The sequence below is a fragment of the Thioalkalivibrio sp. ALE20 genome, from assembly GCF_000381405.1.
Lineage (GTDB): Bacteria > Pseudomonadota > Gammaproteobacteria > Ectothiorhodospirales > Ectothiorhodospiraceae > Thioalkalivibrio.
This window is the reverse complement of record NZ_KB906478.1, coordinates 1-92,228: the sequence shown is the minus strand read 5'-3', so window position 1 is coordinate 92,228 and position 92,228 is coordinate 1. Positions and strand designations below refer to the sequence as shown.

Here is a 92,228-nt window from a genome sequence, read left to right as displayed (position 1 = left end):
TGTACCGCACCCGGATGCCTGGACACTCCGTAAGCATGATCATGCCGCCACCGGCATAGTTTCAAGGTAGTCGGCACGGACCTGCGCCGGCGACCGGAACCCATGGCGCTCCAGCAGCCAACCTTGGTTATATTGCTCTTTCCAGCGCTGCAGGGCCTCGTTGAGCTCCGCCACGTTGCGGGCCCCATGGCACCAGAGCAGCTGCTCCTTGAGGGTGCGGAAGAACCTCTCGATGACGCCGTTGCCCTCCGGGGCGTAGACGAACGCCGGCGAGGACTCGAGGCCGAGGAAGCGCAACTCCTGCTGGAAGACATCGCTCAGGTATTGGCTGCCATGGTCGTGGCGCAGGGCCAAGCCGGCAGCGATACCCTGGTGAAATCCCCCGAAGATCCTTCGCACTGCCTGGCGCAGCGGCTCCAGCGCCTCGAAGCGGGTCCCAGGGCGGGCCGCGTGGATCCCCAGGCACTCGGCGTTGTAGTGGTCCACGACGGCGAAGACCGTCACCTGCCCGCACTCCGGCAGGAACGTCGCGGTGGCATCGGTCGCCCACATCCGGTTCGGCGCCTCCGTGATGATGGTGCCGTCGTGCACATCGGGGCCGAGGTTGCGCCGGGCCCGGTACGGGGCGAGCAGCCCGTGCTCGCGCATCACCCGCAGAACCCGCTTGCGGGAGGTGTAGATCCCTTGCAGCTGGCGCAGCCTGGCCCAGACCTTGCGGTGGCCCTCGCCGGTGAACTCGCTGCCCTCGATGACCGCCCGGATCTCCTGGTGCAGCTGCTCGTCGCTCAGCCTCGGCCGGGGACCCGGCCTCCGCTTGCGATGAGCCGGTGCAGCGCGCTGTGCGCCGCTGTGACGGCGGGCATAGAACGTCGAGCGGGGGATGCCCCATTCCTGACAGAGCCGGGCGACACCGAAGGGCCGGCGCTGAGAGACCGAGCACGCCCGGCTCATGAGCTCGATCTCCCCGGGGCCAAAGGGCGCCCCTCCTTGAGGCGACTGACCGCCTCGCGGGAGGCCTCCAGGTCCATGGTCAGCTCCCCGACCTTGGCCTGGAGCTCCCGGATCTGCTCATCGCGCGGATCGTGCGTGCTGCCGCCCTTGAGCCCGGCCTCGCCGGCGGCGAGGAAGTCCTCCCGCCACTGGCTGATCCGAGCCGCCGTGACCCCGTACTCCCGGCTCAGGGCCTCGAGGTCCTCCCCGCGCAGCAGGCGCAGGACCACCTCCGTCTTGCGCTTGGAGGAGAACCGGCCCTTATCCCGCTTGCCGTTGTTCTGGTTGCTCTTGGCCTTCTTGCTGCTCATCTGACACCTCCGTCTTGGTCCAGGTGGGGGCAGTCAAAGGCTCAGGGCGCCCTGACTATACCCCCGGGGGAGGTGTCCAGGCCAAACGGGGTGCGGAGGAGGCTCACAAGGGGGAATCGCCATGCAATGGCTCGCCAATCTCAAGCTGCGCACCAAACTGGGGCTCGCCTTTGGCGTGGTCCTGCTGCTGATGCTGGTAATGGCGGTCACCAGTCTTACCGGTGATCGCCATACCACGGCGCAGTATGAGGCCGCGATGGAACGCATGGAGGACGTGCAGTTCCAGATTCAGATGGAAAGCCAGCATGTCAAATGGGCGCTGGATCTGTCGCAGTCGTTGCTGACGGGCAGCGAGTTCACCGGCGAACTGGATCATACCCAGTGCAACTTCGGCCAGTGGTATTACGACTTCCAGGATTCCGAGGCCTACGAGATGGCCAGTCCGGAGTTTCAGAGGGTCTTCGACCGCCTGGAGCAGCCGCATTACAACCTGCATGCCAGCGCGCACGCGATCACCGATGCGGTCCGTGACGGCGATGACAGCGAGGCGGAGGCGACCTACAGCCGCCAGACCCTGGCCCATCTGGAGACCATGGAAGAAGGTCTGCAGGACATGCAGCGGGTCCTGACCGCCGAGAGCGAGGCGATGTCCGAGGCGGCCCGCAGTGCGCAGGTGCGCGCGGCGGGCATCATGATCGGCACCTCCGGGGTGGCCATTCTCGCCGGCGTGCTGATGGCGGTGCTGCTGGCCGGTTACCTGGTGCGTGCGATCGATGCCCTGCGGGCGCGGGCGGTGGAAATGGCGGACGGCGACCTGCGCGGCGATCCGCTGCCGGTCAAGGGGTGTGACGAGATCGGCGTGGCCACTGAGGCCTTCAATACCATGACGCAGGACATGCAGATGCTGGTCCGTCAGGTGGTGGACTCCGGCGAGCAGGTGGCCTCGGCGACCGATCAGCTGGCCGCGGTGGCCGAGCAGACCCGCAACGGCGTGGCCAGCCAGAAGGAGGAGACCGATCAGGTCGCCACGGCGATGAACGAGATGTCGGCGACGGTGGCCGAGGTGGCCAGCAATACGCAATCGGCGGCGGATGCGGCGGGGGCCGGCGATCAGGCGGCCACCGAGGCCAACGCGAGCACGCGCCAGACCGCCGATGCGGTGGATCGCCTGTCGTCCGAGATCCATTCCTCGGCGGATGCGGTGCGCGAGGTGGCCGAGAAGAGCGAAGAGATCGGCCAGATCCTGAACATGATCCAGGAGATCACCGAGCAGACCAACCTGCTGGCCCTGAACGCGGCGATCGAGGCGGCGCGGGCCGGCGAGGCCGGACGGGGCTTCGCGGTGGTGGCCGACGAGGTGCGCGTGCTGGCCGGTCGTACCCACGAATCCACCGAACGGATCGGGTCGATCATTACCGGCCTGCAGAAGGGCGTGAAGAACGCAGTGGGCGCGATGGAGACCAACGAGAACAGTGCCCGCAGCGTGGTCGAGGAAGTCCACGGTGTGCGCGATCGCCTGGAGCAGCTGAGCCAGTCCATCCGCACGATTGACGAGATGACCACCCAGATCGCCAGCGCGGCCGAGGAGCAGAGCACCGTCTCCGAGGAGATCAACCGCAACGTGCAGAACATCAGCACCGTGGCGGACGAGAGCTTCAGCGCCTCCAGCCAGGTGGCCACGGCCAGCGAGCAGCTTTCGCGACTGGCGTCCGAATTGCGCCAGCGCGTGGAGCGTTTTCGGGTGTAGGATAAGACGGGTCGAACGGTGGAAGGCCGGAGGCCCGCATGCCCACAGCAGGGAACGCCAGGGAACGGATCCGGAGAAGGCCCGCGGCCACATGGGTGGTCGCGGGCTTTTTTGTGCTTGCGGGATGCGGCGTCGATGCGCCGCAGGACGAGCGGACCGTGCTGCATGTCGGGCTGTACGAGAACGAGCCCAAGATCTACACCGATGCCGAGGGGCAGCCGGCCGGGCTGTTCCCTGTGCTGCTGGAGGCCCTGGCCGGGCGCGAGGGGTGGCGCGTGGAGTACCGGGGCTGCCAGTGGGCCGAATGCCTGGCGCAGCTGGAGCAGGGCGAACTGGATCTGATGCCGGATGTGGCCCTGACCGGGGAGCGCGAGCAGCGGTTTCGTTTCCACGAGGTGCCGGTGGCGCAGTCGTGGAGCCAGGTGTACGCCCCGCGCGAGGCTTCGGTGCGCTCGCTGGAGGATCTGGTGGAGCGGCGGGTGGCGGTGCTCGAGGACTCGGTGCACGAGGACTGGCTGTCGTCGGCGGCAGAGGGGGCACGTCTGGTGCGGCGCGAATCCCTGGACGGGGTGCTGGCAGCGGTGGGCGAGGGGGCCGCGGATCTTGCAGTGAGCAACAATTTCCACGGCGGACGGCACGCGGCCCGGCATGGTCTGTTCGAAACGCCGCTGTCCTTCGACCACACCGGGCTTTATTTCGCCGCCTCGCCCACGCTGGATCCGGCCGTCCTGGAGGCCGTGGACGGCCATCTGGCGACCTGGAAGGGTACGCCCGATTCGCCCTATCACCGTGCCATGGCGGAAACGCTCAGCCCCGAGGTGCGGGGTGTGTTGCCGGCCTGGGCCCTGCCGATGCTGGGTGTCTTCGCGGGCGTGGCGGTGGCCCTCGGGGGGCTGGTGCTGACCCTGCGCTGGCAGGTGCAGCGGCGCACGCGCGAGCTGGAGCGCGCAAGCCGGCGTTTCCGGCACCTGCTGGACAGCTCCCCGGTGGTCATCTATTCGCTGCCTCCCGACACGCGCGACCTGACCTGGGTCAGCGGCAATCTTGCGTCGCTGTTCGGGTATTCGCCGGAAGAGGCCCTGCAGCCCGACTGGTGGCGCGAGCATGTCCACGCGGAGGACCGCACGCTGGCCCGGCGGGCGCGCGAACAGGCGCGGGAACAGGGGCATGCAGTGGTCGAGTACCGGTTGTTCGATGCGCAGGGGCGGGTGCGACGCGTGCGTGATGAAATGCAGCGGGTCCCTGTGCACAACGGGCGCGGGGAGGCACGCGAGGAGATCATCGGCAGCTGGACCGATCTGACCCAGACCTTCGAGCAGCGCGAGCAGCTGCGGCTGCTGAGCCATTACGACAGCCGGACCGGTCTGCCCAACCGGGCCCTGCTGCATGACCGTATCGGGCACAGCATCGAACTGGCGATGGGCCTGGACGGTGCGACCCGGTTGCTGGTGCTGCTGGATCTGGACCGGTTCAAGGGACTGAACGAGACCCTTGGCACGGCGCTGGGGGACCAGCTGCTGCTCGGCGTGGCGCAGCGGCTGTCGCAGTATGTGGCGGCGCAGGATACGGTGGCGCGCTCCGGGCCCGACGAATTCGGTCTGTTGCTGGAAGCCCCGGCCGCGGGCGCGGCGCGGGAAGAATGGCTGAATGGTCTGCTGGCCGAGCTGCGCCGGCCCTTCGAGCTGGCCGGGCGTGCGCTGCGGATCACGGTCAGCGCGGGCTGCGCCGAATTTCCCCGCGACGGCGCGACCACCGAGGAGCTGTTCACGGCCGCAGAACTGGCGCTGGACGAGGCGCGGCGTGGCGGCGGGGATCGCTGGGAGGTCTATGTCACCGGGCTGGGCGAGCGGACTTCGCGACGCACGCTGCTGGAGCACGACCTGCGCGAGGCCCTGGTGCGCGAGGAGTTCGAACTTTTCCTGCAGCCGCAATACGGTCTGGATCCGTTCGTCCTGACCGGGGTCGAGGCCCTGGTGCGCTGGGAACATCCGGAGCGGGGAAGGCTATCGCCCGGCGAATTCATCCCTCTGGCCGAAGAGACCGGGCTGATCGGAGCGATCGACCGCTGGGTACTGGACCGGGCCTGTGCGCATCTGGCCACGCGCGATGCCGAGGGAAGCCACGTGCCGCGCATGGCCGTCAACCTGTCGGTGATGGAGCTGGAGGGCGGCGAGCTGACGCCGGTGGTGCGCGAGGCGCTGGAGCGTCATGGCCTGCAGCCCCATCGGCTGGAGCTGGAGGTCACCGAGACCATGCTGATGACCAGTCTGGAGGCCGCGATGGCCGAGCTGGGCCGGCTCAAGGCCCTGGGCGTGGCGCTGGCGATGGACGATTTCGGCACCGGCTATTCCAACCTGGCGCTGCTCCACCGCATGCCGCTGGACCGGCTCAAGCTGGATCAGTCGCTGGTGCGGGAAATCGGCCGTTCCGGTTCCAGCGAGGACATCATCCGCGCCATCATCGCACTGGCGCGGACCCTGGATCTGGAGGTGCTGGCCGAGGGCATCGAGACCGAGGCGCAGCGCGATTTCCTGCTGCGGGTCGGGTGCCGCGAGGGGCAGGGGTATCTGTGGTCCCCTCCGGTGCCGGCCGAGCAGTGCCCCTGCCGTGACTGAACCAGCCCGCGCTGGCTTGTAATGGGGCCGGGAAGGCCGTATGGTGGCGGATTACCGAACGCCCCGCCCGTCAGCGTCCGTTCACTTGATCGTTTCGATCCCCCCGATGTCGTCTTCCCCGATGGGTGCCCCTTGGCCGAGCGTTGAGCGGCGGGTTGCGCTGGAGCACTCATGTCTGACCAACCGACTTTTGCCGGCCTGAATCTGGCCGAACCCCTGCTGCGCGCGCTTTCCGCCGCCGGCTACACCCATCCCACGCCGATCCAGGCCGGGGCGATCCCTGAAGTGCTGGCCGGTCGTGACCTGCTGGCCGCGGCCCAGACCGGAACCGGCAAGACCGCCGGCTTCACCCTGCCGATCCTGCAGAAGCTCGCGGAAAATCCGCCGGCGCGCGCCGGCAACGGCCGTCCGCGCGCCCTGGTGCTGACCCCGACGCGGGAGCTGGCTTCCCAGGTTCACGATTCGGTGAAGACCTACGGCCAGCATCTGGAGCAACGCTCCATGACCATCTTCGGCGGGGTGGGCATGAATCCGCAGATCCGCGCGCTGCGCAGCCGCATGGACGTGGTGGTGGCCACGCCCGGGCGCCTGCTGGATCACGCGAATCAGAAGACGATCGACCTGTCCGGGGTGGAGATCCTGGTGCTGGACGAGGCGGATCGCATGCTCGACATGGGCTTCATCCGCGACATCCGCAAGCTGATCGCGATGCTGCCGAAGAAGCGCCAGAACCTGATGTTCTCGGCCACCTTCTCCAATGACATCCGCAAGCTGGCCGATGGCCTGCTGACCGACCCGGCCTGCGTGGAAGTCGCGGCGCGCAACACCGCCTCGGAGAGCGTGGAGCAGAAGGTCCACCTGGTGGAAAGCCATCAGAAGCGGGATCTGCTGAGCCATCTGATCCGCAGCAACGACTGGGAACAGGTGCTGGTGTTCACGCGGACCAAACACGGGGCCGATCGCCTTGCGGACAAGTTGACCAAGGACGGGGTGCAGTCCGCCGCGATCCACGGCAACAAGAGCCAGAACGCCCGCACCCGGGCACTGGAGCAGTTCAAGTCCGGCCGTGTGCCGGTTCTGGTCGCCACGGATATCGCCGCGCGCGGGCTGGATATCGACCAGCTGCCGCAGGTCGTCAATTTCGAGCTGCCGAACGTGCCCGAGGACTATGTGCATCGCATCGGCCGCACCGGCCGCGCGGGGTGTGAAGGCTCGGCGCTGTCGCTGGTTGGCGGCGACGAGCTGAAGCTGCTGGCCGGGATCGAGAAGCTGATTCAGCGTCCGATCGAGCGGATGGAGACCGACGGCTACGCGGCGCCGCAGCCGGTGGCGGATGACCGCCCCCGCCGCGGCCGTGGCAAGGGCAGTGGTGCTCCCCGTGGCAAGGGCAACGGAAATGGCGCCGGCAACCGTTCCGGACGCGGCGGCGGTGGTCCGCGTCAGGGGCAGGGCCGCGGCACCGAAGGCCGGGGCCGCGGTCAGGCCGCCTCCGGGCGCCGCTGACACGGCTTCCCCGGTGTCGCGGCGCGGCACCGGGGAATGCGGGGCGAGCGTCTTCCGTCCGCTCCCGAAGAAATGTGAAGCAGTACACGAAACGCACCTCCCGGGGTGCGTTTTTTCGTGGGGCTCAAGGCGGCTGGAGATTAGCCGTCAAAGGGATCAGGAACCGGAGGATGACGATGAAGATACAGGGTCTGCGCCTCAAACTGATCCTGCTGGTGATCGCGGTCAGCACCATCCCGCTGTCCATCATGGGCGGGGTGACCTTCCACAGCATGAAGGGCCAGCTGAACGCGAGCCTGGAACAGACGCTGATCAACGTCGGCGAGCAGGTGCAGGCCGCGGTCGACCGGCGCGTGGTGGAACACGGTCAGGCCCTGCGCAGCGTGGCCCGGGCCGATCTCGCCGATCCGCGGGATGCCGAAACGGCGCTGGAAGGGTTGCGTGCCGAGTACGAAGGGTTCCGCTGGGCCGGCCTGCTGGACGACGCCGGGGCAGTCCTGGCGGAGTCGGGGCGCATGGCCGAACGCGCCGGGGCGGGCCCGGGCGCCACCCGTGACGGCAAGGTGCGCGCGGCGCAGGCCGGTGACCGCCTGCTGGATGTCGACGTCGGGGCGGATTCCGCCGACGGGCGCTTCATCACCTACCTGGAACCCCTGGATGACGGCCGGGTCCTGGCGGCACAACTGCCGATGGACGCCGTCAAGGCGGTGTCCGACCGCGTGGCGATCGGAGAGACCGGTCGCGCCACGCTGTTCAACGGCGACGGACGGCTGATCGGGCACCGGAACATGGACCGGTTCGGGTACGACATGAGCGGCTACCGCATCATGGAAGCCCCGGTCCGACATCGCGAGGGCGATCCGGGCGGTGAGTTCCTGAGTGGCGACGGCGACCGCAAGTGGGGCCTGACCGTGATGTTGCCGCAGATGGCCGAGGAATACGACGTCCACTGGGGCCTGATCGTGGATCAGACACTGTCGGAGCTGTACGCGCCGGTGAACATGCTCTGGTGGCTTCTGTGGGCGCTGTGGATCGTGGCGTTCCTCGTCGCGCTTGTGATCGGCTGGATCTATGCCGGTGTTCTGACCCGGCCGCTGGAGCGTCTGGCTACTGGCCTGGAAGCGGTAGGCAGCGGTTCGGCGGATCTGGGGTATCGCGTGGATATCGCCACGCGCGACGAGATCGGCCGCACCGGCCGTGCGTTCAACCAGGTGATGGAACGGCTGTCGGGACTGATAGGCCAGGTCGCGGACGCGGCCGACGGCATCGCCGCCTCGGCGCGTCAGCTGGAAGGGCGCAGTGCGGAACTGAGCCGGGCGACCGGCGAGCAGCGCAGTGACGTGGAGCAGGTGGTGACGGCGATGAACGAGATGTCGGCCACCGTGCAGGAGGTTGCGAACAATACCCAGAGCACCGCGGAGCAGGCCGATCAGGCGACTCAGGCGGTGCATGGGGGGCGCGACGTGGTGTCCGCCACGCAGGAGACCATCAATGCCCTGGCCGGGGAGATCAACCGCTCGCGCGACGTGATCGACGAGCTCAAGGGCGACAGCGACAACATCGGTACGATCCTGCAGGTGATCGAGGAGATCGCCGACAAGACCAACCTGCTGGCGCTGAACGCGGCCATCGAGGCGGCACGTGCCGGGGAGGCCGGACGCGGCTTTGCGGTGGTGGCGGACGAGGTCCGGCACCTGGCGCAGCGCACCAACGACTCCACCGGGGAGATCCGCGGGATCATCGAGCGGCTGCAGGGCGCGGCCGGCCGTGCGGTGGAGGCCATGGATGCCAGTCAGCAGCAGGCCGAATCCAGCGTTGGCAAGGCGGACGAGGCCCGCAGTTCACTGGACGCCATCGACCAGTCGGTCAGCACCATCGACGACATGACCCGGCAGGTGGCCAGCGCCACCGAGCAGCAGAGCCAGGTCGCCGAGGAGATCAACCGCAACGTGCACCATATCAACGATCTGGCGGCCCAGAGTGCCGACGGCGCGACCGATATGCAGCAGGCGGTGGAGGCCCTGGAGGGCCTCGCCCGACAGCTGCAGCAGGAGGTCGCCGGCTACCGCAAGTCCGGCGACTGAGGCGAACCCGGGCGCTTACTCGGCGCCCAGGGCCCGGGCGTTCTCCGGGCCCCAGCCCAGCCTCACGCGGCCGGCGTGTTCGATCACCGGACGGCGGATCAGGGTCGGTTTCTCCAGCATCAGGGCCAGTGCGCTGTCCTCGTCGAGGGCCTCGCGCTGTTCCTTCGGCAGCTGGCGCCAGGTCGCGCCGCGGCGGTTGATCAGGGCCTCCCAGCCCAGCTCCATGGCCCATTCCCGCAGGCGTTCGGGATCCAGGCCGTCCTTGCGGAAATCCACGAAGCGATATTCCACGCCGGCCGCCTCCAGCGCCCGGCGTGCCCGCCGCACGGTGTCGCAGTTGGCGATGCCGTGGAGGACGACCTCAGACATCGCGCAGCAGTTCGTTGATGCCGACCTTGGCCTTCGTCTGCTCGTCGACGCGCTTGACGATGACCGCGCAGTACAGCGAGTACTTGCCGTTCTCCGCCGGCAGGGTGCCGGGCACCACCACCGCGCCGGCGGGCACGCGGCCGCGGATGATCTCGTCGTTCTCGCGGTCGTAGATGCGGGTCGACTGGCCGAGGTAGACACCCATGGAGATCACCGCGCCTTCCTCGACGATCATGCCTTCGACCACTTCGGAACGTGCGCCGATGAAACAGTTGTCCTCGATGATGGTCGGGTTCGCCTGCAGCGGTTCCAGCACGCCGCCGATGCCGACGCCACCCGACAGGTGGACGTTCTTGCCGATCTGCGCGCAGGAGCCGACCGTGGCCCAGGTGTCCACCATGGTGCCTTCGTCCACGTAGGCGCCGATGTTGACGTAGGAAGGCATCAGCACCACGTTGGGGCCGATGTAGCTGCCGTGACGGGCGGTGGCCGGCGGCACTACGCGTACGCCGCCTTCACGGAAGTCGCGGCTGGAGGTGTCGGCGTACTTGGAGGCGACCTTGTCGTAGTAGTTGGTGAAGCCGCCCTTGATGAACTCGTTCTCCGAGATACGGAAGGACAGCAGCACGGCCTTCTTCAGCCATTCGTTCACCACCCACTCGCCGCCGTTCTTCTCGGCGACGCGGGCGCGGCCGCTGTCGAGCATGTCCAGCGCCTCGTTCACGGCGTCGCGCACGCTGGTCTCGACGTTGCGCGGGCTGATCTCGGTGCGGCGCTCGAAGGCGGTTTCGATGGTGTTCTGCAGGTCCGACATGGTGACGTTTCCTTGTGGTCGATCGTAGATGAAAAAACGAAAGGAACGGGTGCGGGAGGATCGGCGGAGCTGATCAGCGATACAGCCCGACGATGCGCTCTGCGGCCTCGACACAGGCCTCGGGTTCGGCGACCAGCGCCATGCGCACATGGCCGGCGCCCGGATTGTAGCCGCTGTCGGGGTGGCTGCGGCCGAGATAGCGCCCGGGCAGCACGGTGACCCCGGCCTCGGCGTACAGCCGGCGGGCAAAGGCCTCGTCGTCGCCGTCCGGTACCCGCGGCCACAGGTAGAACCCGGCTTCCGGCGTGCTGACCTCCATCACCTCCTGGAGCTTCGGCACCACGCGGGCGAACTTCTCGGCATAGAGGTCGCGATTGGCCTCGACGTGGGCCTCGTCCGCCCAGGCCGCGCGGCTGACCGCCTGGGTCGGGGTCGGCAGGGTGCAGCCGTGATAGGTGCGGTACAGCGCGAAGCGTTCGAGGATCCCGGCATCGCCCGCCACGAAGCCCGAGCGTAGACCCGGCAGGTTGGAGCGCTTGGACAGGCTGTGGAACGCGATGCAGCGCCGGAAGGTGTCGTTGCCCATGCGCGCGGCGGCGCCCAGCAGTCCCGGCGGCGGATGCCCGCGCGGATGGTAGATCTCGGAATAGCACTCGTCGGCGGCGATCACGAAGTCGTGGCGCTCGGCCAGCTCGATCAGGGTCTGCAGCTGATCCTCGGGGATCACCGTGCCTGCCGGATTGCCGGGGTTGCAGACATACACCAGCTGCACCGATTTCCACAGCGATTCCGGTACCTGCGAGAAGTCCGGGAGGCAGCCGCGCTCGGCATCCAGGTCGTAGAACGCCGGCTCCGCCCCGGCCAGCAGGGCCGCGCCCTCGTAGATCTGGTAGAACGGGTTGGGCATCAGCACGCGGGCCCCGGCATGCGGATCGACCACCGCCTGGGCGATGGCGAACAGCGCCTCGCGGGTCCCCGCGACCGGCAGGATCTGGCGCTCCGGGTCGACCCCGTCGGGCAGGGTGAAGCGCTGCTGCAGCCACAGGGCAATGGTCTCGCGCAGGGCCGGCGCGCCGCGCGTGGTGGGGTAGTGGTTGTAGCCGCTGACCGCCGCCTGCAGCGTGGGTTCGACGAAGTCGGGCAGCGGGTGCCGCGGTTCGCCGATGGACAGCGCGATCGGATCCACGCCCCCGGGCAGCTCCAGATCGGCGAACAGCGCCCGCAGGCGTTCGAACGGATAGGGCTGGAGCCGGTCGAGGTCAGGATTCATCGCTTGCTCGCAGTGGGCCGGGAAACCGGTCAGTATACGGAATGACGCCGGCACGGCCCAGTATTCCCCGCACCGGCCGGGGCCGGAACGGACGGGATCAGTAGACGGGCATGTTCACGTCCACCTCGCGCGCCCAGGCGTCCACGCCGCCGCGCAGGTTGATGACGTGGCCGAAGCCGGCCCGTTCGAGAAATCCCGCCACCTGCTGGCTGCGCACGCCATGGTGGCAGATGACGACGATCTCGGCCTGCGGATCCAGTTCGTCCCGGCGCGACGGGATCTGGCCCATCGGCAGCAGGCGTGAGCCCTCGATATGGCAGTGCTCGAATTCCCAGGGTTCACGCACGTCCAGCAGCAGCGGCGGCGGGTCCGCCGTGGCGAGGTAGTCGTTCAGTTCCGGCGCGGTCATCTGGCGCATGCGGTCTCCGCTATGGTTCCCGGCTTATCGGGGTGTTACGCGCAGGGTGTCCGCTCCCAGGGCCTGCATGCGACCGTCCACACGGATGGTCAGGGTGCTCTCGCCGGCCTCCAGCGCGGGGGCGCTGGCAACTCCTTCGGAGCGTGCCATCATCGGCTGCGGTCCGTGGCTGCGCTGGCGGGTCAGTTCCATCTCCAGCGGCCGCAGATGCGAGGCGCCGATGCTGCGCGCCATCGCCCGGGCCTGATCCGTCAGGTCCTCCACCGCGTCGTCGATCATCTCGCGGCGTGCCTCCCGTTCGCGCTCGGCGGACACGCCGAAACGGATGCCGCTGACGGTGAGCTCGTGTTCCTGCTGCAGCTCGCCGACGCGCTCGGTGAGGCTGTCGAAGTCGCCGCCGCGCAGTTCCAGACTCTGGCGCACCTGCCAGGCGGTGATCCGGCTGCGGTCATTGCGGTCCTGGATCGCGCGGGTGCTGTAGTCGAGGGTCCGGGTGTCGATGTGTTCGAATGCCTCGAGGTGCGCCAGGGCACCCTCCATTCGCTGATTGACCTGGGCGGCGGCATCACGCGCTTCGGGCGCGCGGGCCTCGGCCACCAGGGTGGCGATCATGCGGTCGTTCTCGACCTGACGCTCGGCGGTGCCGGAGAGCTTGAACACCGTGGCCCCGTCGCCGCCCGCGGCGGCCGGCGTGACGGCGGCCCCGGCCAGGATCAGGCCGCAGAGCAGGGTGGTGATACGGGTCGGGACGGAGGTCGGGGCAGGCATGGCGGTTCCTTCTCGGACATTGATCAGTGTTTCCCTAGCGGTCGCGCACCAGGCGCAGTCCGGCGAACACGTGGCGTTTCTCCGGGGTGAAGAAATTGCGCAGGCTGGGCCGGCACAGGATCGGATCGCTCCATTCGCAGCCGCCGCGCAGGACCCGGTGTTCCCCGTCGAACCACGGCACCGAGAACCCTTCATAAGGATAGGCCCGGAATCCCGGATAGGGAAAGAACGCGTTGTCGCACCATTCCCAGACCTGGCCGGTGGCCTGCAACGCACCTTCCCGCGCGGCGCGTTCCCATTCATGTTCGTGCGGCAGGCGGGCGCCGGCCCAGCGGGCGTGGGCGCGCGCGGCGAACCAGCACAGGCCCATCGCTGGCGCATCCGGGTCCAGCGGGGCCTCGCCATCCGGACGGGTCTGCCACCATTGCCCATCCCCTGCCCGCCACCATCCGAGCGGGCCGCGGGTACCCGATTGCCGGAGCCACTCCAGGCCGGCGCGATCCCAGAATTCGGGGCGCCGGTAGCCGCCCTGTTCGATGAACGCCGCATGATCGGCGTTGCTGACCGGGCGGGCGGCGATCTCGAAGGGTCCGGTGGTGGTTTCGTGGACGCCGCGTTCGTTGTCGAAGGCGTCGACGCCGGCGTAGCCGACGGTGTGGCGGGCGGCGTCGAACGGGATCCAGTCCCGGTCCGGCACGGCGGTGCCCGGGTCCGCGCCCGGCCGCGGCGGGGCGGGGGCCCGTCCGGGGTGGGCGCCATGCAGCCGCGCGAACCAGCGGACCTGTTCCAGGGTTTCCAGATGCATCGCATGGTGCTGGGCCAGGAAACCGGCGAGATAGTCGCCGACCATCAGCGGATGGTCCTGGATCGCGGGGTCCGCCAGCCATTCGCGGTGCAGGGTCTGGCGCTCGTGGCCCCAGGCCCGCAGCCGGCCCCGCGGGGGCAGACGACCGCCCCGGCGCCATTTGGGGCTCAGTTCGGGGAAGTACAGGTCGTGCCAGTCGCGCTTCGCCTCGGGCGGTTGCTGCGGCAGGCGCTCGCCCAGCCAGACCGCCTCGATGAAATGGCAGTGGGCATAGTGCCAGTCGACCGGGCTCAGATCGCGATGATACTGATTGCGGCCCGCGGCGGGCGGGGTACCGTCGAGGGCGTCGTTCAGGCGCGCATGCTGGGTGGTCAGGCAGTCACGCAGATTGAGGGGCGGGTTCGCGGACATGTCGGCAAGAGCACGTTACAGGGCGAGAAGTTCCGGCGGGCTCTCGGGCTCCACGCACAGCAGATGATGCGGCGGCACCGCCCGCCAGGCCTCGCGGTCGGTCAGGGGTTCCGAGGCGATCACCACGCTGCCGTCCGGGAACGTCTCGTCATCGGTGGTGTAGTAAAGGCTGGGCGAGTCGGCATTCACCGCGTGGCGACTGGCTACGATGCGCCGACCGTCGCCGATGATCACGTTGAGCAGGGCGTGTTCGTCCCCCAGCCATTCGGCCACCAGCGAGAAGGCCTCGCCCAGTGCGCCTTCCAGGGTGGTTTCCGGGTCGTCGGCCAGCAGCTGGCGGATCAGCGCGAACAGGTATTCGGAATCCGTGGTTCCCTGGATGCCCTCCTCGATCGCCGGTTCCAGGCGCTGCTGGATACAGCGGCGGATGCGCGGGAGGAAGCCCCGGATCAGGCCGTTATGGCTGTACAGCAGTCCGTCGCGCGCGAACGGCTGGGCATTGGCGGTGTCGCCGCCGAAGCCGGGCGTCGCGCTGCGGATGGCCGCCACCCACTGGGGCTGGTGCAGGTGTCCGGCGAGGGTCTGCAGGTTGGGGTCCTGCCAGATGGGGTCGGCACGGCGATAGTTCAACGGTTCGCCGCGCTCGTCGAACCAGCCGAAGCCGAAGCCGTCGGCGTTCACCCGGGCGTAGACCAGTTCCTGCGGTCCGATCGCCTGCTCGGTCAGCGAATGCGGCGGATCCACAAGCAGGGCCCGCAGGGGCAGGGGAGGACCGAGATAGGCGAGGTGGCGGCACATGGGAGTCGGCGGTTCGGGGTGGTTCGGAGAAAGTCCCGGCGAAGCACTCCGGTGCTGGGAGCCGTCGCGGTTTTCATGCTAGCGTGCCGGAAAACCCAAGACGACGGAACCCCCGATGGCCGCATCTCCCGCCGAGCGCATTCCCGAGCGCTATTCCCGCCGCACCGTCGAGGTTCGCGACGCGCACGCCGAACTGCTCGCCGACTTCCGTGCCGGGATGCTGGACCCCCCGCGCAGCCTGCCGCCCAAGTATTTCTACGATGCCCGTGGTTCGGCGCTGTTCGACGCCATCTGCGATACCCCGGAATACTATCCCACCCGTCTGGAGGCCTCGCTGCTGGAGCGCAACGCCGAGGCGATCATCGCGGCGGCCGGGGCGTCCACGCTGGTGGAGCTGGGCAGCGGCACCTCGCGCAAGACCGAATACCTGCTCGCGCCACTGGAACGCGCGGCCGGCGAGCGGGCGCATTACGTCGCCAACGACGTATGTGCGGAGATCCTCGACGAGGCCGGTGCGCGGCTGGTGGAGCGCTTCCCGCAGCTGAGCATCCGGGCGCTGGCGGGTGATTACATCGCTGCCCTGGAGGCCCTGACCGATGACGAGGCGGAGAGCGGTCACGGCGAGGCCCGGCTGTTCACCTTTCTCGGCAGCAGCCTCGGGAACTTCGAGGATGCCGAGGCGATCGCGCTGCTGCAGACGATCCGCCGGACCATGGGGCCGGACGATCACCTGCTGCTGGGCCTGGACCGGGTCAAGCCGGTGGACGTGCTGGAGGCGGCCTATGACGATGCGGCAGGGGTCACCGCGGCCTTCAATCTGAACCTGCTGTCGGTGCTCAACCGCGAGCTGGGGGCCGATTTCGACGAGCGCGGTTTCGTGCACCGCGCGCCGTTCAATCATCAGGCCTCGCGCATCGAGATGCATCTGGTGGCGCAGGCCCCGCAGCAGGTGCGGGTGGACGCGTTCGACACCACCCTGGAGCTGACCGCGGGCGAAGTGATCCGCACCGAGATCTCGCGCAAGTTCGACGCGACGATGATCGACCGGCTGCTTGCCGGCAGCGGTCTGCTGCGGGATCGCGAGTGGCTGGCCGGCGACGGCTGGTATTCGCTGCTGATGCTGCGACCGGACCCGGAGGCCTGATCCCGTGAAGCGCCCCGATCTGGTATTGCTGCGCCACGCCCAGTCCGAGGATCCGTCGGCATTCGACGGCCCCGACCGCGACCGTCCCCTGACCCGTGAGGGTGAAGCGAGCGCGGCGGCCATGGCCCGTGCACTGGTGCCGCTGCTGGCGGAGCCGGCGCGGGTCTGGGTCAGCCCCTGGCACCGCGCGGCGCAGACAGCCGCGCCGCTGGCGCGGGCCCTGGCCTGCGAGGCGGAAACCGTGGACTGCCTGCGCCCGGGGCAGCTGGTGGGCCCCGAGCTGCAGGAGCGGCTGCAGACGGAGAAGGATGGCGGCAGCATCGTGCTGGTCGGGCACGAGCCGGATCTGTCGCGGCTCGCCGGCCGCCTTCTCGGGCTGTCCGGCGGCGCGGCACCGGTGGCCATGGGCAAGGGCGATGCCTGCGGCCTGGGCGGCCATCTGCCCGGCCCGCTGCATCTGGTGTGGCACCTGCCGCGCGGGGTGCTGGAACGCCTCGGCGGGGCCTGACCATGACGAACGAGGGGCAGGCTGGCCAGCCCGGGGAGGTCGAGACCGTCGCGGCGGTGGACCTGGGTTCCAACAGCTTTCACATGATCGTGGCACGCCGCCAGGGCAGCGAGGTCCTGATGCAGGACCGCCTGAAGGACATGGTGCGGCTGGCCAGCGGACTGGATTCGCGCGGCGGTCTCGACCCGGCGGTGGCGGAACGGGCGATCGCCTGCCTGGAACGCTTCGGCCAGCGCCTGCGCGGGCTGCCACACGGCAGCGTGCGTGCGGTGGGTACCAATACCCTGCGCCAGCTGCGCAATGCCGATCGTTTCCTGCAGCGCGCCGAGGCGGCGCTGGGTCATCCGGTGGAGATCATCGGCGGGCGCGAGGAGGCCCGCCTGGTCTACCTCGGGGTCGCCCATACCCTCGCGGACGAGGGCGAGCGGCGTCTGGTGATCGACATCGGCGGCGGTAGCACCGAGTTCATCATCGGGGCGCGTTTCGAGACCGAGCGAGCCGAGAGCCTGGAGATGGGCTGTGTCAGCTTCACCCGCCGGTTTTTCCCGCGCGGGCGCCTGACCCGGCGTGCGTTTGAAGCCGCGGAGCTGCAGGCCGGACGCGAGCTGCAGCCGCTGGTCGGGACCTATCGCCGGCTCGGCTGGGCGCAGGCCCTCGGATCGTCCGGGACCATCCTGGCCCTCAGCCGGATCGTCGAGGGACTGGAGCTGGATCCCGAACCGGGGCTCACGCTGGCCTCACTGGAGGCCCTGCGCGAGCGCATGATCCGCAAGAAGCGCAGCGCGGATCTGGACGACCTCCCGGGGCTCAACGAGGACCGCCGACCGGTGATTGCCGGCGGGCTGGCGGTCCTGATCGGGGCCTTTCGCGCGCTGGGGATCGAGCGTCTGCATCCCTCGGACGGTGCGCTGCGCGAGGGCGTGGTGCACGACCTGCTGGGCCGGATCCGCCACGAGGACGTGCGCGGACGTACCATCCATCACCTGCGCGAGCGCTTCGCGGTGGACGCGGAACAGGCGCGGCGCGTGCAGGCCACCGCCGACTGGCTGGCAGAGCAGGTGGCCGACGAGCTGGGCCTGGGGGCGGAAGATCGCGATCGCCTCAGCTGGGCGGCGGAGCTGCACGAGATCGGCCTGGCGCTGTCGCACGCGAAGTACCACAAGCACGGGGAATACATCCTCGACTGGGCCGACCTGCCCGGGTTCTCGCGGCCGGAACAACAGGAACTGGCGCGCCTGGTGCGACTGCATCGGCGCAAGCTCAAGCCCTCGCTGCTGAAGGACCCGCGTCCCGGGGACGACGAAGGTTTCCGTCATCTCGTGGTGCTGCTGCGGCTGGCGGTGCTGCTGCACCGCCCGCGTACCGACGACCCGCTGCCGCTGGAAACGGTGCGCCCGCGCACGGCGGGCCTGGAACTGACCTTCACCGACGGCTGGCTGGACGCACACCCGCTGACCCGCGCCGATCTGGAGGCCGAGGCGGCGGAACTCAAACGGGTCGGGGTTCGCCTGGCCTTCGCCTGACCGGGATCCGGGCCCGGGCCGCGCGCCCGGGGGTTACCCGCTGGTGGTCTGGGTCCCCGAGAGCGTGTCCAGCAGCCACTGCTGCACCGACCACGGCGCTTCGCCTTCCGCCGGGGTCACGCGCTGGTAGCGACCGTCCGGCAGCAGGCGCCAGGCCGTGGCGGTATCCCGCAGATAGGCGAACAGCGACTCCTCCGCCACCCGCTCGCGCATGGCCGGATCGGTCACCGGGAACGCGACCTCGACGCGGCGGAAGAAGTTGCGCGGCATCCAGTCGGCGCTGGACAGGTACAGCTCCGGTTCGCCGTCGTTGCCGAACCAGAACACCCGCGAGTGCTCGAGGAAGCGCCCCAGCACCGAGCGCACCTCGATGTTCTCCGAGAGCCCCTCCACCCCGGGGCGCAGGGCGCAGATCCCGCGCACGATCAGCTCGATGCGGACACCGGCCTGCGAGGCCTCGTACAGCGCCTCGATGATCGCCGCCTCGTTGAGCGAGTTCATGCGCGCGACGATGCGTGCCGGGCGTCCGGCGCGGGCATGTTCGGCCTCGCGGCGGATCTTTTCCAGCATCGCGTCGTGCAGCCGGAAGGGCGCCTGGATCAGCCGCCGCAGGCGGGACACCTGGCCCAGCCCGGTCAGCTGCTGGAACACCCGGTGGACGTCCTCGGTGATCACCGGATCGGCGGTCATCAGGCCGTAGTCGGTGTACGCCTTGGCGGTGCCGGAGTGGTAGTTGCCGGTGCCCAGGTGGGCATAGCGGTTGATGCCGTTCTCGTCACGGCGCACCACCAGCGCCAGCTTGGCGTGGGTCTTGTAGCCGACCACGCCATAGGTCACGTGCACGCCCTCGTCCTGCATGCGGTTGGCCAGCTCGATGTTGGCGGCCTCGTCGAAACGCGCCCGCAGCTCGATCACCACGGTGACTTCCTTGCCGTTGCGCGCGGCCTCGATCAGGGTCTCGACCAGTGGCGAGCGGGTGCCGGTGCGGTACAGGGTCTGCTTGATCGCCAGCACGTCCGGGTCGCTGGCGGCCTGGCGCAGGAACTCCACCACCGGCATGAACGACTCGTAGGGGTGGTGCAGCAGCAGGTCGTGTTCGCGCACGCAGTGGAAGATCTGTTCGGCGCCCACGTGCGGGCGCGGCAGCGCGGGCACGAACGGCGGGAACTTGAGATCCGGGCGGTCGACCAGATCGTGGACCGCCATCAGGCGATTGAGGTTGACCAGGCCGGTGACCTGGTAGAGGGCCTCGTCCGTCAGGTTGAACTGCTGCAGCAGGAAACGGGCAACCTCCTCGGGGCAGTTGTCCGCGACCTCCAGGCGCACCGCGGCGCCGTAGTTGCGCTGCGGCAGCTCGCCCTCCAGCGCGTTGAGCAGGTCGTCGATCTCTTCTTCCTGCACGAACAGGTCGGAGTTGCGGGTGAGCCGGAACTGGTAGCAGCCGGTGGCCTGCATGCCGCGGAACAGCTCGCCGACATGGGCGTGCAGGATGGAGGAGAGCAGTACGAAGTCGTTGTCGCCGGAGGCGACCTCCGGCGGCAGGCGCACCAGACGCGGGAGCGAGCGCGGGGCCTGCACCACCGCGCGGCCGGATTCGCGGCCGAAGGCGTCCTTGCCCTGCAGGGTCACGATGAAGTTGAGGCTCTTGTTGAGGATGCGCGGGAACGGATGGGCCGGGTCCAGGCCGATGGGCGTGAGCACCGGCTGCAGCTGCTCGCGGAAGTAGTCCCGCACCCATGCCTGCTGCTCCGGTGTCCAGTGGGTACGGCGCACGAAGTGGATGCCCTCGGCGGCCAGCGCCGGGATCAGTTCGTCGTTGAGGATCGCGTACTGCTCGTCCACCAGCTGGTGCGCGGCCGGGCTGATGCGGCGCAGCTGTTCCTGCGCGGACAGGCCGTCGGGTCCGGGCGCGCTGACGTTCAGTTCGACCTGCTGCAGCAGCGAACCGACGCGGACCTCGAAGAACTCGTCGAGATTGGTCGAGGAGATGCTGAGATAACGCAGGCGTTCCAGCAGAGGAAAGCCGGGTTCCCGCGCGAGTTCCAGCACCCGGCGGTTGAATTCCAGCAGCGAGAGTTCACGGTTGAGAAAACGGTCGTTGGCTTCCAAGTCGGTATCCTGCATCGGGGACGGGCACATCACGGAATCCGCCCAGTCCAGCACGGCGATGTTACGTTACGAAGAAAAGGTATCACGATGCCCGCACCCGCGGCCCGCCAAAGGTCGAGTGTTGTACTCGGGAATTGCATCGCCCGCCCAAGGTGACTATCGTTAGCGGGTTCGGGATCGCCCGTGAAGGGGCGGTCCCCGCGAGACATCACCACGAATAACGAACGAACGCGAAGAAGGAGGTCCCATGACCTACGAACTGCCCGATCTGCCGTACGCGAAGGACGCACTGGAGCCCCACATCTCCGCCGAGACGCTGGAATACCATCACGACAAGCACCACGCGACCTACGTGACCAAGCTCAACGGCCTGCTGCCGGGCTCCGAGTTCGAGAACGCCTCGCTGGAGGACATCATCAAGAAGGCCCCGGCCGGCGGCATCTTCAACAACGGCGCCCAGGTCTGGAACCACACCTTCTACTTCAACTGCATGGGCCCGAATGCCGGTGGCGAGCCCTCCGGCAAGCTGGCGGACGCCATCAACAGCGCCTTCGGTTCGTTCGACGCCTTCAAGGAAAAGTTCAACGAGATGGCGGTCGGCAACTTCGGTTCCGGCTGGACCTGGCTGGTGCAGAACGGCGACGGCTCGCTGGAGATCGTCAATACCTCGAACGCCGCCAACCCGATGCGCGACGGCCAGACCCCGCTGCTGACCTGCGACGTGTGGGAGCATGCCTACTACATCGATTATCGCAACGCGCGCCCGAAGTACCTCGAGAACTTCTGGAGCGTGGTGAACTGGGACTTCGTCGCCCGGCAGATGCAGTAAGATCGGCGACGAGCCCGGCGGGTTCCCGCAAGAGGGTTCCGCGCCGGGTGTCCGACCCGCATTCCGGAAGCCGGCGGCACCACCGCCGGCTTTCGCGTTTGGAGAACGGAACATGAACGATTTCCTGCAGCAGACCTACAATCGCCTGCCGGTCGCCTTCGAGCGCGGCGAGGGTGCCTGGTTGTGGGACACCGAGGGCCGGCGCTATCTGGATGCGCTGTCGGGGATTGCGGTCTGCGGCCTGGGGCATGCGCATCCGCGGGTGGCCAGTGCGGTCTGTGATCAGGCCTCCACCCTGGTGCACACCTCCAACCTCTACCGGGTTCCGCTGCAGGAGAACCTGGCCCGGCGGCTGTGCTCGCTGGCCGGCATGGAGCGCGCGTTCTTCTGTAACTCCGGGGCCGAGGCCAACGAGGCCGCGATCAAGCTGGCGCGGCTGCACGGACGGGCGAAGGGCATCGAGCGCCCGCGCGTGATCGTGATGGACGGGAGCTTCCACGGGCGCACCATGGCGACCCTGTCCGCCACCGGCAATGCGAAGATCCAGGCCGGGTTCGAGCCGCTGGTCGAGGGGTTCGAACATGTGCCCTACGGCGATGCGGACGCGGTGGCGGCACTGGCCGGGCAGGAGGACATCGTGGCCATCCTGGTCGAGCCGGTGACCGGCGAGGGCGGCATCCGCATCCCCCCCGACGGCTATCTGCGCCGCCTGCGGGAGATCGCCGATGCCAGCGGCTGGCTGCTGATGCTGGACGAGATCCAGGCCGGCATCGGCCGTACCGGCCAGTGGTTCGCGTTTCAGCATGAAGGCATCACCCCGGACGTGGTGAGCCTGGCCAAGGGGCTGGGCAACGGCATTCCCATCGGGGCGAATCTGGTGGCGGGGGCGGCCCGCGACCTGTTCCGGCCGGGGATGCACGGCACCACCTTTGGCGGCGGTCCGCTGGTGTCGCGCGCGGCGCTGGCGGTGCTGGACGTGATGCAGGAGGAGGCCCTGTGCGAACATGCCGAACGCCAGGGGCGGGCGCTGCGCCGGCAGCTGGAGGATCGCCTGGGCCACCGGCCGGAGGTCGTGGAGATCCGCGGCCGCGGTCTGATGCTGGGGATCGAGCTGGATCGGCCGGCCGGCGAGCTGGTGGGGCAGGCGCTGGAGGCCGGGCTGATCCTGAACGTGACGGCGGAGCGGGTGATCCGGTTGCTGCCGCCGCTGATCATTGACGACGAACAGGTCACGCAGATCGCGAACGGCGTGGCCGACCGGGTGGATGCGTTTCTGGCATCCGGGGCCACCAGGGAGGCTTCTGCATGAATCCGCGCCATTTTCTTTCCTTTCTCGATCTGTCCGCCGAAGAGACGCGCGCGGTGCTGCACCGCGCGATCGAGCTGAAACGCCAGCTGAAGGCGGGCGAACACCATGACGACCTGCTGCGGGGCAAGACCCTCGGAATGATCTTCGAGAAGTCGTCGACCCGCACCCGGGTGTCCTTCGAGGTGGGCATGCAGCAGCTCGGCGGCAACGCGCTGTTTCTGTCGCCGCGGGATACCCAGCTCGGGCGGGGCGAGCCCATCGAGGACACCGCACGGGTCCTCTCGCGCATGGTGGACTGCGTGATGATCCGCACCTACGAGCACGAAAAGGTGGAGCTGTTCGCGCGGCACTCGTCAGTGCCGGTGATCAACGGGCTGACCGATCTGGAACACCCCGCGCAGCTGCTGGCGGATCTGCAGACCTTCTTCGAATACCGTGGCGACATCCGCGGCAAGCGCGTGGCCTGGATCGGCGATGGCAACAACATGTGCCACAGCTACATGTACGCCGCCCATCTGCTGGACTTCGAGCTGGTGGCGGCCTGTCCCGAGGGCTACGACCCGGAGCCCTCGGTGCTGGAGGCCACCCGCGATCACGTGACCGTGACCCGCGATGCCGGCGAGGCGGCCGCGGGTGCGGATCTGGTGGTGACCGACGTGTGGGCGAGCATGGGCCAGGAACAGGAGAAGAGCGCGCGGCGCCAGGCGTTTGCCGGGTTCTTCGTGGATCAGGCCCTGATGGATCGCGCGCAGCCGGATGCCCTGTTCATGCACTGCCTTCCGGCGCATCGCGAGGAAGAGGTGGCCACCGACGTGCTGGAAGGCCCGCAGAGCGTGGTGTGGGACGAAGCGGAAAATCGCCTGCATGCGCAGAAGGCATTGATGGAATTCCTGGTGCGCGCGGCGGACTGACGCATGCAGGAGACGACCGGGGAGGGGGAGCGAACGCCGCCGCAGGGCGCCGGCGGCGGTCCCGGACAGGATCACGGCGAATCCCCCGCCGGAAGCGCGCTGCGCGCGCGCATCGGTCTGTTCCTCGGGCCGCTGGTCTTCGTGGTCTTTCTGCTGGTCCCGCCGCCGGAGGCCTTCTCCCCGGAGGCCTGGCGGGTCCTGGGCCTGACCCTGTTCATGGCCGTGTGGTGGATCAGCGAGGCGCTGCCCATTCCGGTCACGGCCCTGCTGCCCATCGCGTTGCTGCCACTGACCGGCGTGGTGGCGATGGACGAGGCTACCGCACCCTACGCCAATCCCACCATCTTCCTGTTCATGGGCGGTTTCGCGATCGCCCTGGCGGTGCAGCGCTGGGGCCTGCACCAGCGGCTGGCGCTGGCGATCCTGTCGCGTTCCGGCCGCGGGCTGCACACCCTGGTGGGCGCCTTCATGCTGGCCACCGCCGGGTTGTCGATGTGGGTCAGCAATACCGCCACCGCGGCCCTGATGCTGCCGATCGCGCTGTCGGTGCTGGGGCTGATGGAGCGCGACGGGGGGCAGGGCCTGCAGGGCATGGCGCCGGACAGCCGCAGTCCGGCCCTGGCGCTGCTGCTGGGCATCGCTTTCGCGGCCAACATCGGCGGCATGGCCACCATCATCGGTTCCCCGCCCAATGCGCTGACCGTCGCGTTTCTCAATGACCGCTACGAGCTCGGGATCGGTTTCATCGACTGGATGCTGCTGGGCCTGCCGCTGTCGCTGACGCTGCTGCTCATTGCCTGGATCCTGCTGACCCGCTGGGTGTTCCCGGTGCACCGCATCCGTCTCAACGGGCTCGACCGCATGCTGCAGGAGCAGGTAGGCGATCTGGGGCCGTGGAGCCGGGCGGAGTTGCGCGTGGCGGCGGTGTTCCTGCTGGTGGCGCTGGCCTGGATGTTTCGCCCCCTGCTGGAGGCGTGGCTGCCGCTGGAACTGACGGATGCCGGGATCGCGATCCTCGGGGCGGGGCTGCTGTTCCTGATCCCTTCCGGGGCCTCGGGTCAGCGGCGGCTGCTGTGCTGGGATAACACGCGCGAGCTGCCGTGGGGGGTGCTGCTGCTCGTGGGCGGCGGTCTCAGCCTGGGTTCGGCGATTGAATCCTCGGGCCTGGCGGAACTGACCGCCGAGGCGCTGATGGGCGCCCAGGCCTGGCCGCTGCTGCTGGTGATTGCCGGGGTCGTGCTGGTCACCATGACCCTCAGCCACGTGACCAGCAATACCGCTACCGCGGCCACCCTGCTGCCGCTGGTGGCGGCGCTCGCGTTGCGCATGGATGTGCCGGTGGGGCTCATGACCCTGCCGGTGGCGTTTGCCGCGTCGGTCGCGTTCATGTTGCCGGTGGCCACGCCGCCCAACGCCATCGTGTTTGCCTCCAATCGCCTGCGCGTGGTGGACATGATCCGCGGCGGGGCCCTGCTGTCGGTGGTCGCCATCGTGCTGGTCAGCCTCGCGGTGTATGCGCTCGCCGAGCCTTTGCTGCTGCGGCACGTGGGCTGAGTGCGTGGGGAGGCGCGTGACCCGCGCGGCTCAAGTCGGGCCGCGGCCGGCCGCTAGCGGGGGCGAGAGACTCGTAGCATGGCGCCCGTAATCCCGGGCGCGAAGAAAGCTTCAAGGGAGAGAGTGATGCTCAGGAATATCCGGATCGGAACCCGCCTGATGGGCGGCGTCACCCTTGTGGTGGTCGCGGTCGTGGTGCTCACGCTGGTGGTGGTGATGAACAGCCTCGGCAACATGGCGGACCGCGCGGAACAGCGTGAACTCAATGACCTGAGTGAACTGCTGATCCGGCAGCTCGATCAGGAGGCCGATCGCGGGACCGCGATGGCGCAGGCCGTGGCCGCCATTCCGGACGTGCAACAGGCCTTCGCCCGGCGCGACCGCGAACGCCTGCACGAGATGACGGTGCCGGGTTTTGATCACCTCTACGAGGAATACGGCGTACGCCAGTACCAGTTCCATACGCCGCCGGCGACGTCCTTCCTGCGGGCGCACCGTCCGGATCGCTACGACGATGACCTCTCCGGGTTCCGTCAGACCGTGGTCGAGACCAACCGTGACCGCCGGCCGATCTCCGGGCTCGAAGAAGGGGTGGCCGGCCTGGGCATCCGCGGCATCGTCCCGGTCTCCCACGAAGGTGAACATATCGGGTCGCTGGAATTCGGCATGGCGTTCGACGATGCCTTCTTCGAGGACTTTACGGCGGATACGGAAGCCCCGGTGGCCCTCTACCTGCAGCGCGACGGGACCTTCGAGGCATTCGGCAGCACCATCAACGGCGACTCGACCTTCAACCGTGAGGAAATGGAGCGGATTGCCGGCGGCGAGGAACTGGTGCGCCGGACCGAGCACGACGGTCGTCCGATGGCGGTGGTCGGGCGTCCGGTGGAAGACTTCTCCGGCGAGCCGGTGGGCGTGCTGGAGCTGATGGTCGATCGCAGCGATTACGTGGCGATGGCCCGCAATGCCACGGCCACGGTGGTGGGCGTGGGCGTGGCCGCCATCGGCCTCGGCCTGCTGCTGGCCTGGCTTCTGTCGCGCAGTATCGTGCGGCCGCTGCGCGATACGGTCGAGCGCCTGGACGATATTGCGTCCGGCGACGGGGACCTGACGCGCCGGCTGGAGGCCGACGGCAACAACGAGCTGGGAGATCTGGCGGCGGCGTTCAACCGTTTCGTGGACAAGATCCATGAACTGGTCAAGGAGGTCGCCGCCGGCGGCGACCAGGTGGCGGCCGCGGCCAACGAGCTGTCCGCGACCAGCGAGCAGACCAACGAACAGGTCGGCCGCCAGCAGTCCGAGATCGACCAGGTGGCCACGGCCATGAACGAGATGACCGCGACCGTGGCCGAGGTGGCCCGCAACGCCACCGAGGCGGCGGAAGCCGCGCAGAGCACGGACAAGGATGCGACCCACGGCCGCGAGCTGGTGGAGCAGACCGTCAGTGCGATCAACACCCTGTCCACCCAGGTGGAGAACACCGCGCAGGTGATCGAGCGGCTGTCGACCGATGCCGAGGAGATTAACAAGGTGCTGGAGGTGATCGGGGACATCGCCGATCAGACCAACCTGCTGGCGCTGAACGCAGCCATCGAGGCGGCGCGGGCCGGCGAGCAGGGCCGCGGCTTCGCGGTCGTGGCCGACGAGGTGCGGACCCTGGCGAGCCGGACCCAGGATTCCACCCAGGAGATCCAGGGGATGATCGAGCGGGTGCAGAACGGCACGCGCGACGCCGTGAAGGCGATGGAGGAAGGCCGTCGACAGGCGCATTCCAGCGTGGAACAGGTCAACGATGCGGGGCAGTCGCTGCAGTCGATCACGCAGTCCATCAGCCGCATCTCGGACATGAACACGCAGATCGCCAGCGCGGCCGAAGAGCAGTCCTCGGTGGCCGAGGAGATCAACCGCAACGTCTCCAACATCACTCAGGTGCTGGACGAGACCGTGGCCGGATCGCAGCAGATCGCCAACGCCTCGGAGGAGCTCTCGAAGCTGGCCTCGGCGCAGCAGGAACGCACCGGGCGCTTCCGTGTCTGACCGTGGGTCCTGCCGGCCGGGGTGTTGTGCCCCGTGCCGGAGGATGGCTTTTCGTGACGGCGGCCGATTCGGATCAAGGTTTCCGGATGGCCGCCGTTAGCATGTGAGGGCATGCTGATGTAGCCATCCGGCTGCGCAGGGCCCGGCGGAATGCGCATTGATCAGAATGCCGGAACACCAAAAGAGGGAAAGCCATGCTCAGGAATATCCGTATCGGAACGCGCTTGATGGGCGGCGTCACCATCGTGGTGGTGGCGGTTGTGGTGCTCACGCTGGTCGTCGTGATGAACAGCCTCGGCACGATGGCCGATCGCGCGGAGCAACGGGAGCTGAACGACCTGAGCGGGCTGCTGATCCGCCAGCTGGAACAGGAAGCCGAACGGGGCGAGTCGATGGCGCGGGCCATCGCCGAGATCCCGGTGATTCAGCAGGCGTTCGCCGAGGGGGATCGTGAGCGCCTGCTGGAACTGACCGAGCCGGGATATGGCCAGCTGCGCGACGAGCACGACGTGCGCCAGTATCACTTCCATACGCCGCCGGCGACCTCTTTCCTGCGTACCCACAGTCCCGACAACTACGGCGACGACCTGTCGGACGTGCGCCAGACGATCCTGGAGGTGAACCGCAATCGGCAGCCGATCACCGGGCTGGAAGAGGGACCGTTCGGCATCGGGATCCGCGGGATGGTGCCGGTGTCCTACCAGAACGAGCACATCGGCTCGCTGGAATTCGGCATGGCCTTCGATGACGCCTTCTTCGAGTCCTTCACCGAGGAAACCGGATCACCCGTGGCGGTACACCTCGATCGTGATGGCGGTTTCGAGGTCTTTGCCGGAACCATCAATGGCGAGTCGGCCTTCAGTCGGGAGGAGATGCGGCGCATCCTCGACGGCGAGGAGATGATCCGCAACGTTCGCCACGACGGCCGCCCGATGGCCGTGGTCGGGCGCGCGGTGGAGGATTTCTCCGGCGAGCCGGTGGGCGTGCTGGAGCTGATGGTCGATCGCAGCGAATACGTGGCGATGGCCCGCAATGCCACCACCACCGTGGTGGCGGTGGGCGTGGTCGCCATCGGTTTTGGTCTGCTGCTGGCCTGGCTGCTGTCGCGCAGCATCGTGCGGCCGCTGCGCCAGACCGTCACGCGTCTGGATGACATCGCGTCCGGCGACGGAGACCTGACGCGCCGGCTCGAGGCCGACGGCAACAACGAGCTGGGAGATCTGGCGGCGGCGTTCAACCGCTTCGTGGGCAAGATCCAGGACCTGGTCAAGGAAGTCGCCGCCGGTGGCGATCAGGTGGCGGCCGCGGCCAATGAGCTGTCCGCGACCAGCGAACAGACCAACGGTCAGGTCACGCGGCAGAAGGACGAGGTCGACCAGGTGGCCACCGCGATGAACGAGATGACCGCGACGGTTGCCGAGGTTGCGCGCAACGCCTCGGATGCGGCTACCGCGGCGCAGACCACCGACAAGGATGCCGACGCCGGGCGCGAGCTGGTGCAACAGACGGTGCAGTCGATCAACCACCTGACCTCGCAGGTGGACAACACCGCCGAGGTGATCGAGCGGCTGTCGACCGATGCCGAGGAGATCAACAAGGTGCTGGAGGTGATCGGCGACATCGCCGATCAGACCAACCTGCTGGCGCTGAACGCGGCCATCGAGGCGGCGCGGGCCGGCGAGCAGGGCCGCGGCTTCGCGGTCGTGGCCGACGAGGTGCGGACCCTGGCGAGCCGGACCCAGGATTCGACCCACGAGATCCAGGGTATGATCGAACGCGTCCAGAACGGCACGCGCGAGGCGGTTCAGGCGATGGAAGAAGGCAAGAACCGGGCGCATTCGAGCCGCGAGAAGGTGAACGAGGCGGGCGAGTCGCTGGAGTCGATCACGCAGTCGGTGACCACCATCTCGGAGATGAATACGCAGATCGCCAGCGCGGCCGAGGAACAGTCCTCGGTGGCCGAGGAGATCAACCGCAACATCTCCAACATCACCCAGGTGCTGGACGAGACGGCCAGCGGCTCGCGCGAGATCGCGAATGCCTCGGAAGAGCTGTCGAAGCTGGCTTCCGAACAGCAGCAGCGGGTGGGGCACTTCCGGGTCTGATCCGGTCCCGAGGGGGCGGGCACGTGCCGCCCCCTGTCATTTGCGGGTTCAGGAGCCCTCGGTATGGCGGTCGGCAGCGGCCCGGGCCGGATCAAAGCGCGACTCGAGGTAGTCGATGATCGCGCCCGATTCGTACAGCCAGCGCACGCTGCCGTCTTCTTCCTCGATCCGCAGGCAGGGAACCTGCAGCTTGCCGCCTTCCGTCTGCAGGGTCTCGCGGTGTTCGCCGGCCGGCTGGGCATTGCGCAGTTCGATGTCCAGTGACAGGCGCTGCATGGCACGGCGCGCCTTGATGCAGAACGGACAGGCGGGGAAGTGGTAGAGCGCGAGGGCGCGGGTCTGTTCGTCCACCCGTGCCTGTTCTTCGGGGTCACGCTGGATTCCGCGCGGGCGGGTCACCTTCTCGCCCACGAGCATGAAGGGCGTGAGAACCAGGCGCACGCCGCGGAAAAAGAGTCGGATCAGGGGTCGCATCCGCCAAGGATGCCACAGCTCCGGTTTGCGACCAATCCGGACGCAGCGGCGCTCGGTGGCCGGGGTCAGCCGGCCAGCTCGAAGTGCTCGTCGCCGTCGAGAACGATCATGTCGCCATTGTTGCGCGCGGCCAGCTGTTCACGGATGGTCTGTTCGTAGCCCGGCTTGAGGTGGGTCACCGCGATACGCGGGCGATGCCGCAGATGGTCGAGATCGCGCGCCAGCTGCAGCGGGGTGTAGTGGCGGGTGGCACCGGCGAGATGATCCATCTCGTCCGGCAGCCCGGTTTCGATCATCAGCAGATCGAGGCGGGGCAGGGCATTCAGGGTCTGCCACAGACCGCGGGTCGAAGTGGTGTCGCCGCTGAACGCAAAGGCCCCGGCATCCGGCCGGCTCACCGAATACCCTACCGCCGGGACGGTGTGCATCGCGGGAAGGGCCGTGACGGAGCGTCCGTCGATGTCCATCTGCTCGCCGGCACCCAGCGGGCGAAAGCGCAGCGCCGGTTGCTCGGGCGAGGGCAGGGCAGTGAAATCGGGCCAGATCACCCAGTTGAAGATGTGGCGCTGCAGGGCTTCCAGGGTCTCCGGCAGGGCGTGCACCGTGACCGGCGGGGCATCCACCCGGAATACCGTGTCGATCAGCAGTGGCAGGAATGCCACGTGGTCGAGGTGCGAGTGCGTCAGGAAGACGTGGCGAATCGCCTGCAGTTCCTCGAGCTCGAGATCGCCCACGCCGCTGCCGGCGTCGATCAGGATGGAAGTGGTGCGGCGGCCCGGCCCGATGCCGCCGCTGGCGCCCAGGATACGCACGGAGAGGCTCATTCCGGGCTCCGGCGAAGGGGTATGGGGCCAGTCATCAAGGGAAGATGCGCGTTCATGAGCTGTGGCAAATGACTCGATCAGGGATCTCATTCTAGGCGGCTGCCTGTCCTGCCGCACGCGAAACGGCGCACGGATTGCGGCACCCGTTGCCGAAATGCGACCCGGTCCCGGGAGCACCCGGATGGTCGCCGGGGTTCCCGTGGGCTCGGGTCCCTGCTAGAATGCGCAGCATCTCGAGGGGCGGTAGCTCAGCTGGGAGAGCGTCGCGTTCGCAACGCGAAGGTCGGGAGTTCGATCCTCCTCCGCTCCACCAAACACCTCGCAAAAAGGCCCCGTCGGTCGTAACCGGCGGGGCCTTTTTGTGTGTGTACCCATCCATGACCCCAACAAAAAACAAGAGGGCATGGGGTACGGGTGTCCCGAGGGGCTATATCACCCCGTCGAGGCGGAGGTAGCCGATCAGGAACAGGATCGCCAGCACCCCGGCCAGGGCGTACAGCCAGTTGGACAGGGTTGGATTGTTGGGGCGGCTGAAGAACGCCGCCCACAGCGCCAGCAGGATCAGGACGAAGAAGAAGAACAGAAAGCGCATGCGTCAGGCCCCTTCGGGAACGTCGTAGGGGAGGTCGCACAGCGTCACCGGCGCGCCGTCCGGGGCGCCGCAGCGCAGTTCGGCCTCGGCCGCGTCCACCTTGAGCACCGCCAGTGCGGAGTACTGGCCGTCGGGGTGCAGTTCGGCGGCCACCAGTTCGCCATCGGCCTGATCCGGGTTGCCATCGGCGCGGAATACCGGCATGCCCGGCGTCGGGCGCTCGCCATCCTGGATCGCGAGGCGGAACATGCGCCGCTTGAGCTTGCCGAGGTAGTGCATGCGCGCGACCACCTCCTGCCCCGGATAGCAGCCCTTGTCGAAGCTGATCGCGCCCAGGGCGTGGAGGTTCAGCATCTGCGGCACGAACATCTCGGTGGTGGCCTCGACCACGCTCGGGATCCCGGCGAGGATGTCCAGCAGCTGCCATTCGTGCGGGCCTACCGGGGCGCCGCGCACGTTGAGGGCGTCCCACAGCCGGCGCATCGCGTCGAGGCCGCCGAACAGTTCGAAACGCGGGTGCACTCCGTGCACGCGCACCGCCGTCACCCCGTCCTTTTCCACGACCTCGTGGATCTCCGCGGGACAGGCGCCCAGGGCGTCCTGCAGCTCCTTCTCGGCATCCGGACCGGACAGGCCGAAGCGGATGCGGCTGTCGCCGGCCTGCTCGATGATCACGTCGGAGCGCAGGACGAACATCTGCAGTCGTTTGGCGACCGGCTCCACGCGATCCGCCGGCATCTCCAGCAGATAGCCGTCCTGAGTGCGCAGGACACGGAACACCGCATAGGTGCGGCCCTTGGGGCTGGCGTAGCTGGACAGCTGGGCGTGGCGCTCGTCCACCTGCCGGATATCGTTGCCGAACTGGCCCTGGAGGAATTCGGTGGCATCGGCACCGCGAATCTCCAGCAGCCCGCGATGGGAAAGGTCGCAGATGACATCGCCGTTGACGGCCATCTGCCGTTCACGCTCCGGGTTGCCGTAGTGGACGAGCTCGTCGCCCTCGAATTCGGCACCGGAATCGACAAGGTGTTTCTTCCAGTCTTCGCGCATCACGCATCTCCTGTAGCCGCGGGGGCGGCATTTCCCTGGCGGCCCGATAGTAGACGAACGCCGTGTCGGGTGTCAGGATCCCTTATGTCGCCCATCACGAGCGAGAGGTCGCATGCCCCGGTCACCGGTTCGTCCCGTTTTCCTCGATCTGCGCAGGATCCGGTTTCCGCTGAATGCCGTGGTCTCGATTCTGCACCGCGTGACCGGCGTGCTGCTGATTCTCGCGATCCCCGTGCTGTTGTGGCTGCTGCAGCTCTCGCTGTCCGGCCCCCAGGGTTTTGCCCGCGTGGCCGGCTGGGTCGGTCACCCGCTGGGCCTGCTGGTGCTGCTGGGTGTCCTGTGGTGGCTGCTGCATCACCTGTTCGCGGGCATCCGCTATCTGGCGATGGAATTCGGGATCGGCGAGGACCGCGAGGGGTCGCTGCGCACCGCGCGCCAGGCCCTGATTGCGGGGATCGTCGCCACCCTGATCGTCTGGGGAGGGCTGTGGCTGTGAGACTCCTGAGCGGACAGCGCGCCTGGCTGCTGCAGCGGATCACTGCGGTGTATCTGGGCGTGTTCACCGTGCTGATGCTGGGCTATTTCATCTTCTTCGCGCCGGCCGATCATGCCCGCTGGCTCGCCTTTGTCGGGCATCCGCTGGTGGGCCTGCTGACGGCGGTGGGCGTGGTAGCCCTGCTGCTGCACGCATGGATCGGCCTGCGCGACGTGATCATGGACTACGTCCATCCCTTCGGCACCCGTCTGACGGTGCTGATCCTGTCGGCCACCGGCCTGCTGATCCTCGGCCTGTGGGCCTTCGCAATCCTGTTCAAGGCATGGCTTTCATGAACGTGACCCGGCGCAAGTTCGACGCCCTCATCATCGGGGCCGGCGGGGCCGGCCTGCGGGCAGCCCTGCAGCTGTCCAACGCCGAGGCCAAGGTGGCCGTGGTGTCCAAGGTGTTCCCCACGCGCTCGCATACCGTGGCGGCGCAGGGCGGGGTGAACGCCGCGCTGGCCAACGTGCTGCCCGATTCCTGGCACTGGCACATGTTCGACACGGTGAAGGGTTCCGACTACCTCGGCGACCAGGACGCGATCGAATACATGTGTCGCGCCGCCTCCAGGGTGGTCTACGAGCTGGACCACTTCGGCGTGCCGTTCTCGCGCCTGGACAACGGCAACATCTACCAGCGGGCGTTCGGCGGGCAGAGCCAGAACTTCGGTCAGGACCAGGCCGCGCGCACCTGCGCCGCCGCCGACCGCACCGGCCACGCGATCCTGCACTCGCTTTACCAGCAGAACCTGCGCGCGCGCACCCATTTCTTCGACGAATATTTCGCTGTGGACCTGCTGCGCGATGCCGAGGGCCACGTGCTGGGGGTGCTGGCGTTCGAGATCCTCAGTGGCGAGCCGATCGTGATCGAGGCCAAGACCACGCTGATCGCCACCGGCGGGGCGGGGCAGCTGTTCCGCACCACCACCAATGCGCTGATCAACACCGGCGACGGCATGGCGATGGCCCTGCGCGCGGGGATCCCGCTGGAGGACATGGAATTCGTGCAGTTCCATCCCACCGGGATCGCCGGGCGCGGGATGCTGATCACCGAGGGCGCGCGCGGCGAGGGCGGCTACCTGATCAATTCCGATGGCGAGCGCTTCATGGAGCGCTATGCGCCGAACGCGAAGGATCTGGCCTCGCGCGACGTGGTCTCGCGTGCGATCGCCACCGAGGTGCGCGAAGGCCGCGGCTGCGGGCGCAACGCCGATCACGTGTTCCTCGACCTGCGCCATCTGGGGGCGGACACCATCATGCAGCGCCTGCCGGGCATCCGCGAGGCCAGCCAGACCTTTCTCAACGTGGACCCGATCGACGCGCCGATCCCGGTGTTCCCGACCTGTCACTACAGCATGGGCGGGATCCCCACCAACCGCGACGGGCAGGTGGTCGCGCCCGTCAAGGACTCGCCCGAGGACCCGGTGCCGGGGCTTTATGCCGCCGGCGAGGCGGCCTGTGTATCCGTCCACGGGGCGAACCGGCTGGGGGGCAACTCGTTGCTGGACATCCTGGTGTTCGGCCGCGCCGCAGCCAATCACATCCTCGAATACCTCGAGGAAAACCGCTATCACCGGCCGCTGGACGAATCCGCGGTGGAGCAGGCCATGGCGCGGCTCGCCCGCTGGGATCGGCGGGATTCGGGCACCGGCGAGATCGAGTCGGTGGACGGGCTCAAGCGCGAACTGCGCAAGGTGATGGAGGACCACTGTTCGGTGTTCCGCACCGACGAGGTGATGCGCGAGGGTGTGGAGAAGGTACGGGAGCTGCGCCGGCGCCTGGACCACGCGGTGATCCATGACCACACGCCCACGTTCAACACCGCGCGGGTGGAGGCGATGGAGCTGGAGAACCTGATGGACTGCGCGATCGCCACCATCCGCTCCGCGCTGGGACGCGAGGAGAGCCGTGGCGCGCATTCGCGCATCGACTTCCCGGAACGCGACGATCAGCGCTGGCTGCGTCACAGCCTGTACTCGCTGGAGGACGACAGCCTCGACTACAAGCCGGTGCGGACCCGGCCGAATACCGTGGCCTCGTTCCCGCCGAAGGAGCGCACCTACTGATGGAATTCTCGATCTACCGCTTCAACCCGGAAACCGACACGCTGCCGAAGATGCAGCGTTTCACCCTGCCCGACGAGCAGGTGGAGCCGGGGATGATGCTGCTGGATGCCCTGCTGCTGCTGAAGGAGCAGGACGACTCGCTGGGTTTCCGGCGTTCCTGTCAGCACGGGGTCTGCGGCTCCGACGGCATGAGCATCAACGGCACCAACGGACTGGCCTGCGTGACGCCGCTGGAGGAGCTGGATACCCCGGTGACCCTGCGTCCGTTCCCGGGGATGCCGGTGATCCGCGACCTGATCGTGGACATGACCAATTTCTGGGACCAGTACCGGGCCGCCGAGCCCTGGCTGGTGAACGACAGCCCGGAGCCCGAGGTAGAGCGCAAGCAGGATCCGGCCGACCGCGACGAGCTGGACGGGCTGTACGAATGCATCCTGTGCGGCTGCTGTTCGGCGGCCTGCCCGTCGTACTGGTGGAACCCGGACAAGTTCCTCGGCCCCGCCGCGCTGCTGCAGGCCGCGCGCTTCATCAAGGACACCCGCGACGAGGCGACCGAGCACCGGCTGGAGCGGCTGGACGATGCCTGGAAGCTGTACCGCTGTCACACCATCATGAACTGCACCCAGGTCTGTCCCAAGGGCCTCAATCCGGCGAAGGCGATCAGCGACATCCGCCGCACCATGCTGAAGAGGTCACTGTGACGGAACCCGACAGCCGCACGCGCTGGCGCTGCCGTCGCGGCATGCTGGAGAACGACTGGCTGCTCGGGGAGTTTCTCGCGCAGGGATATGCGCAACTGGACCAGGAGGGTCGCAATGCCTTCGAACGGCTGCTGGATTACCCCGACAACGTGCTCTACGAGGTGGTCATGGGCCGCCAGACCACCGCGGATGCCGGGATAGCCCGGCTTGCCCCGCTCATCCGCGCCGCCGCTGCGGCTGCGCCTGCACCCTGATCCGGGGCTCGCGCGCCGGATCCTCGCCGGTCAGGTGCTGCTGAGCACCGCGGTCGTGCTGTACGCGCTGGTCTACGGCGTGTGGTGGACATGGCCGGCGGCGGGCGTACTGGTGGCGGCCGCGTTCGGCTGGTCCCGGCGTGGCCGCCAGCCGCACTTCGACTGGCTGGGCTGCACCGCGCACGGGCGCTGGTGGCTGGCCACCGCCGAGGGCCTGCGCCAGGAACGCATTCACGATATCGAGATCCTGCCGGACACCCGGGTGTTCGCGACCCGTGTGGTGCTGCGCTATCGCCCCGCTGGTGGGGGGCGCCCGGGGACCCTGTGGCTGTACCCGGGGCGGGTGGATGCGGACGACCTGCGCCGGTTGCGCATGCGCCTGCGCTGGCCCGCGCCGGGTCCGGCGGAATCCGGGGAGCCGGTGAGGCCTCGCGACGTGATCGCGCGCGGCGTTGCTATACTGACCGCACTGCGAGCTAGCGGAGGCCGGATCATGGCGGGAGATCAAACGCGTCCCGACAACGCACAGGTCATGGTGGACGTGTCGCACCTGCTGAAGGACGACCCCGATCACGTCTACAGCGAGGAAGAGCTGGACGCGATCGAGGAGCTCGATCCGGAGCTGGCGCTGCGCCTGGACCGGGCCCAGACCCATGCGGCCCGGGAACAGGCCGACGTGCCGGCCGACGGCCCCATCGACGAGGACGCGGTGCGCGAGGCCATCGAGGAGGCGCGGCGCATCATGATGCAGGATGGCGGCGACATCGAGTTCGTCGAGCTGGACGGGCGCACCGTGCGCGTGCGCCTGAAGGGGGCCTGCGTCGGCTGCCCGCGTTCCACCCTGGATCTCAAGAATGTGGTCGAACGCCTGGTCCGCTCGCGGGCGCCGGGCGTGGCCTCGGTGGCCAATACCTTCTGATCCCGCTGACCCCCCGCTCCTGACCCGGAGCCCCGCTCAGGGCCGGGTGTTGGCAGGCGTTTCCGCGTCCGTGTCCGTGGCCGTGGCCGGCCGGCGCCGCGGGATGCGGGCGAGGGTGGCCTTCAGGGCCTGGCGCTGTTCGTGTCGTCCCTGTCTGTCCAGCGGCGCGAAGCGCAGGGCGTTGTAGTGCCGGGCGAAAGCCTCCAGGGCTTCGCGGTCCTGCGGCCGGGCCGCGGCCACGCGCCGGACCCAGGCATCCACGCTCTCGTGCGGCTGGTGCGCCAGGCCCGCGCCGCGCAGGCGCCGGGACAGCCGGTACAGGGCGCGCTGCCCCGGATCCCGGCGCTCGCGTCCGCGCAGCAGCAGCCACAGCGCGACCCCGGCGGCCAGGGTGCCGAAGCTGACCCCCAGCGCGATCAGCACGCTGCGCCAGTCGCGAGGATCCAGGCCAAAGCGCTCGAACAGCCGCTGCTGACGCTCCGGGGTGAACGCCAGCACCCAGGTCTCCCAGCGAAAGCCGATGAACTCTCGCCAGTCCTGCAGCTCGAAACGCGCCTGCTGCAGCCAGGAGAGGCCCTCGCGGCGCAGGAAGTCCGGTGTCTGCTCGCCCTCGGAGGGTGACAGGCCCTGCAGGCCCTGCTCGATGCGCTCGGGCGCGATCGCCGCGGTGGGGTCGACCCGTAGCCAGCCCTCGCCGTCGATCCAGACCTCGTTCCAGGCATGGGCGTCGGCGTTGCGCAGCCGCAGATAGCCACCGCGTTCGCGCCACTCGCCTCCGTGATAGCCGGTGACCACCCGCGCGGGGATGCCCGCCGCCCGCATCAGCACCGCGAACGCCGAGGCGTAGTGTTCGCAGTAGCCGGCGTGGGTATCGAACAGGAACGCATCGGTGTGATCGCCCGTCGTCTGCGGTGGCTGCAGGGTGTAGCGGTAGGGTTCGCCGGAGAAACGCGCCAGGGCGGTTTCAATGATGGCGCGCGGGTCGTCGTGCGTGGCCGTCCAGAGTCCGGCCTGGGCGCGGGCCTGCGGCGCGGCGCCCGGGGGCAGCGCCAGCGCCCGCTCGCGGGTCTCGGGGTCCAGGGCGGGGACGTCGGCGTCGCTGCCCGGGGGGCGCGTCAGATCGGCGCTGGCGGTGTACTGGATGCGCCCGGTGATGCGCTGGTCGCGGATGACCTGATGGTTCGCGCGCAGCTCGGCATCGTCGGGCAAGCGGGCGGGATATTCCAGAACCGGCAGGTAGCGGGAACGCGTGGGTTCCAGCGTGACGGTGTAGTCGACGGTATCGCCCTCCACCGCGGGCGGCTCGATCGAAGAATCTCCACGATCGGCCCGCCACTGGCGGCCGTCGAAGTCGGTCATCACCATGCTCCGCCAGTATTGTGCGCGGGTCGGCGGGATCTCGCCGTCGAATTCGACCCGGGCGGCGACGGTTTCGTCCTGCAGCAGTTCGGCCATGTCGCCGGGGTTCATCTCGTCGGACAGGCCGGTCTGCGCGGTGTTGTCCCGGTCCTCGCGATCGCCCCAGAGCGGCCCTTCGATGCGCGGGAAGACGATGAACAGGATGAGCATGAACGGCAGGGCGTGCACCAGCATGGTCCCGGCGCGGCGGGCCAGATAACCGGGCGTCAGCGGGCGGGCGGCGTGCAGCTGCACCAGGGCCGCGGTCAGCAGCAGCGCCCCCAGCAGCGACCACAGCCCGATCCAGAAGGCCTGGTCGAAGAAATACGTGGTGACGATGACGAAATAACCCAGAAACAGCGCAATGACCACGTCGCGTCGGCTGCGCGCCTCCAGCAGCTTCAGGGCGATCATCACCAGCAGCAGCGCGCTGCCGGCCTCCTGGCCGAACAGGGTGCCGTAATGTGCCAGGGTCATGGCGCCGGCCCCCAGGGCGAGGAGGCTCATCACCCACAGCGAGGGCGCGCGGGTCCCGCGCCAGTGCACCCAGCCGCGCAGCAGCACGGCCAGGGCCATCAGCAGGGTCACCCAGGCCGGCTGGTACCAGGCGTGCGGCAGCGCGGCCACGGGCAGGGCGATCAGCGCGATGCCCAGCCCGCGCAGTTCGTCGCGCGGCGGGCCCGGGCGGGTGAGCCAGCCCTCCCTCATGCTCCGTCCTCCAGCGGCAGGGGTGCCGGGGCGGTGCGAAAACGCGCGAGTGCCTGCAGGCAGTGGTCACGATGTTCCGGGCCCTGGCCGGGGTCGATGCGCTGGCCCGGCAGACGCAGGCCCCAGACGCGCTCCTGCGCATGGGCCTCCAGCACCTGATGGCAGAGCATCGACAGGCGGGTCTCGGTGTCGCCGTGGGGCAGTGCGTCGTAGTCGAACCAGAGGTCGTCCTGTACCCCGCCGGGGCTTTCGCGCACGTGCAGCTTGCCGCTGCGGGCATAGGCCTTCCAGATGATGCGGCCGGGCGGATCGCCGGGGCGGTAGGGCCGGATGTGGTCGGGCGGTTCCTCGGACTGTCCGCGGGCGCCGGTGTCCTCGTCGCCGTCGCCGTGTCCGGCCAGGGCCCGGCCCGGGTCCACGGGCGACGGATAGACCAGGATCTCGGCGTCCAGATTGAGCCAACTCCAGGCCTCCAGGACCCCCAGGGGGAAGCGCGTGTCCACGCGCTGGCGCGGCAGGCGGTAGACCCCGCGCGGCACGGCGGGGAGGGTGATGCGGGCATCGGCCCGGCCACCCGCGGGGATCGCGACCGGTTCGCAAGCGTGTGCACCGACCCGCACGGTAATGGCTTCGCGCCCCCGGCCGTCGGTTTCATGGAGTCGCAGTTCCGCTTCGGGCGCGCTGCCGGCGAACACCGGGGCGATTGGCAGCGGGCGAATCTCCAGTCCCAGCAGGTTGCGATGGGTGTACCAGATGGCGTTGTGCCCGATCCCGGCCAGCAGGAAGGTCAGCAGGAACGCCATGTTGTTGGCGTAGTTGATCGAGCCCAGCAGCATGATCAGGATGATCCCGAGCAGGGTGTAACCGGCGCGGGTGGGCAGGATGTAGATGCGGTCGCGGCCCAGCCGCGCATGCTCGCCGTCGTGCGCGTGGCGGCGGTTGATCCAGCGGATCGCGTCGTCGCGCAGGCGCTGCCAGGTGCCGCGCAGGCGTCGCCGGCGATTCAGCGGCTGGGCACGCATTCCAGCAGGGCCTCCACGGTGCGGGCGGGATCCTGCGGCTCGCGGGCGCGTACGCGGTGGCCGGCCACCGCCGGCAGGACCCGGGCGATGTCGTCGGGGGTGATGTAGTCGCGCGCGTCGAGGAACGCGTGGGCACGTGCCGCGCGCAGCAGGCCCACGCCGGCACGCGGCGACAGGCCGTGGGCAAAGCGGGCGGTATCGCGGCTGGCAGCGACCAGCTCCTGGAGATAGTCGAGCACCTTGGAATCGGCATGCACGGCATCCACGGACGCCTGCCACTGGGCCAGCTGTTCCGGCGTGGCCATGGTGTCCGGGGCCGGGTGGCCGGTGTCCCCGCGGCGTTCCAGCAGGGCGCGCTCGGCCCTTGGGTCGGGGTAGCCGAGTTCGATGCGCATCAGGAACCGGTCCAGCTGCGACTCCGGCAGCGGATGCGTGCCGACCTGCTCCTCGGGGTTCTGGGTGGCGATCACGAAGAACGGCTCGGGCAGGTCGCGGGTCGCGCCTTCCACGCTGGCCTGGCGTTCCTCCATGGCTTCCAGCAGGGCGCTCTGGGTCTTCGGCGGTGCGCGGTTGACCTCGTCGGCCAGCAGCACCTGGGTGAAGATCGGCCCGGGATGAAAGCGGAATTCGCCGCTGCCCTGTTCGAACACCGACACGCCCAGCACATCACCCGGGAGCAGGTCGCTGGTGAACTGGACCCGGCGATAGTCCAGGTTCATCGCCCGCGCCAGTGCGTGCGCCAGCGTGGTTTTGCCCACGCCGGGCAGGTCCTCGATCAGCAGATGGCCGTTGGCCAGCAGGCAGGTGAGCGCCAGACGGATGGCGCGGGGCTTGCCGAGCAGGATCTGGTTCAGGGCCTGTTCCACCCGCTGCAGGGCGTCCGTTCCCGAAGACATGGCGTTCTCGCGTTATGGGGGAGTTGCAGAAGAGTTTGTAGCGGCCGGATGGTTCCCCTGTATCTGCAGAGTGTCCCCCGCGCTCCGGCACGGCTACCATGGTCGCGCACGAGTCGGGAAAACGGCATGGACACAGCGTCAGGGGCCCAGCGGCCAGCCTTCCAACATGATGCCACAGACGGGCCGTCCCCCGGTCTGCGCCTTTCGGGCAGCCTGGACACCGCCGCGGTGGAATGGTCCTGGGGCCCGCTGCGCGATCGCGTGCGCCTGCTGGCGCGCGAGGCGGGGGGCGGGACCCTGCCCGTGGATGTCACCGGTCTGAGCTATTGTGACGGCGCCGGGGCCGCCCTGCTGCACGCGCTGGAACGCGATGCCGCGGTCGGGGGGGTGACGCTGGAGCTGGTCGGCGCCACACGCATGGTCGAGGAGCAGCTGGCTCCGTATCGCGAGCTGGATGCGGTGACGCCCGCGCGCGGTGAGGGCCGCAGCGACTGGCGCAGCCGCTGGACGGACGCGGTCGGACAGGTGGGACGCGCGGGCTGGGAGCAGATGGCGTTCATCGGCGAACTGGGCCGTGCTCTGGGGGCGGCGCTGCGCCATCCGCGGCAGGTGCGCTGGGGCGACACCTTTCGCGTGGCCGAGGTTGCCGGGTTCCAGGCTCTGCCCATCGTCTCTTTGATCGCCTTCCTGATGGGCGTGATCCTGGCGTTCCAGTCGGCGATTGCGATGCGTCAGTTCGGCGCGGAGATCTTCGTGGCCAATCTGGTCGCGGTGTCGCTGTTCCGCGAGCTGGGCCCGCTGATGATGGCGATCCTGCTGGCGGGGCGCTCGGGGGCTGCGTTTGCCGCCGAGATCGGGACCATGAAGGTGAACGAGGAGGTGAATGCCCTGCAGACCATGGCCCTGGATCCGGTGCGCTTCCTGGTGGTGCCCAAGGTGCTGGCGGGAATCCTGGTCGCGCCGCTACTGGCGCTGTACGCCAATCTGATTGGCCTGCTGGGTGCGGCCCTGGTGCTGCAGGGCTTCGGCATCCCGTGGGTTGCGTTTCTCAACCAGGTGACCGGCGCGGTGTCGCTTTCGGATCTGTTCTCTGGATTGTTCAAGGCCGGGGTGTTCGGCCTGCTGGTGGCCAGCGTTGGCTGCCTGCGCGGCCTGCAGACCGGCAACGGCGCGGCGGCGGTGGGCGGCTCCACCACCAGTGCGGTGGTTACGGCGATCATCCTGATCGTGGTGTTCGACGGCCTGTTCGCGGTCCTGTTCTATCACCTGGGGGTGTGAGGCATGGCGCAGTCCGATACGGATCCGGTGATCCGGGTGGAAGGCCTGACCATGGGCTTCGACGATTTCGTGCTGATGCGTTATCTGAACTTCGAGGTCCGCCGTGGCGAGATCTTCGTGATCCTCGGGGGCTCCGGGAGTGGCAAGAGCACGCTGCTCAAGCACATGATCGGGCTGTATACCCCGCAGGCCGGAAGGATCTGGATCGGCGACGCGGATATTGCCCACGCCGACGGCGAGCGTTTCGAGGCCATCCTGCGGGGCATGGGGGTGATGTATCAGATGGGCGCGCTGTTCGGGTCCATGACCCTGCAGGAGAATGTGCGCCTGCCGCTGGAGGTTCACACCGCTCTGCCGCGTCCGGCGATGGACGCTGTGGCTCGCGCGAAGCTGCAGCTGGTGGGGCTGGGCGCGTTCGCGGATTTCATGCCCTCGGAGATCTCCGGCGGCATGCAGAAACGTGCCGCGATCGCGCGGGCCATGGCGCTCGACCCCTCGGTACTGTTCCTGGATGAACCCTCGGCCGGGCTGGATCCGATTACCTCGCGCGAGCTGGATCGGCTGATCCGGCGGCTCGCGCGCAGCCTGGGCATGACCATCGTGATCGTGAGCCACGAGCTCGCGAGCATTTTTGCCATCGCCGACCGCGTGATTATGCTCGACAAGGAAACCCGGGCCATCGTCGCCGACGGGGATCCGCGACGCCTGCGCGAGGAGTCGACACACCCCTGGGTGCGGCGCTTTCTGGGCGGCGACCAGGACGAAGCAGCCAACGGCGAGGAGACCTCCGCATGAGTGCCCGACAGCATTTCCGGCTGGGCCTGTTCATCCTCGGCGGACTCGCCGCGCTGGTGATCATCCTGCTGATTGCGACGGCGGGGAATTTCTTCCGACCGTCGATGATGATCGAGACGTACATGGATTCGTCGGTGCAGGGACTGGAGGTCGGCGCCCCGGTGAAGTTCCGCGGGGTCCAGATCGGCGAGGTCACCCGGCTGGGCTTCACCTCGGTGGAGTACGAACAGGATGTTCCCCCGGCGGAACGCAAGCGCTACGTGCTGGTGCGCGCGCGCCTGTGGCCGGACCGTTTTGCGACCACGCCGCAGGAAGCCCTGTTCGAGGACGATGTCCTGGAGCAGCTGGTCGAGGCCGGGCTGCGGGTGCGCATGGCGGCCCAGGGCATCACCGGCATGAACTACCTGGAGGCGGACTTCGCCGATCCCGCGGAACACCCGCCGCTGGATCACCCCTGGGATCCGGAGTATGCCTATCTGCCGTCGGCGCCCAGCATCACGATGCAGTTCATTGAATATGCCGAGAAGCTGCTGGAACGCATCGACGATATCGATATCGAGGGCGTGGTGGGGAATCTCAACAGCCTGCTGGTCAATCTCGACGACACCGTGTCGAGCATCGACGTGGAGGGCATCGCCGGACGGGCGGACGACCTGATCGGCGAACTGGAGACTACGGCCACCAGCGCCGAGCGCATCATGGAATCCGTCGAGAATCTCCTCGACCATCCCGATACGCAGGCCCTCCCGGGCGAGACCCGCGAGACCATGCGTCAGCTGAGGCGCACCGCGGAACAGGCCGAGATCGGCGAGCTGGTGGCCCGGATCGAGGGCATGGTGGAACGCCTGGATCGCGGCGTGGAAGTGAACGAGGCGAAACTGGCGGAAACCCTGGAAGAGCTGCAGAACACCACGCGCAGCCTGCGCAGCCTTTCGGAGGACGTGCGGCGCAATCCGGCGGGTACCCTGTTCGGGGCACCGCCGCCGCGCAGTATCATGGACCGGGACAATCGGGGAGAGGAACGCTGATGACACGCGCGCTACTGCTGGCGGTGCTGGCCGCATTCCTGCTGGGGGGCTGCGGTCTGCTGGCCGAACGCGAACCGGTGGAGCGGGCGTGGTTCCTGCTGGAACTGCCGGAGGACACCGGGCCGCCCGCAGCCGATGCCGGGGCGCCCGTGGCGGTGGAGCTGGGCTCGGTGCGCGTGGCTCCCGCCTATGCCGAGAAGGGGCTGGTGTACCGCCTGGGGCCGCACGAGTACGAATCGGACTACTACAACGAATGGTTCCTGCGTCCGGCGGAACAGGTGGAACAGCTGCTGCGCGAACGCTGGACCCGTGGCGACGGCGCCGTGGTTCTGGTGGACGACGCCCGCGCCGCGCGGGCGGCCGGGCAACCGGTGGTGGAACTGCACGTGCTGGTCACGGCCCTGTACGGTGACCTGGATACGCACAGCGGCCGCGATGCCGCACGCGTGGGGCTGCGGACCCGGCTGGGTGGTGCTGATCGGACCGAGCTGGCGCATTTCGAGGCCACCGAAGCCCTGCAACAACGCTCGCCCCGGGCCCTGGTGGCCGCCCTGTCCCGCGGCATGGCGGCCAGCCTCACGGACCTCGAGGCGGAACTCCAATCCTTCGCGCGACAGGAGGCGGACGGATAATGGCCGACCCGGACCCGCAAGCCACGGTGTATGACTTCGAAGTGACCCGCGCCGACGGCGGGCGGCAGCGGCTCGGCGAGTACCGCGGCGAGGTGCTGCTGATCGTCAACGTCGCCTCGCAGTGCGGTTTCACCCCGCAGTACGAAGGGCTGCAGGCGCTGCAGGATCGCTATGGCGAACGCGGCTTCCGGGTGCTGGGGTTCCCCTGCAACCAGTTCGGTCGCCAGGAGCCGGGCGATGCCGACTCCATCCGGGTCTGCGGCCTGCGCTTTGGCGTGAGCTTCCCGGTGTTCGCCCGCATCGAGGTGAACGGGGAGGGCGCCGATCCGCTGTTCCGCCACCTCAAGACGGCCGGCCCCGGTGCCCTGGGCACGCAGCGGATCAAATGGAACTTTACCAAGTTTCTGGTGGGGCGGGACGGCCGCGTGATCCGGCGCTTCGCCCCCACGCGGCGCCCGCAGGATCTGGCCAGCGCCATCGAACGGGCGCTGGACGAGCCCGCGCCCGCCAGCGCCGCATGAGCGAGCAGGATGACGTGCGCTGGATGGAACAGGCGCTCGCACAGGCCGAGGCCGCAGCCGCAGCCGGCGAGGTGCCCGTAGGCGCGGTGCTGGTGGATGCCGAAGGCAACGCCCTCGCGGCGACCCACAACGCACCCATCGCCAGCCGTGACGCCACCGCGCACGCCGAGATCCGCGCCCTGCGCGCGGCCGGGGAGCGTGTGGGCAACTACCGCCTCCCCGGCACCACCCTCTACGTGACCCTGGAGCCCTGTTCCATGTGCGCCGGCGCCATCATCCACGCCCGGGTGGCGCGGCTGGTGTACGCGGCGGCCGATCCACGCACCGGGGCCACCGGCAGTGCCATCGACCTGATCCACCATCCGGCCCACAACCACCGCGTGGCGGTCACCGGCGGCGTGCTGGCCGAACGCGCCGCGACCCAGCTGCGCGACTTCTTCCGCGCCCGTCGGCGCAACACGCCCGCCGTCGGGAACGAAGATGGCGCGCCGCCCGAACCCGATCCGCAAAGGAGAACTTCATGATCCGAATCCGCCACATCCTGCTGGCCCTGCCGCTGGCTGCGGGCCTGCTGGTCACGGCCGTTGCCGCGAACGAGATCCACAGCGTGGAAGCCCTGAATCAGGCACCGGAAGAGCTTGAGGGCGAGACGGTGCGCCTGGAAGGCATCATCGCGCAGGTCAATGAGGACATCATGGGCCGCAATTTCCTGCGACTGGTGGACGGCACCGGCGAGCCCGGCGACTTTATTACCCTCACCAGCCAACAGACCGCCGATCCGGGTGACCGAGTGCGGGTGGAAGGGGTCTACGTGTTCGACCGGGACTTCGGAGCCGGTTACGTCTACCCGGTCCTGATCGAACAGGCCCGCCTGGAGGATGTGGACGACTGAAAACATGCCACCGAGGCGGTGCTGACGCGATGTGAAGGCATCGAACAACAGCGCTGTTGGAGTGCCTGGCGCTAAAGGCCATTCCGGGCGAGCAGTTCCGGGATCTGGCGCTTGAAGCGGAAGAATCCGTGGGTGGCATGTGGCCAGGCGAGGTCGTCCCAGGTCCGGCGCAGCGGAATGACTTCGATCCCGTCTTCCGCCAGCTCGCGGGCAACGTCATCCAGGGCGTCGGCCAGGGGGCCGACGGGCGTCTCCGGTGTGGCGATGGTGGTCACGCCCGCGGCGGCGCACTGCACCCGGAGTTGCTCTGCATGCAGTTGCGGGAGAACGGTTGCGGGCTGCTGCAGGGCCTCACCCGCGTGCCGCGCCGCATCCTCGGCCATTGTGTCGACCCAGTGGGTGGTCGTGGCACCAAAGGGCCAGGGGATGTCGGGGTGGCCGCGCCGGGCGACGGCGATTGACGCCACGTCGGTTCCCGCCGGCAACACTTCCTGACCGCTGAAGTCGTCGCCATGCAACAGGAGGAGCACGCGCCGGCCGCGCGGCAGGGTGCGCGGGACCGGGAGGGCGCTGGCGGGAGGCGGGGTCTCGTCGCGGATCGCGGGCGCCTCGGACGCGAGATCCGTCGGGCCGAACCGATTGTCGGTAAAGCGGGCAATGTTGTCGGTCGTCGCGAGGTAGGTCTTGCCCGGCGTCTGGATGCCGGCGACCCAGCGCCAGCCCAGGGTGTTGGAGGCGGGGTCGGCGTCGAGCAGATGGCGCAGGAAGAAGTCCGCCCCCAGGGTCCACGGCAGCCTCAGGGTGAAGATCCAGATCGACGCGAACCACATGCGCGCGTGGTTGTGCAGATACCCTGTTGCGATCAGTTCGCGGGCCCAGTGGTCGAATCCTTCGACTCCGCTGTGTCCGGCCTCGGCCGCGGCAACGCGCTCGCGCAGGCCATCGTCTTCGGCAAGGCGTGACCGTTCGATGTCCCGTTCCGCCAGGAAGGCCCGCCAGACCCCGGGGCGCATCTGCAGCCAACCCTTCCAGTAGGTCCGCCAGAAGACCTCCTGAACGAACTTCTCGGCCGCCTCGGGTGAATGCCGGGCCAGCACCCGCGCGATCACCTCGTGTTCGCTGATGGCCCGGTGACGGATGTAGGGCGAAAGCAGCGACACGTTGTCGCGTTCACCGGGTCCGGGATCGTGGTTGCGCCGGGCCGCGTAGTGATGGCCCGCACGCGGGGCAAAATCCGACAGCCGCTCCAGGGCGGCCGCCCGCGACGGCGGAAAAAGCGCGGCGCGTGCGTCCGGGGCGTCGCCGTTGGTGTCGACGACGCCGTTCACGAGGCACCCGTTCGCGGGTCGGGAAGGGTTTCCAGGACCGCGTCTGCGAGGGCGCGCCCACTGTCGAATGCCGCCTCTACGCGTGGTCCCAGGGCCCAGTCGCCACAGGCACCCAGACGCTGCCCGGCGTCCCAGAGGCACGGCCGCCCGGCGGCCTGCTCGACCCGCGCGTACAGCCATCGGTGGACCTGATGGTGGAGCAGGCGGGCGGAGCCGAGCAGGGGCCGCAGAGCAGTCAGTAGCGGATGTGCCAGTTGATCCGGGTCTTGCTGGATGTGCTCGCGGGACCAGTCGGGACCGGCGTGGGCCACGAGGGTCTCGGATTCCGCGTTACGGCCGGGTTTGGTGCCGTTCCGGGCAACCCATGAAAGTGGCTGGCCGGACAATTCGCACGATGTTTCGTCCAGGTCGGTGGAGCCTTCGACGGCGGCCATCAACGCAATGCAGGGGGCATAACGAACGCCCGCGAGCGCCGCAAAGCCCGTTGCGGCGGTGGCCGACAGTTCGGCGGCCTGCGGTGCGGGCAGGGCGAGCAGGACTGCGTCGAACGGGCCCTCGAGCCCCGCATTTTCAGGCGTCGACTCGACCTGCAGATGCCAGGCCCCGTCGCAACGTCGAAGCCGCTCGACCCGGGAGTTGCGCCGCACCTCCAGGGGCGCAGCCAGCGCGCCGGCCGGGGCCGTCATGTCGGGACGGCCGACGTACCGGTCCGCTCCCCACGCCGCCACCGCACCCTGGTTCTGCCAGGCGAGCACCTGGTGGCGAAAGTCTGTGCCACGAGCGGTGAAATACTGGGCCCCGTGATCGAAGCTCAGGCCATCCGTGTGCCGCGTGGCCATGCGTCCGCCGAGGCCCCGGCTCTTCTCCAGCACGAGACAGTCATGGCCGGCATCGTGCAGCTGTCGGGCGGCTGCGAGCCCGGAGATCCCGGCGCCTATGATGGCGATGCGTGCCACCACCGCTCAGCCGCCCGTCGGGACCATGGGGCGCACGCGGGAGAACCCGCCGTCCACCGACAGGACCTGGCCGGTGACCCATTCGGCCTCGTCGGACAACAGCCATGTGACGGCCCGCGCGAGGTCTTCCGCCTGCCCGTAACGCTGCAGGGGATACTGCGCTTCGATCTGCGCCTCGGCACGCGGGGAGGCAAACAGCCGTTCGGTGGCGCCCGTCCGTGTCAGCCCGGGGGCGATCCCGTTGACCCGGATGCCGTGGCCGGCGTAGGTCGCCGCAGCGGCCGGGACCAGGCTGGCGATCGCGCCCTTGGCCATCGCAATCGCCTCGTGATTGGAGACGCCGATCTGGGCGACGACCGAGCTGAACAGAACGGCGCTGCCCCGGGGTTCGTCCGTCTGGAGTCGGGCCTTCACCCAGGCGCGCAGGGTGTAGAAGGCGCTGTCCTGGTTGGCCGCCATGCAGTCGCGATACTGCGCCTGTGTGGTTCGGTGCAACGGGGCCAGCAGCGCGCTGCCGGCACAGTGAGCGAGTTGCGCGGGGGGCTCGCCGAAATGTGCGGAGGCCCGGACCACGGCCTGATCCGCGCCTTCCGCGGTGCTGACATCCGCGACGATGGTGCATGCCTCGAGGTCATCCGGAAGCTGCCCGCGAAGGGCGTCCAGTCCCTCGGCGTTGCGCGAGACGAGAGCAACCCGGTCATGGGCGGGATCCAGCGATCGCACAAGCGCGCTCGCCACCCCGCCGGTTGCGCCGGTCACCAGTACTGTTCGTTTGCTCATCTCGCGTGGGTCCTTCGGGGTTCTTTCCGGGTCGATACACAGCGTTTGTCCCGGTTCCGACGGGCGAGTTCAACCGGGGTGTTTGGTGCTCGTCGCGCAGTGCAATCGCTCCGCCTGAATGCGGCGGGGCTGGCCGTCAGGTTCGGCCGATCAGGGCCGGTTCGCTGCCGCAATCGTCACCGATGTCGGTCCAGGCATGCCGCGCGCAGCACGATCCATGATTTCTTGATCCCGGGATTCCCGACTGGGCTCGGGTTCCGGACGCAAGCTTGTCACAGGGAGGCGGCGGTTCGATAAAGAATCGCATGGCGATCCGCCAGGGCCGTGATGTCGCGGTCGTAACCGCCGCCGATCACCGCTGCCACGGGCACGGCCCTCTCGCGACAGACCTGCAGCACATGCCGGTCCCGCGCCTCGAGGCCCGCATCGGTCAGCTCCAGATGCCCCAGCCGGTCCGCCTGGTGCACGTCGACGCCGGCGTCGTAGACCACAAGATCCGGGCGCACGTCGTCGATCAGGGTCGCCAGGGTATCCCGCAGGGTCGCCAGATAGGCATCATCGCCAGTGCCCCGGGCGAGTTCGATGTCGTGGTCGCCGGGCGTCTTGCGCGCCGGGAAATTGCTCCCCGCATGCATGGAGAAGGTCACCACCTCGGGGGTGTCCGCGAAGATGGCGGCGGTGCCGTCGCCCTGATGTACGTCGAGGTCGACGACCAGGACGCGTCGGACCCAACTCCTGGCCCGGGCGTGCGCTGCCGCCACCGCGATGTCGTTGATCAGGCAGTAGCCACTCGCGAATCCCGCGTGGGCATGGTGAGTGCCGCCGGCGGTGTTCAGGGCCAGTCCGTCGCTCAGCGCGGCCTCCACGGTCAGCAGGGTGCCGCCCGTCTCCAGCCGTACCCGCTCCACCAGCGCCTCCGACCACTGAAATCCGCTGCGCCTCTGGGCAGCCCTGCTGGTCTGGCCGGAGAGGAAGGCAGCCAGGTAGGTTGGTGTATGCACGCGGGACAGGGCGCTCCAGGAGACGATATCCGGTTGCACCCATTCGAACGCCGTGTCGGACAGCCCGGTTTCCAGCCGCTCCCGCAGGACCCGGAACTTGGCCATCGGAAACGGATGCCCATCCGGCAGTTCGATCGTGTACCCCGGATGATGGATCAGTTTGAGCGGCATACAGCGACCCCGGCCTTCAGTCGGCGGGCTTTCGTGCCAGCAGCATGTAGTTGACGCTCATGGATCGCGACAGCCACATCCGGCGGGTGAGCGGATTCACCTTCACCCCCGTCTGCGCCACTGGCTCCAGGTCGTCCCGGGCCAGCAGATCGCGTGTTTCGCGGGGCGTGACAAAGCGCTTCCACTGATGGGTGCCCCGGGGCAGGATGCGGAACAGGTACTCGGCGCCGACGATTGCCACCACGAACGAGACCGGATTGCGATTGATGGTGGCCACGAAGGTGTGGCCGCCGGGACGCAGCATGCGGTTGACGCTCGCCATGAACGCGGGCAGGTCCGCCACATGCTCGACCACCTCCATGTTCAGGATCACGTCGAAGGCTTCGCCACGCGCTGCGAGGGCCTCCGCGGTGTTTGTTTCGTACTCGATATCCAGGCCCTGCTCCGCGGCATGCAGCCGCGCAGCGGCGATGTTGCGGTCGACGACGTCCACGCCCAGTACATCCGCGCCGTGGCGGGCCATGGCCTCGCTCAGCAGCCCGCCGCCACAGCCGATGTCGAGCATGCGCAGGCCGGCCAGGGGGCGCTCCGCCTCCGCGTCCCGTCCGAGCGAGCGGCAGAGCTGGTCCCGGATGTAATCGCTGCGCAGGCCATTCAGCACGTGGAGCGGCCAGAGTTTTCCGTCCGGTTGCCACCACATCTCGGCCAGAGCGCGGTAGCGTTCCACCTCGGCGGGATCAACGGTTCGGTCGTGTTCCGGATTGGGAGAAGTCATGGGCCGGGTTGCTCGTCATCGGCATCAAGGTCTCTGTCTGACCATATGACGACGGTTTTGATCGCATTCGCTCGTGCGCAGGGTACTCGGCCCGGAAAAAAGAGCGGATATCCGGGGTCTCGGGCGCCGACGTGCAGCCTGATCTGGAGGTTGCCGGTGAGAGCCCGGCCCGAGCGTTGAGGGTTGCGTTGCCAGCCCTCGGACGGGCTTGCGAGCCGCCTGAGGTACTGAATAGATGGAGCCGGTGACAGGAGTCGAACCTGCGACCCTCTGATTACAAATCAGACGCTCTACCAGCTGAGCTACACCGGCCTGGTGCCGGGAGTGGGACTCGAACCCACAAGGCCGAAGCCAGCGCATTTTGAGTGCGCCGTGTATACCAATTCCACCATCCCGGCGTGCAGCGCCCGTAGTGTAGCGCACGCAGGGGGTGTGGCAATACGGCCGAACGGTATCCCGCGAGCCGGGGCATGGTAGGATCGCGCGCCATGCGAGTTGCCGATTTTGATTACGAGCTCCCGTCCGAGCTGATCGCGCAGGATCCGTTGCCGGAGCGCACCGGGTCCCGGTTGCTGGTCCTGGAGGGCGGGGAGCCGGAGGATGCCGTGTTCGCGGACATCGGGCGCTGGCTGCGCCCGGGCGATCTGCTGGTCCTCAATGACACGCGGGTGATCCCGGCGCGGGTGTTCGGGCAGAAGGCGAGCGGCGGCCGGGTGGAGGTTCTGTTCGAGCGGGTGCTGGAAGGCGGGCGCGAGGCGCTGGCGCTGGTGCGTGCGAGCCGGGCTCCGGGCGTCGGAGTGCGGTTGTGGCTGGCGGACGGGGCCTTCGAGGTGGAAGTGACCGGGCGCGAGGGGCCGTTCTTCCGCCTGTCGCTGTGCGGCGAAGGAAAGGCGGGCGAGCAGGATCTGCCGGCCCTGTTGCATGCCCATGGTCAGGTGCCGCTGCCGCCGTACATCGAACGTGCGCCGGAGCAGGAGGACACCACGCGCTATCAGACGGTGTTCGCGCGGCGAGAAGGGGCGGTGGCGGCGCCGACGGCGGGGCTGCATTTCGACGACACCCTGCTGCGCGGACTGCGCGACAGTGGCGTGGAGACGGCAACGGTGACGCTGCACGTGGGCGCGGGTACTTTTCAGCCGGTCAAGGTGGAGGACACGACGGACCACGAGATGCACGCGGAGTGGCTGGAGGTCTCGCCGGAGCTGTGCGCGGCGGTGGCACGCTGCCGCGAGCGCGGCGGCCGGGTGGTGGCCGTGGGCACGACCTGCGTGCGTGCGCTGGAGTCGGCCGCGGCGGGTGGCGAGCTGGAGCCGTTCACGGGCGATACGCGGCTGTTCATCCAGCCGGGATATCCGTTCCGCGTGGTGGACCGCATGATCACCAATTTTCATCTGCCGCAGAGCACGCTGCTGATGCTGGTATCGGCGTTTGCCGGATATCGGCGGCTGTTTGCGGCCTACGCACACGCTGTGTCGCAGCGCTACCGGTTCTTCAGTTACGGGGATGCGATGTGGCTGGCACCCGGCGATCCGGACGATCAGCCGCCGAGCGCGGAGGCTTCCGATGCAGTTTGAACATCTGGGCAGCGACGGGGCGGCCCGCCGCGGCCGGCTGACCTTCCCGCGGGGGGAGGTGGAGACGCCGGCGTTCATGCCGGTGGGAACCTACGGCACGGTCAAGGCGATGACCCCCGAGGAACTCACGGGGCTGGGGGCGCAGATCATCCTGGGCAATACCTTCCATCTGATGCTGCGCCCCGGGACGGAGATCATCCGGGCGCACGGCGATCTGCATGACTTCATGCACTGGGAGGGGCCGATCCTGACCGATTCCGGCGGGTTCCAGGTCTTCTCGCTGGCCGAGATGCGCAAGATCAGCGAGGAAGGTGTGCGCTTCCAGTCGCCGGTGGACGGCTCGAAGGTGCTGATGACGCCCGAGTCGTCGATGCAGGTCCAGCGCGAGCTGGGCTCGGACATCGTCATGATCTTCGACGAGTGCACTCCGTATCCGGCCACGCATGACGAAGCGCGCCGCTCCATGGAGCTCTCGCTGCGCTGGGCGGACCGCTCGCGTCAGGCCCACGGGGACAACCCGGCGGCGCTGTTCGGCATCGTGCAGGGGGGCATGATCCCCGAGCTGCGCCGGGAGTCGGCGGCCGGCCTGCGCTCGATTGGCTTCGACGGCTACGCGATCGGCGGGCTGTCGGTGGGCGAGCCGGAGGACGAGCGGCTTGCCACACTGGACGTGACTCTGCCGGAGCTGCCGGTGGAGCAGCCGCGCTATCTGATGGGAGTGGGGCGGCCGGAAGACATCGTGGAGGCGGTGCGCCGCGGCGTGGACATGTTCGACTGCGTGATGCCGACCCGTAACGCCCGCAACGGTTTTCTGTATACCCGCGAGGGGGTCCTGCGGATCCGCAATGCACGGTTCCGCGACGATACCCGCCCGATCGACCCCGAGTGCGGCTGTTACGCGTGTCGCAACTACTCGCGGGCCTATCTCAAGCACCTCGACAAGTGCAACGAGATCCTCGGCTCGCGCCTGGCGACCACGCACAACCTGCATTACTACCAGGACCTGATGCGCGGGATGCGCGGGGCGATTGCCGAAGGGGCACTGGACGCCTTCGTGGCGGATTTCTACGGCCGGCGCGGCATGGACGTGCCTGCTGTGCCATAATTCGCGCCGCCTGTTTGACCGAACCGATTTGCTGAACGGAGAAGCTGCATGGATTTCCTGATTTCCGCCGCCCACGCGCAGGAAGGCCAGGCCGCCGGTGGTGGCCTGATCGAATTCCTGATCATGATCGTGATCTTCTTTGCGATCATGTACTTCCTGATCATTCGTCCGCAGAGCAAGCGGGCCAAGGAACATCGCTCCATGGTCGAGTCCCTGTCGAAGGGTGACGAGATCGTGACCAATGGCGGCATGGCCGGGAAGATCACGGAAGTCGGCGAAAACTTCATTCACGTCGATGTGGCCGATGGCGTGAACGTCGTCGTGCAGAAGCAGTCCGTGCAGTCCGTCATGCCCAAGGGTTCCCTGAAAGACCTCTGAAGGCCCGTAGCCGATGCGCAACTCCTATCCGGTGTGGGTGTATGCCCTGATCGTCGTGGTCGTGACGATCGGGCTGCTTTATGCCGCCCCCAACCTGTTCCCCGAAGATCCGTCCGTGCAGATCGATAACCCCATGGCGGGGGAAGTCGAGGAGAACATGGAGGGCGTGATCGGTACCGTGCTCGGTGCCCAGGGCCTGACCCCGATGCGGGCCGAGCGCCGCGACGGCCAGCTGCTGCTGCGGTTCGAAACCGCGGACCAGCAGTCCCGGGCCGCGGAAATCCTGCGGAATTCGCTGGACGACAACCACACGGTCGCGCTCAACATGGCGCCGGCCACGCCCGACTGGCTGCGTGCCATCAATGGCCAGCCGATGTCGCTCGGGCTCGATCTGCGGGGCGGGGTGCACTTCCTGATGGAAGTCGACCTCAATGCGGTGATCGGTACGGCCATCGAACGCTACACCAACGAGCTGCGTCCCCGCCTGCGTGAGGAACGCCTGAGTTTCTCCGCACTCGAGGACGGCGGTGACGAGTTGCGCATTCGCTTTGCCAGTGACGGCGAACGCGACGAGGCCGAGAGCTGGCTGAGCAGTGAATATCGCGGCGAGCTCGAGTGGGCCCCGCGCCGGGAGGACGACGACTGGTTGCTGGTCGGCACTCTCGAGGAGGAGCACCTGACCGAACTGCGCCGCCAGGCGCTGCAACAGAACATCTCCACGCTGCGCACCCGCGTGGATGAGCTGGGCGTGGCCGAGCCGCTGATCGCCCAGCAGGGCGAGCATCGCATCGTGGTGCAGCTGCCGGGCGTGCAGGACACCGCGCGCGCCAAGGAAGTGCTGGGTGCGACCGCGACGCTGGAATTCCGCCTGGTGTCCGAAAGCGGGGACCCCATGGAGGCCCGCGAAACCGGCGAGGTGCCTTCCGGGACCCGGCTGTACGAAGAGCGTGACGGCACCCCGGTGCTGCTGCAGCGGCAGGTCATGCTCACCGGGGAGTTCATTACGGACGCCTCGTCCGGCATCGCTGACGACACGGGCGGGCCGGCGGTCTTCATCAATCTCGACGGCCAGGGCGCCCGCATCTTCTCGCGCGTGACCTCGGATAACGTCGGCCGGCTGATGGCCACGGTGTTCATCGAGACCACGATCGAGACCGAGGAAGAAGACGGCGAAATCGTGATGCGCAGCTCGCAGAGCGAGGAAGTGATCAACGTCGCGCGCATCAACGAGCCGCTGGGCGGGCGTTTCCAGATCACCGGGCTGGATTCCACCACTGAAGCGCGCAATCTGGCGCTGCTGCTGCGGGCCGGCGCGCTGGCTGCACCCATGTCGATCGTGGAGGAACGCACGGTCGGCCCGAGCCTGGGTCAGGAGAACATCGACCGCGGGATCCAGTCGGTCATCATCGGCTTCGTGCTGGTGATGCTGTTCATGATCCTGTACTACCGGGTGTTCGGCGTGATCGCCAACGTCGCGCTGGCGCTCAATCTGGTGTTCATCGTGTCGGTGCTGTCGATGCTCCAGGCCACGCTGACGTTGCCGGGGATCGCCGGGATCGTACTGACGGTTGGCATGGCGGTGGACGCCAACGTGCTGATCTTCGAACGCATCCGCGAGGAGCTGCGCAACGGCATGTCGCCGCAGGCGGCGATCGCGTCGGGCTACGACCGCGCCGTGACCACCATCGCCGACGCCAACGTGACGACCCTGATCGCCGCCGTGGTGCTGTTCATCTTCGGGACCGGCCCGATCAAGGGCTTCGCCATCACGCTGTCGATCGGGATCGTCGCCTCGATGTTCACCGCCATCGTGGTGACTCGGGCCATCGTCAATCTGACCTACGGACGCCAGCCGCGGCTGGCCCGTCTGTCCATTTAAGTCCGGGAGCCGGGGAATGCTGCCGCATCTCAACTTCGCCGAGTCCAACTTCGACTTCCTGGGCAAGCGCCGGGTCACCCTGGTGATCTCGGTGGTGCTGATCCTGCTGTCGGTGCTGATGCTCGCCACCCGCGGGATCAATTTCGGCATCGACTTCACGGGCGGAACCCTTGTGGAGGTCGGTTACCCGGAAGCGGTGGAGCTCGATCCGATCCGGGAAACCATCAACGAGGGCGGATTCCAGGGAGCGCAGGTCCAGACCTTCGGGACCGCGCGGGATGTGCTGATCCGCCTGCCTCCGCGCGAGGACGAGCCGGACGAGGCGGCGCTGTCCAATCAGGTCATGCAGCTGCTGGAGGCCGGGGGCCCGGAAGGTGCCGAACTGCGCCGGGTGGAATTCGTCGGGCCGTCGGTGGGCGAGGAGCTGCGCGAGCAGGGCGGTCTGGCGATGATCTACGCCTTGGTCGGGATCCTGATCTATGTCGCCGTGCGGTTCGAATGGCGCTTCGCCGCGGGGTCCGTGCTGGCACTGGTGCATGACGTGGTGATCACGCTGGGGATCTTCTCGGCACTGCAGCTGGAGTTCGACCTCGGGGTCCTGGCGGCGGTCCTGGCGGTGATCGGTTACTCGCTGAACGACACCATCGTGGTGTACGACCGCATACGCGAGAACTTCCGGATACTGCGCAAGCAGGGCACCGAGTTCGTGATGAACAATGCGGTCAACAAGACCCTGGCGCGGACGATCGTGACCAGTATGACGACCCTGCTGGTGCTGTTCGCGCTGTTCTTCCTCGGCGGGGCGGCTCTGCAGAACTTCTCGGTGGCGCTGATCATCGGTGTCATCGTCGGGACGTACTCCTCGATCTTCATCGCGGCCACGGCGGCGCTGATGCTGGGGGTCGACCGCCAGGTGCTGCTGCCGGTGAAGAAGGAAGGGGCGGACGAGGAGGATGCGACGCCCTGAGAACGCCCTGATTCGGGGGAGGGCAGGGACGGACAAGGAAGCCCGCCCCCACAGGGATATGAGGGCGTGGCTGCGGGAGCAGAGCGGGGCCGATGACCGCCCCGGGCGATTCAGCCTTCGCCGTGCGGGCTTCCGGTTTTGCGTCCCTCCACCTCCGCAGCGTGCAGACGCTGCAGCATCGTTTTCAGGACCTTGGGGTTCCCGGCCACGACATCGCCCTTGCGAAAGATCTCGTTGCCACCCTGCCAGTCGCTGGTCAGGCCACCGGCTTCCTGCACCAGCAGCAGTCCCGCTGCCATGTCCCAGGGCTGCAGGCCCATCTCCCAGAAGCCGTCAAAACGGCCGCAGGCGACCCACGCCAGATCCAGCGCCGCGGAACCCGGCCGCCGGATGCCGGCCGTGCCCGGGATCATGTGGCGCAGGGTGCGGAGGTACCGTTCCAGGTCCTGCCCCTCGCGAAACGGGATGCCCGTGCCCAGCAGCGCACCTGACAGATCCTTGCGCTGCCCCACGCGGATGCGCCGGTTGTTGAGAAAGGCGCCGCCGCCGCGCGTGGCGGTGAAGAGTTCTTCCTTGATCGGGTCGTAGACCACCGCGTGTTCCAGGCGCCCCTTCTGCCGCAGGGCGATGGACACCGCGTACTGCGGGATCTCGCGCAGGTAGTTGGTGGTGCCGTCCAGCGGGTCGATGATCCACTCGTGTTCGGCGCCGGTGGCCCCGGGCTGGTTGCCTCCCTCCTCCGCGAGGATCGCGTGGTCGGGGTAGGCCTTCTTCAGCGTCTGGACGATCGCCTGCTCGGCGTTGACGTCGACATCGCTGACCCAGTCGTTGCGGGCCTTCTCGCGAGTGTTGACCCGGTCCGGTCGTCCCCAGGCGCGGGTGGTGATGCGTCCGGCCGCGCGGGCCGCCGATACCGCCGTGTTCAGCATGGGGTGCATGAGGGATCTCCGACATCGCTTGGGAAGGAATCGGGGCCGGCGCACGGACGCCCCCGAAGGTCGCGAACAATACACAACGCATCGGGGCTTTGGAAGTGGTCGGGCTTCCCGCGGCGCGGCGGTGTACAATCGCGCCCGCATGCGAGCGGGCAGGGGCGCCATGGAATCCAGCACAGACGAGCATCGACCGATCGATCCGGGCCCGGGGGCCGCCGCCCGGGTCCGGGTCGTGCTGGTGGGAACGACCCACCCGGGCAATATCGGATCCGCGGCCCGCGCCATGAAGGCGATGGGCATGCGCGACCTGGCGCTGGTGGCGCCGGAGCGCTTCCCGCATGCCGACGCCACCGCCCTGGCGTCCGGTGCCGACGACGTGCTGGCAGGGGCCACGGTGGTCGACACGCTGACGGAGGCGGTCGCCGACTGTCATCAGGTGGTGGGGACCAGCGCCCGCACGCGCACGCATTCGGTGCCGGTGCTGGAGCCCGACGGTGCCGCGTCGCGGGTGCTCGGCGGGGCGGCCGAGGGGCCGGTGGCACTGGTCTTCGGCCGCGAGCACAGCGGCCTGACCAACGAAGAGCTGGATCATTGCCACGCATTCGTCCGCATCCCGACCGACCCCGATTTTTCCTCGCTCAATCTCGCCGGCAGCGTGCAGATCATGACCTGGGCGGTGCGTCGGGCGGCACTGGCCGGGGCCGGGGAACCGGATGCTGCGGTGCGCCAGGCCTCGGCGGCGGAGCGGGATCCCGCGGCCACCCATGCGGAGCTGGAAGGGCTGTTCGCGCACTACGAACAGGCCCTGCAGAGCATCGGGGTGCTCGATCCGGAGAATCCGCGGCACACCATGCGCCGGTTGCGGCATCTGTATCTGCGTGCGGAACCCACGGCCTCGGAGGTGCGGCTGTTGCGTGGCATATTGACGCACACCCTGCGGGGCCGGTGAGCGCGGTGTTGCGGCTGTGATACCCTACCGAATAACTCAGGAATGAGACCGTAACCATGTTCAAGACCCTGCGCGAGGATATCCGCTGCGTTTTTGCGCGCGATCCCGCCGCCCGTAATGCCTTCGAGGTGCTGACGGCGTACCCGGGTCTGCATGCGCTGTGGTTTCATCGTGCCGCGCACTGGTTGTGGAATCACCGCATGCGCTGGCTCGGACGGATCCTCGGTAACTTCGCGCGGCTGCTGACGGGCATCGAGATCCACCCGGGCGCGCGCATCGGGCGGCGCTTCTTCATTGACCACGGGATGGGCGTGGTGATCGGCGAGACCGCAGAGATCGGCGATGACTGCACCATCTATCATCAGGTGACCCTCGGCGGGACCAGCTGGGAAGGCGGCAAGCGCCACCCGACTCTGGGCAACGAGGTCGTGATCGGGGCCGGGGCCAAGCTGCTCGGCCCGATCCATGTCGGTGATCGTGCCCGGGTGGGTTCCAATGCCGTGGTCCTGAAGGACGTGCCGGCCGACGCGACGGCGGTGGGCATTCCGGCACGCGTGCTGGGGCCGCGCCCGGAGCCGGATCCGCGTTTCCAGCAGGCGGCCAGTCGCATGGGTTTCGACGCCTATGGCGTCACCCGGGACATGCCCGACCCGGTGGCGAACGCCCTGCACCGCATCGTGGACCGCGTCCACGAGCTGGATGACCGCATGGAAAAGGCCTGTCAGGCGCTCAAGCGTGCGGGCATCGACCCGGGCGAGGCGATGGGCGAGGATACCGGCCATCCGCTGGAGCCCTGCGACCTGGAAGGGCTGGAACCGGATGACTGCGAAATCCCGCCCCGCAAACAGCAGGGTAATAGTTGACCTTTTTGATCAGGAATTGCTAAGCTCTCGAGCAACCTGAACAAGAAGGCGCATCGAGCCATGAAACTGACGACCAAAGGACGTTACGCCGTCACCGCCATGCTGGACGTGGCGACCCATACCCGCGAGGGGCCGGTCTCGCTGGCCGAAGTGGCGGGCCGGCAGAAGCTGTCCCTGTCCTATCTGGAGCAGCTGTTCTCGCGTCTGCGCAAGAAGGGGCTGGTGGTGTCCAGCCGCGGCCCCGGCGGCGGTTACGCGCTCAGCCGCGACTCTGCCGAGATCAGCGTGGCCGAGATCATCGTGGCGGTGGATGAGCCGGTGGACGTGACCCGCTGTGGTGGCAAGGCCAACTGCAACAAGCAGTCGCGCTGCCTGACCCACGATCTGTGGGCGGATCTGAGCGATCAGCTCTATGATTTCCTCAGCAATCGTTCGCTGGCCGAGGTGCTGGAGCGCCACGAGGCCAGCGTGCAGGCGCGCGAGCAGGGCGAACATCCGGTGACGGTGCACGGCTCGACCGGAAAAGAAAACGATCATGCGGGCGCCACGGTGGCGGCCGCGGACAGGAGCAATGCGTGATGAGTGACCTGAAACTGCCGATCTATCTCGACTATTCCTCGACCACGCCGGTGGACGAGCGCGTCGCCGAGGAGATGAAGAAATTCCTGACGCGGGACGGTCTGTTCGGTAATCCGGCCTCGCGGAGCCACAGCTTCGGCTGGGACGCCGAGAAGGCGGTGGAGAACGCGCGGGAGCAGGTCGCGGCGCTGGTGGGGGCGGACCCCAAGGAAATCATCTGGACCAGCGGGGCCACCGAGGCCGACAACCTGGCGGTCAAGGGTGCCGCGCACTTCTATCAGCGCAAGGGCAAGCACGTCATCACGGTCAAGACCGAACACAAGGCGGTGCTGGACCCGGCCCGCCAGCTGGAGCGCGAAGGCTTCGAAGTGACCTATCTGGGGGTCGACGAGAATGGTCTGGTCGACCTGCAGGAGCTGCAGGACGCCATGCGTGACGACACCATCGTGGTTTCGGTCATGCACGTGAACAACGAGATCGGCGTCATTCAGGACATCGAGGCGATCGGCAACCTGTGTCGCGAACGCGGCATCGTGTTCCATGTGGACGCGGCGCAGTCGACCGGCAAGGTGGCCGTCGACCTGACGAAGCTCCCGGTGGACCTGATGAGTTTCTCCGCGCACAAGACCTACGGTCCGAAGGGCATCGGCGCGCTGTTCGTCCGCCGCAAGCCGCGCGTGCGGATCGAGGCGCAGATCCACGGCGGCGGGCATGAACGCGGCATGCGTTCGGGTACGCTCGCGCCGCACCAGATCGTGGGTATGGGCGAGGCCTTCCGCATCGCCGGCGAAGAGATGGGCAGCGAGCTGGAGCGTATCCGCATGCTGCGCGACCGCCTGTGGGCAGGGCTGGATGACATGGAAGAGGTCTACCTCAACGGCGACAAGGAACGCCGGGTGGCCCACAACCTGAACGTGTCGTTCAACTTCGTGGAGGGCGAGAGCCTGATCATGTCGCTGCGCGACATCGCGGTTTCCTCCGGCTCGGCCTGTACCTCGGCCAGTCTGGAGCCCTCCTACGTGCTGCGCGCCCTGGGTCGCGACGACGAGCTGGCGCACAGCTCGATCCGCTTCTCCATCGGCCGCTACACCACGGTCGAAGAGGTCGACCACACCATCGACATCGTGCACAAGGCCGTTGGCAAACTGCGCGAACTGTCTCCGCTCTGGGAGATGTACCAGGACGGTATCGACCTCAAGAGCATCGAATGGGCGGCCCACTGAGGCCGTCCCGGAACATCCACCCACGGGTACGCGAACAGGAGAGATACCATGGCTTACAGTGACAAGGTGATGGATCATTATGAAAATCCGCGCAATGTCGGCAGCTTCGACAAGAGCGACGAGGCGGTAGGTACCGGCATGGTCGGTGCGCCGGCCTGCGGTGACGTGATGAAGCTGCAGATCAAGGTTAACGACGATGGCGTGATCGAGGACGCCAAGTTCAAGACCTACGGCTGCGGCTCGGCGATCGCGTCCAGCTCGCTGCTCACCGAATGGGTGCGCGGCAAGAGCCTGGAAGAGGCGAGCCAGATCAAGAACACGCAGATCGCGGAAGAACTGGCGTTGCCGCCGGTGAAGATCCACTGCTCGGTGCTCGCCGAGGACGCGATCAAGGCGGCGATCTCCGACTATCAGGAGAAGCACGACGCCGAGGAACCGGAACAGAAGACGGCCTGAAGACGATATGGCAATCACACTGACCGACAGCGCGGCCGACCGCATCCGGCACTTCCTCGAACAGCGGGGCAAGGGTGTCGGCGTGCGGCTCGGGGTGAGGACCACCGGCTGCTCCGGCATGGCCTACGTGGTGGAGTTCGCCGACGAGGTCGAGGAAACGGACACGGTGTTCGAGGTGGACGGGGTGAAGCTTGTGGTGAGTCCCAAGTCCCTGGTGTACCTCGACGGGACCGAGCTCGACTTTGGCAAGGAAGGCCTGAACGAGGGGTTCCGTTTCAACAACCCGAACGAGAAGGCCCGCTGCGGCTGCGGTGAAAGCTTCAACGTCTGAAGGTACCGGACCAGCGCGGGGTGCGGCGGGACCGTCCGGCGACGGGCGTCCCGCTCACCCCTTTTCTTTGCCGGGCCTGCGGGCCCGGTTTTTCGCTACGGACAAGGAATGACAGTCGGCCGATGAACGATCCGTTTGAACAGTTCGATCTTCCGGTCGCCTTCGAGGTGGATCGTGATGCCCTGGAGGAACGGTTCCGGCGCCTGCAGGCGGAGCTTCATCCCGACCGCTTCGTGCGTCAGGGCGATCAGGCGCGGCGCATGGCCGCGGCGATGGCCGCGGACGTGAACGAGGCCCACGATATCCTGGCGAACGACTATCGGCGCGCCCTGCACATCCTCGAGCGGGCGGGATTCGAATTCGATCCCGAACGCGACACCAGCCGGGACATGGGTTTCATCGAGGCCCAGATCGAATGGCGGGAACGCCTGGAAGACGCGGAACGTGCCAGCGATGCCGCGGCGCTGGACGCCCTGGCCGACGAGCTGAACGGGGCGCGGGCCGAGGCGCGCGAGAAAGTCGCCACGGCCCTGGCCGATCCGGAGAAACCGGCGGACGACGCCCGTGATCGGGTGCTCGAGCTGCGATTCTTCGACCGTTTGCTGGAGGAACTCCAGCGAACCCGACAGTCGCTGGCGTCGTAACCGACGCCGGCGGAAGATTCCCCTTCGACCTAGAGCTTCCTCAGGAGCCGAACGCGATGGCGTTATTGCAGATCACCGAACCCGGCGTTGATTCCGCCCCGCACCAGCGTCACCTGGCTGCGGGCATCGACCTGGGCACCACTCACTCGCTGGTGGCGACGGTCCGCAGCGGCGAGGCCGATACCCTGCCGGACGAACAGGGCCGGCACATCCTGCCCTCGGTGGTGCACTATTCGGCGGACGGTGCGCAGGTCGGATACGAGGCCGCGGAGCATGCCGGCGATGATCCGCACAACACCATCGCATCGGTCAAGCGCCTGATCGGCCGCGCGGCATCCGACGTGGCGACGCTCTCGGGCGAGCTGCCGTTCCGGCTGAAGACCGGAGACGGTTCGAGCGTGCCGCGCATCGAGACCGCCGCCGGGGACAAGAGCGCCGTCGAGGTCTCCGCGGATATCCTCGGCAGCCTGCGGGCGCGCGCCGAGGAGAGCCTGGGTGATGAGCTGGAAGGCGTGGTGATCACCGTGCCGGCGTATTTTGACGACGCCCAGCGCCAGGCGACTCGTGACGCCGCCCAGCTTGCGGGCCTGAATGTCCTGCGCCTGATCTCCGAGCCGACCGCCGCGGCGGTCGCCTACGGGCTGGACCAGGGTGAGGAAAGCACCATCGCGGTGTACGACCTCGGCGGCGGAACCTTCGACATTTCCATCCTGCAGCTGCGTCGCGGCGTGTTCGAGGTGCTGGCCACCGGCGGGGATTCCGCGCTGGGGGGCGACGACGTGGACCGCAGCGTGGCCGAGTGGCTGCTGCAGCAGGCCGGCATGCAGGGCGAAAGCGACCCGCAGCGCCTGCGCCGCGTGACCCTGGAGGCGCGCCGCGCCAAGGAGGCGCTGACCGAGGCCGACCGCACCGCGGTGCGTGTGACGCGCGCCGATGGCAGTGAATGGCAGGGGCAGCTGGATCGCGCCGGCCTGCTGGAACTGGCGCGGCCGCTGCTGGACCGCACCCTCGACTCCTGCCGCCAGGTGCTGGCGGATGCCGGTCTGGAGCGCGACGCCATCGACGAGGTGGTGCTGGTGGGCGGATCCACCCGCATGCCGGCGGTGCGTGAGGCGGTGCAGGAATTCTATGGCCGCGAACCGCGTGCCGGGATCGATCCGGATCGCGTGGTCGCGATCGGGGCCGCTCAGCAGGCGGACATCCTTGCCGGCAACAAGCCGGACACCGAGCTGGTGCTGCTGGACGTGATCCCGCTGTCGCTCGGACTGGAAACCATGGGCGGGCTGGTCGAGTTCATCGTTCCGCGCAATACCACCATTCCGGTCAGTCGGGCGCAGGAATTCACCACCTTCAAGGACGGCCAGACCGCGATGTCGGTGCACGTGGTGCAGGGCGAGCGCGACGTGGTGGACGCCAACCGTTCGCTGGCGCGCTTCACCCTGTCGGGGATCCCGCCGATGGTCGCCGGCGCCGCGCGCATTCGCGTGAGCTTCCAGGTGGACGCCGACGGCCTGCTGAGCGTGACCGCGCGCGAGCAGACCCAGGGCGTCGAGGCCCACGTGGAGGTCAAGCCCAGTTACGGCCTGACCGATGCCGAGATCGAACAGATGTTGCGCGATTCCGCCTCCGCGGCGCGTGACGACATGGAGGCGCGCCGCCTGCGCGAAGAACAGGTGGAGGCCGACCGCGTGCTGGAGGCGCTGAACGCCGCCCTGGAAACCGACGGCGACCGCTATCTGGATGCCGAGGAACGCGCGAACATCGAGAGCGCGCGCGACGCCCTGGCCGAAGAACGCGGCCGGGGCGAGGATCCGGACGCCATCGAGGCCGCGCGCAAGCGCGTCGAGCAGGCCTCCGAGGCCTTCGTCGCGCGCCGCATGAACGACAGCATCCGCCGCGCACTGGCGGGGCACAACGTCTCCGAATACGACGACTCAGGGAACTGACCCATGCCACAGGTGATCTTTCTGCCGCACGAAGAAATCTGTCCGGAGGGCGCCTCCATCGAGGCCGAGCCGGGCATCAGCATCTGCGATCTCGCCCTGAAGAACGGGATCGAGATCGAACACGCCTGCGAGAAGTCCTGCGCCTGCACCACCTGCCACGTGTATGTGCGCGAAGGTATGGACAGCCTCGAGGAGCCCAGCGAGGATGAAGAGGACATGCTCGACAAGGCCTGGGGGCTCGAGCCCGATTCACGCCTGTCCTGTCAGGCGGTCGTGAGCGATGCGGATCTGGTGGTCGAGCTGCCGAAGTACACCATCAATCAGGTGTCCGAGCACCACTGATCAGCGGGAGAGTGCGGTCATGAAATGGACTGATACCAGCGAAATCGCGATGCAGCTTGCGGATGAGCATCCGGACGTGGATCCGCGCAACGTCAACTTCGTTGACCTGAGGAACTGGGTGGTGGAACTGCCGGAGTTTGATGACGATCCGGAACGGTCCGGCGAGCGCATCCTGGAGGCGATCCAGCTCGCCTGGATGGACGAGGCGGACGTCGACGACTGAGCGGCGGCACCGAATCGCCGGATCGGCCAGGGGCTGGCCTCCCACAGGTCGAACCCTGTCCCCGGTGGGAGGCCGGCCCTCCGGCCGATTCCCCGTCCGGCCCATCTACCGCGCCGGATCGGCCAGAGGCTGGCCTCCTGCAGGATTCGTCAGGCATGTGGGAGCGGCCTCGGCCGCGAACGCACGTGCGGGGTCGGCAGGTGCCGGATCGGCCAGAGGCTGGCCTCGTACGGGGCGCGCGGCCGTTGCCGCGCGCCGGCCGGGCCGCTACACTGCGCGCCGCATGCTGCCCCGTGACCGCGTTCGCATCGGGAACCCGCCATATGGCGGGTTTCGCGTTTGCGGGAGCGGGTGGCGACCCGACTCGAATCATTCCCCTACAGGAGAGCCGCCCCATGGCCGAAGAACGTACCCTTTCCATCATCAAGCCCGACGCCGTCTCCAAGAACGTGATCGGCGAGATCTACAGCCGCTTCGAGAAGGCCGGCCTGAAGATCGTGGGCGCGCGCATGATGCACCTCGATCGCGCCCAGGCCGAGCGTTTCTATGAAGTTCACAAGGAACGCCCGTTCTTCAACGACCTGGTCGAGTTCATGATCTCGGGTCCGGTCATGGTGCAGGTTCTGGAAGGCGAGGACGCCATCGCCAAGAACCGCGACATCATGGGCGCGACCAACCCCTCCGAGGCGGCCCCGGGCACCATCCGTGCCGACTACGCGGTCTCCATCGACGAGAACGCGGTGCACGGTTCCGACGCCGCGGACACCGCCGAGCGCGAGATCGCGTTCTTCTTCGGCGATGACGGTGTCTGCCCGCGCACCCGCTGAGGCGATTGCGGTCAAACCGCAGGAGCGTGAAATCGGCCGGAGGGTCGGCCTCCTGCCGGGGCAGGGTTCGACCCGCAGGAGGCCAGCCCCCTGGCCGACCCGGCGTTGCCCGACCGGGCACAGGATGTTCGCCTGGCGCCCGATCGGCCGGAGGGCCGGCCTCCTGCCGATGGGGGTCGCCCTGTAGGCATGCGGTGCCCGGGCGAAGTACACTGTGGCATCCGCTCCAATCGGTCGTAACAATGTCCTTGCCCAACCACGCCCCCGTCAACCTGCTGGGTTACAGCCGCGATCAGCTGACAGAGCTGTTCGGGGAATGGGGCGAGCCGCGCTTTCGCGCCACCCAGGTCGCGAAATGGATCCATCAGGGCGGGGTCACGGAGTTCGACGCAATGACCAACGTCTCGCGCAAGCTGCGCGAGCGGCTGGCGCGCGAGGCGGAGATCCGGCCGCCCGAAGTCGCGCTGGAGAAGACCTCCGACGACGGCACCGTCAAATGGGTGCTGCGTCTCCCCGATGGCAACGCCATCGAGACCGTTTACATCCCGGACAGCGGTCGCGGCACGCTGTGCGTGTCCTCCCAGGTGGGCTGTGCGCTCGACTGCACCTTCTGTTCCACCGCGCAGCAGGGGTTCAACCGCAATCTGACCAGCGCCGAGATCATCGGTCAGGTGTGGCTGGCCATGCAGCGCCTCCCGGCGCCCGAAGGGCGTCCGCGCGCCGTGACCAACGTGGTCATGATGGGCATGGGCGAACCGCTGGCCAATTTCGATGCAGTGGTCCCGGCGTTGCAGCTGATGACCGACGACAATGCCTATGGCCTCAGCCGCCGGCGGGTGACGGTGTCCACCTCGGGCCTGGTGCCGGCGCTGGACCGCCTGGCCGGGCACACCGATGTCGCCCTGGCTCTGAGCCTGCATGCCCCCAATGACGAGCTGCGGGACCGGCTGGTGCCGATCAACCGGAAATACCCGATTGCCCCGCTGATCGACGCCTGCCGACGGTATGTGGAAGCAACGGGGTCGCACAGCGGGGTTACCGTGGAATACGTGCTGCTGGCCGGGGTCAATGACCGGCCGGAACATGCGCGCGAGCTCGCGGCGTTGCTGCGCGAGCTGCCGTGCAAGCTCAATCTCATCCCGTTCAATCCGTTCCCGGGCGCGCCGTTCGACCGGCCCTCCGAGGCGGACATCGAACGTTTTGAACGTCTGCTGCAGAAGGCCGGCTATGTGACCACCGTACGGCGCACGCGCGGCGATGACATCGACGCCGCCTGCGGTCAGCTCGTCGGTCAGGTGGAAGACCGGACCAATCGCGGGATGCGCATGATCCGTCTGCATGCGGAGATCCCGGGAACCGAACGGAGGGCATCGTGATGATGCGCGGTGGCTGGCAGGGGAAGGCGGCCGCAATGCTGGTTTTGGTGGCATTGCTGCAGGGTTGTGCCGGGATGGATCGGCAAACGGGGCGCGATGGCGAAGAAGCGGCGGATATCAATGCGGAGCTCGGCATCGGCTACCTGCGGGAAGGCGAAATGGAACAGGCCGAACGCAGCCTGAAGCGGGCGCTGGAGTTCGACCATCGGCATCCGATGGCCAATCTGGGGATGGCGACGGTGTATGAACGCCGGGGGGCGGTCGACGAGGCGGTCGAGCACTACGAGGTAGCGCTGGCGCAGGACCCGGACGATCCCCACATCCAGGTAAGTACCGGCGCGATGCTCTGCCGTCAGGGCGAGTTCGAGCGGGCCCAGGAGCTGTTCGACAAGGCGATCAACAACGTCGATTACGATCGGCGCGATGTTGCGCTCCTGAATTCGGGGTCCTGTTACGCCGATGCGGGTGAATACGAGCGTGCCGAGCAGCGCCTGCGGGATGCACTGGAACGCAGCCCGGAGAATCCGCGCGCGCTCCTCGAGCTGGCGTCGGTCAGTTATCAGGCGGGCAAGCCGATGCAGACGCGCGCCTTTCTGCAGCGACTGAGCGGACGCGGCATCGAGAACGCCGAGACCCTGCTGCTGTGTTACCAGTCGGAAACCGCGCTGGGACGGGATCGCAACGCCAGTGCCTGCGCCGACCGCCTGCGTGAAGAATACCCGGACAGTGACGAAGCCGAACGGCTGCGGCGCCTGGAGCGCGAGAGTGACTGAGCGGCGAAGCCGGGATCCGGATCTGGGGCGCGTCGAGGACGTCGACGATACGGCTTCCTCGCGGCCTCCGCTGAGCGGGGATCCGGGCGTGCCGGAGCCCGATGAACCGCCCGTGGCCGCGGGCCTCACGACTCGTGACCAGCCCGAGGACGATCCCACGGGCCAGGGTGGCGGCGAAGGCGACGAGCAGGATGCGCAGCCGGGACGCGGACTGCGCGTGGCCCGCGAGGGGGCCGGGCTCGAGATTGCCGAACTCTCCCGGCGCACCCATCTGGGGAAGGCACTGCTGCAGGACCTCGAGGCCAATCGCTTCGAGCACATGACCCCGGCTTACGTGCGCGGCTATCTGCGCTCATGTGCCCGGGAGCTCGGGGTGGATCCCGAGCCCTGGATACAGGCGTATGATCGCCGTGCCCCGGCGGAGCCGGCGCCGCGCCCGGTCGCGACCCGCAGGCATCGCCCCCTGCGGCGCTCCGTCTGGCCGTACTGGCTGGCGGCGGCGCTGGTGGTGGGTCTGCTGGCAGTCGCTACGGTGTTCTGGGCGGAAGACGTCTCGGTGGACGCGCTGCGGGAGTTCGGGATCGGGGACGGGCCGGAAGGCGTGCCGGCTCTGGAAACGGAGACCACACCGGAGGAGCCGGCGAGGCAGGAGCCCGCCGACCGGGCACATGACGAGCCCGGGGCCGCCGCCACCAATGGCGACACCGCCCCCGACACGGACGCCGATACCGAAACAGGGACCGTTGAGGCGGAAACGCCGGCGATCGGACCGCCGGAACCCCTGGCCCGGCCGGAACGTGATCCGGCTGCGGAGGAAGGTTCGGAGGAGACCGCGGCGGACACGCGCATGGATACCGTGCCCGAGGATGCGGGGATCGACGAACCGGTTGCGCCGGCCCCGCTGGACGAGGCCGGTACGGCCGGCGAGGAAACCGACATCGTCGAAGCCCCCGAGGAAATCACCGGGGAAATCACCGAGGGAACGACCGGGGCGGCCGAAACGGCGCCGGCCGCGGACGGGCAGGCCGAACTGATCCTGGAGGTTCGCGAGACTTCCTGGGTCGAGATCCGTGACACGGACGGAGCGGTGGTTCTGACCGGCGTGCTCTCGCCGGGCACGCGCGAGGAACTGCAGCTGGAACTCCCCGGACGTGCGGTTCTGGGCAATGCCGCCGGCGTCGAACTCACGCTGAACGGCGAGCCGGTGGCGTTTGACGAGCATGTCCGTGACGACCGTACGGCCCGCTTCGATCTGGAAGAATAATCAGGCGCGTATCATCCGGCGCGCCCCAACCCGATACCAATCCGAATACACCCGATGAAAGCCATCCGATCCATTCGCGGGATGCACGACATCCTGCCCGACAGCGTTCACCTGTGGCAGCACCTCGAGGACCAGTTGCGCGACCTGCTGACGCGCTACGGTTACCACGAGATCCGCATGCCGCTGGTGGAGGCCACGGAGCTGTTCGCGCGATCCATCGGCGATGTCACCGACATCGTGGAAAAGGAGATGTACACCTTCGAGGACCGCAACGGTGACAGCCTGAGCCTGCGCCCGGAGGCCACGGCGAGTTGCGTGCGCGCCGGCATCCAGCACGGGCTGCTGCACAATCAGGTTCAGCGGCTGTGGTACATGGGGCCGATGTTCCGCCACGAGCGTCCGCAGAAAGGGCGTTATCGCCAGTTCCATCAGGTCGGAGTCGAGGTGTTCGGGCTGCCGGGACCGGACATCGATGCCGAGGTCCTGGCGATGACCGCGCGTCTGTGGCGCATGCTCGGTCTGAGCAATGTGCGCCTCGAGCTCAACACGCTGGGAACCCCGGAGTGCCGCGCGCAGTATCGGGAGCACCTCATCGCGCACTTCGAGGCACATCGCGAGCAGCTGGACGAAGAGGCCCGCAACCGGCTGTACGACAACCCGATGCGCATCCTCGACAGCAAGGATCCGGGGACCCGCGAGGTGGTGGCCACGGCCCCGTCGCTGATGGACCATCTGGACGCCGAATCGCGAGCGCATTTCGATGCGCTCTGCGGTCACCTGGATGCACTGGGCATCGCGTGGGAGCACAACCCGCGTCTTGTGCGCGGGCTGGACTACTACACCCATACGGTGTTCGAGTGGATCACCGACGAGCTGGGGGCGCAGGGTACGGTGTGCGCCGGTGGCCGTTACGATGGCCTGGTGGAGCAGCTGGGTGGCCGCGGGACGCCGGCAATCGGCATGGCCATGGGGCTGGAACGCCTGGTGGCCCTGCTGGAGGCCCGCGAAGACGCGCCGGCGGCGGGGGTGCCGGACGCCTATCTGGTGGTGCCGGATACGGAACAGACGGGCGAGGCGCTGCGCCTGGCCGAGGAACTTCGCGAGGCGCGTCCCGATCTGCAACTGGTACAGCACTGCGGCGGTGGCAGCATGAAATCGCAGATGAAACGCGCGGACCGCCTGGGTGCGCGCGTGGCGCTCGTGCTGGGGTCCGACGAGGCCGCGGCGGGCACCGTGACCGTCAAGCCGCTGCGCGGCGAGGGCGGCGAACAGCAGACCGTGGCGCGTGCCGATCTGTCCGCGCATATGGACACCGCCCTGCAATCCTGAAGGAATACCTGACATGAGTTATCTCACCGACGAAGAAAAGGCGGAACGGATCAAGCAGTGGTGGTCCGACAACGGCATGGCGGTCATCGCCGGGCTGGTGCTCGGGATCGCCGGCCTGTTCGGCTACAACTGGTGGAGCGGTCAGCAGGCCGAACGTGCCGAGCAGGCATCGGAGATGTACCAGGCGCTGCAGTTCAGCATGCGCGCCGGCCAGTTCGACCAGGCCGACGAAATGGCCCGGCAACTGATCGAACATGGCGGGCGTACGCCCTACGTCGCGCTGGCCTGGGCCCACCGCGCCGAGGTCGCGCTGGCCGGTGGCGAGCAAGAGGCCGCGGTGGCCGCCCTGCGCGAGGCCGTGGACGCCGCCCCGGATGACGGCCATCGTGCGCTGTTCCGTCTGCGGCTGGTGCGTCAGCTCATCCGGACCGAGGCCCTGGACGAAGCCGCATCGGTCCTCGCCACCGTCGAGCACGATGCATTCCGCGGCCTGCGGCTGGAACTCGACGGGGATCTGGCACGTGCCCGGGGTGACCACGACACCGCCCGCGAGCGCTACCGCGAGGCCCTGGACGCCGGCCACAGCCCGGAATACCTGCAACTGAAATTCGAGGATCTCTCCGCGTGAGGACGCCCGCCGACATGGATCATTTCGCGAAAATACGCTACGCCCTGCAGTGGTTCGCGGTGGCGGGCCTGGCACTGTCACTGAGTGCCTGTGGCCTGTTTTCCCGGGATGAGAGCGAGCCTCCGGCGGAACTGACCGATTTCGAAGTGCGCGGCGAACCCTCCGAACGCTGGTCAGCCTCGCTGGGGCGGGGCGGGGATCGCTTCCTCTGGGAAGTCTATCCGGCGATCGAGGACGACCGGGTGTTCGCGGCCGGCGCGGATGGCCGGATCGTGGCGCACGACCGGGAATCCGGCGCCCGCGCCTGGCAGACGCGACTGGACGACGTGCGCATCGCTTCGGGCGTGGGCGTCGGCGAGGGCATCGTGGTTGTGGGGACCCTGGAAGGTCTGGCGATTGCGGTGAGCGATGACGGCGAAGGCGAGCGCTGGCGGAATCAGCTCTCCAGCGAAGTCATCGGGATCTCGGAGGTCGCGTCGGGAATGGTGATCGCGCGCACCAATGACGGGCGGCTGCACGCCATGGACGCGGCAACCGGTGCGGTGCAGTGGACCGCGCTGCGGACCACGCCGGCACTGAGTCTGCGCGGGGCGCATGTGCCGCAGATCGTGGGCGGGCGCGTGCTGGCCGGCTTTGATGACGGTCGGCTGATGATGCTGGGCCTCACCCGCGGCAACACCCTGTGGGAGGCGACCCTGGGCGTGCCCACCGGCCGCTCCGAGGTCGAGCGCATGGTGGACGTGGATGGTCATATTCCGGTCTACCGCGGTGCGGCGCTGGGTGTCAGCTACCAGGGGCGCATGGCCGCGGTGGATCTCAATTCCGGCGAGCTCTACTGGGACCGGGAGTTCTCGTCCTATCAGGGCGGGGATGTCTCGATCAGCCGCAACGTGATGGTGGTCAGCGACGCCGACAGCCACGTGCGCGCGGTGGATCCGCGCAACGGCGGGGATCTGTGGGAAAACGCGGGTCTGCGCCTGCGCGGGGTGACCGCGCCGGTGATTCACGAGGGTTACGCCATCGTCGGCGATTTCGAGGGCTACCTGCACTGGCTCGACCTGGAAGACGGCGAATTCGCCGCCCGCACCCGCGTGGCGCGCGGCGCCGTGGTGGCACGGCCGGTGCTGGAGGGCGATACCCTGTACGTGATCACCGACAACGGTCGGCTGACCGCGATCGACGCGCGCATCGACGAGGACGCCTGATCCCCTCATGATCCCCGTCATCGCGCTGGTCGGCCGCCCGAATGTGGGCAAGTCGACCCTGTTCAATCAGCTCACCCGCTCGCGCGACGCGCTGGTCGCGGACATGCCCGGTCTGACCCGCGACCGCCAGTACGGAATCGGCCGGGTGGGCGAGTTTCCCTACATGGTGGTGGACACCGGCGGCCTGTCCGGCGAGGAAGAAGGGGTCGACCGGGCCATGGCCGAACAGACCCGCCGCGCGGTCGCCGAGGCCGATCACGTGCTGTTCCTGGTGGATGCGCGTGACGGCCTGACGCCGCAGGACGAGGCGATCGCCGAGCAGCTGCGTGCCAGTGGCGTGCGTGCCCGGGTCATCGTCAACAAGACCGACGGCCTGGATGCCGACGTGGTCAGCGCGGAGTTCCACGCCCTGGCCCTGGGCGATGTCACTCCGATCGCCGCGACCCACGGTCGCGGCGTGCGCGGCCTGATGCAGGCCGTGCGGGAAGACGTGGCCCGGGATCGGGAAGCGGCAGGCGGTGAAGGCGAGGGCGCCGGCGACGGTCTCGACGTGGACGCCCAGCAGGCCGCGCTGGACGACTGGCCGGGTATCCGTGTTGCGGTGGTGGGGCGGCCCAATGCCGGCAAGTCCACGCTGGTCAACCGCATCCTCGGGGATGAACGGGTGGTCGCCACCGACGTGGCGGGCACCACCCGCGACAGCATCTTCGTGCCGTTCACGCGCGAGGACCAGGACTACACCCTGATCGACACTGCGGGGGTGCGGCGCCGCGCCCGGGTCCACGAGACCGTCGAGAAGTTCAGCGTGGTCAAGACCCTGCAGGCGATCGAGGCCGCGCACGTGGTGATCATGGTGATTGATGCCCGTGCCGGCCTGTCGGATCAGGACGCCCACCTGCTGGGGCTGGTGATCGATGCCGGCCGTGCGCTGGTGGTGGCCGTGAACAAGTGGGACGGCATGGACCCGGATGATCGCGAGTGGGTCCGGTCCGAGATGCAGCGTCGCCTCGGTTTCGTCGATTACGCGCGCATGCGCCTGATCTCGGCTCTGCACGGCAGCAACGTCGGGCACCTGCTGGACGACGTGCGCGAGGCCCACGCCAGTGCGTTCGTGGACATCTCCACCCCGGAGCTGACCCGGTTGCTGGAAGCCGCGGTGGCCGAGCATGCGCCACCGCTGGTCAGCGGGCGGCGGATCAAGCTGCGCTATGCGCACCAGGGCGGGCAGAACCCGCCGGTGATCGTGGTCCACGGCAATCAGACCGACCGTCTGCCCGGGGCCTACAAGCGCTATCTGGAGAACTTCTTCCGCCGTCAGCTGAAGCTGGTGGGGACGCCCCTGCGGCTGGAGTTCCGTTCCGGAAAGAACCCCTATGCCGGCCGGCGCAACAAGCTGACGCCGCGGCAGCAGCAGAAACGCAAAAGGTTGATGCGTCATGTCCGCAAGCGCTGAGCCCGCCCTGTCGGATTTTGCGCAGGTGGTCGAGCCGTTCCGCGTGATGGACATCCTCGACCGTGCCCAGGCGGCCGAGCGCGCCGGCCGCGACATCATCCATCTGGAGGTCGGCGAGCCGGACTTCGTAACCCCGCGCGGCGTGGTGTCCGCCGGCGAGATCGCCCTGGCCGCCGGGGAAACCCGCTACACGCCGGCGCACGGGCGCGAGAACCTGCGGCGGGCGATCGCGCAGGACTACCGCAACCGCCACGCGGCCGAACTGGACCCGGAACGGGTCGTGGTCACGTCCGGGGCCTCGGCGGCCATCCTGCTGGCGCTGGCGGCCGGCGTGAACCCCGGGGAGGAGGTGCTGCTGCCGGACCCGGGCTACGCCTGCAACCGGCAGTTCGTCGCGGCCCGGGGCGCGCGGCCCCGGCCCCTGGTGGTGTCGGCCGAGGACGCCTGGCAGCCGACCGCCGACGCGGTAGCCGCGGCCTGGAGCGACACGACCCGCGCGGTGCTGCTGGCGTCGCCGGCCAACCCCACCGGCACCTGCCTGTCGCGCGAGACCCTCGCGGAGATCGTGGCGGTGGTGGAGGCCCGCGGCGGGCTGGTGATCATGGACGAGATCTACGGCCAGCTGGTATTCGGCGAGCCCGAGCGCAGTGCCGCGGCCCTGCACCCGAACGTGGTGGTGATCAACAGCTTCTCCAAGTATTTCGCCATGACCGGCTGGCGTCTGGGCTGGATGGTGGTACCGCCCTCGTGGGTCGATCCGGTCCGCCGCCTGGCGCAGAACCTGTTCGTGGCGCCCTCCAGCGTGGCCCAGGCGGCGGCGATGTTCGCCTTCGAACCGGACACCGAAGCGGAGCTGCAGCAGCGGGTGCGCGAGCTCGAAAGCCGCCGCGACTTCCTGCTGCAGGCCCTGCCGGAACTCGGCCTGGAGGTGCGCGCACGTCCCGAAGGGGCGTTCTACATCTATGCCGACTGCAGTGCCCATGGCGCGGATTCCGAGGCCCTGTGCGCCCGCATCCTCGACGAGGCGGGCGTCGCGCTGACGCCGGGGACCGATTTCAGTCCATCCGATGGCGCGCGCCATCTGCGCATCGCCTATACCCAGAGCGAGGCCCGGCTGCGCGAGGCGGTCGAGCGCCTGCGCAGCGTGCTGACCTGACCCGGGCGTAGAGCCGGGCCCGTCTCCGGGTCAGGCCGGAGCCGGTTCCTGCAGCGCCGCGAGCGCGGTGCCCCGCGCCAGACGGGCAGTACCGACCGCGGCCTCGTCGTCCGCTGCCATGCTTACTTCGACCCCGAGGATGCGCGCCCGGATCCGGCTCCAGGCGGGGCTGCGCGCGCCACCGCCGAGGGTCACCACGCGCTGCAGCGCGGGCGCGCCCAGTTCCCGCAGCCGTGCATAGCCGTCGCGTTCGATGCGCGCGATCCCTTCGAACAGCCCCTGCAGAAAGCGCGCATCGTCCGTCGGGCGGGGCTCCATGCGGGGCGGCAGATCCGGATCGTTGACGGGGAAGCGTTCGCCGGGGCCGGGGAGCGGGAGATAGTCCAGGCCGCTGTCGCGCTCCGGATCCAGGGCCGCACCCAGCCGCTCCAGATCTGCATCGTCGAAGAACTGCTGCAGCACGGCCCCGCCGCTGTGCGACGCACCGCCGGCCAGCCAGCGATCCCCGAGGCGGTGGCTGTACACCCCCAGTTCCGGCGCGAACAGCGGCCGCGGAGAGAGCTGCTTGAGTGCCAGCGTCGAGCCCAGGCTGGTGACGCCCGTGGCGGTATCCGCGACCCCGGCGGCGAGGAAACCGGCGATCGAGTCGGTGGTGCCCGCGACTACCCGCGAGGCCGGATTCAGGCCGAGGTTCGCGGCCAGTGCCGGGTCCACCGGGCCCAGCGGGGTGCCCGCCGGCACCACCTCGGGCAGCAGGCCGGTCTCGTCGCCGAGCTCGCAGAGCAGCCATTCCGGCCAGCGGCGCCGGACCACGTCGTAGCCCAGCTTGAGGGCATTGTTCTCGTCCATGCGGTCGTAGCGCCCGCGCAGGCGGCCGGCCAGCCAGTCGGCCGGGTGCAGCACGCGGCGCACGCCGGAGAGCCCGTGCTCGCCGCGCAGCCACAGGAGCTTGGCGGCGGAACTGGAGGCCGAGTGGACCGCGGCCTCGGGCGGGGCCAGGCGTGCCAGGCGGGGCACTGCCGGGGCCGCCCGGCGGTCGTCGTACATCAGCGCCGGGTGGAGCGGGTGGCCCTGTTCGTCGGTACAGAGCAGGGTACCCGAGGTGCCGTCCACGGCGATGGCGGCGGGTTCACCCTCCAGGCCGTCGGTCAGCTCTGCCAGCACCCCCTGCAGCGCATCCCACCAGTGCTCCGGCTCCTGTTCGTGCAGTGGACCGTCATGCCGGATACCGGCGGGTTCCAGCGCGCGGCTGGCGGTGGCGCGGCGCCCTCCGTCGGGGTCCAGCAGCACGCCGCGCACCCCCGAGGTGCCGACGTCCAGTCCGATGGCCCGGGGCGGATGCACGGCGATGTCAGTATTCGGTGCCCTGCGGGCTGCGCGTCGGCGGCGGCAGGGTCACGCTCTCCGGCGGGGTCCAGCCCTCCTGACGGTGTTCCGCGACCACCGTGGTGTAGATCCCGCCGCGCACGTAGAAGTTGGCGGTCAGGCGCATGAACCGCGGATCGGTCGCGGCCACCAGGTCGTTGAGGATCTGGTTGGTCACGGCCTCGTGGAACGCCCCTTCGTTGCGGAACGACCACATGTAGTTCTTCAGCGACTTCAGCTCCACGCAGCGCTGGTCCGCCACGTACTGCAGATGCAGCTCGGCGAAGTCCGGCTGCCCCGTCGCCGGGCACAGGCAGGTGAACTCCGGGATCCGGATGTAGATCGCGAAGTTGTTGTCCGGGGAGGGGTTGTCGAAGGTGTCCAGGGTCTTGCTCGGCTGGCTGGGCATGAATGCGTTCTCGTGTTTCGGCTGTTTTAGCGTGCGCGGTTGGAGAAGCGGGTCGCGCGCGAGTTCCCGTCGGGGTCACGTTCGACCTGTAAGCGTGTACCATTCTACGCCCGTACACCCCAGGCTGCGGAACACCCAGTATACCGACGTGCGCCTTGCCCGAATCAAGCTGGCCGGCTTCAAGTCCTTCGTGGACCCCACCACCCTGGTGCTGCCCGGCAACCGGGTAGGCGTGGTGGGGCCCAACGGCTGCGGCAAGTCGAACACCATCGATGCCGTGCGCTGGGTGATGGGCGAATCCTCGGCCAAGCATCTGCGCGGGGATTCCGGCGAGGACGTGATCTTCAACGGATCCTCCAGCCGCAAGCCCGTGGGGCAGGCCAGCATCGAACTGGTGTTCGACAACTCCGAAGGGCGACTGGGCGGCGAATACAGCGCTTACACCGAGATCGCGGTCAAGCGCGCGCTTACCCGCGACGGGCAATCGAAGTACTACCTGAACGGCCATCGCGCGCGCAAGCGTGACATCGTGGATCTGTTCCTGGGTACCGGCCTGGGGCCGCGCAGCTACGCCATCATCGAGCAGGGCATGATCGCGCGGCTGATCGAGGCGCGTCCGGAGGACCTGCGCACCTATCTGGAAGAGGCGGCCGGGATCTCCAAATACAAGGAACGCCGGCGCGAGACCGAGAACCGCGTGCGCCACACGCGCGAAAACCTGGAGCGCCTGGATGACCTGCGCGAGGAGGTGGGCAAGCAGGCGGAGCGGCTGAACCGACAGGCGGCGACCGCGGAGCGCTACCAGCAGCTGGCCGCGGATCGCCGGCGCAAGCGGGCCGAGGCGATCCTGCTGCGGCTGCAGGCGGAAGAGGCCGCGCTGGAAAGCCGCCGCGCCGAGCTGTCCGCCGCCGAGACCGAACTCGCCCGGCTGCAGGCCGAGGCGCAGAACGCGCGCACCCGCTCCGAGACCCTGCGCCAGCAGCGCGTGGACCGCGAGGCGGCAGTGTCCGAGGCACAGAGCGCGTACTACGATCGCGCCGCCGAGGTCTCGCGCCTGGAGCAGTCGATTCGCCATGCCGAGGCCGAACTCGAGCGCGAGACGCGCGAACTGGAGGACCTGGACACGCGCATCCGCACGGCGGGCGAGCAGCAGGATGCGGTGGCCGGGCGCATCCGCGAGGCGGAGCGCGAATGCGAGCGCCTGCGCGAAGCGCTGGAGAATGCGGAACGCGAACAGCAGCGCCTGGAGGCCGCCGCCGAGGAGGCCGAACAGGCGGACCAGGCGGCGCGCGAGGCCCAGCAGGAATGGGAGCGCAACCTGGCCGAACCGCGTCAGGCCGCGCAGGTGGCCCGTTCGCGGATGGACAGCGCCGAACAGACCCGCCAGCGCCTCGCGCGCCGGCGGGAGAAGCTGGAATCCGAAAAGGCCGCGCTGCCGCAGACCCATCCGGGCGAGGAGGCCGAGCGCGTGGAGGGCGAGCTCGCCGGACTGCGCGAGGCCCTGGAGGCGGAGCAGGCGCGCAGCACCGAGGCGCGCGCCGAACTGGAACGCCTCGAGGCGGAGCAGACGGAGGAACAGGAACAGGCCCATGCCGTGGAGCGCGAGCACCGCGAGGTGTCCGGGCGCCTGGCCGGGCTGGAATCCTTCGGTGGCGAGGCCGACCCCGAGGCCACCCGCAAGCGGCGCGAGGAATGGGCCCGGCGCCACGGCATCGACGCCGGTCGCCAGCTGGTTCAGGCGCTGGAGGTCGAGGACGGCTGGGATACCGCGGTGGAGGCGGTGCTGGGGAGCTGGCTGGAGGCCGAGGTGCCCGAAGGTGCCGGCGATCCCCTGGGGCTGGAGGCCGCGGCTCTGTCCGATCTGCCCGAGGCGCCGCTGCGCCGCCTGGATGGCATGGCGTCCGCCGAGCCGGTACCCGACGACAGCCTGGCCGCGCGGGTGCGCGGTCCGGCAGCCGTGCGGCGCTGGCTGGCCGGCATCTACTGTGCCGCCGATGCGCAGGCGGCGCGCGAGCGGGCCCGGGACTGTGGCCCGGGCGAGAGCGTGATCACCCCCGGCGGGACCTGGCTGGGCCCGGGCTGGCTGGCCCATGGCACGCTGGAAGCCGAAGTCAGCGGGGCGGTCGCACGGGTGCGCCTGGCACGCGAGCTGGAGCAGCAGCGCGATGCCCTGCAGGAGCGCGGCCGGGCGCTGGAGGCTTCACTGGCGGGGCGCAGGGAGCGCATCGGCGCGGCGCGCGAGGCCCGCGACGCGGTGGACGCTCGGATCGCGGAACAGCGCAAGCAGCTGCAGGAGGGCGAGAACCGCGTGCAGCGGCTGCACGATCAGGCGCGACAACTGGAACAGCAGCAGGCGCGCATCGACCGCGAGCTGGAAGAGGTCGCCGAGGAGGACGAACGCGTACGCACTCAGTTCGACGAGGCCGAGGCCGAACGCAATCGGGCACTCGAGCGTCTGGAGGGTCTGGAGGCCGATCGGGAAGCCGTGGAGGCCCGCGTGGCCGCGACCCGCGAGGCCCGTCAGCAGGCACGCGAGCAGGCCCGTGCGGCACGCGATGCCGCGGGCAAGGCACGCCTGGCCGAGCAGGAGGCGCGGCATCGGCTGGAGCGCGAACAGAGCGAGCGGGAACGCCTGGAACGCCAGCTGAGCGAGGATCGCGAGCGTCAGGAACGTCTGCGCGAGGGTCTGGAGGGCCGGCGTGCCCCGCTGGAACAGTGGAAGAAGGACCTGCAGGCGGCGGCCGAGGCGCGCCAGGCGGCCGAGAGCGCGCTGACCGCCGCGCGCGGCCAGCTGGCCGAGTGCGATCATGCCCTGCGCGAGGTGGCCGGCGAGCTGACGGAGCTGGAGCAGCGGGTGGAGCAGCAGCGTTCCACCTGCGAGGAATACCGGCTGGACCAGCGTTCACGGGCCACGCAGCTGGAACAGCTGCGCGAACAGCTGCAGGAATCCGGATTCGACGCGCGCGACCTGGCGGCCGAGCTGCCGGAAGACGCCGGCGTGGAGGTCTGGGACCGGGCGATCGCCGAGCTGGACCGGGCGATCGAAAAGCTCGGGCCGATCAACCTGGCGGCGATCGACGAGGCCCGCGAGCTGGAAGAACGCCAGCGCTATCTGGAGGAACAGCACGCCGATCTGATCGAGGCGCTGGAGACCCTGGAGGCGGCGATGCAGCGCATCGACCGCGAGACCCGCACGCTGTTCCGCGAGACCTTCGACAAGGTCAACGCCGGGCTGGGGGAGAAGTTCCAGCGCCTGTTCGGCGGCGGCGAGGCGCGCCTGGAGATGACCGGCGACGACCTGCTGGATACCGGCGTGGCGATCATGGCGCGTCCGCCGGGCAAGCGCCTGTCCACCATCCATCTGATGTCCGGGGGTGAGAAGGCGCTCACGGCTTCGGCGCTGGTATTCGCCATCTTCGAGCTGAATCCGGCACCCTTCTGCATGCTGGACGAGGTGGATGCGCCGCTGGACGAGGCCAACGTGGGGCGTTTCGGCGAGCTCCTGCGGGAGATGTCGGAGCGGATCCAGTTCATCTTTATCACCCACAACAAGTCGACCATGTCCATGGCGGAACAGCTGATCGGCGTTACCATGCACGAACCGGGCGTGTCGCGTCTGGTCAGTGTGGACGTCGACGAGGCCGTGGAAATGGCCGGGGCCTGACGGCGCCGGGCGCAACGAGCGAGGAATTTTCGTGGACTGGATGCGGTTGAGTCTGCTGCTGCTGGGAATCGTCCTGATCGCGGGGATCTGGATCACGCACCGCATGCGCACGCGTGCGCGCGAGCGTGACGAGGCCGATGACGCCGGCGACTGGGCCGATGATGCGGTGCATATCCGTGCCGGCGCGCCCGATCCGCTGGACGAGGGCCCCCGGGTGACCGGCGGACGGCGCGAGCCGCATCTCGGCGTGACCTCACCGGGCCCGGATGCGGAGCCCGATCCGGATGATCCGTTCGAGGCCGCGCCGCGCGGCTCGACCTCCGCGCAGGAACCGGTCAACGACATCTACGGCGTGCTGGAGGACGAAGAGCCCGGCGCCGGGGCCGCCGACCATGGTGCGTCCGGCCCGCGCGGGTTCGAAACCGATTACGGCGGTGACCTGCGGGCGGCGCCCGAACCCGAACCCGAGCCCGACCCCGAGTCCGGGCGCCGGGCGGCTCCGGGTCGCCAGCGTCGCCGGAGCCCGAAGCCGTCGCCCGGCGAACGCCTGATTGCCGTCGGTCGCCAGGGCCTGGACGCCGTGCGCGCACGCATGCCGGGAGGCGGACGCAAGTCGCGTGGCCCGGTCGGCGAACGCCTGGACCCGGACCACGAGGTGGATCCGGATCTGATCGAGGAGCCGGACCGGCCGGATCCGGAATCGCTGGGCGAATACGTGTCCGATCCGTGGAAGGCGGGCGAAAACCCGCGCGCCGCGTCCGCCTCGCTGCAGGAGAAGATCCTGCTGCTGCACGTGGTCGCGCCCCGGAACAAGCCCTTCACCGGCGTGGCGCTGGGCGCCGCGCTGGATCGCGCCGGTCTCAAGCCCGGGGCGATGGACATCTACCACTACCATGAACCCGCCAGCGACAAACGGCAGCCGCTGTTTTCGGTGGCCAACATGGTGGCGCCGGGCACCCTGCGTGACGAGGACCTGGCGGACATGATGACCCCCGGCGTCACCCTGTTCACCCAGGTGCACTACAGTGCCCATCCGCAGCGTGCGTTCGAGGCACTGCTGGAGAACGCGCACGCGCTGGCACGCGACCTCGGGGGCACCATCCTGGACGCGCAGCAGTCGACGGCGACGAACCAGACCCTGGCGCACATGCGCGAGGACCTGAACCAGTGGCTGCTGCGCAACCGGCCCGACATCCTCCGGCGCGGGAGGACGCAATGAGCGCCGACCGCGAGCGCCTGGAGGCGCTGCGCCGACAGATCGAACACCACAACCGGCGCTATTACGTCCACGACGACCCGGAGATCTCGGACGTCGAATATGACGAACTCCTGCGCGAGCTGCAGGCGCTGGAGGCCGCGCACCCCGAATGGATCACCCCGGACTCGCCGACTCAGCGCGTGGGCGCGCAGCCGGCCGAGGGCTTCGAGCCAGTGCGCCACCGGCTGCCGATGTTGTCGCTGGCCAACGGCTTCGAGCCCGGGGAGATTCACGACTTCGACCGGCGGGTGCGCGAACGCCTGGCGCGCGACACCGGTGATCCGGCACGTGCCGAACAGGCCGTCACCTACATGGCCGAGCCCAAGCTGGACGGGCTGGCGATTTCGCTGCTGTTCGAAGACGGAGTGCTGGTGCGCGCCGCCACCCGCGGCGACGGCGAAACCGGCGAGGACGTGACCGCCAACATGCGCACCGTGCGCCCGGTGCCGCTGCGCCTGGATCCGGCCGGGGCGCAGGCCGTGGGCGGGGCGATCCCGGCCGTGCTGGAGGTGCGCGGCGAGGTGTTCATGCGCCGGGCGGATTTCCTGCGCCTCAACGAGGGGCTGGAGGCCGAGGGGCAGCGCGGTTTCATGAACCCGCGCAACGCCGCCGCCGGCAGCCTGCGCCAGCTCGACCCCAAGGTGACGGCCCGGCGCCCGCTCAGTTTCTTTGCCTATTCCGTGGGCCATGTCGAGGGCGGGGCGCTGCCGGGGCGGCAGTCGGCGGTGCTGGACGCCCTGCGTGATCTCGGCCTGCCGGTGTGTCCCGAACGCCGCGTGGTGACCGGGGTGGAGGGCTGCCTGGGCTATTACGAGGAGCTGGCCGCGCGGCGGCGCGATCTGGATTACGAGATCGACGGCATCGTGTACAAGGTGGACGATCTGGCCGACCAGCAGGTGCTGGGGTTCGTGTCGCGGGCCCCGCGCTGGGCGATCGCGCACAAGTTCCCGGCCGAGGAACGCACCACCACGCTGCGCGATGTCGAGTTCAACGTGGGGCGCACGGGGGCTCTGACGCCGGTGGCGCGGCTGGAGCCGGTGCTGGTGGGCGGGGTGATGGTGTCCAACGCCGGGCTGCACAACATGGATGAGGTGGAGCGCAAGGACATCCGCATCGGCGACCGCGTGATCGTGCGCCGCGCCGGTGACGTGATCCCCGAGGTGGTGGGTCGCGCCGGAGGCGAGCGGCCGGCGGAGACCCGCCCGATCGAGCTACCGGCCACCTGCCCGGAATGTGGCTCGCATGTGGAACGGCCCGAGGGCGAGGTGGTGGCGCGCTGCACCGGCGGGCTGATCTGTCCGGCGCAGCGGCGCGAGGCGCTCAAGCACTTCGTGTCGCGTCGCGCCATGGACATCGAGGGCTTCGGCGAGAAGCTGATCGAGCAGCTGGTCGACAGCGGCCGGGTACGCACCCCGGCGGAGTTGTTCGCGCTGGATGCGGAGACCCTGCAGCAGCTGGAACGGGTGGGGCCGAAACTGGCCGACAACCTGGTGCGCGCGCTGGAGACCGCGCGCGAGACCACGCTGGCGCGCTTCATCTTCGCCCTCGGCATCCGCGAGGTCGGCGAAGTCACCGCGCAGGCCCTGGCCGCGCATTTCCGTGACCTGGATGCCCTGATGGCGGCGGATGCCGAGACCCTGCAGTCGATCCCGGACGTGGGGCCGGTGGTGGCCGAACACATCGTGCATTTCTTCGCCGAGCCGCATAATCGCGAGGTGGTCGAAGCCCTGCGTGCGGCCGGCGTGCACTGGCCGGTGCCGGAGCCGTCCCCGGCGTCACCCGGTGACGCCGGGGACGAGGCCGCGCAGGCCCCGCTGGCGGGCCGCACGTTCGTGCTCACCGGGACCCTGGAGGAGATGAGCCGGGACGAGGCGCGCGCGCATCTGGAGGCGCTGGGTGCGAAGATCACCGGCTCGGTGTCCAGGAAGACCAGCGCGGTCATCGCGGGTGCCGACCCCGGCTCCAAGGTCGCAAAGGCCGAATCCCTGGGCGTCCCGGTGCTGGGTCCTGAGGAACTGGCGCGGCTGCTGGAGGGCGAGGATCTGCTGGCCGAGGAAGCCACGGAAGGAGGCAGCGCATGAGCGACGGTCTGCTGGTGACCCCGCTGCGCGACGCGGCCGCCTCGCTGGAGCGGGCGCTGGCGCAGCCGAAGGACGAGTTCATGCGCGATGCGACCATCCAGCGCTTCGAATACAGCTTCGAGCTGGCGTGGAAGCTGCTGCAGCGGCGGCTGGTCGAGGATGAGGGGCGCGAGGTGGTGATGCCGCTCAGTCGTCGGGAGCTGTTTCGTCTGGCGGCAACGCGGCGATTGATCGAGGATCCCGCGCAGTGGTTTGCCTTCCACAGGGCCCGCAACATGACCTCGCACACGTATAACGAAGCCGTGGCGGAGGAGGTGTACGAGATTGCGCGAAGCTTTCTGCCCGCCGTGCAGGCCCTGATCGAGAAGCTGGAGCATCCGGGTGGTTGACCTGACGCCCGCTCAGCGGGAGGTGGTGGAGCGTCTCGTGCACCGGCATTTGTCCGCGGGGACGCGGGTGTGGCTGTTCGGCTCGCGCGCCACCGGGTGCAGCGCGCCCGCTTCGGACCTGGACCTGCTGGTGGATGCCGGCGAGGCCCTGGATTTCGCGATCCTCGGGGAACTGGAGGCCGACCTCGCCGAGTCGGACCTGCCGTTTCCGGTGGATGTGGTGGATCTGCACCGTATATCGGAGGCGTTCGCGGCCCGCATCCGGCCCGAATGCGTGCCGCTGTCGGAGACCGGGACCGGGGAGGCCGGCTAGCGTCCTTCGCGCGCTCGCTGTTCCAGCAGGTTCTGCATCCGGGACAGGCGTTCCTGCAGCGCGCTGGTCTCCTCGTGCAGGGCCTGCAGTTCGTTGTGCAGGGCCTTGTTTTCCTCGTGAACGCTGTCGTGGATGGCCTGCTTTTCGATTTCCACCGCGCGGTCGTGCATGCGCTGCATCGCATCCACGATGATGGCGATGAACAGGTTGAGCACGGTGAACGTGGCGATCAGTATGAACGGCACGAAGAACGCCCAGGCCCAGGGGTGCTCCTCCATGACGGGCCGGGCCACGTCTTCCGACCAGCCTTCCAGCGTCATCACCTGGAACAGGCTGTACATGGTCGCGCCGAGACTGCCGAACATCTCGGGATGCGTTTCGCGGAACAGCCCGGTGGCGATGATCGCGAACACGTAGAAGATCAGCAGCAACAGCCCGATGATGGAGATGATCCCCGGGATCGCGCGCAGCAGCGCCTCGACGATGAAGCGCAGCTTGGGCACCAGCGAGACCAGACGCAGCAGACGCAGCACGCGCAGCACCGAGAACGGGCCGGTAGCCGGGATCAGCGCGATGCCAACGACGAAGAAATCGAACACGTTCCAGGGGTTGCGCCAGAACCGCAGGCGGTAGACGAACATCTTGGTCAGGACCTCGACGGTGAAGATCGACAGGATGATCACGTCGGCGCTGTTGACCACGGGGCCGATCGCCTGCATCACCGCATGCGAGGTTTCGAGCCCCAGGGTCAGGGCGTTCAGCAGGATCAGTCCGATGATGAAGCGCTGGGTGTAATTGGCTTCGATCAGGGCCGTCAGGCGGCCGCGCAGGGTTACGGTCTCGGTCATGGTGGCCTGGTCGTGAAAACGAACGTATGAAGAAGCAATCGGGTGACTGCCGGGCGCGCAAAGAGTAGGGCAAACCCGCGCGCCCGGCAATGGAGCCCGGAACATGCAAGGAGTTGATGATGTGGGATGATCGTTATTCAACGGAGGAATTCGCCTACGGCACCGAGCCGAACGACTTCCTGCGCGAGGCCGTGGCCACCCTGCCGCCCGGAGATGCGCTGTGCCTGGGCGAGGGCGAGGGGCGCAACGCGGTGTTTCTGGCCGAACAGGGCTTCGACGTGACCGCGGTCGACAGTTCCCTGGTGGGCCTGCGCAAGGCCGAACGGCTGGCGGCCGAGCGCGGGGTGAGTATCCGGACCGAGGTCGCCGATCTGGCTGACTACCGCATTGATCCGGAAAGCTGGGATGTGATCGTGTCGATCTACTGTCACGTGCCACCGGAGATCCGTCGCCGCGTGCATGCCGATGTCGTGCAGGGGCTGCGCCCCGGCGGTACTTTCATCCTCGAGGCGTACACGCCGGCTCAGCTGGCGCACGGCACCGGTGGCCCGCCGGTGGAAGAATTGATGATGGACCTGAACGCGCTCAGCGAGGAACTCGATGGCCTCGAGTTCGACTACGCCCACGAGCTGGAGCGCGAGGTGATCGAAGGGGTTTATCACACCGGTCGCGGCGCGGTGGTGCAGGTCGTCGGCCGGCGTCCGTCCTGAGCGGGCTTGCCCGCGGGGATTACAGCAGGCTCTCCACCGGGAACAGGATGGTGAGATCCGAAAGGATCTGACGCATGTGGCCGGCCTTGGGATCGCGCCGCCACGTGCGGCCCTGGTCGTCGCTCCAGATCAGGTTGTCCTCGGCGTCCAGCTCGACCCGGTAGGCGAACTCGGGCTGGATAATCCGCTCGTGCAGGTCCACGACCTGGCCGACCAGCGCCGGTTCGCGCAGGAACACCCCGGATTCGGTATTGCTGTAGGCCGAACGCGGATCGAGGTTGTAGGAGCCGACGAACGCCTCGTGGCCGTCCATCACGAACGCCTTGGTGTGCAGGCTGGTCTGCGACGAGCCCAGGCCCCAGCGCCTTGCCCGTTCCTCGCCGTTGGGCAGGGCGGTGGGGCGCAGCTCGTGCAGCTCCACGCCGCCCTGCAGCAGGGTTGGTCGGCGGCGTGAATATCCGCTGTGGGTGAACACCACATCATTGGAGGCCAGCGAGTTGGTCAGCACGCTGATACGAACGCCACGCTCCGCCATCTCGATCAGTTCCCGGGTGCCCCGCCGCTGCGGCACGAAATAGGGCGTGATGATGCGCAGCTCGTCGCGCACTTCGGAAAAGCGGGCCCGCAGCGCCGGGGTGACCCCGCCATCCCGTTCGGGATCGAAACCCGCGGTGTCCAGCGCCTTGGCGGGCGGGTCCGCCACGAAGTCCGCCGCCGCAGTCCAGACATAGGCTTCATCGTCATCGATATGTCCGGGGGGCAGGCGCCCGGCCGGGGCCTTCTGCAGCAGCGGGTGGTCGTTCTGTGTCGACAGCCATTCCTGCAGGGCCTCGCGATGCTCCTGCAGCCGGGGCGGATCCGGGAGACGCGAGACCACACGCTGGATGCCGATGGCACCCTGGCTGTTCCAGAAATCGTGGAAGGAGGCCTCCACCTCGGCGGCCATTGGCCCGACGATCGCCACGTCCAGATCCGCGAAATTGTATTCCGGACTGGCCTCGAAGTACTCGTCGCCGATGTTGCGCCCGCCGATGATCGCCAGGTGGCCGTCGACCACCCAGGCCTTGTTGTGCATGCGCCGGTTGAGCTGAACACCCCGGGTCAGGAATTCCAGTCCCTTGCCGAGCATCCCGTGACGGGTGCGGAAGGGATTGAACAGGCGGATGTCGATGTTGGGGTGCTGATCGACGGCGGCGAGGATGTCGTCGCGGCCACGGGCATCGATGTCGTCCAGCAGTACCGAGACGTTGACCCCGCGGTCGGCCGCGCGCAGCAGCTCGCCGAGAAGGGCCCGGCCGGCGGCATCGTTGCGCCAGATGTAGTACTGAATGCTCAGCCGATCCTCGGCCTTGCGCGCGCTGAAGGCCCGCCACTGAAAGGCCTCGACGCCATCATCCAGCAGACGGAATCCGGATTCCCCCGGGGATGCATCCACCCGGGGCGTGATCCATTCGGCGAGAGGGCCTTCGGCGGCCGGTGCGGAGGGCGGATTCGCCGGGCGGTCGTCGCGCGGTTCCAGCGACGCACAGCCGGAGGCCAGCAACAGCACCGCAAGCCCCGTTACCAACGCCCTGAGCCTGGACTCCATGTCTGACCGCCCCGATCTCCGGCAGCCCGACCCGATGCACGGGTTCCGGGCGAAAAAAAAGCGAGCCGGACCAGGTCGGGCTCGCCTTTCACAAAACTGGTAGGCGCGAGTGGACTCGAACCACCGACCCCCACCATGTCAAGGTGGTGCTCTAACCAACTGAGCTACGCGCCTGTCGTGTCCGAGCTGCGTATTCTACAGCGTCTTTCGGGTGTGTCAAAGGATGCTGTAAGTATCGGATTCATTGAGCTATTTCGAGCGGCGTTCTGGCTATTGTGGCACATGTCGCGTTGATCATGGACTGCCCGGTTCCGGACGGGTCATCGCTGGTTCTGCTGCCTGGGCCTTGTGTGGGCCTTACATGTGCCTAAATCGAACGGGGCTGGGCCGATTCGGTGCCGAGGTGGAAGAGCAGAAGTGAGTACCACCGTGTTGGGCCTTAACGGTCGTTCGATGACTCCGAGGGCGGGTGGCCATCTCTGCCACGGCGCTCCAGAAATTCCTCGATCGCCATCCGAACGACATCCGAGCGTGTCGGGATATTCGGGAACTGATCTCTGAGATCGGAGCGGCATTCATCCAGGCGGTCGAGCGTCTCGTCGTCCAGCCGGATGTTCACCTGCTTCTGATGGGTCTTGGAGGGTTTCATGGAGAGATCCGTCGTCGGCTTCGATTCCGGGCAGTATACCCGCGCGTCCGTATAGCCGTATAGCGAATAGCGCCTATTTACTTGACTCCGACGTATAGCCGCTATACACTTAAGACATGGCCGTCTAGCGGCTATACACCGACAAAAGGAGATGAATGATGACTTATCTGAGTTCGGCAGAGCTTGCCGAGAAGCTTCACCTCAATCCTCGCTACGTCAACAACGTCCTGCGGCATGAGTGCCTCTCGGAAGGACGGCACTACGTCCGGCCGTTCGGGCGCCGCAAGGTGCTCTACATCTGGGAAACGATCGAAGAGGACATGTTCACCGACGCGGTGGCCGCGATCCCGATGGCCAACGGAGGTAAGACCAATGGGTAGTGTTCGTGTAAGGAAGGAAACGGGCCGCCTGTTCCTGGACTTCATGTACCAGGGGGTTCGCTGCCGGGAGTACACGGCCATGACCGACACGGTTGCGAACCGAAAGCGGGTCGCGAAACTGCTGGAGCGGGTGGAGGCTGAAATCCGGGTAGGGGTCTTCGATTACGCCAAGACCTTCCCGAACAGCCGCAATGCGCAGCGCTTCGCGCAGCCGGATGCGGTCGTTTCGCAGGAGAGCGGTCCCGAGGCATCTGCGGATCAGCCCACGATGCGGGAGTTCAGTGACACGTGGTTCGCGGAAAACGCTCCGCTGTGGAAGTCCTCGTACCAGACGAAGGTGACCGACATCCTGTCGAAGCACGTGGTCCCGCAGTTCGGGGACCGGAAGGTCGGCGACATCCAGAAATCCGAAATTCTCCAGTATCGCGCAGAACTCGCCAAAGTGAACCGCGATACCGGGAAGGCGCTGTCCGCGTCTCGGATCAACCAGATTCTGAACGTAACGAAGCAGATTCTGGAGGAAGCCGCCGACCGCTTTGACTTTAACACGCCGTTTCAGGGCATCAAGCCCATGCGGATCGGGCGTTCGCAGGTGGATCCGTTCTCGCTGGAGGAGGTGCAGCGGTTCCTGGACGCCGCGCCGCCGGAGTGGCGCGGGTATTTCCTGGTCCGCTTCTTCACCGGCATGCGGACGTCCGAGATCGACGGGCTGAAGTGGGACTGCGTCGACTTCGACCGTCGGGAGATCCTGGTGCAGTCGGCCCGGGTGCAGGGCGAGGAGACCACGACCAAGACCGACGGTTCGACGCGCACGATCCAGATGTCCGACGTGGTGTACCGGGCGCTGATGGAGGAACGCGAGGCCATGCGTCAGCGCCCGGAGACCCACCGCAGCCGCTACGTGTTCTCCACCCGGTACGGGTACCCGATCGCCTACCGCAACGTGAATAACCGGGTCTGGTACCCGACGCTGAAGAAGGCCGGACTCAAGCGCCGCAATCCCTACCAGACGCGGCACACGGCCGCGACCCTGTGGCTGGCGGCCGGCGAGAGCCCGGAATGGATTGCCCGGCAGATGGGGCATTCCAACACCAAGATGCTGTTCACGGTGTATTCGCGTTACGTGCCCAACCTGACGCGCCAGGACGGGTCCGCCATCGACCAGCTCCTGCGCATGCGCCTGCAGGGCGGGACGGTCGACAGCAGCAGGGAGGTGGAACATGAAGGCTGAAACCGTGGAAGACCTCAAGATGTTCGTGGAGCTCGACGACATCGCCTGCCACGAACCGGTGGACCTGTCGGCCCGGGTCGAGATCCAGGGGAAAGGGACGGCACCGAGTGGTGAGGAGTACCTGAGGCTGCGCCTGTATGACTCTTCCGGATGGGTCGGGGCGTTTGCACGGTGCGGTGACTGGGCCGGCCACGGTCTGGTCGACGGCCAGCTCCGGGATCTCTCGCTGCACACGGCGGACACGCCCAAAGGGCAACGGGTGCTGGTCGCGCACCCGGATTATGGTCAACCGCCGTGCGAACGGGATGCGCTGGATCTTCTTCCGGCGCACCGGGCGCCGAATCCGGAGGACCTGGGCCGCCTGATCGATCTGGTCGAAGGCCTGGAGAACGAAAGTTATCGCGCGTTCGTTCGGGACGTCTTTGCCGACCCCGACTTCGCCATCAGCTTCGTGACTGGCACGGCCTCGGGGCACTGTCATCATGCGGAGCGGGGCGGTCTGCTGAATCACAGTCTGGAAGTGGCCGAAGCGGTCTCCGTGGCCACCGAGCGGATGAGCGTGGCGACCTGCATGCGGGAAGCCGGGATCCTGCTGGCGCTCTTTCACGATGTGGGGAAGTGCGCCGTCCCGGACGCCCACCGTATTCCGGAAAAGCGCCACGAGCGGCTGATCGAATATCACCTGCAGGACCCCATGGCCGCGCTGCGGCAGCGGGACCGGGATGCGCATGACGCGCTCTGGCTCACCATTGCCGCCTACCGCAGCGGAGAAACCTATGGCGCCCCGATGGCGGCCCTGGTGCGGGGGCTCGACCAGTGCAGCGCTCAGGCGGATGTTGCGCAGCGGGCACTTCAGGCGGGCCGTAAGGGCTACTGGCATCGGTTCTGCGGCGGGCGCGCGGTGTGGATGCCCCCGAGGGATCCGGAACGCCCCGCCGGCTGGCTGGGGAGTGCTTAATGGGCTGTAGGAAACGGCGGGGCGAGTCCCCGCCTTTTCTTTTGGACAATCGAAAACTTCGGAGATGCGGCTTCGAATGAGCATGTCGGCGGAGGGCGATACGAGGGCGATGCCTACGGCTCGCCCGGTTTCTCGTGGCATGCTGGCTCCATGTGCGGACGAATGACGCGTTACAGCGCGACCAGCGAGCTGGCCATGCGCTATTTCCAGGTGCCGGTCGATGCGGGTTTCGACGCACCGCGGTACAACGTCGCGCCGGGGACGGAGCTGGAAGGGTTCCGGTCGGACGACGATGGACGGGCCGCGTTCCAGCCGATGTTCTGGGGTTTTCGTCCGCAACGGGTGGAGGAAGGCCCGCGTCCCATCAACGCGCGGGCCGAGAAGGTGGCCACCAGCCCGTATTTCCGCTCGGCGTTCGCGCATCGCCGCTGCATCGTGCTGGCCGACGGCTGGTACGAGTGGCGCCGGACGGAGCAGGGCAAGCAGCCGTATTACATCACTCTGGCTGAAGACGCGCCGCAGGACGTGCTGATGATGGCGGGGATCTGGGAACCCACCGCCGACGGCGGCGCCTGCTGCGCCATCATCACCGAACCCGCATCGGACCGTCTGGCGCACATCCACGAGCGCAAGCCCCTGGTGCTGGATGCGGCCTGCCGCTGGGACTGGCTGGACCCGGCACTCACCGAACGGGAAGCCATTCGGGCGCGGACGCAGCGCCTGGACCCGGAAGCGCTTCGGTATCACCCGGTGTCCACCCGCGTGAACCGGCCGACCAAGGACGATCCGAGCTTGATCAAGGCGACGGATTGATCCGTGGATCCGAGTCAGTACGCCAGCCGGTCTTGGGGCATCCGTGATGATAATGCCGGGGCGGCGCAGGGTTGCGGGCCCGGTTCAACCCCAACAAGTGCAGGGCGCTCCGCGTTAGTTTTCCCTATTCCCGTCGCGCTCCCCGCGCGCGCAAGGCCTCTTCAATGAGCGATTTTACTCCCGAGGGATAGACCCAGTTTTTGTATTTGGGTTTCCACTGACCGCCAAATTGGCGAGCTGTGTGCTTCAGGAACGCATTGAAGTCCTCGTTGTACGCCGACCAGAGTGTAATGCCCCACGCGTGGGTGCGCAGACAAATGGGAACCCCGTTACAGCGCAATTTTTCCTGTTCGTATTTCGGCTGGTCATCGAATGCTTCCGTCTGTGTGACGGTTTCATCGGCACGTGCTGGGAAACGTTCGAGCGCGGGGTGATAGATCCAGTGTCGGTTGAGAGGATCTTCGAGAACCTGGTTGTGCAGTAGGTCCCAGTTCCATTCAAGGGTTGGGTCGCTCGCCAAGGAGTTATGGTCAAGTCTGGTGTATGAGCAGTTGCTGGTTCAGGCGGCGCTCCGGTCGGTGATGGATGATGCCTCGTCGTTGGTCGGTTCGGTCTGCTCGATGCCGTCGATGAACGT

General features: G+C 68.2%; 88 protein-coding genes and 4 tRNA genes. 61 read left to right on the top strand and 31 right to left on the bottom strand.

Features of this window, described 5'->3' with window-relative positions; all coding sequences use genetic code 11:
* Nucleotides 1-39: 39 nt before the first annotated feature.
* Nucleotides 40-1,301, bottom strand: a protein-coding gene (locus tag F790_RS0111410; protein WP_369773037.1) for an IS3 family transposase whose coding sequence is annotated in 2 segments (ribosomal slippage) — nucleotides 40-996 and nucleotides 999-1,301 — 1,260 coding nt in all. Because the reading frame shifts where the segments join, the coding sequence is not laid out codon by codon here.
* A 121-nt stretch (nucleotides 1,302-1,422) separates the two neighbouring features.
* On the opposite strand from F790_RS0111410, the gene F790_RS0111400 reads away from it, so the two are divergent.
* From F790_RS0111400 to F790_RS15005, 4 genes are all read left to right on the top strand, one after another.
* Nucleotides 1,423-3,048 (top strand): methyl-accepting chemotaxis protein, encoded by a 1,626-nt coding sequence (locus tag F790_RS0111400; protein WP_019591729.1) that lies wholly within the window; start codon nucleotides 1,423-1,425, stop codon nucleotides 3,046-3,048.
* 95 nt (nucleotides 3,049-3,143) lie between these two features.
* Entirely contained in the window at nucleotides 3,144-5,663 is a 2,520-nt protein-coding gene (locus F790_RS0111395) for an EAL domain-containing protein (RefSeq protein WP_019591728.1), read from the top strand.
* Between the two features lie 171 nt (nucleotides 5,664-5,834).
* The gene (locus F790_RS0111390) at nucleotides 5,835-7,166 is read left to right on the top strand and encodes a DEAD/DEAH box helicase (RefSeq protein WP_019569926.1); all 1,332 of its coding nucleotides are present in this window, start codon (nucleotides 5,835-5,837) and stop codon (nucleotides 7,164-7,166) included.
* Between the two features lie 170 nt (nucleotides 7,167-7,336).
* Entirely contained in the window at nucleotides 7,337-9,250 is a 1,914-nt protein-coding gene (locus F790_RS15005) for a methyl-accepting chemotaxis protein (RefSeq protein ID WP_019591727.1), read from the top strand.
* 15 nt (nucleotides 9,251-9,265) lie between these two features.
* On the opposite strand, the gene F790_RS0111380 is transcribed toward F790_RS15005, so the two are convergent.
* From F790_RS0111380 to egtC, 7 genes are all read right to left on the bottom strand, one after another.
* On the bottom strand, nucleotides 9,266-9,619 hold the full coding sequence (locus F790_RS0111380) for a Spx/MgsR family RNA polymerase-binding regulatory protein (protein ID WP_019591726.1): 354 nt from the start codon (nucleotides 9,617-9,619) through the stop codon (nucleotides 9,266-9,268).
* Complete coding sequence (gene dapD / locus F790_RS0111375; protein ID WP_018945604.1) at nucleotides 9,612-10,433, bottom strand: 2,3,4,5-tetrahydropyridine-2,6-dicarboxylate N-succinyltransferase; 822 nt, start codon at nucleotides 10,431-10,433, stop codon at nucleotides 9,612-9,614. The genes F790_RS0111380 and dapD overlap by 8 nt, the downstream gene beginning before the upstream one ends.
* Before the next feature lie 73 nt (nucleotides 10,434-10,506).
* Entirely contained in the window at nucleotides 10,507-11,703 is a 1,197-nt protein-coding gene (dapC, locus tag F790_RS0111370; RefSeq protein WP_018870449.1) for a succinyldiaminopimelate transaminase, read from the bottom strand.
* Nucleotides 11,704-11,800: 97 nt separating this feature from the next.
* Nucleotides 11,801-12,121 (bottom strand): rhodanese-like domain-containing protein, encoded by a 321-nt coding sequence (locus tag F790_RS0111365; protein ID WP_018870448.1) that lies wholly within the window; start codon nucleotides 12,119-12,121, stop codon nucleotides 11,801-11,803.
* A 24-nt stretch (nucleotides 12,122-12,145) separates the two neighbouring features.
* Nucleotides 12,146-12,889: an SIMPL domain-containing protein gene (locus F790_RS0111360; RefSeq protein ID WP_019591725.1), complete on the bottom strand. Its 744-nt coding sequence runs from the start codon at nucleotides 12,887-12,889 to the stop codon at nucleotides 12,146-12,148.
* A 34-nt stretch (nucleotides 12,890-12,923) separates the two neighbouring features.
* Nucleotides 12,924-14,105 (bottom strand): SUMF1/EgtB/PvdO family nonheme iron enzyme, encoded by a 1,182-nt coding sequence (locus F790_RS0111355; RefSeq protein ID WP_019591724.1) that lies wholly within the window; start codon nucleotides 14,103-14,105, stop codon nucleotides 12,924-12,926.
* 15 nt (nucleotides 14,106-14,120) lie between these two features.
* Nucleotides 14,121-14,903, bottom strand: a complete 783-nt coding sequence (egtC, locus tag F790_RS0111350; protein ID WP_019589491.1) for an ergothioneine biosynthesis protein EgtC — start codon at nucleotides 14,901-14,903, stop codon at nucleotides 14,121-14,123.
* 115 nt (nucleotides 14,904-15,018) lie between these two features.
* On the opposite strand from egtC, the gene egtD reads away from it, so the two are divergent.
* Genes egtD through F790_RS0111335 form a run of 3 tightly spaced genes read left to right on the top strand, consistent with a single transcriptional unit; the run spans nucleotide 15,019 to nucleotide 18,078 of the window.
* A complete protein-coding gene (gene egtD / locus F790_RS0111345; protein WP_019589490.1) occupies nucleotides 15,019-16,047 on the top strand; it encodes an L-histidine N(alpha)-methyltransferase in 1,029 nt (342 codons plus the stop codon).
* 4 nt (nucleotides 16,048-16,051) lie between these two features.
* On the top strand, nucleotides 16,052-16,555 hold the full coding sequence (locus F790_RS0111340; protein WP_018870443.1) for a histidine phosphatase family protein: 504 nt from the start codon (nucleotides 16,052-16,054) through the stop codon (nucleotides 16,553-16,555).
* A 2-nt stretch (nucleotides 16,556-16,557) separates the two neighbouring features.
* On the top strand, nucleotides 16,558-18,078 hold the full coding sequence (locus F790_RS0111335) for a Ppx/GppA phosphatase family protein (protein WP_019569933.1): 1,521 nt from the start codon (nucleotides 16,558-16,560) through the stop codon (nucleotides 18,076-18,078).
* A gap of 33 nt (nucleotides 18,079-18,111) precedes the next feature.
* Here the strand turns inward: F790_RS0111335 and ppk1 are convergent, their stop codons facing one another.
* Nucleotides 18,112-20,202: a polyphosphate kinase 1 gene (gene ppk1 / locus F790_RS0111330; RefSeq protein WP_019569934.1), complete on the bottom strand. Its 2,091-nt coding sequence runs from the start codon at nucleotides 20,200-20,202 to the stop codon at nucleotides 18,112-18,114.
* 232 nt (nucleotides 20,203-20,434) lie between these two features.
* Here ppk1 and F790_RS0111325 point away from each other — a divergent pair, with 232 nt between their 5' ends.
* The 6 genes from F790_RS0111325 (at nucleotide 20,435) to F790_RS0111300 (ending at nucleotide 28,932) form a co-directional block, all read left to right on the top strand.
* Nucleotides 20,435-21,016 (top strand): superoxide dismutase, encoded by a 582-nt coding sequence (locus F790_RS0111325; protein ID WP_018870440.1) that lies wholly within the window; start codon nucleotides 20,435-20,437, stop codon nucleotides 21,014-21,016.
* 112 nt (nucleotides 21,017-21,128) lie between these two features.
* A complete protein-coding gene (locus F790_RS0111320) occupies nucleotides 21,129-22,325 on the top strand; it encodes an acetylornithine transaminase (protein WP_019591722.1) in 1,197 nt (398 codons plus the stop codon).
* Nucleotides 22,322-23,236, top strand: a complete 915-nt coding sequence (gene argF, locus F790_RS0111315; protein ID WP_019591721.1) for an ornithine carbamoyltransferase — start codon at nucleotides 22,322-22,324, stop codon at nucleotides 23,234-23,236. Before F790_RS0111320 ends, argF begins: the two co-directional genes overlap by 4 nt.
* Nucleotides 23,237-23,239: 3 nt before the next feature.
* Nucleotides 23,240-24,790 (top strand): DASS family sodium-coupled anion symporter, encoded by a 1,551-nt coding sequence (locus tag F790_RS0111310; RefSeq protein WP_019591720.1) that lies wholly within the window; start codon nucleotides 23,240-23,242, stop codon nucleotides 24,788-24,790.
* 126 nt (nucleotides 24,791-24,916) lie between these two features.
* Nucleotides 24,917-26,827, top strand: a complete 1,911-nt coding sequence (locus F790_RS0111305; RefSeq protein ID WP_019591719.1) for a methyl-accepting chemotaxis protein — start codon at nucleotides 24,917-24,919, stop codon at nucleotides 26,825-26,827.
* 194 nt (nucleotides 26,828-27,021) lie between these two features.
* Nucleotides 27,022-28,932 (top strand): methyl-accepting chemotaxis protein, encoded by a 1,911-nt coding sequence (locus tag F790_RS0111300; RefSeq protein ID WP_026332939.1) that lies wholly within the window; start codon nucleotides 27,022-27,024, stop codon nucleotides 28,930-28,932.
* Nucleotides 28,933-28,980: 48 nt separating this feature from the next.
* On the opposite strand, the gene F790_RS0111295 is transcribed toward F790_RS0111300, so the two are convergent.
* On the bottom strand, nucleotides 28,981-29,406 hold the full coding sequence (locus F790_RS0111295; protein ID WP_019022454.1) for a glutathione S-transferase N-terminal domain-containing protein: 426 nt from the start codon (nucleotides 29,404-29,406) through the stop codon (nucleotides 28,981-28,983).
* Nucleotides 29,407-29,471: 65 nt separating this feature from the next.
* Nucleotides 29,472-30,230 carry an MBL fold metallo-hydrolase gene (locus F790_RS0111290; protein WP_019591717.1) on the bottom strand — a complete coding sequence of 253 codons (759 nt, stop codon included), beginning with the start codon at nucleotides 30,228-30,230 and terminating at the stop codon, nucleotides 29,472-29,474.
* A gap of 237 nt (nucleotides 30,231-30,467) precedes the next feature.
* Here F790_RS0111290 and F790_RS0111285 point away from each other — a divergent pair.
* A tRNA-Ala gene (locus F790_RS0111285) sits at nucleotides 30,468-30,543 on the top strand.
* A 114-nt stretch (nucleotides 30,544-30,657) separates the two neighbouring features.
* Here the strand turns inward: F790_RS0111285 and F790_RS14700 are convergent.
* Together F790_RS14700 and F790_RS0111275 are read right to left on the bottom strand one after the other, a co-directional pair.
* Entirely contained in the window at nucleotides 30,658-30,822 is a 165-nt protein-coding gene (locus tag F790_RS14700; protein WP_018870432.1) for a hypothetical protein, read from the bottom strand.
* A 3-nt stretch (nucleotides 30,823-30,825) separates the two neighbouring features.
* A complete protein-coding gene (locus tag F790_RS0111275; RefSeq protein WP_019591716.1) occupies nucleotides 30,826-31,872 on the bottom strand; it encodes a folate-binding protein YgfZ in 1,047 nt (348 codons plus the stop codon).
* A gap of 112 nt (nucleotides 31,873-31,984) precedes the next feature.
* On the opposite strand from F790_RS0111275, the gene sdhC reads away from it, so the two are divergent.
* From sdhC to F790_RS0111245, 6 genes are read left to right on the top strand one after another with little or no spacing between them, the layout of a single operon-like run.
* Nucleotides 31,985-32,368, top strand: a complete 384-nt coding sequence (gene sdhC, locus F790_RS0111270; protein WP_018870430.1) for a succinate dehydrogenase, cytochrome b556 subunit — start codon at nucleotides 31,985-31,987, stop codon at nucleotides 32,366-32,368.
* Nucleotides 32,365-32,703, top strand: coding sequence for a succinate dehydrogenase, hydrophobic membrane anchor protein (gene sdhD / locus F790_RS0111265; RefSeq protein ID WP_018870429.1), 339 nt, complete (start codon nucleotides 32,365-32,367; stop codon nucleotides 32,701-32,703). Before sdhC ends, sdhD begins: the two co-directional genes overlap by 4 nt.
* Nucleotides 32,700-34,475, top strand: coding sequence for a succinate dehydrogenase flavoprotein subunit (sdhA, locus tag F790_RS0111260; protein WP_019589456.1), 1,776 nt, complete (start codon nucleotides 32,700-32,702; stop codon nucleotides 34,473-34,475). The genes sdhD and sdhA overlap by 4 nt, the downstream gene beginning before the upstream one ends.
* Nucleotides 34,475-35,176: a succinate dehydrogenase iron-sulfur subunit gene (locus F790_RS0111255; RefSeq protein ID WP_018945634.1), complete on the top strand. Its 702-nt coding sequence runs from the start codon at nucleotides 34,475-34,477 to the stop codon at nucleotides 35,174-35,176. Before sdhA ends, F790_RS0111255 begins: the two co-directional genes overlap by 1 nt.
* 41 nt (nucleotides 35,177-35,217) lie before the next feature.
* Nucleotides 35,218-35,430: a succinate dehydrogenase assembly factor 2 gene (locus tag F790_RS0111250; RefSeq protein ID WP_051081911.1), complete on the top strand. Its 213-nt coding sequence runs from the start codon at nucleotides 35,218-35,220 to the stop codon at nucleotides 35,428-35,430.
* Nucleotides 35,384-36,349 (top strand): NifU family protein, encoded by a 966-nt coding sequence (locus F790_RS0111245; protein WP_019591714.1) that lies wholly within the window; start codon nucleotides 35,384-35,386, stop codon nucleotides 36,347-36,349. Before F790_RS0111250 ends, F790_RS0111245 begins: the two co-directional genes overlap by 47 nt.
* A gap of 36 nt (nucleotides 36,350-36,385) precedes the next feature.
* On the opposite strand, the gene F790_RS0111240 is transcribed toward F790_RS0111245, so the two are convergent.
* From F790_RS0111240 to F790_RS0111230, 3 genes are read right to left on the bottom strand one after another with little or no spacing between them, the layout of a single operon-like run.
* Nucleotides 36,386-38,455: a DUF3488 and transglutaminase-like domain-containing protein gene (locus tag F790_RS0111240; protein ID WP_019591713.1), complete on the bottom strand. Its 2,070-nt coding sequence runs from the start codon at nucleotides 38,453-38,455 to the stop codon at nucleotides 36,386-36,388.
* Nucleotides 38,452-39,477 (bottom strand): DUF58 domain-containing protein, encoded by a 1,026-nt coding sequence (locus F790_RS0111235; protein ID WP_019591712.1) that lies wholly within the window; start codon nucleotides 39,475-39,477, stop codon nucleotides 38,452-38,454. Before F790_RS0111235 ends, F790_RS0111240 begins: the two co-directional genes overlap by 4 nt.
* Nucleotides 39,459-40,373, bottom strand: a complete 915-nt coding sequence (locus F790_RS0111230; protein WP_019591711.1) for a MoxR family ATPase — start codon at nucleotides 40,371-40,373, stop codon at nucleotides 39,459-39,461. Before F790_RS0111230 ends, F790_RS0111235 begins: the two co-directional genes overlap by 19 nt.
* Before the next feature lie 126 nt (nucleotides 40,374-40,499).
* Between F790_RS0111230 and F790_RS0111225 the strand changes: the two genes are divergently transcribed.
* The 7 genes from F790_RS0111225 to F790_RS0111195 are packed head-to-tail and all read left to right on the top strand — an operon-like array spanning nucleotide 40,500 to nucleotide 45,519.
* Entirely contained in the window at nucleotides 40,500-41,651 is a 1,152-nt protein-coding gene (locus F790_RS0111225; RefSeq protein WP_026332938.1) for an MlaE family lipid ABC transporter permease subunit, read from the top strand.
* A gap of 3 nt (nucleotides 41,652-41,654) precedes the next feature.
* Complete coding sequence (locus tag F790_RS0111220) at nucleotides 41,655-42,446, top strand: ABC transporter ATP-binding protein (protein WP_019591709.1); 792 nt, start codon at nucleotides 41,655-41,657, stop codon at nucleotides 42,444-42,446.
* Nucleotides 42,443-43,474 (top strand): MlaD family protein, encoded by a 1,032-nt coding sequence (locus F790_RS0111215; protein WP_019591708.1) that lies wholly within the window; start codon nucleotides 42,443-42,445, stop codon nucleotides 43,472-43,474. Before F790_RS0111220 ends, F790_RS0111215 begins: the two co-directional genes overlap by 4 nt.
* A complete protein-coding gene (locus F790_RS0111210; RefSeq protein WP_019569952.1) occupies nucleotides 43,474-44,106 on the top strand; it encodes a membrane integrity-associated transporter subunit PqiC in 633 nt (210 codons plus the stop codon). The genes F790_RS0111215 and F790_RS0111210 overlap by 1 nt, the downstream gene beginning before the upstream one ends.
* The gene (locus F790_RS0111205; protein ID WP_019022467.1) at nucleotides 44,106-44,627 is read left to right on the top strand and encodes a glutathione peroxidase; all 522 of its coding nucleotides are present in this window, start codon (nucleotides 44,106-44,108) and stop codon (nucleotides 44,625-44,627) included. The genes F790_RS0111210 and F790_RS0111205 overlap by 1 nt, the downstream gene beginning before the upstream one ends.
* On the top strand, nucleotides 44,624-45,151 hold the full coding sequence (gene tadA, locus F790_RS0111200) for a tRNA adenosine(34) deaminase TadA (RefSeq protein WP_019591707.1): 528 nt from the start codon (nucleotides 44,624-44,626) through the stop codon (nucleotides 45,149-45,151). Before F790_RS0111205 ends, tadA begins: the two co-directional genes overlap by 4 nt.
* On the top strand, nucleotides 45,148-45,519 hold the full coding sequence (locus F790_RS0111195; protein ID WP_019591706.1) for a hypothetical protein: 372 nt from the start codon (nucleotides 45,148-45,150) through the stop codon (nucleotides 45,517-45,519). Before tadA ends, F790_RS0111195 begins: the two co-directional genes overlap by 4 nt.
* A gap of 71 nt (nucleotides 45,520-45,590) precedes the next feature.
* On the opposite strand, the gene F790_RS0111190 is transcribed toward F790_RS0111195, so the two are convergent.
* The 7 genes from F790_RS0111190 to F790_RS0111160 form a co-directional block, all read right to left on the bottom strand.
* Nucleotides 45,591-46,847: an FAD-binding domain-containing protein gene (locus F790_RS0111190; protein WP_019591705.1), complete on the bottom strand. Its 1,257-nt coding sequence runs from the start codon at nucleotides 46,845-46,847 to the stop codon at nucleotides 45,591-45,593.
* Complete coding sequence (locus F790_RS0111185; RefSeq protein ID WP_019591704.1) at nucleotides 46,844-47,803, bottom strand: NAD(P)/FAD-dependent oxidoreductase; 960 nt, start codon at nucleotides 47,801-47,803, stop codon at nucleotides 46,844-46,846. The genes F790_RS0111190 and F790_RS0111185 overlap by 4 nt, the downstream gene beginning before the upstream one ends.
* 6 nt (nucleotides 47,804-47,809) lie before the next feature.
* Nucleotides 47,810-48,583 (bottom strand): SDR family NAD(P)-dependent oxidoreductase, encoded by a 774-nt coding sequence (locus F790_RS0111180; protein ID WP_026332937.1) that lies wholly within the window; start codon nucleotides 48,581-48,583, stop codon nucleotides 47,810-47,812.
* Between the two features lie 272 nt (nucleotides 48,584-48,855).
* Nucleotides 48,856-49,755, bottom strand: a complete 900-nt coding sequence (locus F790_RS0111175; RefSeq protein WP_019022473.1) for a histone deacetylase — start codon at nucleotides 49,753-49,755, stop codon at nucleotides 48,856-48,858.
* A 16-nt stretch (nucleotides 49,756-49,771) separates the two neighbouring features.
* Entirely contained in the window at nucleotides 49,772-50,530 is a 759-nt protein-coding gene (gene ubiG / locus F790_RS0111170; RefSeq protein WP_019589442.1) for a bifunctional 2-polyprenyl-6-hydroxyphenol methylase/3-demethylubiquinol 3-O-methyltransferase UbiG, read from the bottom strand.
* Nucleotides 50,531-50,766: 236 nt separating this feature from the next.
* A tRNA-Thr gene (locus tag F790_RS0111165) sits at nucleotides 50,767-50,842 on the bottom strand.
* A 1-nt stretch (nucleotide 50,843) separates the two neighbouring features.
* Nucleotides 50,844-50,928: transfer RNA gene (locus tag F790_RS0111160), tRNA-Leu, on the bottom strand.
* Nucleotides 50,929-51,018: 90 nt separating this feature from the next.
* Here F790_RS0111160 and queA point away from each other — a divergent pair.
* The 5 genes from queA to secF are packed head-to-tail and all read left to right on the top strand — an operon-like array spanning nucleotide 51,019 to nucleotide 56,433.
* Nucleotides 51,019-52,104 (top strand): tRNA preQ1(34) S-adenosylmethionine ribosyltransferase-isomerase QueA, encoded by a 1,086-nt coding sequence (gene queA, locus F790_RS0111155; RefSeq protein WP_019589441.1) that lies wholly within the window; start codon nucleotides 51,019-51,021, stop codon nucleotides 52,102-52,104.
* A complete protein-coding gene (tgt, locus tag F790_RS0111150) occupies nucleotides 52,094-53,209 on the top strand; it encodes a tRNA guanosine(34) transglycosylase Tgt (protein WP_018870413.1) in 1,116 nt (371 codons plus the stop codon). Before queA ends, tgt begins: the two co-directional genes overlap by 11 nt.
* 48 nt (nucleotides 53,210-53,257) lie before the next feature.
* The gene (gene yajC / locus F790_RS0111145) at nucleotides 53,258-53,587 is read left to right on the top strand and encodes a preprotein translocase subunit YajC (RefSeq protein WP_018870412.1); all 330 of its coding nucleotides are present in this window, start codon (nucleotides 53,258-53,260) and stop codon (nucleotides 53,585-53,587) included.
* Nucleotides 53,588-53,600: 13 nt separating this feature from the next.
* Nucleotides 53,601-55,466, top strand: a complete 1,866-nt coding sequence (gene secD, locus F790_RS0111140) for a protein translocase subunit SecD (protein ID WP_018870411.1) — start codon at nucleotides 53,601-53,603, stop codon at nucleotides 55,464-55,466.
* A gap of 16 nt (nucleotides 55,467-55,482) precedes the next feature.
* Nucleotides 55,483-56,433: a protein translocase subunit SecF gene (secF, locus tag F790_RS0111135; RefSeq protein ID WP_018870410.1), complete on the top strand. Its 951-nt coding sequence runs from the start codon at nucleotides 55,483-55,485 to the stop codon at nucleotides 56,431-56,433.
* Between the two features lie 110 nt (nucleotides 56,434-56,543).
* Here the strand turns inward: secF and F790_RS0111130 are convergent, their stop codons facing one another.
* The gene (locus F790_RS0111130; RefSeq protein WP_019022478.1) at nucleotides 56,544-57,371 is read right to left on the bottom strand and encodes an inositol monophosphatase family protein; all 828 of its coding nucleotides are present in this window, start codon (nucleotides 57,369-57,371) and stop codon (nucleotides 56,544-56,546) included.
* Between the two features lie 160 nt (nucleotides 57,372-57,531).
* Between F790_RS0111130 and F790_RS0111125 the strand changes: the two genes are divergently transcribed.
* The 19 genes from F790_RS0111125 to F790_RS0111035 all read left to right on the top strand — a co-directional run bounded on the left by F790_RS0111125 (nucleotide 57,532) and on the right by F790_RS0111035 (nucleotide 74,935).
* Nucleotides 57,532-58,317, top strand: a complete 786-nt coding sequence (locus F790_RS0111125) for an RNA methyltransferase (RefSeq protein WP_019591702.1) — start codon at nucleotides 57,532-57,534, stop codon at nucleotides 58,315-58,317.
* Between the two features lie 56 nt (nucleotides 58,318-58,373).
* Nucleotides 58,374-59,180, top strand: coding sequence for a serine O-acetyltransferase (gene cysE, locus F790_RS0111120; protein ID WP_018870407.1), 807 nt, complete (start codon nucleotides 58,374-58,376; stop codon nucleotides 59,178-59,180).
* Between the two features lie 60 nt (nucleotides 59,181-59,240).
* Nucleotides 59,241-59,759, top strand: a complete 519-nt coding sequence (locus F790_RS0111115; RefSeq protein ID WP_018870406.1) for an Rrf2 family transcriptional regulator — start codon at nucleotides 59,241-59,243, stop codon at nucleotides 59,757-59,759.
* Entirely contained in the window at nucleotides 59,759-60,982 is a 1,224-nt protein-coding gene (locus F790_RS0111110; RefSeq protein ID WP_019591701.1) for an IscS subfamily cysteine desulfurase, read from the top strand. Before F790_RS0111115 ends, F790_RS0111110 begins: the two co-directional genes overlap by 1 nt.
* Nucleotides 60,983-61,030: 48 nt before the next feature.
* Nucleotides 61,031-61,438 carry a Fe-S cluster assembly scaffold IscU gene (gene iscU, locus F790_RS0111105; RefSeq protein WP_018870404.1) on the top strand — a complete coding sequence of 136 codons (408 nt, stop codon included), beginning with the start codon at nucleotides 61,031-61,033 and terminating at the stop codon, nucleotides 61,436-61,438.
* Between the two features lie 7 nt (nucleotides 61,439-61,445).
* The gene (gene iscA, locus F790_RS0111100) at nucleotides 61,446-61,769 is read left to right on the top strand and encodes an iron-sulfur cluster assembly protein IscA (protein WP_018870403.1); all 324 of its coding nucleotides are present in this window, start codon (nucleotides 61,446-61,448) and stop codon (nucleotides 61,767-61,769) included.
* A 122-nt stretch (nucleotides 61,770-61,891) separates the two neighbouring features.
* Nucleotides 61,892-62,413, top strand: coding sequence for a Fe-S protein assembly co-chaperone HscB (gene hscB / locus F790_RS0111095; RefSeq protein ID WP_019591700.1), 522 nt, complete (start codon nucleotides 61,892-61,894; stop codon nucleotides 62,411-62,413).
* Between the two features lie 56 nt (nucleotides 62,414-62,469).
* The gene (gene hscA, locus F790_RS0111090; protein ID WP_026332935.1) at nucleotides 62,470-64,359 is read left to right on the top strand and encodes a Fe-S protein assembly chaperone HscA; all 1,890 of its coding nucleotides are present in this window, start codon (nucleotides 62,470-62,472) and stop codon (nucleotides 64,357-64,359) included.
* 3 nt (nucleotides 64,360-64,362) lie between these two features.
* Nucleotides 64,363-64,701, top strand: a complete 339-nt coding sequence (fdx, locus tag F790_RS0111085) for an ISC system 2Fe-2S type ferredoxin (RefSeq protein WP_018870400.1) — start codon at nucleotides 64,363-64,365, stop codon at nucleotides 64,699-64,701.
* A 19-nt stretch (nucleotides 64,702-64,720) separates the two neighbouring features.
* Nucleotides 64,721-64,924, top strand: a complete 204-nt coding sequence (gene iscX / locus F790_RS0111080; RefSeq protein ID WP_018945660.1) for a Fe-S cluster assembly protein IscX — start codon at nucleotides 64,721-64,723, stop codon at nucleotides 64,922-64,924.
* Nucleotides 64,925-65,319: 395 nt separating this feature from the next.
* Nucleotides 65,320-65,751 (top strand): nucleoside-diphosphate kinase, encoded by a 432-nt coding sequence (gene ndk / locus F790_RS0111075; protein WP_018870398.1) that lies wholly within the window; start codon nucleotides 65,320-65,322, stop codon nucleotides 65,749-65,751.
* Between the two features lie 242 nt (nucleotides 65,752-65,993).
* A complete protein-coding gene (locus tag F790_RS0111070; RefSeq protein WP_019589435.1) occupies nucleotides 65,994-67,127 on the top strand; it encodes a bifunctional tRNA (adenosine(37)-C2)-methyltransferase TrmG/ribosomal RNA large subunit methyltransferase RlmN in 1,134 nt (377 codons plus the stop codon).
* Nucleotides 67,127-67,900, top strand: coding sequence for a type IV pilus biogenesis/stability protein PilW (pilW, locus tag F790_RS0111065; protein ID WP_018870396.1), 774 nt, complete (start codon nucleotides 67,127-67,129; stop codon nucleotides 67,898-67,900). Before F790_RS0111070 ends, pilW begins: the two co-directional genes overlap by 1 nt.
* A complete protein-coding gene (locus F790_RS0111060; RefSeq protein WP_019591698.1) occupies nucleotides 67,893-69,164 on the top strand; it encodes a helix-turn-helix domain-containing protein in 1,272 nt (423 codons plus the stop codon). Before pilW ends, F790_RS0111060 begins: the two co-directional genes overlap by 8 nt.
* Before the next feature lie 54 nt (nucleotides 69,165-69,218).
* Nucleotides 69,219-70,493: a histidine--tRNA ligase gene (hisS, locus tag F790_RS0111055; RefSeq protein ID WP_026332934.1), complete on the top strand. Its 1,275-nt coding sequence runs from the start codon at nucleotides 69,219-69,221 to the stop codon at nucleotides 70,491-70,493.
* Nucleotides 70,494-70,506: 13 nt separating this feature from the next.
* Nucleotides 70,507-71,121, top strand: coding sequence for a tetratricopeptide repeat protein (locus F790_RS0111050; RefSeq protein WP_019570774.1), 615 nt, complete (start codon nucleotides 70,507-70,509; stop codon nucleotides 71,119-71,121).
* A 14-nt stretch (nucleotides 71,122-71,135) separates the two neighbouring features.
* Complete coding sequence (gene bamB, locus F790_RS0111045) at nucleotides 71,136-72,326, top strand: outer membrane protein assembly factor BamB (RefSeq protein ID WP_019022490.1); 1,191 nt, start codon at nucleotides 71,136-71,138, stop codon at nucleotides 72,324-72,326.
* A 7-nt stretch (nucleotides 72,327-72,333) separates the two neighbouring features.
* The gene (der, locus tag F790_RS0111040; protein ID WP_019591696.1) at nucleotides 72,334-73,779 is read left to right on the top strand and encodes a ribosome biogenesis GTPase Der; all 1,446 of its coding nucleotides are present in this window, start codon (nucleotides 72,334-72,336) and stop codon (nucleotides 73,777-73,779) included.
* Nucleotides 73,763-74,935 (top strand): aminotransferase class I/II-fold pyridoxal phosphate-dependent enzyme, encoded by a 1,173-nt coding sequence (locus F790_RS0111035; RefSeq protein ID WP_019591695.1) that lies wholly within the window; start codon nucleotides 73,763-73,765, stop codon nucleotides 74,933-74,935. The genes der and F790_RS0111035 overlap by 17 nt, the downstream gene beginning before the upstream one ends.
* A 30-nt stretch (nucleotides 74,936-74,965) precedes the next feature.
* On the opposite strand, the gene F790_RS0111030 is transcribed toward F790_RS0111035, so the two are convergent.
* On the bottom strand, nucleotides 74,966-76,279 hold the full coding sequence (locus F790_RS0111030; protein ID WP_019591694.1) for an FGGY-family carbohydrate kinase: 1,314 nt from the start codon (nucleotides 76,277-76,279) through the stop codon (nucleotides 74,966-74,968).
* Nucleotides 76,280-76,286: 7 nt separating this feature from the next.
* Complete coding sequence (queF, locus tag F790_RS0111025; RefSeq protein ID WP_018870388.1) at nucleotides 76,287-76,709, bottom strand: preQ(1) synthase; 423 nt, start codon at nucleotides 76,707-76,709, stop codon at nucleotides 76,287-76,289.
* Nucleotides 76,710-76,857: 148 nt separating this feature from the next.
* Between queF and smc the strand changes: the two genes are divergently transcribed.
* Genes smc through F790_RS0111000 form a run of 5 tightly spaced genes read left to right on the top strand, consistent with a single transcriptional unit; the run spans nucleotide 76,858 to nucleotide 84,414 of the window.
* Complete coding sequence (smc, locus tag F790_RS0111020) at nucleotides 76,858-80,373, top strand: chromosome segregation protein SMC (RefSeq protein WP_019591693.1); 3,516 nt, start codon at nucleotides 76,858-76,860, stop codon at nucleotides 80,371-80,373.
* A 31-nt stretch (nucleotides 80,374-80,404) separates the two neighbouring features.
* Nucleotides 80,405-81,592, top strand: a complete 1,188-nt coding sequence (gene zipA, locus F790_RS0111015; protein ID WP_019591692.1) for a cell division protein ZipA — start codon at nucleotides 80,405-80,407, stop codon at nucleotides 81,590-81,592.
* Nucleotides 81,589-83,712, top strand: a complete 2,124-nt coding sequence (ligA, locus tag F790_RS0111010; protein ID WP_019591691.1) for an NAD-dependent DNA ligase LigA — start codon at nucleotides 81,589-81,591, stop codon at nucleotides 83,710-83,712. Before zipA ends, ligA begins: the two co-directional genes overlap by 4 nt.
* Nucleotides 83,709-84,101, top strand: a complete 393-nt coding sequence (locus F790_RS0111005) for a nucleotidyltransferase substrate binding protein (protein WP_019591690.1) — start codon at nucleotides 83,709-83,711, stop codon at nucleotides 84,099-84,101. The genes ligA and F790_RS0111005 overlap by 4 nt, the downstream gene beginning before the upstream one ends.
* Nucleotides 84,094-84,414, top strand: a complete 321-nt coding sequence (locus F790_RS0111000) for a nucleotidyltransferase family protein (protein WP_019591689.1) — start codon at nucleotides 84,094-84,096, stop codon at nucleotides 84,412-84,414. The genes F790_RS0111005 and F790_RS0111000 overlap by 8 nt, the downstream gene beginning before the upstream one ends.
* Here the strand turns inward: F790_RS0111000 and F790_RS0110995 are convergent.
* A complete protein-coding gene (locus tag F790_RS0110995; RefSeq protein ID WP_019591688.1) occupies nucleotides 84,411-85,262 on the bottom strand; it encodes an ion transporter in 852 nt (283 codons plus the stop codon). The two genes, F790_RS0111000 and F790_RS0110995, sit on opposite strands and share 4 nt — an antisense overlap.
* A gap of 119 nt (nucleotides 85,263-85,381) precedes the next feature.
* Between F790_RS0110995 and F790_RS0110990 the strand changes: the two genes are divergently transcribed.
* The gene (locus F790_RS0110990) at nucleotides 85,382-85,972 is read left to right on the top strand and encodes a cyclopropane-fatty-acyl-phospholipid synthase family protein (RefSeq protein WP_019591687.1); all 591 of its coding nucleotides are present in this window, start codon (nucleotides 85,382-85,384) and stop codon (nucleotides 85,970-85,972) included.
* Nucleotides 85,973-85,991: 19 nt separating this feature from the next.
* Here the strand turns inward: F790_RS0110990 and F790_RS0110985 are convergent, their stop codons facing one another.
* The 3 genes from F790_RS0110985 to F790_RS0110975 all read right to left on the bottom strand — a co-directional run bounded on the left by F790_RS0110985 (nucleotide 85,992) and on the right by F790_RS0110975 (nucleotide 88,209).
* The gene (locus tag F790_RS0110985) at nucleotides 85,992-87,521 is read right to left on the bottom strand and encodes a phospholipase D family protein (protein ID WP_019591686.1); all 1,530 of its coding nucleotides are present in this window, start codon (nucleotides 87,519-87,521) and stop codon (nucleotides 85,992-85,994) included.
* Between the two features lie 136 nt (nucleotides 87,522-87,657).
* Nucleotides 87,658-87,734 (bottom strand) — tRNA-Val (locus tag F790_RS0110980).
* A 265-nt stretch (nucleotides 87,735-87,999) separates the two neighbouring features.
* On the bottom strand, nucleotides 88,000-88,209 hold the full coding sequence (locus F790_RS0110975) for a CopG family transcriptional regulator (protein ID WP_019589426.1): 210 nt from the start codon (nucleotides 88,207-88,209) through the stop codon (nucleotides 88,000-88,002).
* A gap of 158 nt (nucleotides 88,210-88,367) precedes the next feature.
* Between F790_RS0110975 and F790_RS0110970 the strand changes: the two genes are divergently transcribed.
* From F790_RS0110970 to F790_RS0110955, 4 genes are all read left to right on the top strand, one after another.
* On the top strand, nucleotides 88,368-88,589 hold the full coding sequence (locus F790_RS0110970; protein ID WP_018870378.1) for a hypothetical protein: 222 nt from the start codon (nucleotides 88,368-88,370) through the stop codon (nucleotides 88,587-88,589).
* A gap of 43 nt (nucleotides 88,590-88,632) precedes the next feature.
* Entirely contained in the window at nucleotides 88,633-89,820 is a 1,188-nt protein-coding gene (locus F790_RS0110965) for a site-specific integrase (RefSeq protein ID WP_019591685.1), read from the top strand.
* Nucleotides 89,810-90,778, top strand: a complete 969-nt coding sequence (locus F790_RS0110960; RefSeq protein WP_019591684.1) for an HD domain-containing protein — start codon at nucleotides 89,810-89,812, stop codon at nucleotides 90,776-90,778. Before F790_RS0110965 ends, F790_RS0110960 begins: the two co-directional genes overlap by 11 nt.
* Before the next feature lie 162 nt (nucleotides 90,779-90,940).
* On the top strand, nucleotides 90,941-91,591 hold the full coding sequence (locus F790_RS0110955) for an SOS response-associated peptidase (protein WP_019591683.1): 651 nt from the start codon (nucleotides 90,941-90,943) through the stop codon (nucleotides 91,589-91,591).
* 124 nt (nucleotides 91,592-91,715) lie between these two features.
* Here the strand turns inward: F790_RS0110955 and F790_RS14525 are convergent, their stop codons facing one another.
* The gene (locus F790_RS14525) at nucleotides 91,716-92,111 is read right to left on the bottom strand and encodes a hypothetical protein (protein WP_156824331.1); all 396 of its coding nucleotides are present in this window, start codon (nucleotides 92,109-92,111) and stop codon (nucleotides 91,716-91,718) included.
* Nucleotides 92,112-92,228: the final 117 nt, after the last annotated feature.

Excerpts from the sequence above, each read along its gene's own strand:
- F790_RS0111400 (WP_019591729.1), top strand. The coding sequence starts at position 1,423 with ATGCAATGGCTCGCCAATCTCAAGCTGCGCACCAAACTGGGGCTCGCC.
- F790_RS0111390 (WP_019569926.1), top strand. The coding sequence starts at position 5,835 with ATGTCTGACCAACCGACTTTTGCCGGCCTGAATCTGGCCGAACCCCTG.
- F790_RS15005 (WP_019591727.1), top strand. The coding sequence starts at position 7,337 with ATGACGATGAAGATACAGGGTCTGCGCCTCAAACTGATCCTGCTGGTG.
- F790_RS0111380 (WP_019591726.1), bottom strand. The coding sequence starts at position 9,619 with ATGTCTGAGGTCGTCCTCCACGGCATCGCCAACTGCGACACCGTGCGG.
- dapD (WP_018945604.1), bottom strand. The coding sequence starts at position 10,433 with ATGTCGGACCTGCAGAACACCATCGAAACCGCCTTCGAGCGCCGCACC.
- dapC (WP_018870449.1), bottom strand. The coding sequence starts at position 11,703 with ATGAATCCTGACCTCGACCGGCTCCAGCCCTATCCGTTCGAACGCCTG.
- F790_RS0111365 (WP_018870448.1), bottom strand. The coding sequence starts at position 12,121 with ATGCGCCAGATGACCGCGCCGGAACTGAACGACTACCTCGCCACGGCG.
- F790_RS0111360 (WP_019591725.1), bottom strand. The coding sequence starts at position 12,889 with ATGCCTGCCCCGACCTCCGTCCCGACCCGTATCACCACCCTGCTCTGC.
- F790_RS0111355 (WP_019591724.1), bottom strand. The coding sequence starts at position 14,105 with ATGTCCGCGAACCCGCCCCTCAATCTGCGTGACTGCCTGACCACCCAG.
- egtC (WP_019589491.1), bottom strand. The coding sequence starts at position 14,903 with ATGTGCCGCCACCTCGCCTATCTCGGTCCTCCCCTGCCCCTGCGGGCC.
- egtD (WP_019589490.1), top strand. The coding sequence starts at position 15,019 with ATGGCCGCATCTCCCGCCGAGCGCATTCCCGAGCGCTATTCCCGCCGC.
- F790_RS0111335 (WP_019569933.1), top strand. The coding sequence starts at position 16,558 with ATGACGAACGAGGGGCAGGCTGGCCAGCCCGGGGAGGTCGAGACCGTC.
- ppk1 (WP_019569934.1), bottom strand. The coding sequence starts at position 20,202 with ATGCAGGATACCGACTTGGAAGCCAACGACCGTTTTCTCAACCGTGAA.
- F790_RS0111325 (WP_018870440.1), top strand. The coding sequence starts at position 20,435 with ATGACCTACGAACTGCCCGATCTGCCGTACGCGAAGGACGCACTGGAG.
- F790_RS0111320 (WP_019591722.1), top strand. The coding sequence starts at position 21,129 with ATGAACGATTTCCTGCAGCAGACCTACAATCGCCTGCCGGTCGCCTTC.
- argF (WP_019591721.1), top strand. The coding sequence starts at position 22,322 with ATGAATCCGCGCCATTTTCTTTCCTTTCTCGATCTGTCCGCCGAAGAG.
- F790_RS0111310 (WP_019591720.1), top strand. The coding sequence starts at position 23,240 with ATGCAGGAGACGACCGGGGAGGGGGAGCGAACGCCGCCGCAGGGCGCC.
- F790_RS0111305 (WP_019591719.1), top strand. The coding sequence starts at position 24,917 with ATGCTCAGGAATATCCGGATCGGAACCCGCCTGATGGGCGGCGTCACC.
- F790_RS0111300 (WP_026332939.1), top strand. The coding sequence starts at position 27,022 with ATGCTCAGGAATATCCGTATCGGAACGCGCTTGATGGGCGGCGTCACC.
- F790_RS0111295 (WP_019022454.1), bottom strand. The coding sequence starts at position 29,406 with ATGCGACCCCTGATCCGACTCTTTTTCCGCGGCGTGCGCCTGGTTCTC.
- F790_RS0111290 (WP_019591717.1), bottom strand. The coding sequence starts at position 30,230 with ATGAGCCTCTCCGTGCGTATCCTGGGCGCCAGCGGCGGCATCGGGCCG.
- F790_RS14700 (WP_018870432.1), bottom strand. The coding sequence starts at position 30,822 with ATGCGCTTTCTGTTCTTCTTCTTCGTCCTGATCCTGCTGGCGCTGTGG.
- F790_RS0111275 (WP_019591716.1), bottom strand. The coding sequence starts at position 31,872 with ATGCGCGAAGACTGGAAGAAACACCTTGTCGATTCCGGTGCCGAATTC.
- sdhC (WP_018870430.1), top strand. The coding sequence starts at position 31,985 with ATGCCCCGGTCACCGGTTCGTCCCGTTTTCCTCGATCTGCGCAGGATC.
- sdhA (WP_019589456.1), top strand. The coding sequence starts at position 32,700 with ATGAACGTGACCCGGCGCAAGTTCGACGCCCTCATCATCGGGGCCGGC.
- F790_RS0111255 (WP_018945634.1), top strand. The coding sequence starts at position 34,475 with ATGGAATTCTCGATCTACCGCTTCAACCCGGAAACCGACACGCTGCCG.
- F790_RS0111250 (WP_051081911.1), top strand. The coding sequence starts at position 35,218 with ATGCTGGAGAACGACTGGCTGCTCGGGGAGTTTCTCGCGCAGGGATAT.
- F790_RS0111240 (WP_019591713.1), bottom strand. The coding sequence starts at position 38,455 with ATGAGGGAGGGCTGGCTCACCCGCCCGGGCCCGCCGCGCGACGAACTG.
- F790_RS0111235 (WP_019591712.1), bottom strand. The coding sequence starts at position 39,477 with ATGCGTGCCCAGCCGCTGAATCGCCGGCGACGCCTGCGCGGCACCTGG.
- F790_RS0111230 (WP_019591711.1), bottom strand. The coding sequence starts at position 40,373 with ATGTCTTCGGGAACGGACGCCCTGCAGCGGGTGGAACAGGCCCTGAAC.
- F790_RS0111225 (WP_026332938.1), top strand. The coding sequence starts at position 40,500 with ATGGACACAGCGTCAGGGGCCCAGCGGCCAGCCTTCCAACATGATGCC.
- F790_RS0111220 (WP_019591709.1), top strand. The coding sequence starts at position 41,655 with ATGGCGCAGTCCGATACGGATCCGGTGATCCGGGTGGAAGGCCTGACC.
- F790_RS0111215 (WP_019591708.1), top strand. The coding sequence starts at position 42,443 with ATGAGTGCCCGACAGCATTTCCGGCTGGGCCTGTTCATCCTCGGCGGA.
- F790_RS0111210 (WP_019569952.1), top strand. The coding sequence starts at position 43,474 with ATGACACGCGCGCTACTGCTGGCGGTGCTGGCCGCATTCCTGCTGGGG.
- F790_RS0111205 (WP_019022467.1), top strand. The coding sequence starts at position 44,106 with ATGGCCGACCCGGACCCGCAAGCCACGGTGTATGACTTCGAAGTGACC.
- tadA (WP_019591707.1), top strand. The coding sequence starts at position 44,624 with ATGAGCGAGCAGGATGACGTGCGCTGGATGGAACAGGCGCTCGCACAG.
- F790_RS0111195 (WP_019591706.1), top strand. The coding sequence starts at position 45,148 with ATGATCCGAATCCGCCACATCCTGCTGGCCCTGCCGCTGGCTGCGGGC.
- F790_RS0111180 (WP_026332937.1), bottom strand. The coding sequence starts at position 48,583 with ATGAGCAAACGAACAGTACTGGTGACCGGCGCAACCGGCGGGGTGGCG.
- F790_RS0111175 (WP_019022473.1), bottom strand. The coding sequence starts at position 49,755 with ATGCCGCTCAAACTGATCCATCATCCGGGGTACACGATCGAACTGCCG.
- ubiG (WP_019589442.1), bottom strand. The coding sequence starts at position 50,530 with ATGACTTCTCCCAATCCGGAACACGACCGAACCGTTGATCCCGCCGAG.
- queA (WP_019589441.1), top strand. The coding sequence starts at position 51,019 with ATGCGAGTTGCCGATTTTGATTACGAGCTCCCGTCCGAGCTGATCGCG.
- tgt (WP_018870413.1), top strand. The coding sequence starts at position 52,094 with ATGCAGTTTGAACATCTGGGCAGCGACGGGGCGGCCCGCCGCGGCCGG.
- yajC (WP_018870412.1), top strand. The coding sequence starts at position 53,258 with ATGGATTTCCTGATTTCCGCCGCCCACGCGCAGGAAGGCCAGGCCGCC.
- secD (WP_018870411.1), top strand. The coding sequence starts at position 53,601 with ATGCGCAACTCCTATCCGGTGTGGGTGTATGCCCTGATCGTCGTGGTC.
- secF (WP_018870410.1), top strand. The coding sequence starts at position 55,483 with ATGCTGCCGCATCTCAACTTCGCCGAGTCCAACTTCGACTTCCTGGGC.
- F790_RS0111130 (WP_019022478.1), bottom strand. The coding sequence starts at position 57,371 with ATGCACCCCATGCTGAACACGGCGGTATCGGCGGCCCGCGCGGCCGGA.
- F790_RS0111125 (WP_019591702.1), top strand. The coding sequence starts at position 57,532 with ATGGAATCCAGCACAGACGAGCATCGACCGATCGATCCGGGCCCGGGG.
- cysE (WP_018870407.1), top strand. The coding sequence starts at position 58,374 with ATGTTCAAGACCCTGCGCGAGGATATCCGCTGCGTTTTTGCGCGCGAT.
- F790_RS0111115 (WP_018870406.1), top strand. The coding sequence starts at position 59,241 with ATGAAACTGACGACCAAAGGACGTTACGCCGTCACCGCCATGCTGGAC.
- F790_RS0111110 (WP_019591701.1), top strand. The coding sequence starts at position 59,759 with ATGAGTGACCTGAAACTGCCGATCTATCTCGACTATTCCTCGACCACG.
- iscU (WP_018870404.1), top strand. The coding sequence starts at position 61,031 with ATGGCTTACAGTGACAAGGTGATGGATCATTATGAAAATCCGCGCAAT.
- iscA (WP_018870403.1), top strand. The coding sequence starts at position 61,446 with ATGGCAATCACACTGACCGACAGCGCGGCCGACCGCATCCGGCACTTC.
- hscB (WP_019591700.1), top strand. The coding sequence starts at position 61,892 with ATGAACGATCCGTTTGAACAGTTCGATCTTCCGGTCGCCTTCGAGGTG.
- hscA (WP_026332935.1), top strand. The coding sequence starts at position 62,470 with ATGGCGTTATTGCAGATCACCGAACCCGGCGTTGATTCCGCCCCGCAC.
- fdx (WP_018870400.1), top strand. The coding sequence starts at position 64,363 with ATGCCACAGGTGATCTTTCTGCCGCACGAAGAAATCTGTCCGGAGGGC.
- iscX (WP_018945660.1), top strand. The coding sequence starts at position 64,721 with ATGAAATGGACTGATACCAGCGAAATCGCGATGCAGCTTGCGGATGAG.
- ndk (WP_018870398.1), top strand. The coding sequence starts at position 65,320 with ATGGCCGAAGAACGTACCCTTTCCATCATCAAGCCCGACGCCGTCTCC.
- F790_RS0111070 (WP_019589435.1), top strand. The coding sequence starts at position 65,994 with ATGTCCTTGCCCAACCACGCCCCCGTCAACCTGCTGGGTTACAGCCGC.
- pilW (WP_018870396.1), top strand. The coding sequence starts at position 67,127 with ATGATGCGCGGTGGCTGGCAGGGGAAGGCGGCCGCAATGCTGGTTTTG.
- hisS (WP_026332934.1), top strand. The coding sequence starts at position 69,219 with ATGAAAGCCATCCGATCCATTCGCGGGATGCACGACATCCTGCCCGAC.
- F790_RS0111050 (WP_019570774.1), top strand. The coding sequence starts at position 70,507 with ATGAGTTATCTCACCGACGAAGAAAAGGCGGAACGGATCAAGCAGTGG.
- bamB (WP_019022490.1), top strand. The coding sequence starts at position 71,136 with ATGGATCATTTCGCGAAAATACGCTACGCCCTGCAGTGGTTCGCGGTG.
- der (WP_019591696.1), top strand. The coding sequence starts at position 72,334 with ATGATCCCCGTCATCGCGCTGGTCGGCCGCCCGAATGTGGGCAAGTCG.
- F790_RS0111035 (WP_019591695.1), top strand. The coding sequence starts at position 73,763 with ATGTCCGCAAGCGCTGAGCCCGCCCTGTCGGATTTTGCGCAGGTGGTC.
- queF (WP_018870388.1), bottom strand. The coding sequence starts at position 76,709 with ATGCCCAGCCAGCCGAGCAAGACCCTGGACACCTTCGACAACCCCTCC.
- ligA (WP_019591691.1), top strand. The coding sequence starts at position 81,589 with ATGAGCGCCGACCGCGAGCGCCTGGAGGCGCTGCGCCGACAGATCGAA.
- F790_RS0111005 (WP_019591690.1), top strand. The coding sequence starts at position 83,709 with ATGAGCGACGGTCTGCTGGTGACCCCGCTGCGCGACGCGGCCGCCTCG.
- F790_RS0110995 (WP_019591688.1), bottom strand. The coding sequence starts at position 85,262 with ATGACCGAGACCGTAACCCTGCGCGGCCGCCTGACGGCCCTGATCGAA.
- F790_RS0110990 (WP_019591687.1), top strand. The coding sequence starts at position 85,382 with ATGTGGGATGATCGTTATTCAACGGAGGAATTCGCCTACGGCACCGAG.
- F790_RS0110975 (WP_019589426.1), bottom strand. The coding sequence starts at position 88,209 with ATGAAACCCTCCAAGACCCATCAGAAGCAGGTGAACATCCGGCTGGAC.
- F790_RS0110970 (WP_018870378.1), top strand. The coding sequence starts at position 88,368 with ATGACTTATCTGAGTTCGGCAGAGCTTGCCGAGAAGCTTCACCTCAAT.
- F790_RS0110965 (WP_019591685.1), top strand. The coding sequence starts at position 88,633 with ATGTACCAGGGGGTTCGCTGCCGGGAGTACACGGCCATGACCGACACG.
- F790_RS0110960 (WP_019591684.1), top strand. The coding sequence starts at position 89,810 with ATGAAGGCTGAAACCGTGGAAGACCTCAAGATGTTCGTGGAGCTCGAC.
- F790_RS0110955 (WP_019591683.1), top strand. The coding sequence starts at position 90,941 with ATGACGCGTTACAGCGCGACCAGCGAGCTGGCCATGCGCTATTTCCAG.